Here is a 114913-nt window from a genome sequence, read left to right on the forward strand (position 1 = left end):
ATGCCCGGCCTGGTCAGCCTCCTTGCGCCAACGATGCAAGAGCTTCAACAGCGACTCCGCATCCGCATCGAGCCTTTTGAGCGGCTGGCGTTTGATGCCAGGAACAACCGCGGCTGCCAACCACTTCGATTGAGCCATCTCGATTACGGCGATGATCGTGCTATCCTGCTCGAGGGCGGTGAGGGATCTGCTCGCCTCAAAAGGTTGCGACATGTGGCGCTCCTTTGGTGTCTTTGGACAGAGCGCCGAGCGTGCCACAAACCCTCGCCGTCCGCCCCGCCCCATAGCATCTTGATCCAAAACTTTTGGCGTCCTCCGCGGTACGGCCGATCGCGGTGCTTCGAGACGAGACCCTCAAGGCCCATGCGGCAGGCTGCCCGGAAGAGATCCGGCCCGATCTCCCCGCGCTCGAAAGGCGCCACGGTGATGCCGTCGGGCCGGCGCGCCAATAGTCGCTCCAGGTTCGTCTTGCGCAAACGAAGCGGCAGATCTCGCAAATCGTCTCCAAACGGTCAGAGCCAGCGCGCCTGCGAGGCGGATGTGAAGACTTTGAGGAGGATCCAAGGCGTGAGCAGAAAAAAAAGGAGCATCGCGCTACCTCGCTTTACCGGCCATGTTCATCACCCATACCTGAGTCGCGAGGTTAGAAGGGACGAGGCCAAAAAAGAGAGGCAAGTGGTGCCCGAAAGGCACAATTTTTCCGCAAGGCAGGGTCGCCCAGCTCGATCAATTCAAGGCCAAGGGATCATAGAAGCAATCGCTGGCGGCGCATGCAATGATCACCCCCAAGGATACATTTGCAGAGACGCATCGCCCTTCTCCCTTGAGACAAGGCTAGGCACCCCTTCAGGTTTCGACCCGGCAAGTTTGCAAGCCAAGGGAGTTTCTCACAAACAGGCAGGCGTGCGGCAATAGAGCCGAATTGCGGGTCTCAGAACTCCCGCAGCGGCAGCAACGCCAATCGGCCGGCCGGTGAAGCGCTCGATGAACTCCCGCACCGGATCGGTGACCTCGTGCCCTTCGGCGACCCACCGCTCCAGCTCCCGGGCTACATCCTCGGTGGCATCGCGCGACCAGCCCTCCAGCGGATTGAAGGCGACGACACGTAAGGGGTGGTCATACTGGCCATTAAGGAGGTCATTGATCAGGATCAGGTAGTCGGTCCGGTCTTCGTCCGTCTCCCGCCACGCTGGGCCGCCGCTGAAATCCTCCAGCACCAGGTACATGTCCCGGTCGAGCCGATCGGTTGGGATGATCGAGGGAGCCTTACGCATACGCCACTCCACTGCCGTTGAGAGCTCATCGTGGGTTTACTTCCGCCTCTAAGAATGACCCCCGGCATTGCCGACGGCTGAAGCGGTAACAACAAAGGCCCTCCGGTTCACGCTGGCGGGCCTTCATTACGGCAGTTGCGGTTGCCGTCCGCGCCGAAGCGTCGAGTCGAGCACGCATTCCGCCATTTTGATCCTTTCACTGTGGGCCTGTCGGCATTCTTCCCGAATTTGTTTGATCTGGTTGTGGTCGTGGCGCAAATCAACGGCCGCGTAGACAACCACGAGACAAAGAACCACGAATGCCGCGATAGCAATCTTCCTCATGGCAGGCCCTCACTCCAGAACCTCATACTCGAACGCTACACCTTCAGGGTCGTTCTCCTCGAACCATTTTTCTGCGGCGTCGACGTTGGCGAAGACCTTGATGTGGTCGGCATCGCCTACCGCTTGGCCGTGTTGACATAGATGAAGACGGTCATTGATCCCTCTTCAGTTTGCGCCGGCCCCAATGCGGTTCTTTTCTCTTCGGATTGAACGCGTAATGCCGGTTCAAGGCGCGCATGATGCCGATCCGGGCGAGCATCGTCGGGCCGCCTTGCTCTGCCACCAGGATCAGCGCTTCCATGGCAGCCTGCCACGCCGGCGCGTCGTGCACGGCCTTGGGCAGCGCGGCGAAGTACTTGCCGGCATCGCGCAGCGTGACCAGCTTGCGCCTGCCAACTTCTATCGGATCATCGAAAGGCCGCCCCCAGCCTCGATCGGTCATTGGCTATGCTTCATTGGCCGCCTTCCTTCAGCAGCCGCACATAGGTGCCGTTCTCGTGCAGCTTGTTTCCAACCTCAGTGTCAGAATCTGTCGCCTTTGTCATGCGAACGCCCCGGATGATCTAGGCCCCCCGAGTGTTGGTGTTTCTTGCAAGGCAAGCCGAGCAAGAACGAAGAACCAGGAGATCACAAATGATCAGGCCCGTGATCAATTTCGTGGTGCTAGGCGTGTTTCTAACGGCGCTGCTGCTCATTCTGCTCGTACTCGCTCAGGTCTTTGCCCAGGGCATGGGTGGTGGAGGCATGGGTGGTGGTGCGGGAACTGGTGCCGGCAGTGCTGGTGGTGGCATCGGTGGCGGTGCAGGTTCGGGTGGCGGCTTTGGCGGGGGATATTATGATTCGCCTGGTCCAGGCGGTACAGGAGCTATCGCTGGTCATCGTTCGGGCTGGGGTTTTTCAAACCAACAGCCAGGCTCGTCTTACGCGAGGAGCTTGGGTGCGAAAGCGACCAAAAAGCACAGGAAGGCTATGTAACTCTACTCGGCCGTCCGGCAATTCTATCGGATCGTCAAACTTGCCGCGCCAGCCGGTTTCGCGCTTTGCCATTTCCGCCGCCCCAGAGCATCGAATGCGGCGGACCACCCCATCAGCGCGACAGCAGGGCTTCGCCGCCCTTGAGGAGCCTCACATATGTCCCGGATTCATGCAGCTCGAGCCAGCCACGCTCGACCGCTAGCTTGATGCCGGCGCCGAACTCCTCGCCGCTGGCCTTCAGGCTGTAGAGAAATGGCGCGTTGATCTTCTCGATATGGATACGGCCGTCCTGGACGGCTTCGATGCTGGAGGCGAGCTCGACCAGCTTGCGCGCTGCGATATCGGGATTGGAGAAGGGTCGGGCCGGGACGAATTTCATTTTGAAGTTGTCCCCTTTTCCGGAAGCCAAAGATGCAAAGCCAGCGATGCTAGACCGCCGACCAGTCCTCCAAGGATCGGCCACGGAAAGGAGTCCACTGGATAAGTGATCCAGTAGTAAAAACCCAGGCTCACGCCAACAAGGCCCGAGTGCAGAAAACCGAACACTAGACCTATTACCGCCCCCAACAAGGTTGTCACGACGATCGCCATTAGTCGTTTCAGGCTCATCGCTGTTCCTCAACCTCCATGTGCGCCGCCAGCACGTGCCGCTCCGGCGCGGACAGAGCCTCATCGGTAACCCATCGCAGAGATCGTTGGCTTGTTCCAATTGAAAGTCCGGGCGGATGTCCGCACCGCGGCGCCCGCAGACGCTGCAGGTAAAGCGCGGTTCGACATCGGACAGGCGCACCTCGTCGGGCCAGCGATCGGCGCTCAAGGCCACGTTGTGGCTGCAACGATAGTCGGCGCAATAAACCAGGACGCCGCGCACGCCCATGTCGCGCATGTCGCCGAAGGTAATCTTGATCGGGCGGTGACCGGGCGGTGTGCAGTTCTCACGTCGGACAGGCTTGCGCATTCCGCCATCAAAACGCCGACGTAAGCACCTCGCAAATTATCTATTCCTCTTGGCTCAGATCGGCCGCGAGCTACTGCACATCGTGGCCCTTGCCGGCTCTGTCTGGGTCGCCTTGGCGAGAGGTACCAGAGCTAGCACAGCGAAACGGACTTGTCGGCGATCCCGGCAGGAAAGTAGGACTCCTACCCATCAACGGCTCGCAGTCCCAAAAAGGAAACCTTCCCGCCCGCCCGGAAGCATTCCCGGCCCGCCCCCTGAAGGCTCAAAAAAAGCAAATCATTGGCAGACAACAACAAGACTTTCTGCCTAGTGCCTCCTTAAGTTGCAATGTTGGCCCGCAACCGGGTGATGGTGTTGGGATCTTGCATCTCGCGCGCAAATCAAACGAATAGCTTTTGTCACCGACCCGCGCTGCCGCCGCGCTGCAGTTCACGTGCTTGGACACAGCCAACGAAGCGGCGCAACTGGTCCGGGGTCGCGTTGCCCACTACGTCGATTGGTTTCCCGCGCGCGCGAAGTTTCAGGACTCGTAACTCAAACATAAACAGGAAAATGGCTAACTCTGTAAAGTTCATTCGCCGCCTGGCGAAGAATATCGACAGGACTCCCAAGGACAAAGGGCTAGAACTGACGATCAAGGTTGTGATGTATGACAACGGCATGGTTTCGGTGAATGGCGCGGGCTTCCGCGATGGAAGGCTCTACGTCAACCCCATGCTTGGAGCGAGTCGCCAGATTTTGCAGTTGCTCGAAGAGCTCGCGCTGCAGGCTGCAAAGCGCACCGGCAAACGCGCCGCTATCACACGCCGACGCAATCGAAACTATCCGGCTAACAGCCGACGCGCTAGCAAAGCGGCACGGACTCGTGCCACCGCGTGAAGTGGCAGGACTCATAACATGAAGAGTGGACATATCGGTGGACTGTGTGTGCTTGGCCTGTTGGCCTACGGCGGATTTAAAGACGGCGGGCACACCATACCAACACCAAAGCAAATCAGCACTGCGGCCACGCCTGATTGGCGAGCTGATCATTGGCGAGTCGATGCCGAGAAGGCAGAACGCGAAGCCAAGGAGGGCGAAGCTATTGGCATCAAGAGGCCGATGAAGCCGGTCGAGAAGGCCGCCACTCCAGAGCCGACGTGCAAGCGCGGCAATTGGCGCGCATGCGAAGACAACGCCGCCGTGATTGCGTCATGGAAGGGCGACGATCTCGGCAACGGTTGTCGCGCTGCCTATGAGGCGCAACCCGCGACGTTCTCAATCCTTGGCCGATGGCAGCGCGTGCCGTTCCCCATCTTCGGGCACGAAACGACCACGGCTTTGCACTCGGCACCGACCGGCGTCATCGTCACAGACTACTTTGCCGACTACTCGTCGAAGATGGCACCCATTGGCGTCGATTTCGAGGTCGACACCACCATGCACATCATCTGCACTTACGATCTCGAAAAGGATCGAGTTGCGGATTTAAAAGTCACCGTTAGCAAGCGGTGACATCGGTTGAAGCTGTCAACCGTGTGGCGCATGTGGCCACACAATGAAGTCTCAAGGGGCACAACAGGGAACTAAATTGAAAAAGCTACTTACAATCGCTGGCCTCGTGCTCGCAATGACGGCGTCGGCTCATGCCGATCCACTTGACTTCCACGATAACCGACTCGCTCCGGGCAAGTGGCTCACGATTCATACCCGAACCAATCCGGACAACCGTGATCTTTATGGCTGCTACGAATGTAAGAACGCGGTCGAGGCCGAGAGCCTTCGCGGGTACAACTATTGGGATGGCAGAGACGAAGTTGCCGAGTACGTTCGGCAGCACGATCTCGACCATACCATCCATGATGATCGGGATTACTGGAAGGATACCTGCATGAGTCTTGCTTCATACCCTGTTGGCGGTGACATAAAATACAAAATCGCCGACGTTAAATTCTATCGCAACATCCAGTTCATCTGCCTTGAGCCTGAGATCCACAACATTGACGTTGGAAGTCCCAACGACAAAAGACGAGAGCCCGAGAAGAACGCCAGCCCTGATCGGCCAATCTGCTTCTGGACGACTTAATGAGCATTCAAATGAAAAATTGTGTGACGGTGAACGCATACGGAAGGCAACTAGATCAGCTACGCGGAGAGGCATCCCGCATTTCAAGAGGTAACAAGGCGGACTGGTGGATCGAGCGTGGTGACAAAGGAACGCATTTTTGCTTCGAGGACGCCGAGACAACAAAGGTGTTCGCCTCGATCTGCGAAAACCTCGCTATTCCGTATAGGGAAGCCTGATGGTCCGCTGTCACAGTTCGGGGCTCTTTGATCCAACCGCGCGAGGACACTGCCACCGCGGCCGAGTATGGTCGTGGGTGTGAAAAGCGTTGCGAGGTTGCGCTGCGTCGGCTGCGGTCAGCGGCTCTAGTAAGCGCGCGGAATGAAAGAGGCCGCCAACTGAGGCGACCTTTCTTATTCAGCGAGCGTCACAAAAAGCAGCCAGCCGATCACCACCATCATCCACGCTAGCGCAAAGATAAAATAGAAGCTATCGCGCCTCACGGTCGTGCCCGCCAGCCAGCTACACACCAAGTTCTTCTGGAGGGTAGGGCGTCACGCTGACGCTGTCCTGACAACCGCTGATCAATCTCAAGTGAACCGGACGGACAATGAACAAGCGAATTAGGACACTGCCGGATTCAACTTAGGCCACTAGGGGTTAAAACAGGCCAGTGTCCTGTGAGGGTGCCGCCGGAATCCCCCGGCGGCTCATTGCTCGTTGTCATCCTCCCGACCGCGGCGCCAACCATGGTCCCAACGTGGACCGCAATAGCCATAGCTATGGCGGTACCGATAACGCTCTCGCCACTCGTCGCCATCATCATAGCGTCAGGGCGGTGAAAGGGGGGGAACGCAAAATCCCTGCCTTGATGGCCAGATTGGCCAAAAAAGGCTAGATATCATGGGATTAGAGCTGCGCGCAAACGAGCCGATTCGCTTCAAAAGCCGCGATTGAGAGCGGTGCGCTGAGCGTGTCGCCAAAACGACAAAGGCCCGCCGGTGCGGGCCTTTCGGGGCACCGAAGAGCACCAAGCTTACTCAACTGGAAACGGGCGCCCACGACGACTTTGTCGGTCTTCTGAGCAATCATTTCATTAATCCGAATTACTGAAAATCTTGGGTTCCAAAAGCCAGCGGATAATACCTTCAATCGTAATCATCCGCAACTTACGGTGCATATGACCGAAAATGCGCGCGTTCCGAGAATGGAACTCGCCGAACGTCTGCGCTTCCAAAGCGTTTTAGGGTGGAGCGAATTTCATGACGGGAGGAGATCGTGAAACGCCTTCGGTTCAAACCGGACAAAGCGCTGGGAGAACGTCTGATCAAGGAAGCCCGGCTAGCAAGAGAAAAGGCAAAGCAACTACCACCGGGCAAGGAACGTGAAGGCCTATTGAGGAAAGCCCACGAGGCCGACATCATCGCCCGTATTGATGAATGGTTAAATTCGCCAGGTCTTAAACCACCCATCTAGAGATCGAGGCCCGCCGGTTCACACTGGCGGGCCTTCATTCTTGCCGGAGTGCCGCGGCGCGGCTCTTGAAGTATTCGAGGACGAAGATGCGTATCGCGGACGATAGATTATCTTGCCGGCGGTTGCGGTCGATCTCAGCAACCAGATCCGACAGCGTCATGTCGCGCCGGCTGGCGATCTCCTTTAGGCTCGTCCAGAATGCCTCTTCCAGGCTGACACTGGTCTTGTGGCCGCCGATGACAATGGATCGCTTCACGACGGGGGATTTCACGCTTCCTCGCGACCTATGGGTACTCCCGCCCGGGTCAGTCCGATCCTGCAAACGAGAACGGCTCCGGCGCGCGAGGCTGGAGACACACCAGAGCCGTCCCTCCCTATGCGCACCGCCGCGCGCAAATCCATCGTACCGCCAAAGAGCGGCAAAGGGATGCGCGCACTCGGAGTAGCCCAGAAGCTCCGTCGGTACTTGACGCCGAGACTCGCTGGCGGCCCTATCTCACGAGCCTGTACCTCCTCGCCGGCTTCCGTCGCGGTCCCGTGCCGGACTGGGCCGGCCTCGGTTCAAGGCTCGCATAATGCCAATGCGAGCGAGCATCGACGGTCCACCTTTCTCCGCTACCAGGATCAGCGCTTCCGTCGCGGCTTGCCACTCCGGCGCGTCGTGCACGGCCTTGGGGAGCTTCGCGATGTACTGACCGGCATCGCGCGGGGTGACCAGCTTGCGGCCGTCCACCTTGATTGGGGCGTCGAAAGGCCGTCCCCAGCTTCGATCAGTCATTTCAGCCCAGGCCCCCCCGAGTTGTCACCTGAGCGTAGAATTCACCTAGTTGAATGCGCCCCCGGCTCGCTTAGGACATTATTCCCCCATGCAAGCCGTAGAGATGCGAGCGAGAGCCATAAAGTGCGCGGAACTGGCCAAGAAGGCCAACCCGATCACGCGGTACTTCTACATCCAAGCCGCTCAGCAATGGCACCACATGGCCGCGCAACTGGAACTGTTGGAGCGCGAGCGGGTGTATCGGATCATTCGGGACCGTCCGGAATAATTTAGCAGTCTCCATTCGAGGAACCAGAATTTTGAACGTGCATTAATTGCTCGTCGGACGCGGGATAAGCCCATGACTGACAGGCAAAAAGAACGGATTGAACACCAGGTCGGCTCGATGCTTGAACGGCTGTCTCGGGGGAACGATTACACGCGTGAACTGGTGGAGCACTCAAAGGAACAAATCAGGCGCTCCCTGAAACTTCTCAAGCGCTCCGAGGACCCCAAAGACGAGTAGGGCCGCCTCCATTGGTCGAAAGCGGTCCGCGCCGTGCCAGACACTGCGCAACTTCACGAGACGGTCTATGATCGGCTCGCGATGAAATCGGTGCGCAACTAGCAACTACACGAGTTTCGGTCCGTACAGGCCCGCCGCTCTGCCAAAAATCATCGAAAGGCGAAAGCGTTCTTCGAACCGTCCTCGACGGAGAAGGGTCCCCGCACCGGCGAAAGCTCTCAAGATCAAACGCAAACGTCTGGGCCAACTGCGACTTGAGCAAACAACAGCTAGGCCCAGGTGCCCGAGTCGGTGAATCACGAGTTAATTTTCCGGCAAATTTCGGCGCTTGCCGATCCCCCGACTCAGTCTATGACGCTTTCGTCGCACGAAAAAAGCGGGTGCACGGATGCAAAATTCGAACGACGTCGCGAGCAACGGGATACTTCGGGAGCGCGTCCTGTCCTTGCTCATCGTGGGAGCCAGCGTGTTGGGCGGAAGCGCTGTTTTGCTAATACAGGCGCTACCGCCAATACTTCATGGTTTTCCGTAGGGTCAGAAACGACTTTCGAGCGGCAGCGAGACAACTTTGAGCCGCGCAGAAGTGTCCAATAAAACGTCCAACAAAGCGTCCAACAAGATAATTAGCCATTCGTTGTAAGTAATTGATTTTACAAAGGAACGTCGTCAGAAATATTTGCGTCGGAGCGCTTCACCCGCTCCATCGCAATTTCCCCTTTAGATACATGAGCTTGTCGTGCATCTCCGGGGTGAATCTGGCTCGGATTTGTTCGATTTCCTACAATTGCCGTACAACGCAAGATGCTTCTGGTGCCTTCCGAAGGCGACCCATGGTCTTTGACTTCAAGGTCTATTACAGGAAGGTTGCAGTTCGCCGCTTCCACATCGGTCAGGCGGACGACCGCCGCCGCTCGATTTCGCCGGATCAGGCGGGTCAACTCGGCTCAGTTCGATTTTCACTCGGCGGGCAGGAGCAAAGTCGGCTCTTGCCTTGGCCGCCATGCGGAAACCAGACCCTCCAGCTCGCGGCGAATGTTGTCCACGACGCTGGCCCAGTCGCCTCTCTTTGGCTGCCTGAAGAGCCTCATTGACTGATACCACGGGCTGTCGTCGCGGTTGAGCATCCAGCGCCAATCCGGGCTGAATGGCACCATCGTCCAGACGGGAATGCCCAGCGCGCCGGTGAGGTGAATGACGCTGGTGTCGACCGAGATCACCAGATCGAGACAGGAAACCAGCGCCGCTGTGTCGGTGAAATCCTTGATCTGGTCCGTCAGATCGATGATGTCAGGACGTTCGCTTAGGAAGGCCCGGTCCTGATCCCGGATGCCTTTTTGCAGGCTGACGAACTGGACGTCGCAATCCAGGAGAGGCGCAAGCGTGCGCAGTGCCATCGATCGGTTGTGATCGTTCTTGTGATCCGGATTCCCTGACCAGACAAGACCGACGCGGAAGCGATTGCGGGGGCCAAGTCGGTCTTCAAGCCGGTCTTCCCACGTCTTGACGCGCGCCGCCGGGGACGCAGGAAGGTACCGCTCCGCGAACGGGATCGTATCGAGCCGCGTCCTGAACGCCAGCGGCAGGCTTCCAAGAGCACAGTGCAGGTCGAACTCAAGCCACGTTCCGGACAGGTCGGCGACACAGGTTGCGATTCCGGGGATACCACTCAAGAGCTTCTGGATTGGAGGCTGGACCGCCAGGATGACTCGAGCCCCGAGCGCGGCCACCATGGGCACATAGCGCGCGAACTGGATTGAGTCGCCCAATCCCTCGTCGCAATAAAGTAGTATACTCTTGCCTTCGATCGGCTGGTCACCAAGCCAGGCGGGGCTGGAAAAACCGCGCGTGATGGCGCCAAGAGACGCACGGGCCTCGCGTCCCGGCCAGCCCCGCTCCAAATCTCCGGTCAGCAGCTGAAGCAGCGCGAAATTGAAAATCGTCAGCGCACGGTCTGGTTCGATCGCCAGGGATCTGTCGAGGGTCGCGAAGGCTTCATCCAGCAATTGCAGTTCCAACAATATCCATGCCTTGTTGGAAAGCGCTTCGGTAAAATCCGGCCGAAGTTCGAGCGCGCGATCGATGCTCGCTAGTGCCTGCTCCGCCCGGCCCAATTTCGACTGGAGTGTGCCAAGGTTGCTGTGCGTTTCCGCCAGGCCGGGGTCGAGCGCAATGGACTTCTTGTAGTCGGCCTCCGCTTCCTCGAGCCGGTTCGCCTCCTGGAGGCACATGCCGCGTGTTTGATACAGAGCCGCGGAATTTGGATTCAGTTTCTCGGCCGCGTTGAAGCATTCCAGGGCTTCCACATACCGGCCGAGTTCGAGCAGCAGCCTGCCGCAGTTAATCGCTGCCTCCAGATATTGCGGATAGAGCTTCAGCGCCCGCTGGAAATGCAGCACAGCCTCGTCCATGCGCCCGAGTTGCCAGTGCTGATAGCCGAGGGAATTCGAGAGGAGCGCGTCCTGTGGTATGGAGGACAACGCCTTGCTCTGGTGCTGCCGTGCGTCCGGCCGCCATGCGGAAACCAGTTCCTCCAGTTCGCGGCGAACGCAGTCCACGACGCTGGCCCAGTCGCCTCGCTTTGGCTGCCTGAAGAGCCTCATTGATCGATACCACGGACTGTCGTCGCGGTTGAGCAGCCAGCGCCAATCCGGGTTGAAAGGCAACATCGTCCAGACAGGAGCGCCCATCGCGCCGGCAAGGTGAACGACGCTGGTGTCGACCGAGATCACCAGATCGAGGCAGCAAACCAGCGCCGCCGTATCGCTGAAATCCGCGAGCTGTTCCGTCAGGTCGACGATATCAGGACGTTCGCCGAGGAAGGCCCGGTCCTGATCCCGAACGCCTTTTTGCAGGCTGACGAACTGGACGTCGCAATCCAGCAGAGGAGCAAGCGCGTGCAGTGCCATCGATCGATTGTGATCGTTCTTGTGATCCGGATTCCCCGACCAGACGAGACCGACGCGGAAGCGATTGCGGGGGCCAAGCCGGTCTTCAAGCCGGTCTTCCCACGTCTTGACGCACCCCGCCGGAGGCGCAGGAAGGTACGGCTCAGCGAATGGGATCGTATCGAGCCGCGTCCCGAACGCCAGCGGCAGGCTTCCAAGAGGACAGTGCAGGTCGAACGCCAGCGACGTTGTAGACGATCGGACGGTACACGTTGCGACGCCGGGCACCCCAGCCAGGAGCCGCTGGATCGGAGGCTGGACCTCCAGGATGACTTGAGCCCCGAGCGCGGCCACCATGGGCACGTAGCGCGCAAACTGAACCGAGTCGCCCAATCCCTCGTCAGCATGAAGCAATATGGTCTTGCCTTCGATCGGCTGGTCACCAAGCCAAAGGGGGCGGGAAAAACTGTGACCGGCGAGGCCCAGAGACGACGCTTTCCAACGAGCTTCGCGTCCCAACCAGCCCCGCTCAAAGTCTCCGGTCAGCAGCTGAAGCAGCGCGAAATTGAAAATCGTCGGCGCACGGTCTGGTTCGATCGCCAGGGATCTGTGAAACGTCGCGAAGGCTTCATCCAGCAATTGCAGATCCAACAATATCCATGCCTTGTTGGAAAGCGCTGCGGCAAAATCCGGACGAAGTTCGAGCGCGCGATCGATGCTCGCCAGTGCCTGCTCCGTCCGGCCAAGTCTCGAATGAAGCAAGCCGAGGTTGTTGTGCGTCTCCGGCAGGCCGGAGTCCAGTGCGATGGACTTCTCGTAGTCGGCCTGCGCTTCCTCGAACCGGTTCGCGTCCTGGAGGCAAACGCCGCGCATTTGATACAGAACTGCGGAATTTGGATTCAGTTTCTCGGCCGCGTTGAAGCATTCCAGGGCTTCCGCATGCCGGCCGAGATCAAGCAGCAGCTTGCCGCAATTGTTCGCTGCCTCCAGATATTGCGGATAGAGCTTCAGCGCCCGCTGGAAATGCAGCACAGCCTCGTCCATGCGCCCGAGTTGCCAGTGCTGATAGCCGAGGGAATTCGAGAGGAGCGCATCCTGTGGTGCGGGGGAGGAGGCCTTGCTCTGGTGCTGCCGTGTGTCCGGCCGCCACGCGGAAACCAGGCCCTCGAGTTCGAGGCGAACGCAGTCCACGACGCTGGCCCAGTCACCTCTCTTTGGTTGCCTGAACAGCTTCATGGACGAATACCACGGACTGTCGTCGCGGTTGAGCAGCCAGCGCCAATCCGGGTTGAAAGGCAACATCGTCCAGACGGGGACGCCCAGCGCGCCGGCAAGGTGAACGACGCTGGTGTCGACCGAGATCACCAGATCGAGACAGGAAACCAGCGCCGCTGTGTCGGTGAAATCCTTGATCTGGTCCGTCAGGTCGACGATGTCAGGACGTTCGCCGAGGACGGCCTGATCCTGATCCCGGACGCCTTTTTGCAGGCTGACGAACTGGACGTCGCAATCCAGGAGATGCGCAAGCGTGCGCAGTGCCATCGATCGATTGTGATCGTTCTTGTGATCCGGATTCCCCGACCAGACGAGACCGACGCGGAAGCGATTGCGGGGGCCAAGCCGGCCTTCCCAAGCCTTCACGCGCGCCGCCGGAGGCGCAGGAAGGTACGGATCCGCGAACGGCATCGTATCGAGCCGCGTCCCGAACGCCAGCGGCAGGCTTCCAAGAGGACAGTGCAGGTCGAACGACAGCGACGTCGAAGACGTTCGGTCGATACATGTTGCGACTCCAGTGATGCCACCCAAGAGCTTCTGGATCGGAGGCTGGACCTCCAGGATGACTTGAGCCCCGAGCGCGGCCACGATGGGCACATAGCGCGCAAACTGGATTGCATCGCCCAATCCCTCGTCGGCATAAAGCAATATGGTCATGCCTTCGAGCGGCTGATCACGAAGCCAAAGGGGTTGGGGAAAGCCGCGACCGGCGAGGCCGAGAGACGATGCTTTCCAACGGGCCTCGCGTCCCAACCAGCCCCGCTCAAAGTCTCCGGTCAGCAGCTGAAGCAGCGCGAGATTCCAGATCGTGTCCGCATTGTGCGGGTCGACCGCCAGCGATTTGCGAAAGGCTGCAAAAGCTTCATCCAGCAATTGCAGGCTCCACAACGCCCGTGCCTTTTCGTTCAGCGCTGCGGAAAAATTCGGACGAAGTTCGAGCGCGCGATCGATGCTCGCTAATGCCTGCTCCATCCGGCCAAATCTCGAATGAAGCGTGCTGAGGTTCTTGTGGGTCTCAGCCTCGCAAGGGTTCAGCGCAATGGACCTCTCGAAGTCGGCCTGCGCTTCCTCGAACCGGCCCAACCGTTGGAGGCAAAGGCCGCGCGTTTGATACAGAGGTGCGATATTTGGATTGAGCCTATCGAATTCGTTGAAGCATTCCAGGGCTTCGGCATACCGGCCGAGATCAAACAGCAATTTGCCCTGTTTCGCGGCCTCCAAACTTCGTTTCGCGGCCTCCAAATTTTGCGGAGCGACCTTTTGGGATTGTTTGGCCGTGGCCCGGCGCTCTTGACGATTCATAAGCTTACCTGAAAAAGGTGGACAACGTCAGATTGCTCGCCGACTCTCTGTCATGCGGGAAGGGGGCGTCCGTCGCACTTGCCTTCTCGTTTCGTCAGTTCGCGTTCAGCTAATGCTGGTGGAGTCCACCGAGCGCGACCGTAGCATCCCATCGAGATCGTTTATGGTGCGAAGCTGGCGCGAAGCTGGCGCGGCCCGCCGCGCTTCTGGCGGGAGATGAAGACGGGCCGCGGGTCGTCCTATCAATGGGCTCCAGCTGATCGAGCTATGCGTTGCTGCTCCTCGAACAATGCCCGTGGCCGCATGCGATGGTCCTCTATGGATTGCGATGATGCGCGATTTGAACTGTTACCGTGTTCGGAAGTTCAATCCTTCGAATGAGCACCACTGGAAGCGGAGGAAGCTCAAGAGGGGAACCTGAGCCCAGTTGAGAAGGACGGGTTTCATGACCCATATTCAAACAGGCAATCAGATCGTTACCCAGATCACCGTAGTCGAAGCCGATCCGGGAAAGCAGGATGAGGCACTCTCGCTGATGACCGATCGAGCACGATTCATGGCGCGCCAGCCGGGCTTTGTCTCAATCAGCTTACATCGAAGCCTCGACGGCCGGCGCATCGTCAACTACATCCAATGGCAAAACCGCCAACTCCTGCAGTCCGCACACCAATCACCGGACTTTCGCAAGGCGTGGGGTAAGTTTGATGACCTGACCGACGAAATCGATCCCCATCTGTATGAAGTCGTTCAAGTTCTGGATGCCCGCTGAGTTTTTTGCATTGGCATCGAGATCCTGCATGGAAGCTTGACGATTGCTTTCGAGCGTAGGGACGGTTCACAGGCCCAAGTTTGCACCCTAAGCAAATCGGCATTTGTTGAAGTAGTGCGGGCAGCGGTTTGACCCGACGCTGAGACGAAGCCTCGTCATCGGCGTGCTCTTTCACGTTCTGCCTTGGAAGCGTATTGTTGCGATCGAGCGAGGTCGCCTTGAGCGGCCCCGTGGTTCAGAAGTTTCTCTTCGATCTCAGAAACTCTCGAAAAGAACCGGGAGGACCCCTCATGGATGACGCAAGGCTGAAATATTACGGGTGGGGCCGCGAAGGAGAAGGCATGAGCGCAGAGGAGCGAAAGTTTGTTCTCGGCCGCTATCATGCGAAATTTGGAACTGGCGAGTTCGATACGATCGCAGTCCCGCGCCTTGAAGACCTCTCGCTGCGGGAGCCGCGCGTGCTGCCGCCTGCTTCGCTGTCCCCCTTCTGTACGGCGGAACGCTACGATCGCGCCGCGCATACCTATGGCAAGTCATATCCGGATTATGTCAGAGCGATGCTCGGCAACTACGATTGTGCGCCCGACGTCGTGGCCTATCCACGTAATGAGGCGGAGATTGCGGCCGTGATGGACTGGGCAGGTTCTGTCGGCGCTTCGCTGACGCCTTTCGGGGGCGGATCCAGTGTCTGCGGCGGAGTCGAGCCGCGCGTTGACGGCATCAAGCATAAAGCTGCCGTTACCCTCGACCTGCGCAATCTCGCTAAAGTCGTCGAAGTGGATCCGGTATCTCGCGCGGCATTGATTGAAGCCGGCACCTATGGCCCATCTTTGGAAAAGCAGCTCAAGCCCAACGGCTTCACGTTGCGGCACTTCCCGCAAAGCTTTGAATATTCGACTCTCGGCGGCTGGATTGCGACACGATCGGGCGGCCATTTCGCCAGCCTTCACACTCACATCGACGATTTCGTCGAAAGCCTGCGCGTCGTGACGCCAGCTGGTGTGGTCGAAACGCGCCGGCTTCCCGGGTCGGGTGCGGGTCCCAGTCCCGACCGCATGTTCATTGGCTCGGAAGGAATTTTGGGTGTGATTTCGCGCGCCTGGATGCGATTGCAGCCCCGTCCCAAATTCCGCGCCGGCGCATCCGTTCGTTTTCCGTCGTTCTTCGATGCCGCGCGCGCCGTGCGTGCAGTCGCGCAAGCGGGCCTCTATCCATCAAATTGCCGGATCCTGGACCCGCAGGAGGCCTTCAACACCGGTGCAGCCGATGGGAGCGTTGCCATCATGGTGCTCGCGTTCGAATCGGGCGATCATCCGATGGACGCCTGGATGGCGCGCGCGCTGGAATGCTGCACCGACCATCGGGGAACGCCGGAGCCGGCAAAGGCGAGCGGCGCGCATCTGGAAGGTGCGGCGGGCATCTGGCGCAACGCATTCATTCGGATGCCCTATGCGCGCGAATTTCTAGCGCCCGCAGGCCTTATCAACGATACGTTCGAGACTGCCATCACCTGGGATCAGTTCGAAGGCTTTCACGACAACGTCAAAGGGGCGACCGAGCGCGCCATTCTTGAAGCAACTGGCGTCAAGGGTGAAGTCACTTGCCGTTTCACCCACCTCTACCCGGACGGGCCTGCACCCTATTTCACCTTCCATGCTCTTGGTCGCCACGGCGGACTTCTCGAGCAGTGGCAGGCCATCAAGAACGCGGCAAGCGACGCGCTGATCGCGGCAGGTGGCACAATCACCCATCATCATGCCGTCGGCCGCGATCACAGGCCGTGGTACGACCGGCAACGGCCGGAACTTTTCGCAGCCGCATTGCGGGCAGCCAAGCGGGAACTGGATCCGCAGTGCATACTCAACCCGGGCGTCCTGATTGATCCGTAGTCGCTATTGGCGGAAGCACAAAGTCGGCGGCCCATCGAACCACCGCGAGAGCTCATGACGTTCCCTTTGATTGGCACGTCTTGTGCTGCGGCACGGCGTCGCAATGAGAGCGACAGGAGCGAAATGGTGACGCGCAACGGTCAGTCCATGACGAGATCCAGAGCGTTGCTGCGTCTAGGAAAGCATGGCCGCTGACGCGAGTCGACCTTCCAAAGTTTCAACAACGCTGATTTGGAATCTTCCAAAGCAGCTTTGGAAGTTTTCCAAACATGGTGACGACTCGAGTCGTCGATGATCGAGACATTCTAAGTCGCTGCGCGCGCATTTGCGTTGCGGTCACGATAACGTCTCTCTAAAGAGGCGATGCAGACGCAGCAATCGGACGTTGCAGATCGATGGAAGGCAACCAAGTCCGGAGTTCGAGTCTGCGGATGAGTTGATTCACGAGCTACATGTATCGGCCGGGCACGGACGCGGAGAGCGGATCTTCGGTCCATGGTCGGTGCTGGCCGAGCGCGGCGTCAGCTCGCGTGGCGACGTGCTGCTAATGAGGGACTTTCTGGAAATGCGACGTGCAGGTGAAGTTCGGGTGGCAGTTCGCTTCGGTGCGAAACTGCTAAGTGGGGTGGCGTTGCTAGGCTGGTTGGAATCGCCCGCTCGATCTCAAACAGCGCAGGACGCCAACTCCCTTCCACCCGTTACGGTCGACGCTCCGACGCAGCAGTCGGTCCGTCGCGCACCAGCCAAGCGAAGTGCTGTCCGGGTCCAGTCAACGTCACGCCGCGCTGCGGTGGCTGGTGCTCCGCACCCCGAGGGGCAACCGAAGCCATCGCAATCCGGTGTGGTGCCCGCCTTTGCAGGCGGCCAGGTCGCTCAAGGCGGGCGGCTCGGACTGCTCGGCAACACCGACACGATGAAGGCGCCGTTCAACGTGACGAGCTACACGGACAAGTTCATCCGTGATCAACAGGCAACGACGGCTGCGGGTGCCTTGATCCTGGATCCTTCCGTGCGAAGTACCCATCCAACAGGTGGCCTGCTCGATTCCTTCTACATTCGTGGCTTCCCGGTCAACGAAGGCAACAACGGTGAGTTCGCCTTCGAGGGGCTCTACGGGATCGCGCCGAGCTACCGCATCTTCACGGACTACGTCGAGCGCATTGAGGTGCTCAAGGGTCCCTCAGCCGCGCTGTCGGGCATTGCGCCCAATGGCGGCGTCGGCGGCGTCATCAACGTTGTGCCAAAGCGCGCAGGAGAGGATTTGACTCGCTTCGCCGTGGACTATGGCTCGGCCTCACGGTTCGGTGGTCACTGGGATGTTGCCAGGCGATACGGCGACAGCAAGGAATGGGGCGTGCGGGCCAGCGGCAGCCTGCGCGACGGCGATACGCCCATTGATCGGCAATCTGAAGCGACGGGCGTCGGATCGCTGGCCCTCGACTATAAGGGCGAACGGTTCAGATCTTGGCTCTACCTCATCGCCCAGACCGATCGCTTCGACGCTCCGTCACGTCCCTTTCTCATGGCTTCCGGCCTGCAAGTGCCAAAGGCGCCGGATGGTCGACTGAACGTGACGCAGCCCTGGGAATGGTCGCGCATCAACGATCAATCTGCCCTGCTGCGAAACGAATACGATCTAAGCGATCAAGTGACGCTGTTCGCCGACGTCGGCGGATCGCGAACCAACGTCGAGCGATTCTTTGGTCTCCCGACGATCGTCAACACGAGCGGTGACACGACCTCGATGCCCCAATTCTTCGGTCTCAGCATTGATCGAACCACATATGACGGCGGCGTCCGCGCCCGCTTCGATACCGGCTTCATCCATCATGCCGTCGCCTTCCAGGCCTCGGTCTATCATGATGCACTGTACCGGCGGTTGACCAATGGCACTCTGGTCGCCTCGAATATCTATAATCCGACAGTGGCGCCTACTCAGTTCGCAAACGAGGTCAGCGGGCGCCCTCGGCTTTCGGACAGTGAACTCACGGGGCTCTCGATTGCTGACACCCTGTCCGTGCTCGATGAACGCGTGCTGTTGACTTTGGGTGTGCGGCGCCAGGGCATCGAGGCGAACAACTATCTCTCCAATGTCGGAACTCTCACGTCGTCGTACGACAAGAGCGCGACCACGCCTGTGGTCGGTCTCGTCATCCGGCCGCGGGACAACGTCTCTCTGTACGCGAACTACATTGAAGGTCTAAGTCGGGGTGACGTTGCGCCCCAGACCGCTTCCAATTTCGGCGAAGTGCTTGCACCGTACATCGCCAAGCAGTACGAGGCCGGCATCAAGGTGGACTTCGGCCGGTTCGCAACCACCTTCAGCGCATTCGAGATATCGAAGGCGAGCGGTGAGTTGTCCGCCGGGCGTTTCGCGGCGACCGCCGAACAGCAAGTCCGAGGGCTCGAGTTCAACGTATATGGCGAACTCATGCCTGATGTTCGGCTCCTCGGGGGCGTTTCGTTGCTGGATGGCACCCTTACGAAGACAGCCGTTGCGGCAAATGTTGGCAACACGCCAATCGGGGTTCCCAACGTACAGGCCAATGTTGGAGCCGAATGGGATCTCCCGTGGATGAGGGGGCTCACTTTGAATGGCGCAGTCATTTACACGGGCAAGCAGTTCATCGATAGCGCGAACAAGCAGTCGATCCCGGATTGGACGCGGCTCGATCTCGGCGCCCGCTACACGACGGCGATCAACGGCAGGAAGACGGTTTTCCGCGCGAACGTTCAGAATGTGACCGGCGCGACCTATTGGTCCGGCGTGGCTTCATTCGGAACATTTTTCCTGGGAGCACCGCGCACGTATCTCCTCTCAATGACCGTCGACATGTAATCGCCGCTCCTGCCGCTGGGTAGGGCGCTTTATGAACCGATCCTGCTGACAAGGATCAGGCTGGTCGATATGCAAGTTTGCCTCCTTTCGCCAACATGCTTAATCCCGACCGAAGAGGTCGATCTCGACAGAGTAGCGGAGCTGCAGGCGCAGATCCTCAGCGCAGGTTGCTGGACTGTTCCGATCACGGCGGAAAGGGATGTCCTCTGCGTGATGGACGGTCATCACCGGCTAACGGTCGCGCACCGTCTGCAGCTGCCGTTCGTGCCGGTGGTTCTCTTGGGTTACGGCGCAGTACGAGTCGAGAGCTGGCGGCCGGGGCTGACGATCACGCCAGCGAGCATCCTCGCAATGGCGCGCAGTGGTCGAAAATTTCCCTGCAAGACGACGCGACATATTTTTGATCAGAGCCTTCCGAGCTGCAACCTGTCGTTGGAGAGCTTGCGCCACCTGGCTCCGACAGAACGCGTTGTCGCCCATGCCGAAAGGGCGAGGTCGTGACCTTGCATGGCCATAAGCCCGGTGGGGGCCTCTTGCCGATTCTACGGCCAGGCACGGCGGAGCTCTTGGTGGGCAACGGCCCGCTGCTGATCGATTGGGTTACCCGACATGGGTCTCCGGTCAATCTGATTTGGCCCGATGAGCTGCGGACGAATCTCGCAGCACTCAAAAATGTCTTGCGCGAGAGCGGTGTCGCACACGCGATCTATTACGGAGCGAAAGTCAACAAATCTCCCAGGCTGTTGTCTGCAGCGTTGCGCGCAGGGGCGGGCATCGACGTCTCAAGCCTTTATGAGTTTCGAGATGCCAGGCAGCTTGGTGCCGACGGCACACAACTTGTGGCGACTGGCCCGGCGAAGACGGCTCTGTTCCACAAAGAGCTTATTGACTGCAATGCTCTCATATCGGTGGATTCACCGGAAGAGCTCGAGGATCTGATCCGCTGCCTTCCGTTAGCGGGCCCGGTTCAGGCGGTGCTGCTGCGATTGCGTCCCACCAACCATGCGCAGAACCGGTTTGGCATGCCGGCGGCGGCCATCCAGCAGTGTCTGGCGCGCATTGCTGGTGAAAACCGGTTGCGCTTTGACGGGCTGCACTTCCATCTGAGTGGCTATGGCTGGGAATCTCGTGCGCAAGCGATTGGAGAAGCAGCCGGCCTGATCGACGAATCCCGCGCACAAGGTTTTGCGCCGCGCATGATCGACATTGGCGGCGGACTGCCGATCCAATATGTCGATCGATGTGCCTATCAAGCGCATCTTGAGTCGCAGATGCCTGAGGACTACCGCACGGGGAAGGTGCCGGGCTCCTTCTATCCTTACGGTGGAGCGCTTTCTGCAGCCGACTGGCTACGGAGCCTACTGCGCGCACCGATGGCCGATGGCCGCAGCATCGCGAATTATCTCGTTCAAGAGGGGCTGGTACTGGGGATGGAGCCCGGTCGAGCACTGGCCGACCAGGCCGCGATCTCCGTCTTCCGGGTGTTGCGCGTGAAAGCGATTGGCTGTGATGCTCACGTCATCTTCGTCGAAGGCAGCAGCTTCAGCGCTTGCGAAACCTGGTTCGGCTCCGAATTCCTCGTCGACCCAATCCTGGTGCCAGCCATAACGCCGCCGGTCGCCACAAAACCGATCCGAGGTTATCTGGCGGGCCATAGCTGCCTGGACGAGGACGTCCTTAGCAATCGATGGCTCACCTTTCCGATCGCTCCGCGAGCGGGAGATCTTCTGGTTTATGCCAACACCGGCGGTTACCAGATGGACCTGCTTGAGAACGAATTCCACCGCCACCCGATGCCGAGCCGTCTTTGCGTGGTTCAGGACACAGAAGGGCAGCTAACGCTCGTTCCCGACACGATAGGAGAGGCACAATGCTTTGCACGACCGTAAGCCAGTTTATCGGCCAGACGCCGGTGATGCCGATTGCCGTACCCAACAGCGGCGCCACGCTTGTGCTGAAGCTTGAAAAGAACAATCCGGGCGGCTCCATGAAAGACCGCATGGCGCGCAGCATGGTGCTTGCGGCACTCGAGGACGGACGGCTCGTACCGGGTGGTACGATCGTCGAATCGTCGTCTGGCAACACCGGGATCGGACTGGCGATAGCCGCCTTGGAATTGGGCCTGCGCTTCATTGCCGTTGTCGATCATCACGCCGCGCCGGACAAGATCCGCACGATGCGTGCGCTGGGTGCGGAAATTCGTTACGTCGAAGGCGACTATCGAGAGGACGAGGTTGCGGTGGTGGAGCGGCAACGGCTGGCCGCCCAACTCGGTGCTCAGCTTCCCGATGCGTTGTTCATGAACCAGTCCGACAATCCGGCAAACCCGGACGGCTACGCCGGTTTCGTCGACGAACTCCTGACACAGCTTCCAGACGGCATCGACGCCTTTGTCGGCTGTGTCGGCACTGGCGGTTCAATGACCGGTATCGCCCAGCGTCTGAAGCGGGCTAACCCTGCTGTCCGGACCATCGCTGTGGAGCCAGCCGGCTCGATCGTGTTCGGCAAACCCGGCCATCCCTACTATCAGTCGGGCACAGGAACGCCCGCCGGCGATGAAGTCGGCAAGGTGCTCGACTATGGATGCATCGATGAAGGGGTGCAGGTCACCGACACCCAAGCCTTCGAAACGGCACGTTTTATCGCGCGGCGCCACGGGCTTCTGGTCGGGGGCTCGACCGGGGGCACCATCTACAAGGCGCTGGAATTCATTGCGGCCGGCAAACTGTCCGGCACGGTCGTCACGCCCGTTGCCGATGGCGGCGAGAAATATCTCGGTTCGGTTTTCGACGATGAATGGATGGCCAAGCGCGGCTTGTTGGATCCGACAATCGGCACACAACTCGATGCCTGGCTGACGGGAAGGGCGCGCGCAGCATGAAGGTGACGATCTGCGGTGCAGGGCGCACGGGGCATTTGAATGCCGTGCTCTTCAAGCAGCGTCCAGGCATCACCGTCTCTGTGCTGACGGGAGCGGCTGCCGTTGCCGAACGGTGGACGAGCGGAGACGGCGTTTGGCAGGCCCAGGCGCCGGACGGCCACGTCTTGAGCGGGCGGCCCGACTTTGTCGGCACCGATCCGAGCGAGGCACTCATCAACACGGACATGGTGATCATAACGCAGCCGGCTCAAGCGCGGCCTGCGCTTCTACACTCCTTCGCGGGGCATCTCCCCCGGGACAAGCGTGTCTATGTCGGCGCAATTCCCGGCTTTTGCGGCTTCAACTGGCTCGCAGCCAAAATCCTTTCCGGTGCGGACAATGTGGTGATCTGGGGCATGAAGGACGTGCCCCATACCGCCTTTGACCTGGTCCCGGGCGAGCGGGTGCGCACGGGAGGCGCCAAGGCCCAGCTCTTCGCGGCGCTTCATCGCCGCGAGACTTCAGCGAGCCGTACCAAGCTGCAGGCGATGCTGAATCGCCTTTATGAAGCCCCCGTCACCCTGCTGCAGGACTTTCTGGAAATCACGCTGACGCCGGGCAATGCATTGATGCATCCCGCGGTGCTCTATGCCTTGATCGGCCCCGGCGCTCCCTGGGAAAACAAGCCCTTTGATCGTCCCCTTTGCTGGTGGAGCGATTGCCCGCGCGCCGGTGCCGAACTGCTGGAGGCCTGCGATGCGGAAAACCAGGCAATCCGGCATGCGGTCGAGTCACGCCTGGACATTGATCTCAGTTCGGTGAAGCCGCTCCGACAGGAATTGATCGAGGCGTACGGTAGCCAGATCGGGGACAACCGGACTATGCACACGCTGTTGCGAACCAACCGTGCTTATGCGGGCATTCACGCTCCACTCGTTACAAACCCGGAGGGGCCCGGCCTTGTCATCGATCGCGCAAGCCGCGCTTTCCACGAAGACATTGCCTTCGGGCAGGCTCTGCTCGTGGAACTGGCCGCGCGGCTTGAAGTGCCAACTCCCGCTATCACGAAAACCTACAACTGGGCGCTCAACTACCACGGCGGGTTCACCGAAGGCGCACCGGCCTGTTTGCCTGCCAATTGGCCGGAGGAAGCGTAATGGCCCAGAGGATGTCTTCTTCCGCAGATGCGGAAGCTCAGGCGCGTGCTGCGCAGCTTTGGCTGGCGGCATCGCGCAATGCGCTCAACCGGTTGGTCCGCTGCCTGTTCGCCGAGCGTCTTCTTGTACCGGACGCATTATTGTGGTCGCGCGACGGCAACCAGGCATGGCTCCCGCTTTGGCAGTCACGGCGGGTCCTGCATTTCGCCGATCTGCGTCGTGCGCCTGCCGGAACATTGCAAAATCGTGGTTCTGTCGAAGTACTGGACGAGACCGGCGCTCGATTCCGGATCGATGATCCCGCCGATCTCATCCGGGAGGTCGCGCCCGCCTTGGCGATCCCGCCTGCATCGGACGGCGTCCAGCACCTGATACGCGACGTCGAGGACAGCATGCGCAACGACGTTCTGGCGCGTCGTCACCGGGAGCAATGGAGCGAGGAACTGCGAGGGAAGGTCGTCGCGGCAGGCGCGCGAGGATTCCTCGCATATCTGGCAAAGAGCCTGCCGCCGCATCTGGCGGCCATGACTCTCGATCAATGGGGCGCGTTGGAAGGTCACCCCTTCTATCCGACGTGGAAGGCCAAACCCGACCTGTCGCCTGAGGACGTCACGGCCTTGTCGCCTGAGTTCGGTGCTCGCGTGCGCGTTCGAATCGCAGCGCTACGCAGAGAATGGTCCTATGTGGAGAAGATGCCGCATGTTGGCAGCTATTCGGAATGGTTCGCTCAAAATTTCCCCGAGTTCTGGCGCGACTGGGCCGAAGGATTGAACAAACGTGGAAAGTCTCCCGAGGACTGGCTGCCCCTGCCTGTCCATATCTGGCACCTCGACAATTTCCTGCGCCGTGAATTCGCGGCTGAAATTTCTTCCGGAGTTTTCGACCCTGATGGCCCAGAGGTCGTGACGCTGCCGTCAATGTCGTTCCGCACAATGCTGCCGGATACACAGGAACCGAGACCCTTTATCAAACTGCCGGTGGCGATCTGGATGACCAGTGAACAGCGCACGCTGCAGGCCAAATCGATTCACATGGGGCCGCGTCTCAGCACCCTGATCTCCGATATTCTGTCGAAAGAGAGAGATATTTCTGACAGGTTGGAGATCTTTACCGAAGAGCTGGGTGCAATCCTGCACCATCCCGTAACGGGCGACGAGCATCCGGGCCGCTTTCTTTCGGTCGTCTACCGCAACTCGGACGCTCTCGCGCGAAATGATGGGCTGTTGCCGGTCACCGTCGCGTCACTCTTGACGGCAAGCCCCATCGACGGCCGCCCGCTCATTTGCGAATTGATCGCGCGAGGCGGCGATGAAAGCGAAGCAGCGGTATCTGCGTTCTTCCGTGCCTATGTGGCGACTGTCCTCCGGCCGACGCTCGCCATGTATCTGCTTTATGGAATTGCCTTTGAGGCGCATCAGCAAAACAGCACGATCCTGTTCGATGAAACCGGCTGCCCGCGAAAGCTGCTGATCCGCGATTTCGGCGATGGCCGCAGTTTTACGCCGCTGCTCAGGGAGCGAGGGCATCACCTCAAGCCCTTCACTCGCACGGGGATCTTACCGACCACATTTGATGACGATATCAGTCTCGTGCGTTCGTTCGTCATCGACGCCTGCTTCGTTTGCCATCTTCATGAAGTCGCACTGTGCCTCGACGAACATTATGCACTGCCGGGCACAAACCTTTGGCGCATCTTGCGGGAGGAGACCGAGGTGGTTTTCGATGCACTCAGGTCGCGCACGTTGTCGGACGCGTTCTGGCAGGCGGAACGCAAGGCCTTTCTCGAGAGACCCTGGCCGAGCCGCTCGGTGCTACGGATGCATCTGGAGCGCTATCGCGACTATCGCGTCGAGCACGAGCTGCCCAATCCAATGGCGGGAGCGGAATGACCAATGTTTCCGCCGCGGTTCGCGGTTTCGGACCCGTTTTTGTTTTGCTGTTCGGCCTGCAATTCATATCCATGGGGGCAATGGAAATGAGTGGCCCGTTCTGGCCGATCCAAATCAAAGTGTTGAGCTCCTCCGATAACGTCTTCGGATTGGCAAGCGTTGGTGTCTATGTTGGCCCGATGATCGGCATGTCACTGACCAGCGCCCTTTGGGGGAAAATCGGCGATCGTTACGGCAATCGGCTCATGATGGTTCGCGCTCTTGGCGGTCTGGCGGTCACGCAACTGCTTGTTGCTGCTGCGCAGGATGTCTGGACGATCGTGGCGCTACGTTTTTTGCAGGGCGCCTGCGCCGGCTATATCGCCCCGGCACAGGCCTATGGCGTGCAGATCACCGGCAGGAAGGATCGCGCGAGCCTCTTCGCCTGGCTTCAGATTGCCACCAATGTGGGCTCGCTGGGCGGAGCTTTCCTGGGCGGGCTCATTCTCGACCGTTTTCCCTTTGCCGCGGTGAATCTGACGGCCGGCGCAGTTTGTGCGCTGTGCGCTGTCATTGCCTGGTCGAGCTTGCCTGTACCGGCGCTGGGAACTGTTGCCAGCAATCCCGGCGGCGCAGCTATCGCAAAACCTGCAGCGTCGACCCGTGTTCCGATCGCAGCTCTTCTTGGCTTAATGGGGATGCTCCTCGCGAGCCGCATGGTTCTGCAGGTTCCTTTCTCACTGTACATGACCGAGGCATTTGGCGCCCGGCATTGGGTCGCCGGCCTCACTTATGGGCTGCTGGCATGCGGCTTTGTCGTGGCCGCGCCCTTATGGGCGCGACTCTTCGAGAATCGCGCGCCATCCTATGTGCTGGGTGGGAACGTGCTCATTTCGGCCGCGTGTGCTTTGGTTACGCAACTGGCAGGCAGCACGGGCTCCGCTGCCGTATTCGCACTCCTGTATTTTATCTGGGGCGCGCTTCTTGGGGGAACGACGCCGGTCCTTCTCGCGCTCATTTCGGTAGCCGTGTCGAATGATCGGCAAGGTTCGGTTCTGGGCCTGGCGCAAGCTTCCCAGCAGATTGCTTCTGTGAGCGGCATCATCGCCGGCGTCGGCGTCACGCAGCTCTTTGGTCTTGAAGCCGCGTTCCCGCTCGTCGCCACGCTTTACGCCTTGTCGTTCTTGTCGGCTCTCGGCATCTGGCTCAACACTGCGAACGCCGAAGGAAGCCGACCATGACGGAACATCGATCGCTGCTTCAAGCCGCGGCAAGGGTTCTTGTCCTGCTTGCTTTGCTTCCAACGGTGGCATTTGCCGGCGAGCCTGGTCAGACGCAGACACAGGCGCCGCTTACCCTGACTGATATCGCGGGCCGAGAGGTAACGATCAACGCGCCGGTCAAGCGCATGCTTCTGGGCGAAGGCCGGCAGCTTTATCTCATCGCCTCGCTGGAGCCGAACAATCCCTTGGCTCACGTGATTGCCTGGCGCAGCGATCTGATTGCGGCCGATCCGGCCACTTACGCGCAGTATCTCGAAGTGTTTCCCGAGTTGGCGAAGCTACCTTCCTTCAATGGGCAGGAGGACAGCCTGATCGACATCGAAGCGGCGATCATTCAGAAGCCTGATGTCGTGCTGCTTAACCTTGAAGCCATGGAGGCCAACAAGGACGCCAACTACATCGAGAAGCTCGCGGCCTTGAACATACCGGTCCTTTATATCGATTTTCGCCATCGTCCCCTGGAAAATACCGAACCGACCATTCGGCTCCTGGGCAGAATCATGGGGCGCGAGGCGCGTGCGGAGGAGATTATCGCGTTCCGCCACCAGGCCATGGCCGCGGTTGCCAACGTCCTCGCCATCAAACAACCGAAACGCCCCAATGTGTTCGTCGAACGGATCGGTGGCTACTCGCAGGATTGCTGCCTGTCTTTCGGCGCGGAGAATTTCGGCAAATATGTCGAACTCGCCGGCGGCCACAATATCGGCAGCGATATCATTCCGTCGACCTTCGGGCAGATCAGTCCCGAACAGGTCATCGTCGCAGATCCCGAACATGTGGTGGTTACCAGTGCCGACTGGAAAGCCTATGTGCCCGGCGGCCACTGGATTCCGTTGGGACCAGGGGCAGGTCCTCGCGTAATCCGCAAGAAGCTCGAATGGTTCGTTGCTCGCGACGCCTATACCGGTATCGCGGCGAAGAAGACGCGAAATTTTCACGGCATTTGGCACCAGTTCTACAATAGCCCATATGAATTTGTCGCCGTCCAACAATTGGCGAAGTGGTTCCACCCCGACCTGTTTGCCGATCTGGACCCCAATACGACATTTGCTGAATACCATCGCCGCTTCCTGCCCATAGGCTTCCGCCCCGGCTATAGCGTCAGCCTTTCGGACAGCCAGTGATGACAGATGTCCACACCGAAGCCCCGTCTTTAGCCGGACGCGACGCCTATCAAGCGCTCAGCGCCAGACGGTGGATCGTTCTCCTCATGCTGGTGGCCGGGGTTTGCATCGCATTGGTCGGCGACCTCTCGACGGGACCTGCAAGCTATGGGCTTGGAGAGGTTGTGCGTGCCCTCGTTCTGCCAGCAGAGGCGGATGCGCAGACGCGCGTCATTGTTTGGTCGATCCGCATGCCGGCGGCCCTCATGGGCGTCGTGGTCGGCGTTGCGCTTGCCATCGGCGGCGCTCAGATGCAGACCATCCTGAACAATCCGCTGGCGAGCCCATTCACGCTGGGCATTTCCGCCGGTGCAAGCTTCGGCGCTGCCCTGGCGCTTGCCTTCGGCATCGCGCTGGTTCCTATGGCGGGCGACTACATCGTTGCGGCCAATGCTTTCGTCGTGGCCATGGCAACCGCCTTCCTGATCCATCTGGCCAGCCTGCGGCGTGGAGCCTCGATCCAGATGATCGTGCTTTTGGGCATAGCGCTGGTTTTCAGTTTCAATACGGCGCTCGCTATCACCCAGTATTTCGCGGCCGAGCAGGCAGTCGGGGCCATCGTCTTCTGGACCATGGGCAGCCTCACCAAGGCGACATGGCCCAAGCTTGTCATCACCGCGCTCGTTGTGGGTCTGACCTTGCCGGTCTTTCTTCGCCGCAGGTGGCAATTGACTGCCTTGCGTCTTGGCGAGGCGCGCGCGGCGAGCTTCGGCATTCCGGTGCGGCGACTTCGGCTCGAAACTCTGATCCTTGTTTCCCTCTTGTCGGCAATCCCCGTCGCGTTTGTCGGCACGATCGGTTTTATCGGTCTCGTAGGTCCGCACATCGCCCGCATGATGGTCGGTGAAGACCAGCGCTTCCTGCTGCCCGCGAGCGCACTGACTGGCGCGCTGATCATGTCGGTCAGCTCCATCCTGGCCAAGATCGCGGTGCCCGGCGCCGTCCTGCCGATCGGCATCGTCACCTCAGCGATCGGGTTGCCAATCTTCCTCTATCTGATCCTGAAAAGCGGAAGGGACATATGGTAGTGCTGAGCACGCACCGCCTCGGCGCACGCTTCGGATCACGCCAGGTCCTGCGTGATGTGACGCTTCCGCCCTGCTACGGCGGCGAGGTGGTAGCCGTCATCGGACCGAATGCTGCGGGCAAGTCGACGCTGTTCCGGCGCCTGGCAACCATTCTTCCGGGGCCCGGCGAGTGCCGGTTGGAAGGCGTGCGCGATGCAGATCGCGCCATCGCCTACATGCCTCAGGATCAATCGGCGAGCGCAGTGCTGACTGTATTCGAATCCGTCCTTCTTGCGCGCAAGCAGGTTAGCGGCTGGCGTCTGGAGAGGTCTGATCTGGCGGCGGTGGACCAGGCGCTGGCAGCACTCGATATCGGCGATCTTGCCAATGAGATCCTTTCCGAGCTGAGCGGTGGACAGCGCCAGCTCGTCGGGCTTGCCCAATGTCTCGTGCGCGAACCGCAGGTGCTGCTCTTGGACGAGCCGACCAGCGCACTGGACATGCACCGCCAGCTGGAAGCGATGCGGCAGGTGCGCAGCCTTGCGCATGACGGCGGTATGCTCGTGCTGATCGCGCTGCACCATCTCGACCTGGCACTGAAATTCGCCGACAAGGTCGCTATCCTCTCTGATGGAACGTTGCACGATTTCGGCACGGCGGCCGGCGTCCTGACGCCGGAAAACCTTGCCGCAACCTTTCGCATTAGGGCCCGTGTCGAATCCTGCTCGCAGGGCAAGCCACATTTGATCGTCGACGACGCGATCTGACGCTCCGCGTGTCAGGGGCCGGCCAGGAGTCCATCTTTGCCAAGCTAGCGAAAGGCGCTTGGGCGGGCGGCACTGGCTTCGAAGTTTACTCGGACGACCTCTGCTTGGCTCCAGCTAGCTCAAACTGGCCCATGATGGATTGAACCGGGATATCTCGAAAAGGCAGCCGTAGCACTAGTGATGCGACGCTGAATGTCCCTTCCCAACACATAGGTTGTCCCGTGTCGGCCTCAGGCCGCGAACACAACGACCATGACCGAGCCCCAGGTCGTGAGCAGGATGTTCGCGATAGGATAGGCCGGCGTATAGCCGAGTACGGGCACCGGGCTTCCCGATCGCTCCTGGAGGGCGGCCATTGCCGCCGTTACCGTTTGCGCCCCGGTCAACCCGCCGAGCAGAAGGATTGGGTTCATGCGCAAGACGAAATGACCGAAGCAGAATCCGACGATCTGCGGCAGCAGGGTCACGACCATGCCGCCGAGCAGCAGGCCGATGCCCGATTCCCGCAAGGCGGAGAGGAAGATCGGCCCCGCATGGATCCCCGTGAGCCCGACAAATGCGGCCAGTCCGAGTGACGTCATCAGGCTGATGGCGCCGTCCGGAATCCGGCCGAAGCGCGGATTGAGCGTGCGGAGGTAGCCGACCAGAAGCCCGGCAAGCAGCGTGCCGACGCTTGTGCTCAGCGCGATCTTGATGCTGCCGACAGGAAAACTCACGAGAACGCCAAAGATGCCGCCGAAGAAGATGGCGAGCCCCAGCACCACGAAATCGATGCTTGTGCTGGGGGCCACGATGACGCCGATATTCTTCGCCGCGTTCTCCACGACCGGCTCGGGGCCGACGATGCGCAGCAAGTCGCCACGCTGCAGGATGATGCCGGGAGCAATCGGAAGCTCCTGGCCGCCCCGGCTCAACGAGCGCAAATAGAGGCCGCGAGTCCAGTCCTGCTGCGAGGCCTCCTGCAGGTTCATGCCCGCGAGCTTGGCATCGATCAGGAAGGCGTCAGCGGAGATCAAGGGAATGTCGAGCAGCCCTCTGTCCTCGACCTCCTCGGCGCGGGAGCCGATCAGTTCCACGATGATCTGGCGCGGCGCCGATATCGTGATGACGTCGCCTGGCGCGAGGATGGTGCCGGGCTCCGCCTGGAGAATGCGTTCTCCACGGCGGATCCGATGGATGAACGCGCGGTACTCGGGCAGGCGGGCTTCGGCGGCCGCGACGGTCAATCCGGCGAGGGGAGAGTGCTCGTCCAGCCGATAGGCACGCAGCTCGAATTTTCGCCACGCGGATGCCAGACCCGGCTTGGTGCGGGTCATTCCCAGCGACTGCTCGAGCTTGAGCGCCTCTTTCCGCAGATCGATCTTCAGGAGCGCCGGCGCGATCATCGTGCAGAACGTGATCACGCCCGCATAGCCGAAGATGTAGCAGACCGCGTCAGCGACCGCGATGTGCGAGACATACAGGGCCCGCTGCGCCTCCGGCGCCGAAAGTCCGTTGACCGCGTCGGTCGCCGTTCCCATCGCAGCGCTTTGACTGAGCGCCCCCGACATCAGCCCTGCCGCAAGGCCGGGATCGAGCCCGAGTATCCTCCCCACGACAATTGCGGCCGCAAGGCCGGTGAGACACACGACGACGGCGAGCAGCATCGGCTTCAGCCCGTCGCGCTTCATCGCCTGCACGAATTGCGGACCGACGGAATAGCCGACCCCGAACAGAAACAGCAGAAACAGGAAGGATTTGGTCATGCTGGAAACGGGCACATGCGCGAAGTCGCCGACCACCAGGCCGGCGAACAACGAGCCTGTGACCGGGCCGAGACTGAAGGCGCCGATCTTGAAGCTTCCGATCCAGTAGCCTGCGGCGATCACCAGGAACAGCGCGAGCTCCGGATAACGGACGAGAAACTGCTCCAGCCAGGTCAGCATCTCCAGCAGCCGATTTCTAGGTCATCAGCATGACGAGCACCATGCCCCAGATCGTCAGCAACGTGTTTCCAACGGCGTAAGTGACGGTATAGCCAAGACCCGGAATCTGGCTTTTGGCGCGATCATTGACCATGCCGAGCGAGGCAGTCGTGGTCCGTGCGCCGGAACAGCATCCGAGTACGATGGCGTCATGGAATTTGAACAGGTATTTGCCGACATACATTGCGAGGATCAGCGGCACGGTCGTTACCACGACGCCCCAGAGGAACAGGCCGATGCCAAGCGCCTTCAGGCCGGCTACGAAGCCCGGTCCCGACGAGATACCGACTATGGCAATGAAAACGTTCAGGCCGACGGAGTTCATGAACCAGACGGTAGGCGAGGGGATTCGGCCAAAGGTCGGCCGCACGGAACGCAGCCAGCCGAAGAACAGGCCTGAGATCAGCGCTCCGCCGGAGGTGGACAGCGTGAGGGGCACGCTGCCAATCTTGTAGACGATCGCGCCAACCAGCGCGCCGATGGCAATGGCGGCGCCGATGAAGGCAACGTCGGCAACGTCGGTTGCCCGATCCGGCCGGCCAAGCATCTTTGTCGCGGCCGCGACATCGGGCGTGCGTCCAACGATGGTGACGATGTCGCCCCGGTTCAGCTTGGTGTTGGGAAGAATGGGGATCTCGACCGCGATCGCGCCCCTCGTGATCTTGCGCAGGAATACGCCGCGCGATGCCGGGCGCTTCGCCAGTTCCTCCAGGGTCTTGCCGTCGACGTCCTTGCTGGTCACGTAGACATCGACACCTTCGATCGGCATCGCCAGCAGCTCGCGATCGTCGACTTCCTCCGCCTGTTCGCCGATCAGCTGGACGAGCACGTCGCGCCGGCCTGCCACGGCCACGACATCTCCCGCATGAATCACGGCATCGGCCATGGCATCGATGATCTTCCCGTCCTGCCGCAGCCGCAGAATGAACACCCGCTGATCGGGGACCAGCGCTTCGGCCTCCTGCACCGTCTTTCCGACCGCCGGGCCGCGCTCGCGAACGCGGAATGCACGGACCTCGAACTGGTGCCACGCGGTGCCGGGGCCGCCCAACTGCTTCTTGCCGCCGTGCTCCTCCTCATACTTCTTGCACGCCGCTTCGAGATCGATTCCGAGCAGGGCCGGGCCAAGCAGAGCGAGGACGATCGCGGATCCGACAGTGCCGAAGATGTAGGTGACTGCATAGGCGACAGGCATGCCGTCGAGGATCTTCTTGGTTTCTTCCGGCGACAGCCCGAGCCGGTTGATGGCATCGGTCGCCAGGCCCATGGACGCCGAGATCGTCTGCGAACCGGCGTAAAGTCCGGCGGCCGAACCGACATCGTAGCCGGCAATCTTCGCCCCAACATACGCGGCGAGAAGGCAGAACACGCACACGACGGCGGCGAAAATCGCTTGGGGAACACCATCCTGCGCGATGCCGCGCACGAATTGCGGCCCGACGCCGTAGCCGATGGCAAACAGGAACATCAGGAAGAAAAACGGCTTGAGCGGGCCTGTAATCGTGATCCCGATCTGGCCGATGATAACAGCGGCAATCAGTGTCGCGGTGACAGCCCCCAGTCCCAGGCCCTTGTAGGTGAAGGAGCCAAAATAGTAGCCCAGGGCCAGGGACAGGAAGATCGCGATTTCCGGATAGGTCTTGAGCGTCTGAAAGAACCAGTCGATCATGATGTCACCCCGTTCATGCCGTCGGCGTGCGCCCCCTTTGCTCCCGCTCCACTTCGTGAATCGAAGATCCGACGACAAGAGCTGAAGCCGTATCGATCAACAAGAAGAGACGGTTCGAAGAGGGAACGTTGATTTATGTCAATGGCAATTGCCGAGCCTCGCGGCATCTGCGAACCCGCCGACGAAATCGTTTCCTGCATTGCAGCAATTGCGTCGATCCGGAGCGTTATCGCCGCCTGGGCCTTGAGGTAGATCAAGGGACGTCACTGACCGCTCATCATCCTGAGCGCGATTGCGCAGGCGAAGTTGCACAGCTCGACAGCTCGGGAGTGTCACATGGCCGATATCTTGACCCTGAAAAAATTCGAGGCGCTGAGCCCGTTCGAGATCAAGGACGAGCTGATCAATCTCGCCAAGGCGACGTCAAAGCGGACGCAATCCGCGTTTCTGAATGCCGGCCGCGGCAATCCGAACTGGGTGGCCACCACGCCGCGCGAAGGTTTCTTCCTGCTGGGGCAGTTCGCGATCACCGAAAGCAAGCGAACTATGGAGCACCCGGCGGGGATTGGCGGCATGCCTCAGGCGAAAGGCATTGCCCCACGGTTTGAAGCTTGGCTCGCCAAGCATTCCGACATGCCGGGCGCGAGCTTCCTTTCGGAGATGCTGCCTTTTGCGGTCAAGAAATTCGGCTTCGACCCCGACGCCTTCGTCCATGAGCTCGTCGATTCCATCATCGGCGACAATTATCCGGTGCCGGACCGCATGCTGGTGCACAACGAAAAGATCGTGCACGAATATCTGATGTGGTCCGTTTGCGGTGAGCCGCGGCCGGCCGGCAAGTTCGACATCTATGCGGTCGAGGGCGGCACGGCGGCGATGTGCTACCTCTTCAAGTCGCTGAAGGCCAATCGCCTTTTGCTTCCCGGCGACACCATCGCGCTGGGAACGCCGATCTTCACACCCTACATCGAGATGACGCATCTGGAGGATTATGACCTCAAGGTCGTCCAGATCAGGGCGCCGCAGGAAAACAAATTCCAGTTCACCGACGATGAAATCAAGAAGCTGGAGGATCCGAAGATCAAGGCCTTCTTCATCGTCAATCCCGCCAATCCCTCTGGCATGGGGGTGAGCCCGGAGACGATCGCCAAGCTGGGCAACCTGGTCAAGACCAAGCGCCCCGACCTCATGCTGCTCACCGACGACGTCTATGGCACCTTCGTCCACGGTTTCCGCTCGCTGCTGGGTGAGCTCCCGCACAACACCATCGGCGTCTATTCCTATTCGAAATACTTCGGCTGCACGGGATGGCGGCTCGGCGCCATCGCCATTCACGAAGACAACATCTTCGACAAGATGATCGCGAAGCTGCCCGACGACGCCGTGAAGGCGCTCGACAAGCGCTACGGGCCGCTGACGCTGGAGCCGCGCAAGCTGAAATTCATCGATCGCATCGTTGCCGACAGTCGCGACGTCGCGCTCAATCACACTGCCGGCCTGTCGCTGCCGCAGCAGGTGATGATGAGCCTTTTCTCGCTCGCGGAAATGATGGACGCGAAGAAGGCCTACCAGGCTGCCTGCATGGAAATCGTCAACAAGCGGCTGTGGGCGATGCTCGATGGCCTTGGACTCGCCGACAAGCTGTCGCCCAATCCAAACTACGACGCCTATTATGCCCTGATCGATTTCGAGTTCTGGGCCCGGAAGAACATCGGGGATGAAGCCGTTGACTATCTGAAGAAGCACATTCATCCGCTCGACCTTGCATTCCGCTTGGCGGAAGCCCACGGGATCGTGCTGCTGAACGGTGGCGGCTTCGATGCTCCCGAATGGTCGCTCCGTGTCTCCCTGGCGAACCTGCCGGACGACGTCTACGACGATATCGGACGGGGCGTTCGAACGATTGCCAGGGGATACCGGGACACATACGAAGCGGCTAAGCGAGGCTAACGGAAACGCGGCTACGGCGACGCCCTGATAGGGCGTCGCCCGTGGATCAAGATCCTCGACCAATAGCAATCATAGGAGTGCGATTATGCCAATCCAGCTCGTGATGGACCGCAACGGGGATAGCCGTTATTCCTTCAACTCCGGCGACGCAGAGGAACTGGCCGAGGCGGAACAGCGCTTTTACGAATTGACCAGGATTGGCTTTACCGCGGCGGTCCGGACCAGTCCAGATCAGGTATCGAAAGTCTGGTCGTTCGACCCCTCGGCGGAAGAAACACTCTTCTTTCCGAGATTAGTTGGTGGGTAGTCACCTAGTCATGTTCGGGGTTCGATCAATTCTCTTGAGTCGTCGCATGAGAGCGACGAGAGCCCTCTTCATAAGGCACGGCGCCGAGGCCACGCCCGAGGGACGGTCGCTGCGGATGCTGCGAGAATGGCTATCGCAGGCGCAGCGAGAGCAGTTCGCAAGCAAGGGCTACTTCGACGTCGTTGGAGGAAACACCGGAAATCAGTACAGGATCTATACTGGCACCTCGGTCAATGTATGCGAGATTGACAAAACAGGTCGCCTCCGCGAGGGGCTATGTTTCGTGCCGGTTGGTGATCTGCCAATCGGTGATGTGATGCTTGCCCAGAAGATCGCACTGGAAACATGCGAAGACGAGGTGCGCGCCCTAGCCAGGTGGTTCACTCCCCAAACTCACTATTTTCGGCAAATCCAACTTCGTAGCTAACCGCGCAAATCGTTGTTGTCTCCGGCCGGTCCGACGTCCATTGATGTCGTCTCCGAGGGCCGTCGACAAATCGCAAGCCGCGCAGTCTCATTCTGACAAATTTTCGTTTGGCTTTGGCTTGCGACGTGCGACCCTGTCCGAAGACAAAGGACCAGGCCGTCGCGATTCGGATTCATTCGCTAGTGATGCGAGGCAAGCGCCATGGCTGAGCACATCATCGTCACCGACGACGGCGCCACGCGCACGATCACGATGCGCCGTCCCGAGAAGAAGAACACGCTCACGCAGGACATGTACCTGGCGATGAGCGATGCCATCAACGCCGCGCAATCCAATCCAGCGATCCGCTGCCTGATCCTGACGGGGCGTTCGGGTGTCTTCACTGCCGGCAACGACATCGGCGATTTCCTCAAGGCCGCGACCGCGGCCGACGATGGCGCGCGGCCGCGCAATTCCGTGATTTTCCTGCAGGCGCTGGTCAACAACACCAAGCCGATCATCGCTGCGGTCGACGGCATCGCGATTGGCATCGGCATGACGATGGTCGTGCACTGCGACTACGTGATCGCGAGCACGACCACGACGTTCTCTTCGCCCTATATCCACTACGGCCTCGTGCCCGATGGCGCCACCAGCCTGCTCGTGCCGCAGATGGTCGGGCATCAGCGCGCGTTTGCGACGCTGGTCATGGGCCGCGAGATGAGCGCGGAGGATGCGAGGGAGGCCGGCCTCGTCAACCAGATCGTGGCGCCCGGGCACGCCGTGGTCGAGGCCCAGAAGGTGGCGCGCGAGATCTGTGCGCTGCCGGTCGACGCCGTCGCGATCGCGCGCAAGCTCCTGAAGCTCCCGACGGAAGAGATCGAGCGGCGGATCGGACAGGAGAACCATTTCTTCGCAGAGCGCATGCGCTCGCCCGAGGCGCTCGCTGCGTTCCAGAACTTCTTTGCGCGCAAGGCCAGGTAGGCCGGCGCAAGTGATCCATCCAGATGCTGCGATGATGGCATCATGCCGGTGATTTGCCCGACGTGTCAAGCAAGTTCGCAAAATCCGTATTTCGCCTAAGTTCGGGATTGCTTGCTACTTTGCATGGGGTTGTTTTCGATATTTTTGCGGAGGCCTCTTCACCGCCGTGCTCGGCCGGCGATCTGCAAAGAGAGCAACTCGGGCCGCGCGGAATTCCCGGCGGGTCGGATCCCGCGCGGATGACGCCCCAGCGTGACAGGCTGAGTTCGACGGCCATACCGCTTGACCAGGAAGCAGCCTCCGGTGACGGCTGTGGAACTGGCGGGATTCTGGCGGGAACAGCTAAAATCGCAGCGCCGCAACTCCTTGCGGCTCGGCCTTGGTGCACCTCTGCGGACATAAGTAGCAGCGGTCGATTCACATATCCTAATGCGCAACACCTCCCAGCCCATCAGACTGATCGGGCTGGAAAGGGGCTGCCATGGCGATGGATCGCGTGGAACAGGCCTTTGTCGCAACCGCCATTACGGGTTTTCTCGTGATGACGGGCGCAATTGTCTGGATGATGCTGAGCTGACGGGGCGGGAGGTCATCTTGCGCGTTGCGCTGCCTTATTTCGCCGCTGCGTTGTGCTTGGCGGTGACCGCCTGGCTGGCCCTCGCGCATCTGTTCTAGCCGTCAACTTGCCGTGAGCGGGACGCTAGTTACTCCCGGCCGCTGACGTTCACTGCGCGGCAGTTCTTGACGTCCCAGCTCCTCACGCAGGCGCAGCGCACTGACGAGGTGATCGCTGCCGCGCAGCAGCGCGAGCGCCTCGCGAACCAGCTCGCGTGAATTTGCCAGGACTTTTGTATCCAGCGCGGGATTGGGTGTGTAGATCATCGCATGTCCCTCTATCTTTGCGATGAGCGGCGCGAGCACCACGCGCCGTTGCGCGTCAGATCCCTGGAGCGTCGATGAGCCTCGTCAGCTTCCGGGCCATCGCCGCGAGATCGAGCGGCTTTTCAAGGAGCACGATGTCCTGGAACTCGGGAATGATGGTGATTTTGTCGTAACCAGTCGTGAACACGAAGGGCACGTGGCGCGCCCTGAGCTCGCGGGCTACGGGGAAGATCATGTCGCTGCGAATGTTCACGTCGAGCACTGCGGCGTTCAGGACGCCGCCATCGTGCAGAATCTCGACCGCGTCCTCGATGTGACCGGCCGGTCCGGCGATCTCGGCGCCGAGCGCGCGAAGTGTCCTGCCGATGTCATCAGCGAGGAAATATTCGTCCTCGACCACCAGAATGCGCCGGCCCGCCAGCGGCATGCGTTGACGGGACAATGTGGGCGATGCCGACATGGTGCCTCCAAGGATCAAGCAAGTCTCCTCCAAGTCTTTAGGAACATAAGACCGGAAGCCGCCTTGGTCCAAACGATGCAATCGAAGGCCGGTTCCATGAGCAACCGCGACATCATCGTCATCGGGGGCTCGGCGGGGGCGACGGCACCCTTGAAGCAGATTTTGGGCCGCCTCCCGGCAGACCTGCCGGCGGCCGTATTCATCGTGTTGCACATACCGGCGCAAGGCATTGGCATTCTCTCCACGGTCGCAAGCAGCGCCGGCAAGCTGCCGGTCCGGCAGGCCGAAAACGGCATGAAAATCGAACCCGGCCGCGTCTATCTGGCCGCACCCGATCACCATTTGCTGCTGTCCGAGGACCGTGTGCTGCTCGGCCGCGGTCCGCGCGAGAACATGGTGCGGCCGGCGATCGATGCGCTGTTTCGCTCGGCCGCGCTGCATCACGGTTCGCGCGTGATCGGCGTTCTCCTGAGCGGGCTGTTGTCCGATGGCGCGGCCGGTCTCAACGCCATCAAGCGTTGCGGCGGGACGACGGTGGTGCAGGATCCGTCCGATGCCATCGCCGACGAAATGCCAAGGCGCGCTATCGAGGCGACCACCATCGATCTCTGTGTGCCCGGCGCCAGTATGGGCGACGTCCTGTCCGAGCTCGTCAGAGAGCCACCAGGGGCGGTGTTGCCGATTCCGCCGGAGATCAGGCTCGAAGTCGAGATTGCGGCTGGTGACCGCATCGGCAGTGACATCCTCACTTCGCTTGCCGATCCCGTCGCGCTGACCTGTCCGGCCTGTGGCGGCGTGCTCTCCGAGGTCAAAGAATCGCGCCCGATGCGTTTCCGCTGTCAGGTCGGTCACGCCTACACGGCCGATGCGCTGGCCAAGGAGCAGGAGGGACGCGTCGATGAAGCCTTGCGCGTCGCACTGCGCATCATCGAGGAGCGGGCGGAACTGGTGCAACGTATGGCTTCCGACGGCCGGCGCAGCGGCCGGCCCGCGGTCGCCGAAATGTACGCCTCGCGGGCTGCCGAATACCGCGAATATGCCGACATGATCCGGCGGGTCGTGCTACACTCGCTTGATCCCCGGGTTCGCAAGCAGGAAGCTTGAGGCACTGCCATGGCCCATTCCCTCGCCGAGCGTACCGAGGAGCTCCATTCCGAGCAGCGGCTTCTCGTCAAGGCCGATCAGGATATCGAGCAAGGCTGGCAGCGGATCCGCGACCAGGAAGATCGGGTGCGCGACCTCATGGCCGGCGGCCATGATACGCGCCAGGCCGAACGGCTCGTCGATCTCCTCAAGCAGACCCTGATCGAGTGGGAGCGCCATCGCACGTTGATCGAGCAGCGGGTGATCTATCTTCAGAGGCAGGTTGATCCAGGAGCGTAGGGGCCGACCGACGGACGGCCTTCTGAATTCCGTGCCGAGCTCGAATATTTAGTCGAACGCTGCGGCGCCCCCGGCACGCCGGATCAGGGCCACTCTTCGGATATTTGCATCGTGGGTTCCAGCGCCACCGGGCGGGTATGACCCGCCTCATGGCGCCTGACAACGCTTGCGCTGCGGGATCGAACGGCGCAGACGGCGTTTCTGCCTTTGAGCTGTTGGGGTAAGATCGATTTCTGCTAATTGCAGGGGCCGGACGCCCGTTGCTCCCGGCCAGCCAAAGAGAGCTACCAGAGCCATGAAAGAAGTCGGCGACCAGCCGGTCGAGGGAGAGCGTCAGGTCAAGGCCCCGCTGATCATCGGCGTGGGCGCATCGCCCGGCGCCCTGGAGAGCATCCAGCGTTTCTTTGCCAAGCTGACCGTGGCGGACGACCAGGCCATCGTGCTGGCGCTTCAGCATCACGAGGCCTTCGACGAGGACCGGCTGCGCGAGGCCATGCGCGGCTCCAACGGCGCCAAGGTCGCCGACATCGGTGACGCCGGGACGATCGAGGGAGGTACGATCTACCTGTGCCCGCCGGCGATGATCACCACCATCCAGGGCGACCGTTTCGCGATTCGCAAGGCCGAGCAGGCACCGGGCGAGCGCGCCACGATCGACAGTTTCCTGGTGTCGCTCGCCGAAGAGCGCGCCGAGCAGTCGATCGGCGTGATTCTTGCCGGCACCGGCGGTGACGGCACGCTCGGCACCGCCACGCTCAAGGACCACGGCGGTCTGGCCATTGCGGAAAAGATAGCGAGCCTCGAATCCGAGCATCTGCTCGACGGCAACACGCCCGCGGCCATCGCCGACTACGTGCTGCCGCCGGAGGATATCCCCGAGCACATCCAGGTCTATGCCCGGCACCTGCGGCGCCTCGAGGAGAAGCAGGGCTTCGACGAAGTGCTGGCGGCAGCCGCGACCTCGCTCTCGCGCATCGCCGACATCCTGCGCAACAAGACCGGCAATGATTTCCACGGCTACAAGCAGAACACCTTCCTTCGTCGCGTGCAGCGGCGCATGCAGGTGGTCCAGATCGACGAGATTCCGGGCTACGTCGATTTCCTGCGAAACGACAAGGACGAGGCGCAGCACCTCTTCAACGATCTTCTGATCGGCGTCACCGAGTTCTTCCGCGACAAGCGCGAATTCGAGGTGCTGGAGACGCAGATCGTGCCAAAGATCTTCGAAGGCAAGGGCGCGGGCCAGCAGGTTCGGATCTGGGTGCTCGGCTGCGCCACCGGCGAGGAGGCCTATTCGATCGGCATCCTCCTGCGCGAGCACATGGCGCGGCTCGATTCCGCACCGCAGGTCCAGATCTTCGCAACCGACATCGACGGGCGGGCGCTCGCCACCGCGCGGGTCGGCCGCTACCGCACCAATATCGAGGCGGATATGACCAACGAACGCCTCGCGCGCTGGTTCGTGCGCGAAGGCGATACCTATTGTGTGGTGAAGGAATTGCGCGAGATGTGCATCTTCTCGCAGCACAACGTCATCAAGGACGCCCCGTTCTCCAAGCTTGATCTCGTCTCCTGCCGCAACCTCCTCATCTATCTCAATGCCGAACTGCAGAACCGGGTGATCCCGCTGTTCCATTTCGCGCTGTTGCCGGACCGCTACCTCTTTCTCGGTAATTCCGAGAACGTGACGCGGCATCCCAAGCTGTTTGCGCCGGTCGACCGCCGCGCCCGCATCTTCAAGAAGCTCGAGACCGGAACGCGGCTGCCGCCGGAATTTCCGATCACGACGACGGCGGGCAGGGCGCCGGTCGAGGTGCCGCCGGTGCGTTCGTTCGGCCCGGATGTGGGACTGGAGCGCCGCGCACAGCGGATCGCCGAGCGCTACGCGCCGGCCTATGTCATCACCGACGACAATTTCCAGATCCTGCACTTCTCGGGGCGCACCGGCCGCTACATCGAGCCGACCGCGGGCGCCGCCACGCTCGACCTGCTGCAACTCGTGCATCGCGATCTCAGGCTCGAACTGCGCACAGCGCTCGGCCGCGCGGCGGAGACCAACGAGCCCGCCCATGCCGAGCAGGTGCTACTCGGGCTGAACGGCCACCGCGTTCTGGTCGACATCACGGTCGAGCCGATCCAGGAGGGCACCGGCGGTCACCGCAATTTCGTGGTGCTGTTCAAAGACGGTCCCGTCCGCGCGATCGAGGCCGACCAGGGCAATCCCAATGCGCTGGTGCGCACGGAGCACGTCGAGCGGCTGGAAAGCGAGCTGCGGGCGACGCGGGAGCGACTGCAGGCGACCATCGAGGAGCTCGAGAGCACCAACGAGGAGCTGAAATCCTCCAACGAGGAATACCAGTCTCTGAACGAAGAGCTGCAATCGGCCAATGAAGAGCTCGAGACCTCGCGCGAGGAATTGCAGTCGGTCAACGAGGAGCTGACCACGGTCAATGGCGAGCTGGCGCACCGCGTGCAGGAACTGACGCGCGCCACCAGCGATCTGAAGAATTTCCTCGAGAGCACGCAGATCGCAACCGTGTTCCTCGACAATGATTTGCGGGTGATGAATTTCACGCCCGCGATTACGCAGGTCCTGCACCTGGTGGAAACCGACGTCGGCCGCCCGATCGCCCACATCAAGGCGCGCATCCCCATCGAGGAGCTCTATGATGACGTCCGCCGCGTGCTGCGGACGCTGGCGAGCGCCGAGCGCGAGCTGACCGGGCCGGACAGCGGTACCCGCTATATCGTGCGCATCCTGCCTTATCGCAGCATCGACAATTTCATCGCCGGCGTCGTCATCACCTTCATCGATGTCACCGCGATCACTCGCGCCGAGGAGCGGCAGCGCCTGCTGCTCGCCGAGCTCCAGCATCGTGTCCGCAACACGCTCGGCGTCGTGCGCTCGATCGCCCGCCGCTCCGCGGAATCGAGCTCTACGGTAGAGGAATACGCCTCCCATCTCGACGGCCGCTTGAACGCCTTCGCGCGCACCCAGGCGCTGGTGACCCGCGATCCCGAGGGCGGCGTCGATCTCGAATATCTCGTCGTCGAGGAGCTCCTGGCCTATAATGCTCGCGAGGGTGAGCAGGTGCGGGTTTCCGGCCCCAAGGTACGTCTCCAGCCTAAGGCCGCGGAGACTTTCGCGCTCGCCATCCACGAACTCGCGACCAACGCGCTGAAATATGGCGCCTTGAGCCGGCCCACGGGGCGGATCGAAATCTCCTGGCGCTTCGATGAGGCCACCGATCCGCCGGAACTGGTCTTCGAATGGCGCGAGCGGGGCGGGCCACAGGTTACACCGCCGCCGCGAAAGGGTTTTGGCACCGAGCTTCTGGAGCGCACGCTGGCGTTCGAGTTCAAGGGCCAGACGACAATAGCGTTCAGCACTTCAGGGCTGCAATGTACGATCACGATTCCCTTGAGCAAGCGCACGTTCCATACGCCGGGGGGGGGTAACTAATGCCCGTGTCGACCCTCGATCGAAGCGTTACTGATCCGGTCATTCGCCGGCTGAATGCGCTGCGGCCGTTGTCGGCGGGCGCCTCTGCTTCGCTCGAGCACGCCGTCCTCGAAGGGATGCAACGCGCGGGTTCTGGCGAGGACCTGATCTCCGAGGGCGATCCCGTCGACAGCGTCCGCATCGTGCTGTCGGGATGGCTCTGCCGTTACAAGACACTGGAGGACGGGCGCCGCCAGATCGTCAATTTCATCTTCCCCGGCGAGACCTGCGACGCGCATGCGTTCCTGCTGGCGGTGATGGATCACTCCATCGCGACGCTGACGCCGGTCGTTTATACCGAAATCAAGCGCGCGCGTTTCGAGAGTCTGATCGCGAGCGACCGTTCGCTGGCGGAGGCGTTCTGGTGCGAGACGCTCGTGAGCTGCGCCATCCAGCGCGAATGGGCCATCAATCTCGGCCGCCGTGTCGCTCTGGAACGGGTGGCGCATCTGTTCTGCGAGATTTTCGAGCGGCTGCGCCCGGTCGGAATGATCGACGGCAATTCCTGTATCATGCCGGTAACCCAGATGGATCTGGCCGACGCCACCGGCCTGTCGGTGGTCCATCTCAATCGCACCGTGCAGGAATTGCGCGCCGCCGGCCTGATCGTACTGCGCGAGCGCACCTTGACGGTCAACGATGTCGAAGCACTCAAGGACGCCGCGCTGTACTCGCCGAGCTATCTGCAACTCTACCGCAGCAAGTAGCCGGTCTTTCATATCGTTGGGCAGCAAGCTCCATTCGCCTGACCGCATCGCAGTGCAGCGCCAGACCTGGCGGCGAGCAACAATTGCTCCGCTTAACCTATGGAAATGCCGGAACCCGGTTCCGCCCCGAAGCTACGAAGGCTGTCCGCCCGGGCCGCCTCCTGGTGCGGCAGGCGATCGGCCCCGGCGCTCTGAGCCTCCGGCCGGGGCCGATTCCCTTCCATCCAGATCGTTCGTGAACTCAGAAGATGACCACCAAACGCAACCGTACCAAACAGACGCATTCGCTTCAGGAGCGTTTGCAGATCTCAGCCGAACTGGCCCGCCAACATGCCCGCCGTCTTCCGGCCGGCAAGGAGCGAGAGATGTTGCTGCGCCGGGCGAAGCAGGACGAAGTGGCTTCCAATCTGACCGACTGGTTGACCGCCCCGGCTGTCCGCAAGCGCTGGCAAGGAGAAGGCAGATCATGAAGCACTACCGGGCATTCCAGATCGATCCTGACGGCCATGTCTTCGGCTGCATCAATCTCGTCTGCGACGGCGAGGAGGAAGCCAAGCGCCAGGCCCAAGCGCTGGTGAGCTTCTATCCCATCGAACTGTGGCGTCTGGACCAGCGCATCGCCAAGTTCGAACCCGTCTCGCAAATGCCTGATCGTGTGACGCAGCTTCGCGATCAGGCCCCGAGCGCCAGTCAGAATCCGAACGGATAGGTGTCCGCAGCGCCACGCGACGAGCCGACGGCTAGCGGCGTGACTGCGCTCGTCTCTTCAAACCAGACCAAGGCGTCGTACTGCTCAGGCAGCACGGCCTCGAAAATAGTGGCTCAAGAATTCCGTCTCGGGCCGATACACCACGCCGATCGCGCGCTCTAGCCGCGGATCGGTGAGACTTGCGCGCAAGTCTTTTCGTGCCGGATTGTCAGCTTTAGGCCGATCGAGACGGCAGCCGTTTCAACTGCAGCGCATCGTGCGACGAGCGGATCAGGAGATGAGACCTTGTTACGCCTCGCCGTGCGGCATGATCCGCTCCGCGTGGCCCCTGCCGTGCCAGACGTGGTCGAGTAGCTCGACGATCGGTTGGCCAAAATCCTCGTATTTCACCTCGATCGATCGCAGCCACGGCGCAATCCAGCGGTTGAGTGGGTTGCCATCGATGCCGACGAGCCTGCAGCGCTCCGGAACCAGGATGCCGCTCTCGCGAGCAAGGCGATAGGCGCCGTAGGCGATCTGGTCGCTGACGCACATCAGTCCCTCGAGCCAGCCATCTCGCGCGGCGAGCTGCCGGGCGGCCTCATAGCCGATCTCGAGGTGAGAACGGCCGGCCGCCTCGGCCTTCGGGATTTCTGTGACGCCGAGCGCGCGCATGCGGTTGCAGAACCCCTTGAGGCGATCCCGCGTAACGGACGATCCCTGGGCGGGCGCCAGCACGCCGCAGCGCCGCAGTCCCGCGGACCACAGCATGTCGGCGGCCTCAGCGCCCGCCTTGATGTTGTCGATGCCAACGAAGGCACCGCGCCCGAACGGCGGGCGGCGGTTGACGAAGACCATTGGCGCGCCATCAGCAACGAAATCCTTCAGCACTGCGCTCGGCACACTGGCGACCATGATGTAGCCGCGCACCACCTGCGAACGCATGGCGTTGAGATATTCGTCCTGCAGATCGGGCCGATCGTGCGTGTCGCAGAGGATCATCACATAACCGGCGGCGCGCAAGGCGGCTTCGGTCGAAGCAGCGATGGCGGCCATCACGGGATTGTCCAGGTTGGGGGCGAGCATCGCGACGAGGCGGCTTTCGCGCCGCCGCAACGTTCGGCCAGCGTGGTTGGGGTGGTAGCCCACGACGGCGATGGCCTTGCGGACGCGCTCGATGGTCTCGGCCGAGGCCCGGCGCGTTTCGCCGTTGACGATGCGCGAGACGGTGGCGATCGAAACCCCGGCAGCCGCGGCGACTGTCGCGAGTGAGGCGGGGGCGGAGCGTTGCTTGCTCGTCATTGTTCGGCTCGGGTGTGATCCGCTGAACAGAGAGAATACAGCGATTGACAGCTTAGGCAAACGTTTGCCAAACTGCCTCTAACAATCAAAGTATCGCCGGAGGACGCAAATGAGGACAATGACCCGACGCGCTATCAGCACCTCTGTGCTGGCGGCCTGCCTCCTGGCGGGCGGTTCGGGCGTTCGCCCCGCCGAGGCGCAGACAGTCCTTCGGATGACCTGGTACTCGGACGGCAACGAAGGCGAGGTAATGGCCGATCTCCTCCGCCGCTTCGAGGACAAGAACCGGGACATTCACGTCGTTCTGGACCAGGTGCCGTTCAAGGCCATCAACGAGAATCTGCCGGTGCAACTGGCTTCGGGGCAGGGACCTGACATCGCCCGCGTGGGCGACATGGGCGGTCTTGCCCGCTATATGCTCGACCTGCGCCCCTACTTGAAGAACGCCGATTACTGGGAGGCGAATTACGGTCCCTTCCTGCAGTGGATGCGGGTGCCGGGCGACACGTCTTCAATCCCGGGCTTCATGACCCAGCTGACCGTGACCGGACCTTTCGTCAACAAGACGCTGTTCGAGCAGGCGGGCGTCGCAATGCCGGGTCCGAAAGCGTCCTGGGAGGACTGGGGCAAGGCGACAAAGGAGGTGGCGGACAAGGTCCAGGCGCCATTTCCGATCGCGTTCGACCGTTCCGGCCACCGCTTTTTCGGATTGGCGATTTCGGAAGGCGCCGCCGTGTTCGATGGCAATGGTCAGCCGGCGGTCGTTGACGACGGGTTCAAGCGCGCGGCCAAGCTGATCTACGACTGGCACAACACTGGCGTGATGTCGAAGGAGCTATGGGGCTCGGTTGCGGGGGCGACCTACCGTGGCGCCAACGAGGAATTCAAGAACGCCCAGGTCGTCATGTACGAATCGGGCTCCTGGCAGATCAGCCAGTTCGACAAGACGATCGGAACGGCGTTTGACTGGGTTGCGGTGCCGACGCCATGTGGGCCGGCGAACTGCTCCGGTATGCCGGGCGGCGCGGCGCTGGTCGGCATCAAGTCGACCAAGCACCCCGAAGAAGTGGCGCGCGTGCTCGATTACCTCGCGAGCGAGGAGGTCGTCGCCGAGTTCTATGCCCGCTCCCTGTTCGTGCCGGGCCATCTCGGTCTCGCCCGCAAAGGCCTCGACTACAAGGATGCGTCGCCGGTTGCGAATGCGGCGCTCAAGGTCTTCAGCGACAGCGTCAACCAGCTCGCGCCAGCGGCCAACCGGCTGCAGGGTTATCCGGCGAGCCGCGTCATCCTCAATGCGGTGATCAGCCGGCTTGGCCAGGCCGTCGCCGGCGAGGTTACTCTCGATGAGGCCTACAAGCGCATCTCGGGCGACATCGAGCAGCAGCTCGCCGAGCGCAACAAGAAATAGGCGCCGGACGCATCACGGCATGACTGATTTGCCAACCGGCATTGAACCGCAGGCCGCGCCGACCGTCCCGCTGCTGGCGCGTTTGCGGCGCGCGGGCGAGACAGCGCTCGGGACCCTGCTGCGCCTCGTTGACCGTCCGATGCGCCTGTTGCAGCGGCTCATCGGCGAGCGGCGGATGGCCTATGTCTTTCTGCTGCCGAACCTCGTTTTCTTCTCGCTGTTCGTGTTCGTCCCGCTTGCGATCGATCTGGTGTTTTCGTTCACCGGTGGGGAGTCGCTGTTTCCTTCGCAGCGACCCTATGTCGGAACCGATCAGTACGCCTATCTGTTCGATTGCGGCTCCTTCCTCGATCCAGCTTCGTGCCGGGTCGATCATTTCTGGCGCGGCGTTGCCAATACGCTGCGTTTCACCATGTTCCAGCTCGTATCCATGGTGGCGTTTTCGCTCGTCACCGCGCTGGTCCTGAACATGCGGATCCGCGGCCGCGGCTTCTTTCGCGCGGTATATTTCTTTCCGGTGCTGCTGTCGCCGGTCGTGGTTGCGCTGGTCTGGAAATGGATCCTGCAGCGCGACGGCCTGCTGAACGCCGGGCTCACCACGATCGGCGGGCAGAAGATCCTGTTCTTCGTCGACCCGGGCTGGGCGATGTTCTGGTCAGTGTTCGTCTCGGTCTGGGCGCATATGGGCTTTTACACCCTCATCCTGCTTGCGGGGTTGCAGGCCATTCCAGCCGATCTCTACGAAGCGGCCCAGATGGACGCGACGCCGCGTTGGCGCGTGTTCTGGCGGATCACGCTGCCGCTGCTCTGGCCGAACCTCATCGTGGTGATCGTGCTGGCGCTGATCCGCGGCGTGCAGACGTTCGATGAGGTGTTCGTGCTGACCGGCGGCGGACCGGGTACCGCAACCCTGATGATCGTGCAGTACATCTACGAGACGGCATTTGCGAGCCAGGTGCAGAATTTCGGCCTCGCCGCGGCGGCGTCGATCGTGCTCGGCGTGGTGCTGTTTCTGCTCACGCTGGCGCAGCTGTCTCGCACCCGGAGCGCCTCATGAAGCCAATTCAGCTCCTGCGCGCCCGCCGTCGGAGCGGGCGCTGGCATTGGACCGACATCGCCGCTTACGCCTATCTCGGGCTTGGCGTCGTGCTAATGTTCGGACCTGTCGTATGGCTGGTCCTGTCCTCGTTCAAGACCCAGGCAAGCCTCCTGGAATTTCCGCCCTCGCTGCTGCCGCTGTCCCAGCAGGAGGTCAGGGTGCAGGGCTTTCCGCAGCCGCTGCCGCTTTTTGCAGCCACCCTTGACAATGGCGAGCGTCGCGAGCTAGCGCAAGTTCGGCGCATCGGGCTGATCGCCCAGATGATCGATCCGGCCGATCCTAAACAGCAATATCGCGTGCCAACCGCCAAGCTCGCGCCGGTTCGGCACTTGAGTTTCGTGACCGCGAATTACACCGAGCCGCTCCAGAAATTCGCCTTCACGCGCTATCTGTGGAACTCGGTGTTCGTCACGACGATTGCAACTCTGATCACACTGCTTATCAATTCGATGGCAGCCTATGCTCTCTCCATCTACGAATTCAGAGGCAAGACCGTTGCCATGCTGATGGTGATCGGCACGCTCATGATCCCGATCACCATCATTCTCGTGCCGGTCTATCTCGTCGTCACGAAACTCGGTCTCGTCAATTCGCTCTGGGCGGTCATTCTTCCGGGCGCCGCGACGCCAACAGGCGTCTTTCTGTTACGGCAATACATGCTGACGCTGCCGCGCGACCTCATCGAGGCGGCCCGCATGGACAAGGCAAGCGAGTGGCAAATCTACTGGCGGATCGTCATGCCGCTGGCGGCGCCGGCTCTGGCAGTGCTCGCCATCTTCTCCATCATGTGGCGATGGAATGAGTTTCTGTGGCCGCTCGCGGTGCTCACCAAGTCCGAATCCTTCACGCTGCAGATCGGTCTCAACGCCTTCCAGGGCGAGCTGCAGACCCAGTGGAATTATCTCCTGGCGATGACTGTGGTGTCGCTGATCCCGGTGGCTCTTGTCTTCGTGTTTCTGCAACGCTTCATCGCCACCGGAATAGCCAATACGGGGATGAAATGATGGCGGGGATGTCTTCATGGCTGGCCTGACTCTCAAGGGCGTCCGCAAGGCCTACGGGACGATCGCCGTGATCCACGGCGTCGATCTTGCGATCGCGGACGGCGAATTCATCGTCTTCGTCGGCCCGTCCGGCTGCGGAAAGTCGACCTTGCTGCGCATCATCGCCGGGCTCGAGGAGGTGACCGACGGCGAGATTGCGATCGATGGCCTCGACGTCACGCGCGTGCCAGCGTCCGACCGGGGGCTCGCTATGGTATTCCAGTCCTATGCGCTCTATCCGCACATGAGCGTCTACAAGAACATGGCCTTCGCGCTCGAGAACATGGGTCTTGCGCGTAGCGAGATCGACGCCCGGGTTCGGCGCGCGGCCGCGATGCTGCGCCTCACCGAGTATGTCGAGCGCAAGCCGAAGGCGCTGTCGGGCGGCCAGCGGCAGCGCGTGGCGATCGGTCGCGCGATCGTCCGCGATCCCAAGATATTCCTGCTCGACGAGCCGTTGTCCAACCTTGATGCCGAACTGCGCGTTGCCACCCGCAAGGAGCTCGCGGCGCTGCATGCGGAGATCGGCGGCACCATGATCTACGTCACCCATGATCAGGTCGAGGCGATGACCATGGCAGACCGCATCGTCGTGCTGCGCGGCGGCCGCATCGAGCAGGTTGGTACGCCGCTCGACCTGTACAATCGGCCGGACAATCTCTTTGTCGCGGGCTTCATCGGCTCGCCGCGCATGAATCTGTTGCCGGTGCAGGTGGTGTCGCCGGGGCTGGTACGCCTCAGTGAGGCCAGTGAACCGATCAAGGTAACGACGGGCTCACTCGCCGCGGGCGCATCGGCGACGCTCGGCGTACGTCCCGAGCATATCGCGCTTGCCGCGGAGGGCGCCGATCTCGCACTCACCATCGACCTCGTCGAACAGCTCGGCGGCGACACGTATTTCTATGGCAGCGCGCCCGGCTTGCCGCAGATCACGGTGCGCCAGAACGGTCAGGCGCTGCGGGGGCGCGGCGAGGCTCTCCCGGTTCGTTTCGAGCCGGCCCACCTTCACCTGTTCGACGCCGAAGGGGCTGCCGTGCGGCCCGGCCGCTGAATCCTGAGGGCAGGCGACGATAGAGCAATGTCAATGATGGAGTGCTGAGATATGAAAGCCCTGGTTGAGGGCCGCTATCGCGGTTGCGAGGGCGGAGCCGCAATGTTCGACGTCGGGCAGGGGGCCACCGTCGCGGTGCGCATCCTTGAGCGCGATCTCGGCCGGGTGACGCTTCGGCGTGCTGGCGGCTTTCGGTTTGATCGTGGCTGGTCGCTGGCACCTGGCGGCATCGAGCCGCCGTATGGCGGGCGCGACCGCGACGATCTGTCGGGCTTCGTCAATCCCGCGGTGACGGTCTCAATGGGCGAGGGCACCGTCACCATTGCCGCTGAGGGGCTGACGGCCGAGGTCACGCTTCGCCCGTTCGGCGTTGCCTGGCGGCGAGACGGCGAGGTCGAGCCATTTCTGCGCGACCGGCCGACGCAGGCCTATTTCGTCTCCAACAAAACGCCGGCCATCGCGCACATGATGGCGCGTCATCCGGACGAGCGCCATTACGGCCTCGGCGACAAAGCCGGACCGCTCGATCGCACAGGACGGCGCTTTGCCATCGACGCCGTAGACCCTTGCGGGTTCGATGCCGAGCTGAGCGATCCCCTCTACAAGATGCTGCCGTTCGTCATCGTCGACGGGCCGCAAGGCGCTCACGGCATTTTCTACGACAATCTCGCCACCGGATCTGTCGATCTCGGCTGCACGATCGATAACTATCACGGCACGTTCCGGTCTTATCGCGCCGATGATGGCGACCTCGACTTCTACGTGCTCTCGGGGCCCGGTGTGCGCGAGGTCGTGCGTCGTTTCTCCTGGCTCACGGGGGGCCAGGCCTTTGCGCCGCGCTGGTCGCTCGGGTTCGGTGTCACGTCGATGGCGATCGCGGATGCGCCCGACGCCGACCGGCGGGTCATGGACTTCATCGCCGACTGCAGCCGCCACGCCATCCGTTGCGACAGCTTCCATTTCGGCTCCGGCTATACCTCGATCGGCGGGCGGCGCTACGTATTCAATTGGAATCACGACAAGTTTCCCGATCCATCGGCGACCATGGCGCGGCTGGTCGAAGCCGGCATGCAGCCGGTGACCAACATCAAGCCGTGTCTGCTCGACGATCATCCGCGGCTCACCGAGGCCATCGACGCCGGCATTCTGGTGAAGGACGGGGCGACGAAAGCCCCGGCCGTCGCGCAGTTTTGGGACGGCGTCGGCTTTCACGTCGACTTCACCAATCCCGACGGACGCCGGTGGTGGCGCGCGGGCATCGAGCATGCGCTGCTCGATCATGGCGTCGTTTCCATGTGGAACGACAACAATGAGTTCGAGATCTGGGATGAGGACGCGGTCTGTGCCGGCGATGGTCGCCCCTTCGCCCAGGTGCTGGCGCGTCCGGCACAGGCGTTGCTGATGACGAAGCTATCCTTCGAGGCACAGGCGGATCGATCCTCCTCGCGGCGGCCCTATGTCATCACCCGCGGCGGGCCGGCGGGACTTGCGCGCTATGGCCAGACCTGGTCGGGAGACAACGAGACCGCCTGGAAGACGCTGCGCTTCAATCTCACCCAGGGCCTCAACATGAGTCTGTCCGGGCTTTTCAACATCGGCCACGATGTCGGCGGCTTTCATGGCCCGAGGCCAAGCCCGGAGTTGCTGTGCCGCTTCGTCGAGTTCTGCGCACTCTGGCCGCGCATGATCATGAACTCGTGGAACGACGACGGTTCGGTCACTCTGCCCTGGATGCACGCATCCGTGCTGCCGCAGGTGCGAGCGGTGATCGGGATGCGGCACCGGCTGCTGCCCTACCTTTACACGCAGATGTGGCGCGCCAGCCGCGACCATGAGCCCGTGGTGCGCCCGCTGTTCTGGGATTTCCCTGATGATGCGGCGGTGAGGGAAGTCGAGGACGCCTTCATGGTCGGCCCCGATCTGCTCGTCGCGCCCGTGCTCGAGGAGGGCGCTTCCGATCGCCGCGTCCAGCTACCTGCCCATGAAGGTGGCTGGTACGACTGGCACGATGGCCGGCATTTCTCAGATGGTGAGACTGTGCAGGTCGCCGCGCCCCTTGGACGCCTGCCTGTGTTCGTCCGTGCTGGAGCCATGATTCCGGTCGTTGATATCGATTTGGCCGGCAATCCGGGCGAGCGGTCGCTCATGGTCTTCGGCTCACCGGCGTCGCATGCCACTGCCGATCTCTATGAGGACGACGGCGACATGGCGGCCTGGCGCACAGATGCTCTGCTTCTGTCCTTCCAATTGTGCCGGAAGGCTGCCGGCCTGGAATTGACGGCAAGGGCGCAAGGCGGCTTCCGCCCGGCATTCAACCGTTTGCATGTGAGGCCGGTCGGAGTGGCGGGGCCCCTGACCATCGGCACGATCGAAGGACCTGTCACACTTGAGCTCGGGGCGACTGGATAGCGCGCAGCAGACGCGAAAGCTTACATGACGCGTCACGCATGGTCGCGTGACGGCCTGCACCAATGCGGTTGCCGCCACCTGAGAGGGGGCTGCGCCAGGCCGCGTCGGCTTGCCCGCCGATGCCGGCCACAAAGGGAATGCGGAGTTCAGCAAGCTTTTCCCGTAAGAATACCGCCTGCTCTTGCAAGAAAAGCCCGAGATGGGCATGCAGTTCCTTGGGGCCACGTTGGAGAATGCCGAAGGGTTGATGCAGTCCTGGATGAAGCTTGTGTCGCCACGATTCATGGCGGGGCTTTGGTCCAGGCTTCGGAAACCAAATGAAACGATCACACAATCTTGGTCATCGTTGCCTGCATTTATGTTCGCCGACAAGGGTTGACCGAGCTGATCAAAAATCTAATCTTCGTTAAGTCGTATTCCCGACAATCGTGATTGCGCGTCTTGCCGGCGTCTCGTGCAGGCAAGTTCGCCTGCTCGCGATATGGACAAGGGACGCGTTGAGGGGACGGTCGGGCGAAAACCAAGGAGGGGTGCCTATGGGAGTTGGAGAGCAGGCCTTCGGAGGGGGACATGGACGGCGATTGGTGGCCGCAGGCATCTATGACGAACGCCAGCGCCAACCTTGCAGATGTGCGGCACGCTGCAGCGGCATTTCTTGACAATTTGTTGGTTGCGGCTCCTGGAGATCGCGACCGCTGGATTCACAACTGGATGACGGTTGGTGATCGCTATCGGGATTCGGCTGAGTTCGCCATCAGGAAAAAGTTGCAAACGTCATCCAGTGAATCCTGGTTTTGCGCCCTGACAGCTTTTGAGGTGGCAAGAGAGCTCGCTGATCCAGGGAGTTCATCGAGCATCGCGCTTGAGGACCGGATGGAGGCTAGTCTCAGGAGTTTCGAGGCCTGTGAGCCTCGTCGCGTGGAGCGGGTAGAGATTGAGCCTTTTGATCAAGTGCGGCTTGCCGGGTGCTTTCTGCCCCCCGCGTGTCGCGCACGGCCTGCGCCCGTGGTCATTTGCATTAGCGACGAAGAATCGTCCGTCGATACGAGCTTGAGCCGGCTTCTGCCTGCGGCTGAGGGGCGCAATTTGTCGATCTTGGTTGTTCGAGGAGACGATGCATCAAGGCATCGTCTGTTCGGGCCTGAAGCCTTCTTGGCGAGTTGGGTGAACTATTTGGAAAGTCGATCGGATGTCGATGCCGACCGAATTGCTGTCAGCGGTGAGAGAATGGCCGCCAGTCATGCGTCGCGCATCGCTGCAACCGACCGCAGGATAGTTGCGGCTGTTTGTGACGGCGGACTTTGGACAGCGGTCCGACAGCGAGCGAACGTGGGCTGGATGACTGGAATCTGGGACCCGGCCACCGACCGCGCGCGGACGTCTAGTCTACAACTGGTGCAGCGAATGCGCTGTCCGGTCCTGATTGTAGCCGGTGGTCGGGCGATGGTCGACCAGCAGGATGCTCTTGAACTGCAAGCCGACTGCAAGCTTGCCGGAGTGGATTGCTCCATTGCAATATCTCGGGGCTCGGGGGAGCTTGAAAATTTCGTCACGAAGGACGATTTCGTTCTCGATTGGCTTGAGCGAAAACTCGGACCGCATCGGCAATTTGAACCGATAAATTACTTGTAGCAGGCTGCCAGCGGCAAGCAGATCAAGTCCAAAGATGTCCGCTCTGTGGCTCGTTCGAGTTTGGGGCCCTTACCTATGCGCCAGTCAACAAGCTGCTGAAGGTTCAGGAGATATCTATCGCCAGCAGGCGGGATGCCAGCCGCGCATTCTTCGCAATCGTCGCCAGCGCGGCGTTGATGTCTGCCAAGGTTTTCTCGTCGAACTCGTTGAACATTGTCGAGTTTAGAGCAAGTTTCCTCTTGGCGAGCTTCGCAATTTCCGCTTGTGCCTTGGCTGTAAGAGACATCAAGACATAACGCGCGTCGTCCGCACGAGTCACTCGCGACAACAATCCGCTCTTCTCGAGACTCTTCGTCTGATTGGTGACGAATGCCGGGTGAATCCGCAACTTGCCCGCAACATCGATTCCAGCCACGCCTTGCCCCTCATCCAACTCTTCAATGGCCATCAGAATCAGCCATTGCGGTTCTGTGATGCCGAGGAGCTCGGCCCAGCTCTTATGGATCTCCTCCAATTGGGAGTGGATCTCGACCACATTCCAAATGAAATCCTTGATTGCTCGGTCGAGGTTTTTCTCGATCATTTTTGAGTTCCGGCGAGGTTGAAGGCACCAGGGGCCTTTTAGCTACTTTACGGTTATCTCAAATGATTTTGCTCTCAGATATTCGTTATCCACCGAGGCAATATACTCAACTTTTGCAACCAAACGGCGGCAAGCATCGGCTCAAATATAGGCTTGCAAATATCAATTAATTAAAATAATCATCTCTGGTGTTTAGGAGCAGCTCAAACTCTTTCAACAAAGGGTTCTGAAACGCCACTCGCTAAACCTCCAAGGAAACCCTCGGGATGCCCCCCGAGGGTTTTTTGCTGGTATTCGACGCGAAATGTGATCAAAACCCCTCGAATTTGGTGGTGTTGCGCTCATGCAACAGGTCGTCGCGAACCATCGATTGATTAAAACAATCAATTGAGATGATTGTTTTGTTAAATTATATCGAACCTAGCGACGGAGGGGGGCACCTTGAAGTCGTTTCCGCAGCCGGAACCCGGGTGCGGACGAATGGGGAATTGAGGGCCGGAGGCCGCGATCGTCGATCGCGTCCAAGTCGCCCAACACCAACTTGGAGGTTAATCAAATGAAATTGACGAAGAGCCTTATGCTTGGCTCGGCGGCGGCTCTGATCGCCGTTGGCGGAGCACAGGCAGCCGATCTCCCCGTGAAGGCCAAGGCGGTCGAATACGTGAAGATCTGCTCGCTGTACGGCGCAGGCTTCTACTACATGCCGGGCACTGATACCTGCATCAAGTTCGGCGGCTACGTCCGTGCGGATACCTCGGTTGGCGCAGGCGACTATTCCTTCCAGCAAGGCGCGAACCAGGGTTCGAACAACCGTCTGACCAACTACTGGTACAGCCGCGCTCGTATGGACCTGACCGTCGATACCCGCACGGCGACCGAGTATGGCGTGGTTCGCACCTACGCCGATATGGTCTTCACCTGGACCAGCAACACCGTGAGCGGCAGCAACGGCTCGGCGCAGGGCGCCGCGGACGGTTCGGCCTCGCTCGGCCTCTACCACGCGTTCATCCAGTTCGCTGGCTTCACCTTCGGCCGCACGGTCTCGGTGTTCGACGCTCCGTGGCAGAGCTATCCGGCTGGCGGTCCCGACACCATTCCGGGCGGTTCCAACCACGTCACCGGCGTGAACCAGGTCGCTTACACGGCTGACTTCGGCCAGGGCATCACCGGCTCGATCGCGTTGCAGGACATCACCACGTCGGCAGGCGGCAATTCGAACCTCTGGAATCTGTCGGGTGCGACGGCTGCCAACATGGTTCAGGGCATCTATGGCACCAACGATTGGGGTGGAACGCGTTCTCCCGACATCGTCGGTGCGATCCGCGTCGATCAGGCCTGGGGCTTGGCCCAGATCTCGGTTGCCGCTCATGACATGCATCCCGCCTACTACGGCGCCACGGAACTCACCGGTCACCCGGCTGACAAGTGGGGCTGGGCGATCCAGGGTGCGTTGTCGATCAAGAACATCCCGACCGGACCTGGCGACAGCATCAACCTGCAGGCCGTCTACACGGATGGCGCGTCTCGCTACAACTTCCAGAGCCTGTTCCCGCAGACCTTCTTCATGTACAGCGGCAGCGGCATCGGCGCGTACCAGAGCGTCGGAATCGCCGGCATTGCTGATGGTGTCTTCACCACCGGCTCGTCGATCGAGTCTGTGAAGACCTGGGGCTTCCGCGGTGGTTATACCCACAACTGGACCCCGAACGTGGCGAGCGGCATCTACGGTGGCTACGGCTCCGTGCGGTACGGTGACGGTGGCAAGACCGCGATCTGCGCCAACGCTGTTACGTTGCTCGGCCTCGTCGGTACCTGCAACCCCGACTTCAACTTCGCTGTGATCGGTGTCAACACCGTGTGGACCCCGGTCAAGAACCTGGCCTTCACGGCGGACGTCAACTGGTCGCATCTGGACCAGAAGTACTCGGGCACCATCGCGAGCCCGGGCGTTGCTGCCGCTGCCAAGCCGGCAGGCGTGTATGAGCTGAAGGACCAGAGCTCGGTCAGCATGCTCCTCCGCGCTCAGCGCAACTTCTAAGATCGATCTTTCGACCGATCAGAGAACCCCGGCGGGCAACCGCCGGGGTTTTTCTTTGCGGACGTTGCGGCGTAGCGATGGCGTTTTGGACACACACGGGTCAAAGCTGTCTCGCTTCGTCGGCCGTGAGAGAACGTCTACGAGCTCGCTATGGGTGTTCAACGTTCTGATCGAGTCCTGCTCCCTGCCGGGCCAGGCATTGCGTGCCACGAGCGCATCCGAGAATCAGTCGCTACAGGTGTACGACTTCGCCGCTTCGAACGCTGGCGTCGGCGGCAAAGACGATGCTCAGCGAGTTGATCGCGGCCTCGTGATGCTCGGACAGATCGATCTCGCCGCGGATCGCCTTCAGAAACAGCTGCTGCTCGCGCTCGCAGAGCTCCTGATGACCGGGTTCGTCCTCGGTGGAGAGGAGTTCATCGGGCTTCGCGAAGTCGCGTTCCGAGTTCAGAACCGCGTGATGGATGCGAATCGCGTTGGTGCGCGTATGGGTGTCATGGTCCGCCGAACGCGCAGTCGCGTCCGTGCTTTCCTTTGCAACGATCGACACGCTGCCGTTCGGCCCGATGATGTCCTTCACGAAATGAGCGGTCTCGCTCATCATCGGTCCCCAGCCAACCTCGTACCAGCCAACCGATCCGTCTTCGAACATGATATGAAGATGGCCGTAGTTGTACATGCCAGGCGCGATCTCGTCCGTGAGTCGCGCCCCGACTGCGTGCACCGCGACCGGCCGCGAGCGCGCCACCTGGCACATGATGTCGACATAATGCACGCCGCAATCGACGATCGGCGAGGTCGACAGCATGAGCTTCTTGTGAACCTCCCAGAACGAGCCGGCCGATTGCTGGTTGAGATTCATGCGCATCACGAGTGGCTTTCCGAGCGTCCGGCCGATCTCGACGAAGCGCGACCACGACGGATGGACGCGGAGGATATAGCCGATCAGCAGCGCCTTTGCGCTCGCGCGCGCCGCGTCGACGACGCGCTTTGCGTCTTCCAGCGTGTCGGCGAGCGGCTTTTCGCAGAACACGTGCGCGCCTGCCGCGAATGCCCTTAGCGCCATGGCGGCGTGATGCTCGGTGTAGGTGCAAATCGCGACGGCGTCAGGACGCAGCGTCGCGAGTGCCTCGTCGTATCGTTCGAAACGCGGCAGGCCGGGAAACTCGGTTTCGAGGTCATGTCGATCGGCCGCGCGAGACGTGCAGAGGCCAGCGAGATCGAAGCCTTCGATCGCTCGGTAGGCGCGAGCGTGGCTGGTTCCCATGGTGCCGAGGCCAACCACGAGAACGCGGATGGGCTGCGCTGTCGACGAAGATAAAGAAGACATGGCTCAATCGCGTCCTTCAATCGAAACAACGCCCGCCAGATCTATGCATTAGGCGCCGTTGGCAGTCGGTCGGCCCTCGATCCAGGTTTCGAGCACGCGCAAATCGTCGTCGAGATGCACGAGGCTCGCCAGATATCCGGGCGCGATGCGACCGAGCTCGGTCTCGCGCCGCAGAAACGTCGCCGGGACGCGCGAGGCCATCGCGAGTGCATCGGCGAGATCGAGCCTTAGGACGTTGACGGCATAACGCACTGCCTCGTCCATGGTCAGCACCGAGCCGGCGAGCGTGTCATCGTCGAGCCGCAGGCAACCATCAACGTTTGTCACGCGGCGGCCCAGCAGATCGAATTGATCGGGACCACCGGCCGCCGGCGGCATCGCGTCGGTAATCAGCATGAAGCGATCGCGACGCTTGGCGGCAAGCGCGATGCGCAGGTTCGCCTCATGCACGTGATGGCCGTCGGCGATGATGCCGACGAACGGCTCGTCAAGATCGAGCGCGGCACCGACCATGCCCGCCTCGCGAACGGCCGGCGCACTCATCGCATTGAATAGATGGGTGAACGCGCGCGCGCCGGCTTCGACCGCGGCGCGCGCCTCTTTGTAGGTCGCATCGGAGTGGCCGAGCGAGACGAGCACGCCATGACGGGCAAGGTCGGCGACGCTCTCCACCCCGACCCGATTGGGCGCGAGCGTCAGCATGACCGAGCCGCAATTCGCTCCGACGATCGTCGCGACGTCGTCGGGCTCGAGGTTGCGGATGTACCTCAGCTCATGCGCGCCCTTGCGGCGCGGATCCAGGAACGGCCCTTCCAGATGGATGCCGAGCGACGCCGGCGTCAGACGCCACGCCTCGCACGCGGCGGCAATGGCGGTGGTCGTCACTTGCGGCGCGTCGGTTATCAGCGTCGGCAGCAGCCCGACGGTCCCGTGGTTGCGATGCGCGTCGGCGATACGGGCGATGCCCTCGGGCGTTGGATCCTCGTTGAAAAGAACGCCCCCACCGCCATTGACCTGCACATCGATATAGCCGGGCGCGAGCAGGCCGCCGCCGAGATCGTGCGCGGCGCCGCGAGGTCTCTCGGAGTGAGGGACGATTGCCGCGATGCGCCCGCCTTCGACGACGACAGCGTGGTCATCGAGAAAACGCTCGCCATCAAAAATTCGCGCGCCGGATAGTATGGTCATCAAACAGTCTCCGTCACCTTGCGCAGGTTGCGCGGGCGGTCGGGATCACGCCCGAGCCGGAGCGCAAGCGCCTCGGCAAGGCGGTAGAAGCGGTGGATCATGACGATGGGCTCCAGCAGCGTCGCCTCGACTTTTGCCGTCGCGAGACGATCGGCCTCGTCAGCGCCGCCCGCCTCGATCGTGATCACCGTCGCGCCGGCATTGGTCAGGGCCGTGAGTGTCGGCAGCATGCCTTCGCGCGCCGCGTCGGACGGCAGGAAGGCAATGACGGGAAAGCCCGAGGCCACAAGTTCGGCCGGGCCGTGCAGTACCTCCGCCGCGGAGTAGGCCTCGGCGTGAATCGCGCAGGTCTCCTTGAGCTTCAGCGCCGCCTCCGCGGCGATCGCAAGCGTCGCGCCACGGCCGAGCACGAAGCCGCTGCGGGCATTTGCGAGTCTCTCCAGCATCGTCGCGGGCGGCGGCGCCGCTTGCCCGCGCAGGACGTCCGGCAGGCCGGTGAGGGCGTCTGCGAGCTGCCGATCCTCGCGCCAGGCCGCGACGAGGCTCGCGCCCGCAACGAGACCTGCAACCATCGATTTGGTCGCAGCGACGGAACGTTCCGTGCCGGCACACAGCGGCAGAAGCACTTCGGCCTCTTGCGCGAGCGGTGAGGTCACGTCGTTGACCAGTGCGACCGCCAGTGCACCGCCACGCCGTGCGGCGCGCTGCATTTCGACGATGTCCGGGCTGCGTCCCGATTGCGAGATCGCGACGGAAACGCCGCCTTCGAGCCGCATCGGCGTACGATAAAGCGTCGCGATGGAGGGGCCGATAGAGGCACAAGGCACCCCCGAAACAATCTCGACGAGGTATTTCAGATAGAGCGCGCAGCAATCCGATGAGCCGCGGGCGATGGTTGCGACGAGTGGCGGATCGAGGGCGCGCAGGCGCGCCCCAAGTTCAGCGAGCCGCTCCGCATTCTGGCCAAGCTGGCGCGCGACCGCTTCGCCTGCCTCGCCGATCTCCTGAAGCATGTGGGTCGTCATCGGTGCGCCTTTCGGGTCGGTGGCGACAGCGTGAGTTCGGAGACGAAATCATAGGCGTCGGCGCGGTACCAGGATTTCGTGAACTCGACGCAGGATCCGTCGGCAAGGTAGGCGATGCGCTGGATATAGAGCGCCGGGCTGTCCGCTGCGACGCCAAGCAGTTCCGCATCCACATGATCGACGAGGGTCGCACGCAAGCGCTGCAGGCCCCGGGTGGGCTTGAAGCCTCGCGCGGAGAGCGCCTCGTAGAGCGAGCCGCCGACCGAATCCTGTTCAGGCAGATAGCGTATCGGCACGGCGGCGCGTTCGATCGCCATGGGCGAACCGTCGGCCAGGCGCAGGCGGCCGAGCCGGAACACGCGTTCGTTCGGCCGTACGCCAAGCATCATGGCCTCTTCCGGCGTCGGCAGGAACACGCCGCGCTCAAGCTCGCGCGAACTCGCCTCCAATCCGCGCAGCCGCATGTCTTCCGTGAAACTCGTCAGGCGCGACGAGGGCTGTTCGACGCGCGGTGTTGCGCGATGGATGAAGGTCCCGGCGCCATGGCGATGAAACAGCACGCCTTCGGCGATCAGATCGGCAATCGCCTTGCGCAGCGTGGTGCGCGATACGTCGAGCAGTTCGCACAATACGCGCTCGGCCGGAAGCAATTGCGTCTCCGCGAAGCGTCCGGTCTCAATCTCGCGCCGAAGCGCGTCGACCACGGCACGATAGAGCTTCTGACCCGGTGCGGTTTCGACCGTCATGGACATGCTGCGTCCTCCGCGAGCGTTCCGCCGGCGAGCAGGATTGCGCCGTCGACCGCATCGCGCCGCGGCGGGGCGAGGCGCTTGGCCACGTCAGGCGGCAGGAAGGGACGCAAGGGCTCACCGAAGCCGCCAGCGAGCGCTATGCGCTCGGCGCCAAGCGCATTCAGCGCGTTCGCAAGCGCGGCGATCGCGCTGGCTGCTTCGCCGACAATTTCGCGCGCGCGCATATCTCCGGACCTGGCGACGTCCAGGATCTGGGGTGCGAAGGCGCCGTAGTCTCTGGGCCTCGCGTCCGCTGCCCAGCGGCTCATCCGCAATGGATCGTAATCGAAATGGCGCCCGAGCGCCTGCGAGAGTCCGCTCATCGGCTCGAGGCCATCGATCGCACGCAGCGTCGCGCGCAACGCCGACTCGCCGAGGCGTGCGGCAGATCCGTCGTCGCCGAGCCAGAAACCGCGCCCGCCGATGATGGTCGTTCGAGCTCCCACGCGAGCGATGCCTGCCGAGCCCGTGCCCGCGATGATCAGGCCGCCGTCGCCGAGGCCATTGGCACCGACGCAGGCGGCGACAGCATCATTGACTGCGACGATGCGCGCAAAGCCGGGCAGGGCAGCGGAGACACGCTCCGCTTCCTTGTCGTCCGAAAGCCCGGCAAGGCTAAGGCCGACTGCGATCTCCTGCCTTGGCGCGCCCGCGGCGATCGCAGACTCGATCGTTTCGCGGACGACCCGCATGGCCTCGTCGAAATCGAGATAGATATTCGAAGCCGGCCCGAGGCCGCGCCCGAGCTCGCGGCCCGACGAATCCCGCAGTCTCGCGCGGCAACGGGTCGCGCCGCCGTCCACACCGAGGAAGAACTGGGCCGTCGCCAAGGGGCCTCCTAAAAAATTTCTTAACGCCTCTAGACAAGTGGTATGTCATATGGCTAAAACAAATACAAGAGGTATCTACCAGTGGTATTCACGATGCCGGTACTGCCGAACTTGGAGACGGACGGGGAGAGTTGGCGCGGCACGGACGGTGTCGTGATGATCGATGAGGCGATGTTTGCGGAGGCGATGCTCGCATCGTATCGCCGAGCGATTGCTTCAGTCGCGGCTGCCTCCGCCGACATTCGGGCCGCTGCGCTTCGCCTTGCTGCGATCTGGCGAGCAGGCGGGCGTCTGGTCTATGCGGGTGCAGGCTCCTCCGGTCTTGCGGCGGCCGAAGATGCAGCCGAGCTTCCTGGCACGTTCGGCCTCGATGAGAGCCGCATCGCAATTGTCCTGCCCGGCGGGACCGCCGAGCCGTTCCGCATCGATGGGGCCGCGGAGGACGATGCCGCAGCCGGCGAGCGGGCTATGACCGGGCTCGGTGACCTCTCTCGTGATGCCGTGATCGTCGTATCGGCGAGCGGCTCGACGCCGTTCACGGTCGCGGCCGCCGCAGAGGCGCGCCGTCGCGGCGCTTTCGTGATTGGCATTGCGCATCGTCAAGGTTCGCCCTTGCTCGTCGGTGCCGACGCGTCGATCCTGCTCGAGAGCGGGGAGGAGGCGCTGCGCGGCTCGACCCGGCTCGCGGCCGGAGCTGCGCAAAAGGCCGCGCTCGGCATGCTCTCATCATTGATGGGATTCGAGCTCGGTCACATCCATCAGGGCTTGATGGTCAATCTGAAGGCCGACAATGCGAAGTTGCGCGAGCGGGCGCGCGGGATCGTCGCAACAATCGCCGGCGTCAGCGATGCCAAAGCGGAAGCGGCGCTGCGCGAGGCCGGCGGTGAGGTCAAGCCGGCAATCCTGATTGCCTGCGGTATCGTCAGCATGAGCGAAGCGGTCACGTGGCTGGCTGCTGCGGAAGGCCGGATAGACGACGCGTTGCGCCGCGCAAGCGTGAACGGGATCACGGGCGAAGGCCCGAACAAGGGAGCGTAGCATGAGACGGACATTCAAGGCTGCAATGGGAGCTGAGGTTGCCGCGTTGGCGTTGCTTGCGGGGCTTGCGTCGGCCCAGGCAGGCTCGTTGAAGATCGAGAGCTGGCGCAATGACGACGCCGACATCTGGAATTCGAAGATCATTCCCGCCTTCAACAAGCATTATCCCGACATCAAGGTCGAATTCGCCCCCTCGGCGCCCAAGGAATACAACGCCGCCCTCAACGCGCGGCTCGATGGTGGTACTGCCGGCGACCTCATTACGTGCCGTCCGTTCGATGCCTCGCTCGCGCTTTATCAGAAGCATCAGCTCGACGCGGTGGACGGCCTCAAGGGCATGGACAATTTCTCTGATGTCGCAAAGGCCGCATGGCAAACCGACGACGGCAAAACCACCTTCTGCGTCCCGATCGCTTCCGTCATCGCCGGGTTCATCTACAACAAGGAAGCTTTCGCCAAGGTCGGCGTGTCCGAGCCGAAGACGCTCGAGGAATTCCACGCCGTACTTGAGAAATTCAAGAAGGACGGGACCTACGTCCCGTTGGTGATGGGCACGGCTGACCAGTGGGAGGCCGCGACCATGGGCTTCCAGAACATCGGCCCCGACTATTGGAAAGGCGAGACCGGTCGCGCCAATCTGATTGCCGGCAAAGAGAAGCTCACCGACCCGCAATACGTCGCAGCGTTCAAGGAAATCGCCAGCTGGGCGCCGTATCTCGGATCGGGTTTCCAGGCGCAGACCTACGCAGACAGTCAGAACCTGTTCTCGCTCGGCAAGGGCGCGATCTATGCGGCTGGCTCGTGGGATATCTCGACGTTCCGCGGCCAGGCGAAATTTGCCATGGGTGCGTTCCCGCCGCCGCAGCCGGCTGGCACGACGGATTGCTATATCTCCGATCACACCGACATCGCGATGGGCGTCAACGCTGCGTCGAAGAACAAGGAAGATGCCAAGAAGTTCCTGGAATGGCTGACGACGCCGGAATTCGCGACGATCTACGCCAACTCCCTTCCCGGCTTCTTCTCCCTCGCCAAGACGCCAGTGAAGGTCGAGGACGACGTCGCGGCGACGATGGTCGGATGGCGCCAGAACTGCAAGTCGACGATCCGCAACTCGTACCAGATCCTGTCGCGCGGTACGCCGAATCTCGAAAACGAGCTTTGGAACGTGTCGGCGCAGGTCGTCAACGGCAAGCTGACGCCTGATGCCGCCGGCAAGCAACTGCAGGACGGCCTCGACAAGTGGTACAAGCCCGCTAAATGACGCCAGTCCCTCTCCCCGCTCTCGCGGGGAGAGGGACCCTTCCTTGTTTTATTCGATAGTTGCTGCACACTCCGCTAACCATGGCGCGAGCCTCAAGCGCGGAGAGGGACGATAACGCACGTTAGGTTTGATCTCTTTCCGTCATGCCCGAATCGGTCTCGAACATCACCGCCCAGATGCCTCGCGCAAAACTCGCGGGCCTTCTGCTGTTCTTTCTCGGACCGGCGGTCGCGATCTACACCCTGTTCTCGATCTATCCGCTCGTCGCGACGATGGCGCTCTCGACCTACACGAGCGATCCATCGGGAGCGCGGTATTTCGTCGGGCTCGCCAACTTCGAAACGCTGCTCGGCGACGCGCTGTGGTCGAAGCCGTTCTGGAATGCCTTCGGCAACAATCTGATCTTCTTTGCCGTGCACATGTGCGTGCAGAATCCGATCGGTATTGCGCTCGCAGGATTGCTGAGCCTGCCGGGCTTGAGGCTCAAGGGCTTTTACCGCACCGTCATGTTTCTGCCGACGATGCTGTCGGTTGTCATCGTCGGATTCTCCTGGAACCTGATCCTTTCCCCGCTCTGGGGCGTTGCTTCCGGCGCCTTGAAGGCCGTTGGGTTGGGCTCACTGTTCGCTCCCTGGCTGGGTCTCGAATCGAGCGCGCTCGTAACCCTGTCCCTCATTTCCGTTTGGCAATTCGTCGGCATCCCGATGATGCTGATCTATGCCGCGCTGCTCAACATCCCCGAAGAACTCATCGACGCGGCGCGCGTCGACGGGCTCGGGCATTTCCGCATCTTCTTCCACATCAAGCTTCCGCTCGTCCTGCCGACGATTAGCCTGGTCTCGGTCCTGACCTTCGTCGCCAACTTCAACGCTTTCGATCTGATCTATTCGGTCAAGGGCGCGCTTGCGGGGCCGAATTTCGCGACCGACATTCTCGGCACGTTTTTCTACCGCACCTTCTTCGGCAATCAGCTCCAACTCGGAAATCCGACGATGGGCTCTGCGGTCGCGACCGTGATGTTCTTCATCATCCTCCTCGGCCTCTGTCTCTATCTCTTCCTCGTGCAGCGGCGCGTCCGCCGTTACGCTTTCTGAGGGGCGGGCATGACGGCGGAGCAGCGCGCGAAAAGCCTCAGTGTCCATCTCGTCCTGATCGCCTACAGCGTGCTGGCGGTAGGTCCGATCCTGCTCGTCGTGATGAATTCGTTCAAGGTGCGCAGCGCCATCTTCGGCAGCCCGCTCGCGCTGCCGGATGCCACAACCTTCAGCCTCGTCGGCTATGAGAAGGTTTTTCGCTCCTCCCATATCCTGACCTACTATTCGAATTCGCTGATCGTGACCCTCGTCAGCATGGCGCTCGTGCTGCTGTTTGGCGCGATGGCGGCCTGGGCGCTGACCGAATACCGCTTTCGTGGTTCGACGGCGCTCGCACTGTTTCTGTCGATCGGCATCATGGTGCCGATCCGGCTTGGCTCCGTCGCGATCCTCAACATGATGCGCTCGGCTGGCCTCAACGACACGCTGACGGCCCTGGTTCTCGTCTACGTCGCGCAAGGCCTGCCGATGTCGATCTTCATATTGAGCGAGTTCATCCAGCAGATCCCCAAGGACCTGCGCGATGCCGCGCGCTGCGACGGTGTTCCGGAAACCCGCATCTTCTTCGAGGTGGTCGCGCCGTTGCTGCGCCCGGCGATCGCGACCGTCGCTGTCTTCACCATCGTGCCGATCTGGAACGATCTCTGGTTTCCATTGATCCTGACGTCGAGCGATTCGACGCATACGGTCACGCTCGGCGTGCAGCAGTTTCTTGGCCAGTACATCACCGACTGGAATTCGGTGCTCGCCGCGCTGTCGATGGCGATCCTGCCGGTCGTCTTGATCTACGTGATCCTCTCGCGCCAACTCATCGCAGGCCTCACCTCCGGCGCAGTCAAATAGGTTGTCAGAATGGCCAATCTGCGCATCGAGCACCTCAACAAGCGTTATGGCGCGACGACCGTGCTCAACGACGTCAACCTGGACATCGAGGACGGCGAATTCGTCGTTCTCGTCGGGCCGTCAGGGTGCGGCAAGTCGACGCTTCTGCGGATGATTGCCGGGCTCGACGGTGCGTCGGGTGGCGACATTCAAATCGCCGGCAAGCTTGTCAACACGCTCGCGCCCGCCGAGCGCGGCATCGCGATGGTGTTCCAGTCCTACGCGCTCTATCCGCATATGAACGTGCGCAAGAACATGACGTTCGGGTTGAAATTCACGGGGGTGCCGCCGGCCGAGCGCGACCGGCGCGTCGCGGAGGCTGCCCGCATGCTGCGGCTCGACGAATTGCTCGAGCGCTATCCGCGCGATCTCTCCGGCGGTCAGCGTCAGCGCGTTGCGATTGGTCGTGCGATCGTGCGCGAGCCTGCCGTTTTCCTGTTTGACGAGCCGCTCTCCAATCTCGATGCGGCCTTGCGCGTCTCGACACGCGTCGAGATCGCGAATCTGCATCGAATGCTGAAGTCGACGATCGTCTATGTCACGCACGACCAGGTCGAGGCGATGACACTGGCCGACCGGATCGTCGTGATGAACAAGGGCTGCATTGAGCAGGTCGGCAGGCCGCTCGATCTCTACTACGCGCCGGCCAATCTGTTCGTTGCCGGCTTCATCGGCTCGCCTGCGATGAATTTTTTCGAAGCGAAGGTTGGCAGCGTCGAGGGCGGATGCGCACGCATCTCGGGACCCGGCTTTCGCAGCTTCGACCTGCCGGCGACATCATTGAAGGTCGGCGACTCGCTGACGGTCGGTGTCCGTCCGGAGCATCTCGGCCGAGGGGAGGACGGTCCCTTCGCCGTGGAAGGCGTCGTCGAACTGGTCGAACGGCTCGGCGAAGCTTCCTTTGCCTATGTGCGCCGTGCCGACGACAGGCTGTTCGTTGCCGAGGTGCGTGGCAGGCAGACCCCGACACCCGGCGAGCGGGCTACGCTCATCGCCGCAGCTCGGGACGTGCACGTTTTCGATGCCGCGGGCCTGCGGGTCACGACGCAGAATGATGCCTAGCTCATGACGAGCCTCGTACGCTATCTCACCCATCCCCAGGTGGACATTGATCCGGCGATCCCGGTCCCGTCCTGGAGCCTGAGTGAGATCGGGAGGGCTCGCACCCACGCAGTCGCGGGCACGCGGCAGCTCTCGCGCACCACGCAGATCATCTCCAGTGGCGAGCGGAAGGCGATCGAGACGGCCGAGATCATCGCCGCGAAGCTGAGCCTCGAGGTAGAGGTGCGGGAAGCGATGCATGAGAATGATCGATCCGCAACCGGATTCCTGATGCCTGACGAATTTCAGGGGGTGGCCGATCAGTTTTTTGCGCAGCCCCAAATCAGCGTTCGGGGCTGGGAGCGCGCGGTTGATGCCCAGTTGCGCATCGTACGCGAGGTCGAACACGTCTTGGCTCGGGAAAAACCGGGCGATGTGCTCTTTGTCGGGCACGGTGGTGTCGGTACTCTGCTGTATTGCCATTATTCGGGCTTTGCGATTGACCGAACGCATGACCAGCCGGGCGGCGGCGGCGGTTACTATTTCGCGTTCAGCAAAGAGGACCGCCGTGTGCAACATTCTTGGCGTCGCCTCGAAGACCTCTGATCTTGCCGTGGGGCGGATCTCGATCGCAAGTGGCCGTTTTTGGAGGCCCCGAAGCGCCCCTTGTACGACAATATCAAGCGTCTCCCGGTGAACTTGGACGGGATCACGGCAGGTTCGATTATCCACGCGGGATCGTGACGATTGGACAGCGGTGTGGCATCCTTTGACGTCACGCGGTGACCGGGAAGGCTGCCAGACAGAAGCGGCCCGGAGCAGGAAACGAACAACGCACTATATTTCGTTCGAGTGAGGGTGACATGAACCGGCCGTTCAACATGCCTGACGAGTTCGTTGATGCCTTCGTGAAGGCGGGCGCGAGCTTCTGGCGGTCTCTTGCGTCCACGTCGGCCACCGGCGGCCATACGGAGGCCGGTTCGGTGATGGATTCGACGGGACGTCTTGTCGAACTCCAGGCGGACCATCTGAGGCGCCTCTATGCGCTCGCGGAACATGCGCTCAAGACGAGCGCGGGCGCGCAGGCTGAACCAGCGGTCGAGCCTGCGCGCGGGGACCGGAGGTTCAATGGTACGGAATGGCGCGACAATTCACACTATAGCCTGCTGAAGCAATGCTATCTGCTGAACGCGCGCTATTGCGTCGACTTCGTGGAAGCTCTCGATCTGGAGGAGAAGGAGAAGCATCGCCTGCGCTTCTTCACGCGCCAGCTCGTCGAGGCAATGAGCCCGACCAATTTTGTCGCCACCAATCCCGACGCCATCAAGATCGCGACAGAAACGGAAGGTCAGAGCCTGAAGGCCGGCCTGGACAATCTGGTGGCCGATCTCGGCAAGGGAAACCTCACGATCACGGACGAAGGCGCATTCGAAGTCGGAAAGGACGTCGCGACATCCAGGGGCGCGGTCGTGTTCGAGAATGAGCTCTTTCAGCTGATCCAGTATGAACCGACAACCCAGCAGGTGGCTGCCCGGCCGTTGCTGATCGTCCCGCCCTGCATCAACAAGTTCTATATCCTCGATCTTCAGCCGGCGAACTCGTTCGTTCGCTTTGCGATCGAGCGCGGCCAGACCGTCTTCATGGTCTCCTGGCGCAATCCCGATGCGTCATGCGGGCATCTTGGGTGGGACGACTATATCGAGCACGGCGCAATACGCGCGATCGAAGTCGCCCGATCGATTTCGGGCGTCGACAAGATCAACGTTGTCGGCTGGTGCGTCGGGGGCACTATCCTGTCCTCAGCGCTCGCGCTCCTGCGCAGCCGAGGCGACGAATCGGTCGCGAGCGTGACGTTGCTGACGACGATGCTCGACTTTCGTGAGCCCGGCGACCTTGGCGTATTCGTGGACGAGCAGAGTGTGTGTCTGCGCGAGCAGACGATCGGGAGGGGCGGTATCTATCGGGGCGCCGAGCTCGGGTTCGTGTTCCAGACGCTGCGTTCGAAGGAGCTCATCTGGCCGAATGTGGTCAATCACTATCTCAAGGGAAAGCCGCCCGAACGCTTCGATCTCCTGTTCTGGAATGCGGACGTCACCAATCTGCCCGGCCCGATGTACTGCTGGTACATCAGGAACATGTACCTGGAGAACAACCTCCGGGAGCCGAACAGGCTGACGATGTGCGACACGCCCATCGATCTGGGCCGGGTCGATCTGCCTGCCTACGTCCTCGCGACGATGGAAGATCACATCGTGCCATGGCGATCCGCATATCGAACCACAGGCCTGTTCAGCGGCGACATTCGTTTTGTCCTTGGCGCGAGCGGGCATATTGCCGGGGTGATCAATCCCGCATCGAAGAACAAGCGAAGCTATTGGGTGTCAGCCAGTCGGGATGAAGATCCAGCAGCGTGGCTCGCCGGTGCGGAGGAGAAGCCCGGCAGCTGGTGGAATGACTGGATCGCCTGGCTGGAGCCATGGACGGAAGACAAGCTGGCAGCGCGCACGCAACTCGGCAGCAACCTCTATCCTCCGGGTGAAGCTGCGCCGGGACGGTACGTGAAAGAGAAAGCACGCTGACGGAACAATCACTTGGAAGGCAGCTTCCGGCGCAAAGCGGACGTGAAACGTGCCGCGCGTCCACGCGCTTGGCTTCGTATCAATCCAAGCTGTAGTGACTCATTCAGCCTGGGCAGCACGGCCGACGCAGACACGCCAGACATCCGGGCCTTTCTCGACATAATCCCACGTGAAGGCGCCTGGGTACCTGACATCGAACAGGTAGTGCAACGGCCGCGGGTCGTGGTCACTCACGACACAGAAGTACTCTCCTAAGTCCAATTGATCAAACGTATCGAAGATCAACGGATGGCGCGTCGGCCGGGGGATCGCGCGGACATCAATCGTCATTTCTTCAGACCGGTAATCGACGATGTTCTGTTGTTCCATAAATCCAGCATCGGACGGGATTGCGATCATGTCTTTGTCGGAGCGCAAACGTCGATGACGTTGGCGATCCATCATCCAGTGTGAGATGCGATGGTCCGAAGGTCTGCCAGCCGAGCGATGGACCGGGCCGCGAGCTGCTGAGCCAGTTCCAGCCGGGACTGGTCGACGGCTTTGTCGGCCTCATCCAGATAGATCGAAGACAATTGCTCCGCGCGTCGAAGCGCGCGACGCTTGACCTCGTCGAGTGCTTCAGGGTGCGGCAGCGTGTCGTTTGTCTCGGGGACCGGACCTTGTGAACCGTCTCCGATGAGGGACAGGAGGTGCCGTCGTTGCGCCGCGGGCGCTTCCTGCGACCATCGGAAGATGTCTTTGAAAAGAAGGCTTTCAAGTAGCGCTGCCGAGGACAGCTCGGTGGCTGCGGGCGCGTCTCCCGCATGGGCCTCACTTCGCTCGGCCCGCCAGGCCAATCGGCGTTCACGGCGTAGAAGATTACCATCGTGCAGCGCCTCGCGGGCCATTCTCTCAGCGGCCGCACGTACGATTGCGAGTTCAGCGCGTGCGGCAACATAAGTCCAAAATATGAAAGCGCGTTCGCGGTGCCGGACGGCGAGAGCCCATGCGCCATAGGCGGTCGAGAGAAGGGAATTTTTGAGATCGGACAGCTCTTCCGTGGGAACCAGGTCCATCGGCATCCAGCGGAGATCGGCCTGAGCCGGCGCGCGTCCGATAGCCGCGATGCAGGCTGCTTCGATTGCTTCAGCGCGCTGCCGCTCCCGCTCGCTCAATGCTTCAAACACGCAGCGGACGGGCTCGAAGGTCTCGTCGCCGGCTGCCGCAAGCTTGCCATATCGCAGCGCGGCCCGTTGGGCCTGCGTGGATGCAATCGCATAGAGTTCGCCGACGTTGCGGACGGGAGCGGTCGGCTCTGCTGCCAACAGGGGTTCGCTGCGCATCTTGGGTTCCAATCAGTTTGCGGAGCTTGGCCTGATCCGCATCGCATTAGTTTGAGATAGCGCAAAGGCAAGCCTGGTCGCGCTGTTACAAGGAGCGGGATTCAGAACAACGGCGTTCTGCTAACTGAAAGCGGCGCCCTTGCGAAAACTCTTCGGCATCCGTCTGTACCTGGGGTTGGTTCTGGCCATTCTCGGCTGGGTGGGCTCCGGCTGTCCGATCTATGCGGCTGGCAGATTGAGCGAGTATCTGCCGAAGGCGGAGCCGGGCGAACTGGTTCCGGGTGCAAACAGGTTCGGATCGCTGCAAGGCGATCCGGCGATTGCACCTGCATATAAGGATGACCAGCTTCTCGGGTTCGTCTATCTGAATTCGGACTTCGCCAACGCAACCGGCTACTCCGGCAAGCCGATTCAGCTTTTGATCGGAATCAGTACGAAGGGCGTACTCACCGGCCTCAGGCTGGTCGAACATAAGGAGCCCATCGTTCTGGTGGGTATTCCGGAAAAACGCATCCTTGAAGCCGTCAACAAGCTGATTGGTACTGACATGGACCCCGTTGTGCGCGGAGTGGCACCCGCGCCGCAGGTCGATATTGTCAGTGGCGCGACGGTCACCGTTCTGGTGATGGGAGACAGCATCGTCAGGTCCGCGACCAAGCTCATCAAGAGCGGTCGTCTCGGTGCCCAGGGCAATTCGCCGACCGGAGCCGCGCCTCAAGCTACCAAAGAGATTGATCCCGGCAAGAGCGCGATCCGCGATTGGCAAAGCCTGGTCGGTGACGGCTCCGTTCGCCGCCTGACCATCTCCCTTGCCGAAGTCAATCAGGCATTCGAGAAATCAGGCAACGCGGCTGCAGCGGCCCGCCCGGAAGAGGGGGAGCCCGGCGACACCTTCATCGATCTGTATGCGGCCGACGTCGCGGTGCCGACCATCGGCCGCAGCTTGCTCGGCAACGACGGATACGATCGCCTGACTGCGCGGCTCAAGCCTGGCCAGCAGGCTATCGTCGTTGCAGGTTCGGGCCGCTATTCCTTCAAGGGAGCAGCTTACGTCCGCGGCGGGATCTTCGATCGGATCGAGTTGATCCAGGAGACCAACAGCATCCGCTTTCGCGATCGCGACCACACCCGGTTGGGGAGCCTCGAAGCCGAAGGCGCACCCGACTTTCCTGAGATTGCCCTGTTCGTCGTACCGGCCGAGTTCAATTTCGAGCCGACCGAACCGTGGACGCTGCAACTGCTCGTGCAGCGCGTCGTGGGCGCGCGCGAAAAGGCATGGGTGACCTTCGAGCTGGAATATAGGCTGCCTGATGTCTACGTGAAGCGCGAGCCGGTGGCGCAACTGCCGGCCGCTGCGCCGGCAAAAACGCCCGACAAAACGGCTTCATCGATGGCAGAACGGCGCGATGCTGCGCCACCGCTCGCAGGCGAGGACGAGCCACTGTGGCTGAAGATCTGGCGGGGCAACATCGTCAAGATCGGCACCACGGTCCTCGCGCTTGGCGCGCTCACCTTGATCTTCTTTTTTCAGAACCAACTGGTGCGCCGCCCGCAGGTCTACACCTGGGTGCGGCGCGCCTACCTCGCGTTCATCCTGGTGTGGCTCGGCTGGTACGCGAACGCCCAGTTGTCGGTCGTCAACGTGCTGACGTTCGCCAATTCACTATTGACCGGGTTCAGCTGGGAATACTTCCTCTCCGCGCCGCTGATCTTCCTGCTGTGGTGCTCGATCGCCGCCGGGCTTCTGTTCTGGGGACGCGGTCCGTTCTGTGGCTGGCTCTGTCCGTTCGGCGCGTTGCAGGAACTGCTCAACAACGTAGCGCAGGCGGTGAAGATTCCGCAATATCGATTGCCATGGGGTCTTCATGAGCGGCTGTGGCCGCTCAAATATATCATCTTCCTCGGTCTGTTCGGGATGTCGTTGTACTCGACGGCATTTGCCGAGCAACTTGCGGAAGTCGAACCCTTCAAGACGGCGATCATTCTGAAGTTCGCGCGCGAATGGCCGTTCGTCATCTACGCGCTAACACTGCTATCGGCGGGATTGTTCGTCGAGCGCTTTTTCTGCCGCTACATGTGTCCACTTGGTGCGGCGCTAGCGATTCCAGGCCGCATCCGCATGTTCGAATGGCTGCGCCGCTGGCCTGAATGCGGCTCGCCCTGTCAGCGCTGCGCCATCGAATGCCCCGTGCAGGCAATTCATCCCGAAGGGCACATCAATGTCAATGAATGCATCTACTGCATGCATTGCCAGGAGCTCTACTTCGACGACCACCGCTGCCCGCACATGATCCAGGTGCGGCTGAAGCGCGAGAAACGTGAAGCGATGTCGTCTCCGTCAATGCGCAGCGGCGGCAAAGGCCCGAGCACGATCATCACCGCGGGCGGCAAGCCGGTTGCGTTGCCGCGCGCGGAAGCCGTCACCCCGCCACCAACTTGAAAACCAGGAGGCTAGCATGAGTGAGAACGAAACTGGAAAATCCGTCAGTCGACGCACTTTGTTGGGGACCTCGGCTGCGGCCGCCGGCGTAGGTATCGCGGGCGGCGTCGGCCTGTCGAGTGACGGCCGCGGCCTCGTTGCACCTGCCGACGCGCAGACCAATGCGGCACCAAAGGCGCCGGCGGCGCGTCCGGCGGTGCAGAAGACCGAGGTGGCGCCGGGCGAACTCGACGAATACTACGTGTTCTTCTCCAGCGGCCAATCCGGCGAAATGCGCATTGTCGGCCTGCCCTCGATGCGCGAGCTGATGCGCGTTCCCGTCTTCAACCGCTGCAGCGCCACGGGATGGGGACAGACCAATGAAAGCCTGAAGGTGTTGACCGAAGGGATGCAGCCGGCCACGCGCGAATTACTCAAGAACCGCGGCGGCACGTTCATGAACGGCGACTTGCATCACCCGCACATCACGTTCACCGACGGCACCTATGACGGCCGATATGCGTTCATGAACGACAAGGCCAATAGCCGGGTCGCGCGCGTGCGCCTCGACGTCATGAAGTGCGACAAGATCATCGAGTTGCCCAACCAGCATACGGTCCACGGTCTGCGACTGCAAAAATATCCCCGCACCGGATACGTGTTCTGCAACGGCGAGGATGGCGTGCCGCTTCCGAATGATGGCAAGGTGCTCGACAAGCCGAAGGAATATCACTCGATCTTCACGGCGCTGGACAGCGATACCATGAAGGTCGCGTGGCAGGTGATCGTCGACGGCAATCTCGACAACGTCGATGCCGACTACCAGGGCAAATACGCGGTCTCGACCTGCTACAATTCGGAAGAGGGCGTCACCCTGGCCGAGATGACGGCCAACGAGCAGGATTGGGTCGTGATCTTCAACCTCAAGCGCATCGAGGACGGCGTAAAGAAGGGCGACTTCAAGGAGATGAACGGCGTGCCGGTACTCGACGGCCGCAAGGGCTCGCCGTACACGCGCTATGTCCCGGTCTCGAACAATCCGCATGGCTTGAATACCGCGCCGGACGGCATTCATATCGTCGCGGCCGGAAAGCTGTCGCCGACCGTCACGGTGATGGATGTCCGGCTGTTCGACCAGTTGTTCGACGACAAGATCAAGCCGCGCGACGTGGTCGTGGCCGAACCCGAACTCGGCCTCGGGCCGCTGCATACGGCCTATGACGGCAGGGGCAACGCCTACACGACGCTGTTCCTCGACAGCCAGGTCTGCAAGTGGAACATCGAGCTCGCAAAGCGCGCCTTCAAGGGTGAAAAAGTCGATCCCATCATCCAGAAGCTCGACGTTCACTATCAACCCGGTCACAACCACTCTTCGATGGGCCAGACCAAGGAGGCCGATGGAAAGTGGCTGATTTCACTGAACAAGTTCTCCAAGGACCGCTTCCTCAATGTCGGTCCGTTGAAGCCGGAGAACGATCAGCTGATCGACATATCGGGCGACAAGATGGTTCTCGTCCACGACGGTCCGAGCTTCGCCGAGCCGCACGATGCAACGATCGTCCATCGTTCCAAGATCAACCCGATCTCGATCTGGGACAGGGCCGACCCGATGTTCGCGGACGCAGTGAAGCAGGCGAAGGCCGACGGGATCAATCTCGAAGCCGATTCCAAGATCATCCGCGACGGCAACACGGTCCGCGTCTACATGACGTCGACCGCACCGGCATTCGGCCTCGAGCAATTCCAGGTCAAGCAGGGCGACCAGGTGACGGTCTACATCACCAACATCGACGCCGTAGAAGACCTGACCCACGGATTCTGCATCGTGAACTACGGCATCCAGATGGAGATTGCACCGATGGCGACGGCCTCGGTGTCGTTCACGGCGGATAAGCCCGGCGTCTACTGGTACTACTGCTCGTGGTTCTGTCATGCCATGCATATGGAGATGAAGGGCCGCATGCTGGTCGAGCCCAAGGTGGTCTGAAGCGAGGATTGCACTTGGCTCTCTTGCAGCGACTCATTCCGGCGGCGGTCCTCGCCGCCGGGGTCCTTGGTCCCGCCGCCGCAGCGGAGCTGAAGGCTGTCGCCGACCAGCCGCTTCAGGCGGTGCTCGACCGTGCGCAGGAAGGCGACGTCGTCACGCTGGCACCCGGCGTTTACAAGGGGGGCATCAGGATTGACCGTCGCCTCGTTTTGACCGGGGGACCCGGTGCCGTGCTCAGTGGCGGCAGGTCCGGCAATGTCGTTACCGTGGTAGCGCCAGAGGTCACGATCCGCGGCATCACGATCAGGGAATCCGGCCGCGATCTCCAGGCCATGAATTCAGGGATCTTTCTCGAGAAGACCGCCGAGCGTGCAGTGATCGAGGGCAACCGCCTGGAAGGAAATCTGTTCGGCATCTACGTTCATGGTGCAGCGGGCTCCCGCGTCGAACGCAACGTTATCGAAGGATTGCGCGAGGGACGCCGCAGCGAGAGCGGAAACGGCGTGTCGCTCTGGAACGCGCCCGACGTCACCATTGCGGAAAATGCCTTCCGATATGGCCGAGACGGCATCTTCACGATCAGCAGCCGCAAGGACCGCTTCATCAACAACCGTTTCGAACAGGTGCGCTTCGCAGTCCACTACATGTACACCAACGACAGCGAGGTCAGCGGCAACCGTTCCGTGCGCAATACTGTCGGCTATGCCATCATGTATTCGAACCGTCTGCTGATCCGCAACAACATCTCCGATCGCGACCGGGACTACGGGATACTGTTCAATTACGCCAATTACGCCGAGATCGACGGCAACCGGGTCGTTGGCGGACCGTTCGACGAGGTCGCGGTCAGCCGCCAAGGGGCGGACGACGAGAAGGAGATGGTGCCCGACATACGGCCAACGCGGGACGTCCGCAGCGGGCCGGAAAAATGCGTGTTCATCTACAACACCAACCACAACAAGTTTCGCAACAACTGGTTCGAACGTTGCGGTATCGGCGTTCACTTCACCGCCGGCTCGGAAGGCAACGAAATTTCCGGCAACGCATTCGTCGGCAACCGCAACCAGGTAAAATATGTCGGCACCCGCGATCTCGACTGGTCGAAAGGTGGCCGCGGCAATTACTGGAGCGACAACCCGGCGTTCGACCTGAACGGTGACGGCATTGCCGACACCGCTTATCGGCCCAACGATCTGGTCGACCGCGTGCTGTGGACGGCGCCGTCCGCCAAGGTCTTGATCAACAGTCCGGCGGTACAGGTCTTGCGCTGGGCGCAGGCGCAGTTTCCGGCGCTCTATCCTGGCGGCGTCGTCGACAGCCATCCGCTGGTCGCGCCGCCGCCGAAGCCCTCGCCCGACTGGAGTCCCAGATGACCGCGACCGTGTCCGTCACCGGTGTCGACAAGAACTATCGCGCCGTGCGCGCGCTGCGCGACGTCTCGTTCTCTCTTGTGCCCGGCCGGCTGAGCGCACTGGTCGGCCACAACGGCGCCGGCAAGACCACGCTTATCAAATTGATGCTGGGGTTGATCCACGCAAACCGCGGCGAAATTCGCGTGATGGGGCAGGACCCGGCGGCGGGCGAATTCTCGGCACGCCGACTGCTCGGCTATCTGCCCGAGAATGTCGCATTCAACGCGGCGCTTACGGGGCGCGAGACGCTGACGTTCTATGCGCGCCTGAAGCGGATCAAGCCGGTTTCGGCATGGGCGCTGCTCGACCGCGTCGGATTGAGCGATGCTGCCGATCGCCGCGTCGGGACCTATTCCAAGGGCATGCGGCAGCGATTGGGTCTGGCCCAGGCGTTGCTCGGGCAACCACGCGTGCTGTTGCTGGACGAGCCGACCACGGGGCTCGATCCGGCGCTGCGGCAGACATTTTACGAGATTCTGAACGAATTGCGTGACGGGGGCGCCACCGTCCTGATCTCGTCCCACGCGCTAAACGAACTCGAAGATCGCGCGGAGCACGTCCTGATCATGAATCGGGGCCGGCTGGTCGCAGAAGGTACGTTGGCGGAGTTGCGCTCGCTCTCGCAGTTGCCGATCCGGGTCTCGCTCGATCTGGTGGCTGGCGCCGATGACGCGATTGCCGCCCCGATCGCGAACGAAACCTTTTCGGCAGCAGGCCGCAGGACCATTCTGGTGGCTGACGAGAAAGGCAAAATGGATCTGTTGCGCGCGGCTGCGAGCGATCCCCGTGTCAAGAATATCGAAATTGCGGCGCCGACCCTCGACGATCTCTACGCACATTTCCTCAACACGCAGGAGAAGGTCGCGTGAGGACAGTCGCAATCATCGCCTTCAAGGAGATCCAGGAAGGCCTGCGGAACCGTTGGGTGTTGGCGACGACGCTACTGCTGGCCGCTCTTGCCTTGTCACTGACATTCCTCGGCAGCGCTCCCACGGGCAATGTGGGTGCCGGCGCCCTCGATGTGGTGGTTGTCAGCCTGTCCAGTCTGACGATCTTTCTGTTGCCGCTGATCGCACTTCTGATCTCGCACGATGCGGTGGTCGGTGAAATGGAGCGGGGCACGATGATCCTGCTGCTAAGCTACCCGGTAGGTCGCAGCCAGGTCATCTTCGGCAAATTCTGCGGTCATGTCCTGATCCTCGCCTTCGCGACGATTCTCGGTTATGGCGCGGCCGCCGCTGCGCTCGCGATCACCGGCGCCTCTGTACTGGCGGCGAGCTGGTACGCTTTCGCTTCCATGCTTGGGACGTCGATCATGCTTGGGGCTGTATTCGTGGCGGTCGGATTCCTGATCAGCAGTCTGGTCCGCGATCGCGGCACCGCGGCAGGCCTGTCGGTTGGAATCTGGCTTTTGATGGTGTTGGTGTTCGATATGGCGTTGCTTGGGATCTTGGTGATCGACCAGGGACAGATCATCTCGGCAACGGTCCTCGAATGGCTCCTGTTTCTCAATCCCACTGATCTTTACCGTCTGGCGAATCTCACCGGCTTCAACGTGAGCCAGTTTTCCGGCATGGCCGGGCTGTCGGGAACGGCGACCACAGGCATTGCTGCGCTATTGCTCGGGCTGTTGGTCTGGATCGTGGCGCCGCTCGGGCTTGCGGCGACCTTCTTCGCACGGAGGGAACTATGACCCCAAGATCCGTCGGTGCGATCATCATCGCGGCGTTGCTTCTCATGGGTTGCAATCCGGACACGGGCAACACCAACATGCCGCCGCCGTTTCCGCTGACCCGCGATGCGATGGGCGTCTTTTGCGGCATGAACTTGACGGAGCATCCCGGACCCAAAGGGCAGATCATCACGGCGAGCCGGATCGATCCATTTTGGTTCACCTCTGTCCGGGATACCGTGGCATTCACATTGATGCCGGATCAGCCGCGGGACATCCGGGCGATCTACGTCTCGGACATGGCCCGCGCCACGAGTTGGGAGGATCCCGGCGCCACCAACTGGATCGACGCACGGAAGGCGTTTTTCGTGATCGAAAGCCGGAAGCAGGGCGGCATGGGTTCGGCGGAAGCGGTGCCGTTCAGCAATCGGACTGCGGCCGACGGGTTCGCGGCCGATAATGGCGGGCGAGTGGTGACACTTGCGGAAATTCCAGGCGCCTATGTGCTGGGTGGTGATACGGCAAGCGGGGCTGCCGAACACGATCGTAGCGATGTCAGGCTCAACTGAGGAGCTCGATGATGCGCAATCCAACTCTCTCGCGGCGACGGATGATTGCAATCACCGCGACGGCGCTCGGTTCAGCTCTCGCGGGCGGCTCACATATCGCTCGGGCGCAAGAGGCTGTGCGCTGGCATGGTTCGGCGCTCGGCGCGCAGGTCTCGATGGAGATATATCATCCCGACCGCGCCGAGGCCGAGCGATTGATCGGCAGTTGTCTTCTCGACGTGCGCAGGCTGGAGCAGCAATTCAGCTTGTACCGCCTGGACTCCGCGATCTGCACGCTCAACCGCACGGGCATTCTCGTGGCGCCGGACCCGGACATGGTGGCTCTGCTGGAGGCCTCGCTCGCCTTTGCCGACCTGACCGGCGGGGCATTCGATCCGACCGTTCAGCCATTGTGGCGACTCTATGCCGACCATTTCTCAGCGGAGCGTCCCGATCCGAATGGCCCGCCGCAGGAGAAGCTCGCTGAAGTTCTGACCAGGGTCGGTTGCCGCGGACTGCTGGTGAGGCCAGATCGCATTGCTCTGACACATCGTGGCGCAGCGGTTACTCTGAACGGCATTGCGCAGGGGTTCGCGACCGACAAGGTCGTCGACAAGCTGCGAAAGGCGGGCTTCTCGACGACGCTGGTCAACATGGGAGAGATACGCGCAATCGGGGCGCGACCCGAGGGCGCGCCGTGGCGTGTCGGTCTTGCGGATCCGGACAGGCCAGGCGCGCTCACTGAGACGATCGATCTCGTCGACCGCGCCGTCGCGACAACGGCCGGCGCTGGATTCCGTTTCGACGCCGCCGGTCGCTTTACGCACCTCTTCGATCCAAAAACGGGCTGCAGTCCATCCCTCTATCAAACGGTCAGCGTGGTCGCGCCGAGCGCAACCGAAGCAGACGCTCTCTCGACCGCGTTTAGCCTGATGGCCATTCCTCGAATTCTGGATATCGTCGCCAGCCGTCCGAACGTCCAGGCGCGTCTGATCGATGCGGACGGTCGTCTGACCGTATGTGGCGCGTGAGATATCGTTTCAGGTAGCGGTCGGAGCCCTTTTGACGCATCCGCGCTGTACTGGCACATCGGTGAAATGACGATACGGGCTATCGAGATGGAGTCGGAGCCCTCCGATCCGTCAACGGCCAAATAGCGCGCTCATCCTGGCGTTCCCTGCTTCCCACGATGTAGCCCGCGCCATGATGGCGCAGGGATCACTCTGAGCGAAGACGATGCGATCGTCGCCCCGCGCATTTTCAAGGATGTGAAATTCGCCTTTGCGCGGATCGTTTCGTTTGACAGTGCGCACCTCCACCAAGAAATGTCCGGGAGAGGACGGCAAGATCAAACAAAGGCCGCCCGCAGCTGGGGTTACGGAGGAAGCTCGGTGCTCGGATTGATGCAGGACCGGTCGTTACTGATCTCGAGTCTGATCGAGCATGCGGCGCGTTTCCATCCCAGGGCGGAGATCGTCAGCAAGACCTGCGAGGGGACGATCCATCGCAGCAATTATGCTGCCTTGCGGTCGCGCGCGGCAAAGCTCGCAAAGGCGCTGATCAAACTGGGCGTCGGGCCGGGCGATCGCGTCGCGACGCTCGCCTGGAACACTCATCGTCACATGGAGCTCTATTTCGCTGTATCCGGCATCGGCGCGGTGCTGCACACCGTCAATCCGCGCCTGTTTCCCGAGCAGATCGACTACATCATCAACCACGCCGAAAATCGGGTGCTGCTGTTCGACATCACCTTCGCCGATCTCGTTCAGAAGCTGCGGCCCAATCTTGCCACCGTCGAGCATCTGGTGGCGATGACGGACAGCGCACACCTCCCGGCCCAGCTTCCCGGCTGTCTCTGCTATGAGACGCTCGTCGAGGCGGAAGACGACATCCTGACCTGGCCGGTGTTTGACGAGCGAACGGCGTCGTCGCTCTGCTATACATCCGGCACGACCGGCAACCCCAAGGGGGTGCTTTACAGTCACCGCTCGACCATCCTGCATTCGTTTGTCGCCTGCGCGAATGATGGTCTCAAGTTGTCGAGCGGTGACAGCGTTCTTCTCGTTGTCCCGCTGTTTCACGTGAATGCATGGGGGATTCCCTACGCCGCAGCGATGTGTGGGGCCAAGGTCGTGCTGCCCGGTCCTGCCCTGGACGGCAAGAGCATCTTCGAACTGGCGGCACAGGAAAGCTGTAACTTCTCGCTCGGCGTGCCGACCGTTTGGCTCGGCCTCTTCAAGTACATCGAGGAAAATCCTGCGCTCGATCTCTCGGCGATCAAGCTCGACCGCGTTGTCGTCGGGGGATCTGCTGCGCCACGCAGCATCATCGAGAAATTCCGCAGTGTCTTCGGCGCCTTCGTCATCCATGCGTGGGGCATGAGCGAAACAAGCCCGCTCGGCTCGATCGGGAATCTACTGCCGGTCCATCGCGATCTGCCGGCTGCCGACCAGGTGTCTGTTCAGTGCAAGCAGGGACGCGCGATCTATGGCGTCGAGCCTAGGATTGTGGGCGAAGACGGAACACCGCTGCCGCATGACGGAGCAAGCGCCGGAAACCTGATGGCGCGCGGGCCCTGGGTCGCGTCAGGCTATTTCAAGGGAGAGGGCGGGGCGGTGCTGGATGCGGAGGGCTGGTTTGCGACGGGCGACGTCGCCACCATCGACACCGACGGTTACATCCAGATCACGGATCGCTCTAAAGATGTGATCAAATCCGGCGGCGAGTGGATTTCTTCGATCGACCTCGAGAATGTCGCGGTCGCCCATCCGGCTGTGCAGGAAGCGGCGGTCATCGGATTGCCGCATCCGAAGTGGCAGGAGCGGCCGCTTCTGGTCGTGGTCCGCAAACCTGACACCGATCCTGCACGCGAGGATATCCTGGACTACATGTCAGGCCGGGTCGCGAAATGGTGGTTGCCCGACGATGTCGTCTTCGTGAACGAGTTGCCGCACACCGCGACCGGAAAGCTGCAGAAGACCAGGCTGCGCGAACTATTCAAAGACCATGCATTGCCGACCTGACGTCGCCGCTGGCGTCACCGAAAAGCAGAGACCATGCCCGAACTGATGCTGGACGATCCCGACGGTACTCTCGTGATGCTTCGTGATAGCGTCACCGGCTTTGCTGCGCGTTTTCCAGGTGCAAAGGCCATGCGCGAGAGACGCGGGCGCGGCGGGACCATGGATCCGCTGATCTGGTCCGCAATGGCGGAAGCCGGCTGGATCGGGCTGTTGCTGCCGGAAGAATGCGGCGGCGCGGGTCTCGGATTGCGCGAGCAGGCTGTCCTCAGTGAGGCGCTGGGCCGCGCGTTGATCGCCGAGCCGACCGGCACGGCCTCGGTCTTTGCCGCGACGCTGCTTGGCGGTGCTTCGCCGGGCGCTGAGCGGAGCCGCCTGGCAGCCGGAGTGGCCAGCGGCGAGATGGTCGCAGTGCCGGCCTGGACGTCTGGTGCGAAGCCGGTTGTCGCACGCAGCGTCAATGGCAGCATCGCGCTGTCAGGCGAAACACGCTTCGTCGATGCGGCGCGTGCAGCAACGGATTTCCTTGTGGTTGCCCAGGATGCCGACGGTGTCATGCTCCTGAGCGTCGCCGCCGATGCGGATGGGGTGACGATATCGGAACGGGTCGGGGTTGACGGAAGTGCGCTTGCGACCATCTCATTTTCCGATTGCGCAGTGCCGGCGGATCGCGTGCTGTCGCGCGCGAACCGCTCCGAGGAGCTGCTCCGCCAGGCGATCCTGCATACGCGACTGGCGCTCGCGGCCGAGCTGACCGGCCTCGCCTCGAAAGCGCTCGAGCTCACGATCGCCTATACAAGCGACCGGGTGCAGTTCGGCAAGCCGATCGGCAGCTTCCAGGCCATCCAGCACCGCCTGGTCGACATGTGGATCGAAGCGGAGTTTGCCGCGGCCGCCGTGGTCAACGCGGTCGATTCGCTGCAGGCGGACGATGTCGATACGGCGGAGCTAGCCGTGTTGGCGGCCAAAGCGCGGGCGGGCGAAGCAGCATTCTCGATCTGCCGTCGCGCGGTGCATCTTCATGGCGCCATGGGTTACACCGACGAATGCGACATCGGCCTCTACCTGAAGCGCGCCATCAATCTCAATGCCATGCTGGGACAGCCTGAGCAACTGCGCCTGGAGTTTGTCGAACGCGAAAGCGGCTATCGCCGCGGGAGGACCTAATGGATAACAATCTGATCAAGACCGAGATCAAGGATCACATTGCGGTCGTGACGATGGATGCGCCGCCGGTTAACGCGCAATCCAAGGAGTTCGTCGAGGAGTTCATCGCGGTCTTCGACGAATTGAACGAGACCCCGACGGTACGGGTGATCGTATTGACCGGCGCCGGAAAGACCTTTTCGGCCGGCGCCGACATCAAGTCGCGCGGCAAGGTCGGGGCTATTCCGGGCGACACCTATCGCCATCTGCGGCGGGCACGCGAGGTCGGGTTTTGCATAATCGAATCCAACAAGCCGGTGATCGCCGCGGTAAACGGTCCCGCGCTGGGCGCTGGCCTCGGCCTCGCGCTCTGTTCGGACATCATCCTGGCGTCCGAGAACGCGGTGTTCGGCCTGCCGGAGATCGACGTCGGCTTGATGGGCGGGGTGCGGCATACGATGCGCATCATTCCGCATACGCTGGCGCGCCGCATGGTACTGACCGGCTACCGGGTGCCAGCGGCCGAGCTCTATCGTCGCGGCATCATCGAGGACTGCCTGCCTCGGGAAGAGCTGATGCCCGCCGCCCTCAAGATGGCCGCCGAGATCGCAAAGAAGAGCCCGATGGCGCTGAAGCTCGCCAAGCGCGCGATCAATACGGTCGAAACGATGGGCCTGAAGGACGGCTATCGTTTCGAGCAGAACCTCACGGTGGAGATGACGCAGCACGAGGATTCCAAGGAGGCGATGCGGGCCTTCATGGAGAAGCGCACGCCCGTCTTCAAGGACGTGCTTTGATGGCGTCGGACTGGAACGACATTCCCGACGAGGAGTTCAGGTCGATCTTTCGCACGTGGGTCGACCAGAACTGCCCGAGCCATCTGCGCTACATGCGCAAGCAGCGTCCGCTCTTCAACGAAGTCGCCGTGTGGTATCATGCGCTGGCCGCCAAGGGCTGGCTGGCGCCTACCTGGCCGCGGCAGTATGGCGGCATGGGTCTCTCTGCGGCCAAGCACATGATCTATGTCGAGGAATGGGGTCGCCTCGGCTGTCCGCGCATTCCGGACCATGGCATCGGGCTAGTCGGTCCACTCCTCATCGAGTACGGCTCCGAAGAGCAGAAGGCTCATTATCTGCCGCGGATCCTGTCCGGCGAGCACGTCTGGTGTCAGGGCTATTCGGAACCCAATGCGGGATCCGATCTCGCAAGCCTGCAGACATCAGCAGTGCTGGATGGCGACGAGTTCGTGGTCAACGGACAAAAGATATGGACGACGCTGGCCCATTGCGCCAACTGGATCTTCGTCCTCGTTCGTACCGAACGTGACGCCAAGGTGCGCCAGAAGGGTATCACCGTCCTGTTGCTCGACCTGACCTCGCCCGGCGTTCGGGTCCGGCCGATTGCAAACTTGCGTGGCGAGGCCGACTTTTGCGAGGTCTTCTTCGACAATGTGCGTGTGCCGCTGAAGAACTTGGTCGGCAAGATCAATGAAGGCTGGACCGTCGCAAAGTCGGTACTTGGCCACGAACGCATCTTTCTGGGGGCGCCGACGCGCCCTGAATATGCACTCGAGCGCCTGCGACGGCTTGCGGATGCACGTGGTGCGTTCGAAGATCCCGCGTTCATGTCGCGCTTCGCCCGCCTGCGGCTCGATCTCTACGATCTCGGATCCGCCTTCGAGCGCTATGCAAAGGTCCTGCGCGCCGGCGGCGAACTCGGTGCCGGTGTCTCTGCTCTCAAGATCTTCACGACCGAGCTCTACCAGCGGATCACCGAGGAAATGCTCACGGTCGCCGGCGAAGAGGCGCGGCTTGCTGACGATCTCGCCGCGGGGGATGTTGAAATCGATGCGATGAATCTCTTCCTCGACTCGCGTTCGCCCGCGATTTTCGGCGGCTCCAACGAAATTCAACGCAATATCCTCGCCAAGGCCGTGCTGCGGCTTCCCGGTTGAGTGCTGCGTCAGAATTCGACGTCAATCGGCTTGTCGAGCTGATCGTCCATCTTGACCGACTTCGCCGCCCGCTGCAGGACAGTGAGGTAGCGATTGAAATTCTGATGGATCCGTTCGGCGGCGCCGCCGAGGCCGATGACCATGGGCTGATTCTGGATCGTCACGGGCAGCAGGACGCAGATCGTGGCGCCGCCCTGAATGGGAACGTTCTCGGCAGAGCAATACCCCTTGCCGCGGATCTGTCGAATGCGAGTCATCATGTCGGGCAGCTTCACGCGATCCGACGCGTTCGGCGTGGCGATGTTCGCGCGGCGAATGATGTTGTCGACCTTCTCGTCCGACATCGTTGACATCAGGAGCCAGCCCAGGGCCGATTGAGTCAGTGGGCGCAGCGTCCCCTCGTCGACGTGGAAGCGAAGCGGGTGGATCGATTGCACGATCTTGACGTATTGCAGGTAGACATCGTTCGTCGTGCCGATCGAAACGGTTTCGCCGGTGGCCGCGTGGACGTCATGCATGGCTTCGAGCGTCCGGCTGTTGCCGAACAAAGCTCGTGGAATCCAATCGCCGAGCGATGTCACCTTGGGCGTCGGGAAGTAGACGCGCATGCGCCGGTCGTAATTCAGGTAGCCCATGCTGACGAGTGTCTTGAGCAAAACGGTCGTGCTCGACGGCGGATAGCCGAGCGCAAGCCCGATCTCGGACATCGCGCGCGGTTGTCGAACGTTCATGAAGAACTGAAGGATCTCCAGCGCGCGTAGCGCCGACTTCACGGTGGATGGTCCACCCGGTATCGCCGCGGATTTCGTTACCGCCGCCTGCATGTTTCGCGTCCCCGTCGCCGCTAAAAATTCACGGATGTGAAAGTCGGCTTCACAAATGAATTATATTTTGTTTGACCCAACTGCGCATGACAAGGTGCCTCCAGTCAAGGCCAAGGGTGCGAAAGACTGGCCGAGGTGGAGAGGACGTCGTGGGAAGCGGCAGGTTGCAGGGGCGCGTGGCGCTCGTCACTGGCGGAGGGCGGGGCATCGGCCGCGCTATCGCGGAAGCGTTCGCGCGCGAGGGCGCGGCGGTCGGGGTGCTCGACCTGAAGGTGGACGTGGCCGAAGCCGCGGCGCGCGCAATCGTCGCAGACGGCGGCAAGGCCATTGCGATCGTCGGCAATGCAGGCCTGCGGGCCCATGTCTTTGCGGCGGTTGATCGTCTTGTCGAGGCGTTTGGTCCGCCGACCATCCTGGTCAACAACGCGATGTGGAATCGCTACGGCCCGCTGGAGCAGCAGAGCGAGGAGATGGTCGGCCGGATGATTGATGTCGGCCTGAAGGGCGTGATCTGGGGCTATCAGGCGGTGCTGGCGCCAATGACCGCAGCCGGCGGCGGAGCCATCGTGAATATCGGATCCCCGTCTGCTGTGCTCGCGATGGCGAATGGCGTGATGTACAGCGCGGTGAAGGCTGCGGTGGCGGGCGCAACGCGCTCCGCCGCGGCCGAATTTGGGCCGCGCGGAATCCGAGTGAACGCGATAGCGCCGGGGCCGACGCCGACCGATGGTGCCAATCTCGTCGTTAGCGAGGAGGCGTGGGAGCGGCGCCGCGCGCGTGTGCCGATCGGGCGTCTCGGTGAGCCTCGCGACGTTGCGAATGCGGCAGTGTTTCTTGCAAGCGACGAGGCAAGCTTCATCACCGGCGACATGTTGTTCGTCGATGGAGGGATTACCTACGCGTTCTCTTGAGCGTACATCAAATGATCTTTGGCCGCCCGCAACAACAAGAAGATCCGGGGCGGATCCGCGAGTTATAGGGAGGAAGAAATGAGACTGTCGGCTGCTTACCTCGCCGCCATGGCGATCCTATCGGGTGCAATAGCGTTTGCCGCGTCACCGGTCTTGGCGCAGGGAATTTCCGGGGACGTCATCAAGATTGGCGTCATGAACGACCAGACGGGTCCTTACTCCGACAATTGCGGGCCGGGTTCGGTTGTCGCAGCACGAATGGCGATCAGCGACTTTGGCGGCGCCGTCAACGGCAAGAAGATCGAGCTCGTCGTGGCCGACGATCAGAACAAGCCGGACATCGGCGTTTCCATTGCGTTGCGCTGGCTGGACAATGAGGGGGTGGATGCGATCGTCGGCTGCTCGGCGTCCTCGATTGCGCTTGGCGTGCAAGACGTCATGAAGAGCCGGAAGAAGCCCTATCTCCTGGCAGGAACGGCGGCCTCGGTGTTCACCAACGAAAAATGCTCGCCGATGACGACGCAATGGGCGATGGACACCTATGCGCTGCCGAAGGCGACGGTGAAATCGCTGGTGGCGAGGGGGCTGGACACCTGGTTCTTTGTCACCGTCGACTACTCCTTCGGCAAGGCCTGGCAGGCTGACACCACGAACTTCATCAAGGCCGGTGGCGGCAAGGTCGTGGGTTCCGTCTTGCATCCACTCAATTCTTCGGACTTCTCCTCGTTCCTGCTGACGGCACAATCGAGCGGTGCAAAGGTCATCGCGCTGGCGAATTCGGGCTCGGACTTTGCCAATGCGATGAAGCAGGCGCAGGAATTCGGGCTGACGCAGAAGCAGCAGCTTGCTCCACTGGGGCTGATGATCAATCAGACGCACAGCATTGGCCTCCAGCCGCTGCAAAATGTGCGCCTGACGACTCCCTTTTACTGGGACATGACGGATGAGACGCGCGCCTTCGCAAAGCGCTATCAGGCGGCGTTCAACGGCCGGGTCCCCAACGAGGCGCAGGCGAGCACCTACAGCGCCGTCACGCACTACCTTAAGGCGATTGCTGCGACACAGACCGACGACGGCGAGGCGGTGATGCGTCAGATGAAGACGACGCCTATCGATGATTTCGAGATGAAGAGCGTCAGCATCCGCGCCGACGGACAAGTGATGCGGCCGCTGTATGGTGCCCGCATCAAGACGTCAGCCGAGTCGAAATATCCTTATGACTACTACGAGATTACTGACACGATTCCAGCCGAGGATGCCTGGCGCCCGGCATCGGAAAGCACCTGCGATCTCCTGAAGACGCAGTAGGCGCAGCGGCGGGCCGGAGTGACCGGCCCGCCATCCTCTCGCACACCCCAACTTCGCGAGAAAACGCGAGACGAAGGTTAGCCGGAATTCCCCTGATGGCGCTGCAAGTGAGCAGGATATCGACGACGGCCGCACAGCTTGGCGAAAGTCCGGTCTGGGATATCACGCGACAGCGGCTCTACTGGGTCGATGGTGTCTCGCGCCGGATCCATGCCTATGAACCCGAGCGCGGTATCGCGCGGCACTGGGACGTGCCGTCCATGGTCGGCTCGGTCGGGCTCGGCCAGGGCGACACCCTCGTCGCAGGGCTCGCGGATGGCATCTACCGGCTCGATCTCGGTTCCGGCGAACTGACACCGCTGTTCCGGCCAGATCCATGCGATCCGCGCGTGCGCTTCAATGACGGCAAGGTCGATCGCTGGGGGCGGTTTCTCTGCGGCACCATGGGCGTCCACGCCGAGCCGCTGGGGCAGCTCTCTCGCATCGATGCCGATGGTGCACACGCGGTGCTCGCCCACGGCATTCGCATTTCGAATGCGCTCTGCTTCAGCCCTGACGGCCGTACCATGTATTTCGCCGACAGCCTCGATCGCGCGATCCGCGCCTACAGCTACGGGTCCGGCGACGCGTTCGATCCGGAACCGCGGGTTGTCATCGACACCGGGCCATATCAGTCGGGGCCTGACGGGGCGACGGTCGATTGCGACGGCTGCCTCTGGGTTGCGCTCGTGCAGGTGGGCAAGATTGCGCGCTTCACCCCGCAAGGGCGGCTCGATCGTCTCATCGACGCGCCGACCGACTTGCCCTCGTCGGTCGCCTTCGGCGGTCCCGATCTGTCGACGCTCTATGTGACCTCGATCAAGGATTCAGGATCGGGGCGCGCCGTCTCGCGGCATCCGGACGGCGGCTTTCTGTTCGCGATCGACGGCCTCGGCGTGACCGGTTTGCCGGAAGCGCAATTCGGACTCCAGCCAATCCCTCCCAGTTGAGAGCATGCCTTGATACGCCACCATCCAGCCTCGCTCGATCCTCTCTTCAAGCCGCGATCCATCGCGCTGATCGGTGCATCTGATGATGTTACGCGCATTGGCGGGCGTCCCTTGCGCTATCTGTGCGAGGGCGGTTTCAAGGGCGCGGTCTATCCGGTCAATCCGAAGCGGGACACCGTCCAGGGCATCAGGTCCTACGACTCGGTCGCAGCGCTTCCGGAGGTGCCGGACGTGGCCATCCTGGCAGTGCCGGCTCAGGGCACGGTCCAGGCGCTGAGAGACTGCGCGGATCGCAAGGTCAAGGCGGCTGTGGTGTTCTCGGCCGGCTTTGCTGAGGCAGGCGAGCAGGGACGTCTCGCCCAGGACCAGATCGCCGGCATTGCCCGCGAGAGCGGTATGCGCGTGCTCGGCCCGAATTGTCTTGGACTGTTCAACGCCGGCATCGGCTACTACGGAACATTCTCGGCGATCCTCGATGCCGCGTTCGTTGAGCCCGGTCCGATCGCCGTCGTCTCGCAAAGCGGAGCTTATGGCTCCCACATTGCCCACTTGGCGCGCCAGCGTGGCCTTGGCATCGGACAATGGATCACCACCGGAAACGAGTGCGATATCGACGTCGCAGAAGCGCTGCGTTGGGTCATTGGCCAGCCCGACGTCAAGGTCGTGATGGCCTACGCGGAGGGCATTCGCGATCGCGATACGTTCATCGAGGCACTGGAGGTTGCGCGGGCGAAGGAAAAGGCCATCGTCTTCCTGAAGGTCGGTCGCTCCGATGTCGGCGCCCAGGCGGTGAGTTCGCACACCGCGGCGCTGGCGGGATCGGATGCCGTGTTCGATGCGGTGTTGCGGCAATACGGCGCCTATCGCGCGCGAACCACCGCCGAGCACCTGGAGGTGACCTACGCCTGCGCGCGAGGGCTTTATCCCGCCGGCAACGGGTTCGGCATCTTCACGCTGTCCGGCGGCTTCGGCATTCAGATGGCCGACGACGCATCGGCGTGCGGGCTCGACGTCGCGCCAATGCCTGAGGCGGCGCAGGCGGAGCTGAAGGCCATGCTGCCCTACGCATCGCCGCGCAATCCGGTGGACGCGACAGCGCAGGCGCTCACAGACCTTCCGCTGATGACGAGCTACATTGCCGCGATGCTGGAGAAGGGCGGCTACCACCTCTTCGCCGGCATTTTCGGCAGTGGACCGGCGAGCCCCACTTTTTCGGCCTCGCTGCGCGGAGCGCTGCGGGCCGCGACGGCCGGACATCAAGGTCGGATCCTCGCGCTGTCGATGTCCGCACCGCCGGAGATCGTCCGCACCTATGAGGACGACGGCTTCCTGATCTTCGAGGATGGCTCGGCGCTAGTGAACGCGTTGGCTGCTCTGGTCTGGTTTCGCCGCAGCTTCGACGCGGCCAAGCAGGCGCGCACGGCTCCGGCCGCCGCGTCGCGCATCGCGCCACCAGATGGCGCGCTCAGCGAGCACGAAGCTAAATCGCTGTTGCAGGCGGCCGGTATTGCCTTTCCGAAGGAGGCGCTGGTGCGACCGGCTGAGGATGCCGGCGCGGCCGCCGCTGCGATCGGCTTCCCGGTGGTGGTGAAGATCTCCTCGCCGGACATCGCGCACAAGACCGAGATCGGCGGAGTGATCGTCGGTCCGCGCGACGAGGGGCAGGCCCGCGAAGCCGCCCGCACCGTCCTGTCCCGTGCCCGTGACAAGCGGCCCGACGCGCGGATCGAGGGCGTCATTGTATCGCCGATGGTCAGGGGAGGCGTAGAGACCATTGTCGGTGTGGTGCGGGATCCGTCCTTCGGTCCCGTGGTGATGTTCGGGCTCGGTGGCGTCCTCGTCGAGGTGCTCAAGGATGTGACCTTCCGCGTCGCGCCGTTCGATGTCGCCGAGGCACAGCGGATGATCCGCGAGATTCGAGGCTTTGCCGTGCTGGAAGGCGTGCGCGGTGCGCCGCCGGCCGACGTTGATGCGCTGGCGGCGATGCTATCGCGGCTTTCGCAATTCGCGTCCGACAATACCGACGTGATCGAAAGCATCGATCTCAACCCGGTTCTGGTGATGCCGCGCGGCGAGGGTGTCATGCCCCTGGACGCATTGCTGGTGCCACGCCGCGTCGTGTCTCGCGATTGAAGGCTAGTTGTTAGGAAGAGGGATTAATGGCCGACGAAGCAAAGTTGACCGAGTTTCTGGATCGGGAGGCGATCCGCGATTGCATCTACCGCTACTGTCGGGGCATCGACCGGGCCGACGAAGCAACGCTGCGTAGCTCCTACTGGCCCGACGCGACCGATCGGCACGGCGTCTATTCGGGGCCGGTCGAGGGCTTCTTTCTCTGGGCTCGCGAGGTGTTCAAGAGCGGCGCGCGCAACGTCCATCAGGTCGGCAACATCTTGATTGAACTCGTCGGGCCGACGCGTGCCGCGGTCGAGACCTATTTTCTTGCCTTGCAGCGTGGTCCAGGCAAGGACGGAGTCGTGCGGCAGTTTCTCATAGCCGGGCGCTATTGCGATCTCTTCGAAAAGCGCGGCAGTGAGTGGCGCGTCGCGCGCCGCATCGTGGCGTTCGATTGGCTCGAGGAGCAGGCAGTGCCCACCGAGAGCGAGGAGGTCCGTTTTGGCCCGCGTATGCCGATTGGCGCGCCGCACCCGAACGATCCCATTCATGAAATTCTGGCCGAGGCGCGCGGTACGTAAGACTACGCCGTCGCGGCGAGGGGAAGGGCAACGATGAAAAAGCGGAGGCGCGTCGTCGTCATCACGGGAGCGGCCGGGGGCGTCGGCCGTGCGCTGCTCGAAGCCTTCCACCGGGACGGCGATATCATCGCGGCCGTCGATTTGCCGTGCACCGATGTAGTCGACGTCACGGCGTCGCTTGGCGACGGGCATGCGGCGTTCCACTGCGATGTGGCTTCCGAAGATGAAGTCGTGGGTCTCGTCGCCGCGATCGAGCGGCGATTCGGACGGATCGACGTTCTCGTCAACAACGCAGCACTCGGACCAACCATGGCGGCGACCGTCGACACGGACGTCGCCTCGTTTCGCAAGGCGTTGAGCGTGAACCTGCGCGGCCCCTTCGTTATCGCGCGCGAGGTGGCGAGGCGCATGATGGGGCTCGGCGGCGTCATCGTGAACGTTGCGTCGCTGGCGGGCGTGCTCGGCAACCCGAAGCGTAACGCCTATGCGGCGTCCAAGGCAGGATTGATCTCGGCAACGCGGTCGCTTGCCTGCGAATGGGCGAAGCATGGCATTCGCGTCGTGGCGATTGCGCCGGGCTATGTCCGCACCCCCATGGTCGCGGAGCTTGAACGCTCGGGCAAGGCGAATCTCGATCTGGTTCGGCGGCGCATTCCGCTCGGGCGCATGGGGCGGCCGGATGAGATCGCTGCTGTGGCGCGCTTCCTCGCCTCGCCGGCGGCGGACTATGTAACCGGGGCGGTTCTCGTCGTCGACGGCGGCTGGCAATCCTTCAATCAGCCAGGCGATGCGCACCCACCGGTCGCCGGGACGCCGGACGCCGAACTGGCGAGGCCCGAACGGTATTCGCGGGAGCGAATCGTTGTGGTGACGGGTGGCGCCAACGGCATCGGCGAGGCGATCGCTCGGCAATTTGCCTCCGGAGGCGACACCGTGGTCGTCGCGGATAAGGATGGCGATCGCGCCGCCGACCTGGTGCGCGCGCTCGGCACGAAACACATGGCCGTCGCCCTGGACGTTTCGTCAGAGCAGGACGTGCTGGCGCTGTTTGCCGCGATCAGGCAGCGCTTTGGTCGCATAGACGTGTTGGTCAACGATGCGGCGGTGGCCGATAGTTTCGTGCCGGCACTCGATCAGTCTGCGGCGGATCTCGACAAGGTGTTGGAGGTGAATGTCGTCGGTGCATTTCTCTGCGCCCGCGAGGCGATCAGGCTGATGAGTGGCGGCGGCGTCATTCTTAATCTCGGCTCGATCAACACGTTCCTGCCGTTCGCGCCGCGCCACGCCTATGGCGCCTCGAAGGCGGCCATCGACATTCTGACGCGATGTATGGCGGCTGAGCTTGGTCCTACAGGGTTGCGCACCGCCACTATTGCGCCGGGCTATATCAACACTCCGGGCGTGGCCGCATTGCAGGCGTCGGGCCGCATTGACAGCGCGCGGATCCGGCGCCGCGTTCCGCTCGGCCGCTTCGGCGAGCCGGCGGAGATCGCCAAGGCTGCCTATTTCCTGGCCTCGCCGGAGGCATCCTACATCAACGGGTCGATCCTCTATGTCGACGGCGGCTGGACAGCGTTCGGCGACGCCGGCGATGCGAGCACCACGAGCGATTGATGACCAGCCAGTGTGCAGTGATTGCTGATGCATTTCGGCAGGGCGTGACCTTTGACGCCGTACAGGTCTCGTGACGCGCTCGTTCTCTTTCATAGATGTGAAACTCAACCCACACGCCGTCAAAGCGGTAGTGGCGCTGCAGAACTCATGAGATGGTTTTCAAGACGATGCTGTGGCCAAGCGTATGCGGTTTCGCAAGCGGCACATCGTCAATCGCCGCTCCAACTAAAGCCAACGATGCAAGCGAGGAAATGCCCGAGATGAGCAACTCTGAGATGGGTGCACAACGCCTGGACATCGTCGTCGTGGGCGCCGGTTTCGGCGGCTTGTACGCCGTCTACAAATTCCGGGAAATGGGCCTCAAGCTCGCGGCATTCGAGGCGGGCGGCAATGTCGGAGGCGTGTGGTATTGGAATCGCTATCCGGGCGCGCGGGTCGACCTCCCGAGCGTTGACTACAGCTATTCGTTCTCTCCCGAGATCGAGCAGGAATGGACGTGGTCGGAGGAATTCGCGTCCCAGCCCGAGCTTCTCGCCTATTTCAACTTCGTGGCCGACCGGCTCGATCTGCGCAAGCACTATCAATTCAACACCCGCGTCACCAGCGCCGCCTGGGACGAGACGCGCAAGCTCTGGAAGGTCACGACTGATCGCGGCGAGACGGTCGAGGCAACCTACTGCGTGATGGCGACCGGACCGCTGTCGGTCCCCATGGATCCACAGATCCCGGGCATCGGGCGCTACAAGGGCGAGTTACTGCGTGCAGGCAAGTGGCCGCATCATCCAGTGAGCTTCGCCGGCAAGCGCGTCGGCGTGATCGGCACGGGATCGAGCGGTATCCAGATCGTCCAGGAAGTCGGCCGGAAGGCCGGCGAGCTCTTCGTCTTCCAGCGCACGCCAAGTTTCACCATGCCGATGCGCAACCAGAAGCTTGAGCCGGACTACGTCGCCGAGGTCAAGCGCAATTACGCCGGGCTTCGCGAGGCTGCCCGCAACAGCCCGAACGGCGGCGTGCGGCCGTGGACCACCCGAGCCTTCTTCAGCGTGACGCCGGTGCGACGTCGCGAGCTCATGGAAGACGCCTGGAAGGCCGGCGGCCTTGCTATGCTCGGGACTTTTACGGATCTGCTGAGCAACGAAGAGGCCAACGACCATGTCGCCGAATTCGTGCGGGGCAAGGTCGGCGACGTCGTCACGGATCCCCTCACAGCGGAAAAGCTCAAGCCGCGCGGCTATCCCATCTTCGCCCGCCGGCCATGCCTCGACACCGAATACTACGAGACGTTCAATCTGCCCCATGTCCACTTGATGGACTGCATCGCCGATCCCATTCTCGAAATCACCGAGAAGGGCGTGCGGACCGAGACAGGCGAAACCGAGCTCGACATGCTGATCCTCGCGACCGGGTATGACGGGCTCACCGGCGCGCTGACGGCCTTCGATGTCGTCGGTCGCGGCGGCGGCAAGGTCAACGACAAATGGAAGCACGGTGCGAGGTCCTATCTCGGCCTGATGATGGAAGGTTTCCCGAACCTGTTCATGACCACGGGGCCGAACGGCCCGGCTGCGCTGGCCAACATCGTCAGGATCAGCGAGAACGACGTCGACTGGATTGCGAACCTGATCACGCACATGGCCGATCACGGTCTTGCCACCGTCGAGCCGACGAAAGCGGCGGAAGATGGATGGATGGAGCTCGTGGTCAGGATCGCGCAGCGCTCGCTGCTCAACAAGGCGAAGACCTGGTATCTCGGCGCCAACGTCAAGGACAAGCCGCTCGGGCTCACGCTCTTCACGGGCGGATTTCCGAAGTATCGGGAGTATTGCGCCGCCGTTGCACAGGCGGGGTATCGTGACTTCGTCTTCGAGCGCGGACGAACCCCGGCGGCGGCCTGACGGTCGCTCCGCGATCTCATTGCAATACGATTGTCAAACGAGGAATGCTCAAGGAACGTCCTTCCACGCTTCAGCACGACTTGAAGCGTGAATGGTCTCGACGAGCGTTTGGATACGCAGGCCAGCGCGGAAGTTGAATGGCTCCGGCCGGCGTCCAGCGATAGCGTCAAGGTACCCCGCGGCTTCGATCGCCTTCAGGTCGTTGAAACCAAGCTGGTGGCCTGGCGCGACGCAGAAGAGGCCGTACGGCCGGTGATCCGGGCCAGCCTCGATCCGGCGGAATCCCTGGCGGCCAGGGCGGTCATCGGTCGAGAAGAAGTGCAACTCGTTGAATCGTTCCTGGCTGAAGGCGAGGGCGCCTCTGCTTCCATAGACCTCGAAGTCGTGTTGCATCTTCCGCCCCGTCGCAATCCAATTCGCCTCGATCGATCCGGAGGCGCCGCTCGCGAAACGAAGGAAAGCTCTGCCGACATCGTCGACTTCGACGCGCCTCCGACCGCCTTTGCCATCTGGACGCTCCTTGATCATCGTGACGCAATCGCCCATGACGCGGATGATCGGTCCGGCGACTGGACCCAACAGGAATTCGGCGGTGGCTAGTGCGTGGCTGCCAATGTCGGCCAGCGCGCCGCCGCCCGCCGGGTCATGCCGGAAGGTGAACGGCCCGGCGTTATCGGCCATGTAGTCTTCGGCGTGCACCCCGCGGTAGCCGCGTATCTCGCCGAGTTCTCCCGCCGCGATCATGTCGCGTGCGAGGCCCAGCATGGGGTTGCAAAGATAGTTGAAACCGACTTGCGTCTTTACTCCGGCCGCTTCGGCGGCGTCGGCCATTTCGCGGGAGTCGGTCGCGAGCGGCGCCAGCGGCTTTTCGCAATATACATGTTTGCCCCCGGCAATCGCAGCCAAGGCCATTTCCTTGTGGAGCGCGTTGGGCGTGGTGATGTTGACGACGTCGATAGCTGGGTCCGCCACGAGCGAGTGCCAGTCCGAGGTCGAGCGCGCGAAGCCCAGGGCGGAGGCTGCTTTCGCGGCCGTCTCGTCGCTAATGTCCGCGATCGTATGTAGTTCCAGCTCGAAGGGGAGGTCGAAGACACGCGCGGCGATGGAGTAACCGAAAGCGTGGGTCTTACCCATGAATCCGCTACCGATGAGGCCGATGCGAAGCTTCGGTTTGGTCATGTCCGAAATCCCTGTTCACGATAGGTCGGAGTTGAAGCGACCTACGAAAAAATCGAGCAAGTTCTGATCGGAAGACATTGATAGCAATAATTGTTGCGAAAAAACAATATTGTCAATATTCAATGCGGAGTTATGTTCCTCACAAACCGTCACGGGAGGAGACCGCATGACCGGCGCCACGATCCGCCTCACCATGGCCCAGGCCCTGGTGCGATGGCTGACCCAACAGTTCACTGAAATCGACGGTGTTCGCGTGCCCCTGTTCGCCGGCGTCTTCGGCATTTTTGGTCATGGGAACGTGACCTGCCTGTCCGAGGCCCTGGAGGCGGTGCAGGATCGTCTGCCCACCTGGCGCGGACAGAACGAGCAGTCGATGGCGTTGGCGGCTATCGGTTTCGCCAAGGCCAAGCTTCGGCGGCAAATCATGGTAGCGACGTCGTCCATTGGACCCGGAGCTCTGAACATGGTGACGGCGGCGGGAACAGCTCACGCAAATCGTTTGCCTCTCCTGCTCATTGCTGGCGATACGTTCACCAACCGGCTGCCGGATCCGGTTCTCCAGCAGGTCGAGCATTTTGGCGACCCGACCGTCACTGTGAACGACGCTTTCAAGGCGGTCACGCGCTACTGGGACAGGATCACTCATCCCGCGCAGATCATCTCTTCGCTGCCGCAGGCCGTGGCCGCCATGCTCGATCCGGCTGACTGCGGCCCGGCCTTTCTCGCGCTGCCCCAGGACACCCAGGAGGTAGCCTTTGACTACCCCGGGCTCTTCTTCGAGTCTCGGACCTGGACCATCCCGCGTCCGCGTCCCGATCGTCGGAAACTCGCGGAAGCGGCCGCACTGCTCAAGACCGCGAATAAACCGATCCTTATCTCCGGCGGCGGCGTGCGCTACTCGCTGGCGGGGAGCGTCGTCGCAGATTTTGCGGTGAAGCGCGGAATTCCTATTGTGGAGACGATCGCCGGCAAGGGCGCGGTGACCCACTATCACCCGGCCCATGCGGGGCCGATCGGAATTATCGGCTCAACCTCAGCAAATACGCTTGCAGCCGAAGCCGACGTTATCCTTGCGGTGGGGACGCGCCTTCAGGATTTTACGACGGGATCATGGACCGCCTTCAGCGCGGACGCGCGTTTCATCTCGATCAACGCGGCCAGGTTCGATGCGGTGAAGCATCGTGCGCTGGCGGTGGTGGGCGACGCGCGGGAGACGATTGAAGAACTCGATGCGGCGCTCGGCGCGTGGCGCGTCGACCCCGCCCACATGGCGCGTGCTCAGTTGCTCTTCAGGGAATGGGACGCGCTGCTCGAGTCACTGCAGGCCCCCAGTAACGCTCCGGTGCCGACTTACGCGCAGATAGTCCAGGCAGTGAATGCGTCCGCCGGGGAGAGAGATATCTTGATTTCAGCCGCCGGCGGCTTGCCTGGCGAAGTGGCAAAGGGCTGGCGCGTCAAGGCGCCGAACACCTTCGACCTCGAGTTCGGCTTCTCTTGCATGGGCTACGAGGTCGCGGCGGGTTGGGGCCATGCGATGGCCAGTTCCGGACCCGGAGGACTCGGCGGCACGCCGATCGTGATGGTGGGCGACGGCACCTATTTGATGATGAACTCGGACATCTATTCGACAGTTCTGAGCGGTCACAAGATGATCGTTGTGGTCTGTGACAATGGCGGGTTCGCGGTGATCAACCGGTTGCAACAATTCAAAGGCGTGCCAGGCTTCAACAACTTGTTGACCGATTGTCGAGTTCAGAATCGCGACAATCCTCCTCACGTTGATTTTGCCAAGCACGCCGAGTCCATGGGGGCAGCTGCGCGGCGTTGCGAGAGCCTTGCCGATCTTGTTGCCGCGCTCGAATGGGCCAAAGGCAACGATCGCACGACTGTGCTTTCGATCGCCTCGGATGCGTATTCGTGGGTTCCCGGCGACGCGGATTGGGACGTGGGCGTGCCCCAAGTATCTTCGCGCGAGACGGTTCGAAGCGCGCGCAAGCAGCAAGACGAGATCCGCGCGAAGCAGCGCATCGGAGTGTGATGAGCCATGAAAGCGAAACTCGGAATTGCTCCCATCGCGTGGTGGAACGACGATCTTGCGGAGCTGTCCGATGACGTCAGTCTGGAGGAGTGCTTGCGCCAGGCGAGTGTTGCCGGTTTTACGGGAATGGAGACCGGACGGCGCTTCCCCATGAATATGGAGGAACTCGGGCCGATCCTCGCCCGGTTTGGCATCTCCATCTGCGGCGGCTGGTTCTCTGGTCTCCTGCTCGACGGTGACATCGAGCGGGAAAAGGACCGCGTTCGCGCCCAGATGGATTTCTTCATTGCAGCGAAGGCGCCTTGCATTGTCTACGGGGAGACCGCGCGTTCAATCCAGGGCATTCGCTCCGCGCCGCTCGATACCAAACCAAGGCTTTCGGACGAGGAGATGAAGGCCTATGGACGCAAGATGACGGTTTTCGCCGAGTGGTGTGCCGGGCAGGGAATGCCGATCGCTTACCATCACCACATGGCTGCGGCGATCGAGACCGAAGCTGAACTCGATCTGCTCATGGCGAATTCTGGTGAGGCGTTACCGCTGTTGTTCGACGCTGGCCACATGGCTTTTGCCGGCGGCAATGTTTTGCGTGTCATCGACAAACATCATTCCCGCATCAGCCATGTTCATACCAAGGACGTCCGCAGCAGCGTCATCGACAAGCTCGACCGGAAACGGGAGAGTTTCCTCGACGCGGTGGCGAAAGGGGCGTTCACCGTGCCGGGCGACGGCTCGCTCGACTTCGCTGCGATCATCGCCCGCCTCGCGTCCTACGGCTACGAGGGCTGGTTCGTCGTCGAGGCGGAGCAAGATCCGAAGATCAGTCCCCCGCTCGAAATGGCCAAGAAGGGCCACGCGGAACTGATGAGCTTGATGGCCTCTGCTGGATACGAGGTCGTACAATGAACCGTACCGATCGGATGTCGCCGTACTCGAAGAAGCGCGCGGGTCTCGCCCTGTCCCGGTGGGTCATCCCGGCGCGAAGTCGGGAGGGAAGATGAAATGAGCATCGGGATAGGAGTCATCGGGACAGGTGTAATGGGCGCCGAGCATGCTCGGATACTCCGACACGAGACCCCCGGTGCACATCTTGCCGGGATTTGTGATGCCGACGCGGCTCGGGCGCAGGCAGTGGCCGCTGGAGCAACCGTCTTTTCGGATCCTCAATCGTTGATCGCGTCGGATCAGATCGACGCCATAGTGATTGCATCTCCCGACGCCACACATGCGGCGCTGACGCTAGCCTGCATTAGGGCGGGGAAGCCTGTTCTCTGTGAAAAGCCCTTGGCGTCCTCAGCAGCGGATGCCCTAGAAGTGGTGCGGGCCGAAGTCGCTTTGGGTCACAGACTCATCCAGGTCGGATACATGCGCCGGTTCGACCCCGGCTATCGGGAGATCAAGCGCGTCAAAGACACCGGTGAATTGGGCGGACCCGCGTTGTTGCACAACGTGCACCGAAACGTTCGCGCGCCTGAGTGGTTCGATGGTTCGATGGCGATCACGAATTCGTTCGTCCACGAGATCGACATCAGCCGTTGGCTTTTGGGGTCGGAGATGGTTTCTGCGCGCGTGGAGGCGGGGCCCGGCGGCGAACCCCTCATGATCACGATGAAGACCGACAAAGACGAGATTGTTTCGACCGAAGTTTTCGTGAACGCCAGCTACGGCTATCACGTCCATGTCGAGTTAGTGGCTCGGCAAGGCACGATATCGCTGGCTCCGGCATCGCTCACGCTGTTGAACAGAGACAGAGCCGGAGGTCTTGCGTATCCGGACAATTGGGTGCCGCGGTTCGAGGAGGCGTACTGCAGGCAGATGGCCGAATGGGTCAGCGCCGTGAAAGCCGGCACTTCGGTCGGAGCGAGCGCGTGGGATGGCTATGTCGCCTCAGCCATCGCTGAGCAAGTCGCTGAGGCACTTGCTGGAAATGGTGTGGCAACCCTGAAATATGGACCACGTCCCCCGCTGTATGACTGACAGATGGCAAGCGAGCGAGACTGCAGGGAGTTCGACCAGCCTATCACGCAATCCAACACGATCCCGGGAGAGGAAATGATGATCAGGTATGCAGTCGTCGGCGCGGGCTGGATTTCGCAGCAAGCGTTCTTGCCGGGGGTCGGACAGTCCGCAAACTCAAAGGTTACCGCGATCGTGACCGGCGATCGGGACAAGGCCGCCCGGTTGGCGGATTTCCATGGTGTTGGCCAGATCGTCGACTACGACGGATACGATGCCCTTTTGAAAGGCTCTGACGTCGATGCGGTGTATATTGCTCTGCCCAACCATTTGCATGCGGACTACGCTATTCGCGCGGCTCGTTCCGGCAAACACGTCCTGGTCGAGAAGCCATTGGCGACAAGCGAACAAGATGCTCTCGCCATGATCGCTGCTGCACGGGAAGCCGGCGTGTTTCTGATGACCGCGTATAGGCTCCACAACGAACCCGGAACTGTCGCGGTTCTCGAACACATCCGTAACGACGCGATCGGCAGGCCGCTTTTCTTTCAATCGGTTTTCAGTTTCCAGGCGGCGGCAGGGAACCACAGACTGAAAGCTACGAGTTGGGGTGGACCGCTCCAGGACATCGGTGTCTATTGCGTGAATGCGGCTCGTCATATCTTTGCTGAGGAGCCGATCGAGGCGATGGCCATGGCGCACCGACCGAACGATGACCCGCGTTTTGGCGAGGTGGAGGCGTCGGTCGCAGCCTTGCTGCGTTTCCCTTCGGGCGGTTTGGCGCAATTCGTCGCCAGCTTCGGGGCGGCTGCCGTCGACGCTTATCGGGTCGTCGGAACGGCGGGCGATCTCGAACTCGATCCCGGTTTCAGGTTCGAGACTGCAACAAAATTGCGCCTGCGCCGCGACGGCGACGTCAGCGAAACCCAGTTTCCGCAAATCGACCATTTTGGCGCGCAGGTGGAATATTTTTCAGATTGCATCAAGGCTGGAACGCCGCCCGAGTCTGATGGCGAGGAGGGGTTGGCGGACTTGCGCACGCTGTTCGCAATTGAGACGGCTACCCTGACCGGACAACCGCAAATCATAACGTCCCGTCCACGAGCCCGCCATCCAACGCCCGACATGGTGCGAGTCACCCCCGTAACCGATCGACGACTGGTTTTCTGAGGCGCTACTTGCCTCGGCGCGTCATTGACCTCGATTCATTCTACTTACCGGTAACCGTTGGTATCCGCGGATTGACGTCGTTTTTCTGCAGTCTCGCGGCCAGCGCTACCGTCAAAGCCTGTGCAAGGCACATCGGAGCGGCGAGGGAACGCGAGAACGTGTACTCATGCTCTGGAACCGCGAACAGAACGCGAGCGCTCTTGGCCAGCGGCGACAGCGTGCTATCCGACATCGCAATGATGGGAACGCCATTGCGCCCGGCTTCCTCCACAACGTTGACAACCTCGTTTGCGTAGAAGCGGAACGACACCGCAACGAGTACGTCCTTCTTGCGGATCGTACGCGCGATGTGCGTAGCAAGTCCGCCGCCTGCGTCGAGCAACACGCAACGTTTGCCCAGCATGGTCAATATGTAGCGAAGGAATTCAACTACGGGCGCTGAACGTAGTTGCCCGATCAGAAAAACCGAGTCGGCTCTCTCAAGGAGGCTCACCGCTTCCGAGAGAGCTTTTGGAGAAATGTCCGCGAGCATGTCCTGAAGGGAGGCAATGTCACGGACGACCAGGTCGCGCAGGAAACCGACTTCGCTACGATCGGCGCGGGCGCCCAACTCGATTTCCAGAGCTTTAATGCGCGCCTCGAAACCCGGGGCTGCGGTTGACAAGCGCCGTTGAAACAACGCCTGAAGCTCTTTGAAACCTTCATAGCCAAGTGACTGGGCGAAGCGCACGAAGCTCGAAGCATGGATGCCGCAGCGATCGGCGATGGCATTCACCGACAGGACCGCGACATCATTCGGGTTCTGGGTCAGATAGACGGCTATCTTTTGGTAGGACTTGCTCATGCCATCGTAGCGATCGTGGATGACACGGATCAATTCCTCATAGTCTTCCGGTGTCTTCACGTCCTGCATTTAAGGTGCTCTCAACATTGGTTTCATCGTGTGCTGGTGGCACAGCAGAATCATTGACGGCGTCAGCGAACAATTATTGACACTTTCGCATATTCGCAATAACCCTTGCAAGCAATTCGAGCACTCGTCGGTGGGAGGAAATGGTGGCGATCAAATTCGCATTGCTCGGCTGCGGGCGCATTGGCGTCTTGCATGCCCGGAATCTTGCCAAGGCGGACGGAGCGAGCCTGGAGACGGTATTCGATCCGAACACAACTGCCGCCGAAGCGGTCGCCAGAGCGCATGGTTGCGGGATATCGACAAGTGCGGAAGACTCGATTGGTAAGGCCGACGCAGTCCTGATTGCGACGTCGACGGCCATGCATGCCGATCTGATCGAGCTCGCGGCAAAGGCCGGCAAGGCGATTTTGTGCGAGAAGCCGATTGACCTCAGTCTCGATCGGGTGCGAGCATGCCGCAAGGCCATTGATGGCTGCAACGTACCAATCCAGATTGGCTTCAATCGCCGCTTCGACCCCGGGCACAGAGCTGCGCGCGACGCCTGTATCGCCGGCAAGATCGGAAAACTTGAGCAGGTCGTTATCACGTCGCGTGATCCCGGGATGCCACCCCGAGGTTACACCGCGGTCTCGGGTGGAATCTTCCGTGACATGACGATCCACGATTTTGACGTGGCGCGTTTCATGTTGAACGACGAGCCGACCGAGGTCTTCGCGACCGGCAGCGCGCTTGTTGATCCCACCATTGGATCGGAGTTCGGTGACTTCGATTCCATAATGGTGATCATGCGTACCGCTGACGGAAAGCTGTGCCATATTAATAACTCTCGACGTGCAAGCTTCGGCTACGATCAGCGGATCGAGCTGTTTGGCAGCGAGGGGATGGTCATCTCGGACAACAAGAAGGCACACGAGCTGAAGTGTTACGGCGCGACCACGACTGAAGCGGCCGAACCCTACCTCAACTTCTTTATCGAGCGCTACGCCGAGGCCTACGAAGCCGAGATCGCCGCATTCATTGCCGCTATTCGTGATGGTCGGCCAACCCAGGCGACTTTCGACGACGGTTACCGCGCGCTCATGCTCGCGGAGGCTGCCGTCGAGTCGGCCAGAACCGGCAAGAAGGTCGAGGTCCGCGATATCGCATGACGTCGACTGGGACGTGCTTGCGGACGTCGAGCAGCAGTAGGGCAAGCCAGACAGCACTCCACCAACTCTTGGAGGACTTGCATGACATCGATGCGTGGAAAGATCGCGATCGTCACGGGCGGTACGCAGGGGCTCGGTGCCGCCATCGCCAAACTCTTCGCCGAGCGTGGTGCCAAAGGCATCGTAACGTGCGGTCGTGACGAGACGAAGGGGCGGGCAAGGGCCGATGCAATCGCCACAGCCACAGGCGCAGCAGTCGTGTTTGTGCGCGCTGACCTCACGAAGATCGAGGATTGCGCCAGAGTCGTGGCTGAGGCGGACAAGGCCTTCGGGCGCGTCGACGCGCTTGTGAACGCCGCCGGTGACACAAGCCGCGGCACTATCATCGATACAAGCCCCGAACTTTTTGACAAGATCTTCGCCGTCAATACGCGTGCGCCCTTTTTCTTGATGCAAAATACGATCAAGCTCATGCGCCGTGACAGAGTGCAGGGCACAATCGTCAATATCTCTTCAATGTCGGCGATGGGCGGCCAATCCTTCATTGCTGCTTATTGCGCATCGAAGGGCGCGCTCGACACGCTGACGCGCAATACGGCCCATGCGCTGCTGCGCAACCGCATCCGCGTGAATGGTCTCAATATTGGCTGGATGGCCTCGGAAGGCGAATTCAACACGCAGCAGGTCTACCATGGCCGGTCGGCGAACTGGCTCGAAGAAGTCGCCGCGCGGCAGCCCTTCGGCCGATTGCTCGATCCCATCGAGGTTGCGCGCGCTGTTGCATTCCTGTCCTGCGATGAGTCCGGAATGATGACGGGAGCCACGATCAACTTCGATCAAAGTATCTGGGGCGCCTACGATACGTCGCCGCACCCGGAAGCACCGCTCTGAGACGTTCGAGGCGAAGGGCTCCGTAAGGTTGCGGGCGCGGGTACGGCATCGCGCCGAGCAAGCCACACTCCCGATTTCCGCGCTTTCTGGTCGAGCCGCAATAATGTCCATTGCAAGGGCACCGCCCGCCACATGAAATAGACGTTGCGAGACTGCGTTTTGTGCAATATTAATTGCGCAGATCGGGGAGGTGAAGTGGCCGGATAGAGCTGCCACCGCACGATGGAGGGAACGTGTGGCTTTACTTGATGTGCGAAGCATCTCGAAGAGCTTTGGTGCCATTCGTGCACTGCACGACGTCAGCTTTTCGGTCGATCCAGGGGAGGTGGTCGGGCTGATGGGCGACAACGGCGCCGGCAAATCGACCATGGTGAAACTGATTGCCGGAAACTTCCCGCCGACCGAGGGCGCCATTGTCGTTGATGGCAAGGCATGCCATTTCCACAGGCCGATCGAAGCCCGGGCTGAGGGCATCGAAGTTGTCTATCAGGAACTCGCGCTGGCCGACAACCTTACGGCCACGGAGAACGTCTTCCTCGGCCGCGAAATCAAGAAAGGATTTGGGCCGTTCCGCATCCTCGACAAGCAGTCGATGATCAGGCGTGCCGGCGAGCTCTTCGCCGAGCTCAAATCGGAAACGCGGCCCCGGGATCTCGTGAAGAAGATGTCAGGGGGACAGCGGCAGGCTGTTGCGATTGCCCGAGCCCGATTGTCCAATGCCAAGCTAGTCCTGATGGACGAGCCGACCGCGGCCATTTCTGTGCGACAGGTCGCCGAGGTGCTCGAGCTCATCCGCCGGCTGAAATCTCGCGGAGTATCGGTGATGCTGATCAGCCACCGCATGCCCGACGTTTTTACCGTCTGCGATCGCATCATTGTGCTCCGGCGCGGCTCAAAAGTGGCCGACAAGGAAACTGCAGCGACCTCGCCGGAGCAGATCACCGGCCTGATTACGGGGGCGATCCGTGAAGCCTAGTTCCGCCAAAGCGATAGAAGAAACGCACGCCGCAATCAGTGACGTCGTCAGCATTCGCGAGCAGACGACCTTCCAGCGAATGATGACCAGTCAGGCATTCTGGGTCGCGGCCGCACTCCTGGCTCTGGTGATCTTCATGACCTGGCTGGAGCCGAGCTTCGGAACAGCCGACAACGTAACGAACATTACGCGCAACTTCGCTCCGCTTGCGATCATGAGCCTCGGCATGACCGTGGTCATCATCACGGGCGGCATCGATCTGTCCGTCGGCTCGGTGATGGGGCTCGTTGCCATTGTCACAGGGTTGCTGCTGACCGGGCATCATTCCTGGTACGTCGCCTTTGCAGCCGGGCTCTTGGCGGGATTGGCGTGCGGAGCCTTCAACGGCTTCTTCGTTGCCTATATTGGCATGCCGTCCTTCGTCGTGACGCTCGGCATGTTGTCGATCGCCCGCTCGCTTGCCGTCGTGCTCTCCGGCAACCAGATGCTGTATCAGTTTGGTCCGGACGCGCCCATCGTCAGGGCGATCGGCCAGGCGAAATGGCCGCTCCATGCGCCAGCCGGCTGGGCGCCACGCTGGTTTCCGGAGCTCTCCTCCCATTTCTGGGTGATGGTGATCCTTGCCCTCATCCTCGGCGCCATCTTCATCTTTACGGCGTGGGCGCGTCACCTCTATGCGATTGGCTCCAACGAGAACGCCGCGCGCCTGACCGGCGTGTCGGTCGACTGGATAAAATTCCAGGCGTACGTGTTTTCGTCATTCACGGCCTCGATCGCCTCGCTGCTGCTCCTCGGCTACAGCGGCTCGGCCATCAACGCGATGGGGACGGGCTACGAGCTTCGAGTCATCGCCGGCACCGTCATCGGCGGTGCCAACCTGATGGGCGGCTACGGAACCGCATTCGGTGCAGTGATAGGCTCGGCCTTCCTCGAGGTGATCCGCAACGCGCTTCTGATGGCCGGCATCGACTCGAACTGGCAGGGCGCCTTCGTTGGCATGTTCATCGTCATTGCCGTGCTTCTCGGCATGCAGACGAGCGGAACGTCGCTTGTTGCGACGATCCGCGAGTGGGTCGCGTGGAAGCGTAGTTAGGAATCCGATGGTAGTTCGGAGACTTGGAATCAACAAAGAGGGAGGAGAAACGTGCATAAACATCTATTGATGGCCGCCGTGGCGTTTTCAGCGCTCATGGGAGGACAGGCCTGCGCGCAGCAGAAGTTCACCTTTGCGCTCGTTCCCAAGAATATGAACAACCCGTTCTTCGATCAGGCGCGGGACGGCTGCAAGAAGGCGGAAGCCGAGTCCAAGGGCGCCTTCCAGTGCATGTATATCGGCCCCGGAGAGCATGGCGGCGGCGAGGAGCAGGTGCAGATCGTGCAGGACCTCGTGGCCAAGAAGGTGGACGGAATTGCCGTGGCACCGGCCAACGCGGCAGCGATGGCCGTTGCGCTGCAGGCCGCCAAGGGCGCCGGCATTCCCGTGTTGACCTGGGACTCCGACGTTCTCCCTGAGAATAAGGAGCTCCGTCTTGCCTATATTGGCACCCACAACTACGAGATTGGCGTCAACATCGCCAAGATCGTTCAGACCATCAAGCCGAAGGGCGGCACGATCTGTATCCAGTCCGGCGGCGCAGCTGCAGCAAACCACAACGAGCGCATGAAGGGTATCCGTGACACGCTTGCCGGCAAGGAGTCTGCCCAATCGCCCGGGGAACGGCTGACTGGACAGAATGGCTGGAAGGAGATCGACGGCTGCCCGCTCTACACCAACGACGATTTCCCTCTGTCGGTGCAACAATTCCAGGACATCATGGCAAAGAACCCGACTTTGGACGCATTCACGCCGACGGGCGGCTTCCCGCAATTCGTGCCGGACGCCAACCGCGCTGCGGTCGCGCCCTTCAAGGACAAGATCGCCAAGAAGGACCTGGCGTTGGTGGTTGCCGACACGCTGCCGGTTCAGATCGACCAGATGAAGGAGGGGCTGTCGCTTGGCCAGGTTGGGCAGCGTCCGTTCGAAATGGGCTACAAAACCATGTTCGCCTTGAAGGACGTCAAGGAAGGCAAGGCTCCGCCTAAAGATCCGACATTTACCGGCCTCGACGTCTGCACAATCAAGACCGTCGATACCTGTATCGCCAAGTAGTTCGTGTGTGACGGCAGCGGGCTAGAAAGCCTAGCCCGCTGACCTTCCACAACGATGCGGCCGCGAGCCGTTTGGGGGGCAGTCGTACCTGATCTTCTGCCCGCTTTTTGGCGAGCGCCGCAGGCAACGTCAGCATGTCACCTGCAGTCAAAGCCGTTCAGCAAATGGTTGGCAGTAGCCGCCGAACCTCTTCCAGCAATTCGGGAATCGCGCCGTCGTCCTTCGATAAAAACTTGAGCAGAGCATTCTGAAACAGCCCGTCGAACAGCGCGTAGAGCACACCGGCCGAGACCGCTGGGCGCTTGCCGCCTAGTTCCGCATAGCGCGAGGCGATCCGCCAGACCATGTTTTCGAGGCTCTTGTCGATTTCGACGACGTCCTTGCGGAAGGCGTCCTCGAACAGCGCCTGGGCGCGCAGATCGTACCAGAGGCGGTGCATGCGCGCCTCTTTGCGGAGGGTTTCGGCGAGTTTGGCGAGAAAGCCCTCCATCAGCTCCTCGCGGCTTTGCGCACTGGCGGTGACCTGATCGTAGCGGGTCACGCACTTGGCCTTGTAGTGGCTGACGCAGCAGCAGATCAGATCCGTCTTGTCACGGAAGTAGTAGTGAAAGACCCCATGCGTAAACGCTGAATTCTGTGCGATTTCACGCAAGGAGGTGCGGGCGTAGCCTAGCTCGCCAAGCGTCTCGAGCGCGGCTTCGGCGAGTTCGAGCCGGCGCGCATTGAATTTCTCTTCCTTGAGCGCCTCGGTCGCGTCCAAAACGCGCTTCCTTGCACTCGCCACCTGCTGCGCCATCGACGTCCATTCCTCGTCTTGCTCTGTCGCCCCGGGAAGCGAAGACGATTCGCGCCTCCTTCAGACGGGCCGACTCTAGCTGCACCAAGAATTTTGACAACCGTCAAGGAATTTCTTGACAATCGTCAAAGCAAGACTAAACAATTGTCAAAATCGGTTTTGACAGCTGTAAAAGAATGCCCAAGAGGGAAAAAGGGGGAGAAGAAGCGCAAGCAGGCCGCCTCATTGATCATCTGCTGCACCGGAACCGGCGCGGCAGAGAGAGCGTCGTCCAGAGCCTCGCGGCGATCCGCCGCCTTCAATCAAAACAAGCAACGGAGGAGACGTCATGAGTGGGAAGACACTTGCGGGCAAAAAAGCCCTGGTAACCGGAGGCGCGCGGGGTATCGGCGCCGCGATTGCACAAGCCCTGGCGAATGCGGGTGCGGCAATCATGATCGCCGATATCCTTGAGGACGTCGGCAAGGACACTGCCGGGACGATCGCGAAATCGGACGTGAAGACCGGATTTGTGAAGCTGGACGTCACCGATGATCAGCAATGGGAAAGGGCGGTGGCGGCCACAGTTTCCACACTCGGCGGCTACGACATCCTCATCAACAATGCCGGGATCGAGATCACCTCGCTTATCATCGATGTGCGGGCCGAGGACCTGCGTCGCATGTGCGACGTGAACATCGTCGGGGTCGGGCTCGGCATGAAACACGCGTTCCGCGCGATGCGTCCCGGCGGCGCGGCCGGGGCAGGCGGGGCGATCGTCAACATTGCGTCCGTCGCAGCCACCATCGCGTTTCCGGCCATCGCAGGGTACTCGGGCACGAAGTCTGCGGTCGACCGCATGACGCGGGTTGCGGCCATGGAGGCCGGCAAGCTTGGCTACGGCGTGAGGGTCAACTGTCTCTATCCAGGGCTGGTGCCGACCGACATGGGCATGCAGCTTGCCGGCGACATCGTGAAGGTGGGGCTCGCTCCGGATCCCAATGCCGCCGTCGCCTCGGTCGTTGAGCAGACGCCGCTCGGCCGGCTCGGCGAGGTCGGCGACATTGCCGACGCGGCCGTGTTCCTCTGCTCCAATGAGGCCCGCTTCATCACGGGAGCCGGGCTGCCGGTCGACGGCGGCATGGGCATGTAGTGCCGCTCGTTTCGACCTGACCTACGTCGCCGGGGAGCAATCGCCTTTCGGAACGGAGACGCATGGCCAGGTCGCGGCCGGCTCAACTGCGATCCAAATCAAAACGCAAAATCATCTGGAGGATTCAACATGAGTGAAAAGCGCCCCGTCGTCGTCTATGGCGTGTCCGGTTATACCGGGCGGCTGGTCTGCGAATATCTGCGGGAGTACAACATTCCCTTCATCGCCGCGGGCCGCGATGCCGCGAAGGTAAAGGCCGTCGTCGAGAAGATCCCCGGCATCGAGACCGCCGACTACGAGGTCGTCGGGGTCGAGCACAGCGTCGAAGCGCTGACCAAGCTGTTCAGAGGCGCGAAAGTGGTGAGCAATATGGTCGGCCCATTCATCAAATACGGCAATGAAGTCGTCGAGGCCTGCCTCAACGCCGGCTGCCACTACAGCGATACGACCGGCGAACAGGACTGGGTGCTGAAGTGTCAGGAGACATGGGGCGATAAATTCGCGGCAAGAAACCTGTTGCTCGCACCGAACATCGCGCAGATGTATACGACCGGCGAAATCGCCGCCAACATCTGTCTCGAACACCCCGGCCTCGACACGCTTGACATCCTGGTGTTCTGGAAGGGCCTTCCGACCTACGCCTCGACCCAGACAATCTTCACGATCCTGAAGGCGAACTGGTACTATCTCGAACAAAACAAGTTCGTCGAATGGGACGTCACCGCTCGCGCCGACGCCGTGGTCCCGGGCCAGCACGAAACCGCCATTGCTGTGCCATGGGGCGGCACCGCGCATCCGGTCTGGTTCAAGAACGATCCGCGTGTCTCCAATTGCCGTGTGCTTGGCGGCGTTCTCGCGCGTCCCGTCATGGAGGGGGTGGTTCAGACCACTCAGATGGTGAAGGAGAAAATCAAACCGCTGCCGCCTGATCAGCAGGAGAAGGCTCTCGCCGACATCGCCGCGACCATTCAGGCGGCAATGCCGCCACGGGAGAATCCGCGCATCAACACCTCGATCGACTCGGTCTACGCCTCCGGGCCGCTTGGTCGCGCGCACTGTGTGATCCACGGCAACTGCAACTACAAGCAGACTGGAATGCTGCAGGCTTATGCCGCGTTCTCGCTGCTGCAGACCGCGCCGAAGAAGGTCGGCTTCGCGTCGGGTTGCCAGGCGTTCGGACATCGCGAATTGCTCGGCCAGCTGCGTAGCTTCGGCCTGGTGATGAACCCGATCCTGACCATCCACAATTGATGGTTTGGCCGGCGCGGCATGGTCCGCGCCGACCTCTCTTCGCGCGGAGGCGGCCATGCGGCTGATCGACTATCTCGACAAGGGTGCCTCGCTGGGTGCGGACGCGCCATGCCTGACCATGGACGGCCGCGACCTAAGCTACGCCGACGTGCAGCGGCTGAGCTACCGGATCGCTCGCAGCTTTGAGCGGTCCGGTATCGTCGCCGGCGACAAGGTCGCCGTCCTATCGGGCAACGATCCGCTCGCGTTTGCTTGCGTGTTCGGCATTTCCCGCGCGGGTACGGTCTGGTGTCCGGTCAATCCGCGCAACGAGGCGGCGGAGAACCAGTTCATCCTCGATGACTTCGACTGCAGCCTGCTGCTGTTTCATTCCAGTTTCGCCGGGATGGTGGAGAAGATCCGCCCGAAGCTGCCGAAGCTGCGGGCGTTGGTGTGTCTTGACGCTGCATTGCCGTTCGCCGAATCGTTCGACGCCTGGCTGTCCGATGACATCGGCTATTTTCAGCGCGAACCGGTCGGCGACCTCGTCATGTTGCCCGGCACCGGCGGCACCACCGGGAAACCCAAGGGGGTGATGCTGTCGGATCGAAACATCGAGACGATGACCGCGCTGACGTTGATGAGCTACCCGTTCAAGGGGCGTCCGACCTACCTCGCGCTGGCGCCGCTGACGCATGCCGCGGGCGTGTTGTGCTTTCCCGTGATGGCGCTCGGCGGACGGATTGTCATCATGCATCACCCCGATATCGGCGAATTCCTCGCCCTGATCGAGAGTTATCGCGTCACTCACACGTTTTTGCCGCCGACCGTGATCTACATGCTGCTCGATCATCCCCGGCTCGACAGCGCCGACCTCGGCTCGCTGCAGTGCTTCTGGTACGGCGCGGCGCCGATCTCGGCCTCACGGTTGGCGGAAGCGTTGCAGCGCATCGGGCCGATGGCGCAATTGTTCGGGCAGACGGAAGCACCGATGATGATCTCGACCATGGCGCCGGACGAGCATTTCAATGCAGATGGTTCGATCGCCGTCGAGCGGCTGTCGTCAGCAGGCCGGGTAACCCCGCTCGTCCAGGTCGGCATCATGGATGGCGACGGCAATCTCCTGCCGAGCGGGCAGCGCGGCGAAATCGTGGTGCGGGGTTCGCTGGTGATGGCTGGATACTACAAGAATCCCGAGGCCACCGCAGAGGCCTCGGCCCATGGCTGGCATCATACCGGCGATGTCGGCTATCTCGATGCCGACAACTTCCTCTATATCGTCGATCGCGCCAAGGACATGATCATTACCGGCGGCTTCAATGTCTATTCCGTCGAGGTCGAAAACGCGCTGCGGGCGATCGGGACTATCCAGGACTGTGCCGTCGTGGGTCTACCCGACTCCAAGTGGGGCGAGCGCGTGGTTGCGGTGGTTCAGCCGCGACCAGGCCAAAGTGTCGATGCGGCTGCCGTTACCGCCTTCGTCAAGGCCCGCATTGGCAGCGTCAAGACGCCAAAGCAGATCGAGGTCTGGAACGACCTGCCACGCTCGAAGGTTGGCAAGGTGCTGAAGGCCGATGTCCGCGCCAAGCTGCTGCAAGGCTCGGGATGAGCTGCGCTCGCTCAAACCGTACCAATACCTGCGTGTAGACCTTCTCGTTTGGTACCACGAATCTCGTGGCGCGCAATTTTGCGCTTCCATTTGACTGTTTCTCCGGGATATATCGTCGCCGGAGAGCATCACAATGTTTCGAAGGCGGAAGAAAAGCTCGCGCGCGCATGATGCGCGGTTGGTGCAGCAACGAAACGACCGAGACGATAGTTCCGGCAAGGATATCCAGGCGCGCATTGCTCAATTGAGAAACGTGCCGCGGGAGAAGCTCGCCGATGCGGTCTTTATGCTCTCGATGGCGGCAAAACAGCAAAGTGGGCTGATACGACAATCGATCAATGAACGCGCGAAGTGCGACTTCGATTTCGATCCGCCACCCAGTGGAGATCTGGCCGCCTACCTCGCAGAGGACACGGTTTCCACCTTGCGACATCACGTAGCGGACGTGCCGAATCTCTTGGCTCTCCTTTCTGGGCGATCGCCTGCCGTTCACTTCACCGTCCATCAGGGAGACGCCGTTTCAATGCTTGCCGCGTTGATCCGGGAGCAGCGGCTGGAAGGCATTTTGGAAGGCCTCCGGCTTGCTGGCCTTCTGAACGAGTCCTCTAAAGATCGTCATGCAGGATTCAGTTCGTAACGTCGAACAAATCCGAGGGGCCTCTGCGCCCGACGAATGCTCGCTTTGCGCCTGTCGTGGGAGCATCCTCAGAGCCTGCCGTCGACATCAGTGCGCGACGGGCCGATCGGGGAAATGTGGGCAAGTGACGGAACTTGTGTATCGAGGCGGGCGTAAAGCAATCTGCGAGCACACGGGCTGGATCGATCGAAAAAATCATGGCCATGAGCTTAAGCTGATGGCGAGTCAACGACGGGATCAACGTGGGTCGTTCCAGTAAGGCGCGTGTCGCCAACCGTGCAAAGAAGCGAAAAAGTCCTGCGCCGCGGACTGCGATTTCTTCTTCGTCTCCGCTCGGCATGTTGGCTCTCCATCTGCTGGCGCAATGGAGGAAGTCTGGGCGCAAGGGTCTCGTCTTTCTCGCTGAGAACGAGAACAGGGCCGAGCGGCTGGGGGCTACTATTCATGCACTCGATCCCTCGTGCGACGTGCTTGTCTTTCCGCGTCTGAATACGCTGCCGTTCGATCAGTTGGAGCCATCGCACGAGATCGCAGGTCGACGCAGTTCGGTCTTGAGGCGCCTTGCGAAGCCCGAGAAGCCGATCCTGCTGGTGTCCACGGCAGAGGCCGTGATGGAGCGCCTGCCGACGCCGACGAGTTGGTCCCGCCTAATTGAGCGTCTAAAGGTGGGCACCACCTTCTCCGAACAGCACCTCAAGTCGCGATTTGAGGCACTCGGCTACGACCTCGATGACGAGGCGGACTACCCCGGCGGCGCGTTGTTTCACGGGAAGACATTCGAGATATTTCCCGCCGGGGCACTTAGTCCATTCCGGGTGGAGCATTCCGGCCACGTGATACGCCGGATTTCGGCGTTCAATCCGGTAGAGCAGGAGGTTCTATTCGAAGCGAAGGAGCTCATCATCGATCCCATGTCGGAGCGCCTTGCGTATGGGAACAAGCGCAGCAAACGCTGCAATCTGTTCGACTATTGCGGGCAAGCCAAGTGGATTGCGGATACTATGGTTCCAGGGCACGCCGACGGCTGGTTGAGCACGATCGAGGAGGCGGCCGGTCGCACGGACCGAGAGCGCGAATACCTTGGGCGGCGCGATTGGAAGGCAGCGACCAAGCGGATGCATGTGCTGCCCCAAAAGGCACCCTTCACTCCCACGCCGGAGTTTTCGAAGGTCGCTTCGCCAAGGAAAGCTCTGCGTACATTCGTCGACGAGACGCGACGCGCCGGTTCGCAGCTGATGTTTGTTGCTGCGCTGGATGAAGATCTGCGCACCCTGGAACGGATGAGCGGGGTCAAAGCCGAGCGCTTTTCCGACTGGAGCAAGGCGACGGCCGGATGCAATCGCGCTGCGGCGCTATTGGCCGACTTCGATACTGGATTTGTCGAATCTGGCCGGAAACCTCTTGTCGTCGTGACGGCGTCGGACGTGCTCGGCAGCCGGGCCCAT

Annotated in this window: 104 protein-coding genes and 3 pseudogenes (1 of these 107 cut by a window edge); 79 read left to right on the forward strand and 28 right to left on the reverse strand. The window is 61.6% G+C overall.

Features of this window, described 5'->3' with window-relative positions; all coding sequences use genetic code 11:
* From YUU_RS60845 to YUU_RS0120585, 3 genes and pseudogenes are all read right to left on the reverse strand, one after another.
* Positions 1 to 213, reverse strand: a pseudogene (locus YUU_RS60845) (IS110 family transposase); the annotation flags it as partial.
* Positions 144 to 506 (reverse strand): annotated as a pseudogene (locus YUU_RS61265) (hypothetical protein); the annotation flags it as partial. The pseudogenes YUU_RS61265 and YUU_RS60845, both read right to left, overlap by 70 nt.
* Before the next feature lie 381 nt (positions 507 to 887).
* On the reverse strand, positions 888 to 1274 hold the full coding sequence (locus YUU_RS0120585; RefSeq protein ID WP_027524099.1) for a hypothetical protein: 387 nt from the start codon (positions 1272 to 1274) through the stop codon (positions 888 to 890).
* A gap of 141 nt (positions 1275 to 1415) precedes the next feature.
* Here YUU_RS0120585 and YUU_RS0120590 point away from each other — a divergent pair, with 141 nt between their 5' ends.
* Positions 1416 to 1739 carry a hypothetical protein gene (locus YUU_RS0120590; RefSeq protein ID WP_156944415.1) on the forward strand — a complete coding sequence of 108 codons (324 nt, stop codon included), beginning with the start codon at positions 1416 to 1418 and terminating at the stop codon, positions 1737 to 1739.
* Positions 1740 to 1749: 10 nt separating this feature from the next.
* Here YUU_RS0120590 and YUU_RS0120595 read toward each other — a convergent pair whose 3' ends face one another.
* Positions 1750 to 2040: a hypothetical protein gene (locus tag YUU_RS0120595; protein ID WP_027524101.1), complete on the reverse strand. Its 291-nt coding sequence runs from the start codon at positions 2038 to 2040 to the stop codon at positions 1750 to 1752.
* Between the two features lie 191 nt (positions 2041 to 2231).
* Between YUU_RS0120595 and YUU_RS58765 the strand changes: the two genes are divergently transcribed.
* On the forward strand, positions 2232 to 2573 hold the full coding sequence (locus tag YUU_RS58765; RefSeq protein ID WP_156944416.1) for a hypothetical protein: 342 nt from the start codon (positions 2232 to 2234) through the stop codon (positions 2571 to 2573).
* A 112-nt stretch (positions 2574 to 2685) separates the two neighbouring features.
* On the opposite strand, the gene YUU_RS0120605 is transcribed toward YUU_RS58765, so the two are convergent.
* Entirely contained in the window at positions 2686 to 2952 is a 267-nt protein-coding gene (locus YUU_RS0120605) for a hypothetical protein (protein WP_027524102.1), read from the reverse strand.
* The gene (locus tag YUU_RS58770) at positions 2949 to 3182 is read right to left on the reverse strand and encodes a hypothetical protein (protein ID WP_156944417.1); all 234 of its coding nucleotides are present in this window, start codon (positions 3180 to 3182) and stop codon (positions 2949 to 2951) included. The genes YUU_RS0120605 and YUU_RS58770 overlap by 4 nt, the downstream gene beginning before the upstream one ends.
* Before the next feature lie 91 nt (positions 3183 to 3273).
* Here YUU_RS58770 and YUU_RS58775 point away from each other — a divergent pair, with 91 nt between their 5' ends.
* From YUU_RS58775 to YUU_RS56470, 6 genes are all read left to right on the forward strand, one after another.
* Positions 3274 to 3555, forward strand: a complete 282-nt coding sequence (locus tag YUU_RS58775) for a hypothetical protein (RefSeq protein ID WP_027524103.1) — start codon at positions 3274 to 3276, stop codon at positions 3553 to 3555.
* A 528-nt stretch (positions 3556 to 4083) separates the two neighbouring features.
* Positions 4084 to 4410: a hypothetical protein gene (locus YUU_RS0120620; RefSeq protein ID WP_027524104.1), complete on the forward strand. Its 327-nt coding sequence runs from the start codon at positions 4084 to 4086 to the stop codon at positions 4408 to 4410.
* Between the two features lie 18 nt (positions 4411 to 4428).
* Positions 4429 to 5025 (forward strand): hypothetical protein, encoded by a 597-nt coding sequence (locus tag YUU_RS0120625; protein ID WP_156944418.1) that lies wholly within the window; start codon positions 4429 to 4431, stop codon positions 5023 to 5025.
* Between the two features lie 76 nt (positions 5026 to 5101).
* A complete protein-coding gene (locus YUU_RS0120630; RefSeq protein WP_156944419.1) occupies positions 5102 to 5596 on the forward strand; it encodes a hypothetical protein in 495 nt (164 codons plus the stop codon).
* Positions 5596 to 5814 carry a hypothetical protein gene (locus YUU_RS0120635; RefSeq protein WP_035662897.1) on the forward strand — a complete coding sequence of 73 codons (219 nt, stop codon included), beginning with the start codon at positions 5596 to 5598 and terminating at the stop codon, positions 5812 to 5814. The genes YUU_RS0120630 and YUU_RS0120635 overlap by 1 nt, the downstream gene beginning before the upstream one ends.
* A 1039-nt stretch (positions 5815 to 6853) precedes the next feature.
* Positions 6854 to 7051 (forward strand): hypothetical protein, encoded by a 198-nt coding sequence (locus YUU_RS56470; RefSeq protein ID WP_084801491.1) that lies wholly within the window; start codon positions 6854 to 6856, stop codon positions 7049 to 7051.
* 34 nt (positions 7052 to 7085) lie between these two features.
* Here the strand turns inward: YUU_RS56470 and YUU_RS0120655 are convergent, their stop codons facing one another.
* Positions 7086 to 7322 (reverse strand): ribbon-helix-helix domain-containing protein, encoded by a 237-nt coding sequence (locus YUU_RS0120655; protein ID WP_027524110.1) that lies wholly within the window; start codon positions 7320 to 7322, stop codon positions 7086 to 7088.
* A 595-nt stretch (positions 7323 to 7917) separates the two neighbouring features.
* On the opposite strand from YUU_RS0120655, the gene YUU_RS0120665 reads away from it, so the two are divergent.
* Complete coding sequence (locus YUU_RS0120665) at positions 7918 to 8097, forward strand: hypothetical protein (RefSeq protein ID WP_027524111.1); 180 nt, start codon at positions 7918 to 7920, stop codon at positions 8095 to 8097.
* Between the two features lie 72 nt (positions 8098 to 8169).
* Positions 8170 to 8334 carry a hypothetical protein gene (locus YUU_RS58780; RefSeq protein ID WP_156944420.1) on the forward strand — a complete coding sequence of 55 codons (165 nt, stop codon included), beginning with the start codon at positions 8170 to 8172 and terminating at the stop codon, positions 8332 to 8334.
* Positions 8335 to 8984: 650 nt separating this feature from the next.
* Here YUU_RS58780 and YUU_RS58785 read toward each other — a convergent pair.
* Both YUU_RS58785 and YUU_RS55160 read right to left on the reverse strand, forming a co-directional pair.
* Positions 8985 to 9272, reverse strand: a complete 288-nt coding sequence (locus tag YUU_RS58785; protein ID WP_156944421.1) for a hypothetical protein — start codon at positions 9270 to 9272, stop codon at positions 8985 to 8987.
* 18 nt (positions 9273 to 9290) lie between these two features.
* The gene (locus YUU_RS55160) at positions 9291 to 12761 is read right to left on the reverse strand and encodes a tetratricopeptide repeat protein (RefSeq protein ID WP_245288060.1); all 3471 of its coding nucleotides are present in this window, start codon (positions 12759 to 12761) and stop codon (positions 9291 to 9293) included.
* On the opposite strand from YUU_RS55160, the gene YUU_RS61275 reads away from it, so the two are divergent.
* Positions 12738 to 13454 carry a hypothetical protein gene (locus YUU_RS61275; protein WP_245288061.1) on the forward strand — a complete coding sequence of 239 codons (717 nt, stop codon included), beginning with the start codon at positions 12738 to 12740 and terminating at the stop codon, positions 13452 to 13454. The genes YUU_RS55160 and YUU_RS61275 overlap by 24 nt on opposite strands.
* Here YUU_RS61275 and YUU_RS62725 read toward each other — a convergent pair.
* Positions 13371 to 13577, reverse strand: a pseudogene (locus YUU_RS62725) (tetratricopeptide repeat protein); the annotation flags it as partial. The gene YUU_RS61275 and the pseudogene YUU_RS62725 overlap by 84 nt on opposite strands.
* Between YUU_RS62725 and YUU_RS61280 the strand changes: the two are divergent.
* From YUU_RS61280 to YUU_RS0120740, 13 genes are all read left to right on the forward strand, one after another.
* Positions 13482 to 13808, forward strand: coding sequence for a hypothetical protein (locus tag YUU_RS61280; RefSeq protein ID WP_027524112.1), 327 nt, complete (start codon positions 13482 to 13484; stop codon positions 13806 to 13808). The pseudogene YUU_RS62725 and the gene YUU_RS61280 sit on opposite strands and share 96 nt — an antisense overlap.
* A gap of 433 nt (positions 13809 to 14241) precedes the next feature.
* On the forward strand, positions 14242 to 14565 hold the full coding sequence (locus YUU_RS51280; protein WP_051389817.1) for an antibiotic biosynthesis monooxygenase: 324 nt from the start codon (positions 14242 to 14244) through the stop codon (positions 14563 to 14565).
* 290 nt (positions 14566 to 14855) lie between these two features.
* Positions 14856 to 16454, forward strand: coding sequence for an FAD-binding oxidoreductase (locus YUU_RS0120690; RefSeq protein ID WP_027524113.1), 1599 nt, complete (start codon positions 14856 to 14858; stop codon positions 16452 to 16454).
* 565 nt (positions 16455 to 17019) lie between these two features.
* Complete coding sequence (locus tag YUU_RS0120695) at positions 17020 to 19293, forward strand: TonB-dependent receptor (protein WP_371260496.1); 2274 nt, start codon at positions 17020 to 17022, stop codon at positions 19291 to 19293.
* A gap of 69 nt (positions 19294 to 19362) precedes the next feature.
* The gene (locus YUU_RS51285; protein ID WP_035662900.1) at positions 19363 to 19794 is read left to right on the forward strand and encodes a ParB N-terminal domain-containing protein; all 432 of its coding nucleotides are present in this window, start codon (positions 19363 to 19365) and stop codon (positions 19792 to 19794) included.
* The gene (locus YUU_RS0120705) at positions 19791 to 21182 is read left to right on the forward strand and encodes a Y4yA family PLP-dependent enzyme (protein WP_027524115.1); all 1392 of its coding nucleotides are present in this window, start codon (positions 19791 to 19793) and stop codon (positions 21180 to 21182) included. Before YUU_RS51285 ends, YUU_RS0120705 begins: the two co-directional genes overlap by 4 nt.
* Positions 21164 to 22174 (forward strand): PLP-dependent cysteine synthase family protein, encoded by a 1011-nt coding sequence (locus YUU_RS0120710; RefSeq protein WP_027524116.1) that lies wholly within the window; start codon positions 21164 to 21166, stop codon positions 22172 to 22174. Before YUU_RS0120705 ends, YUU_RS0120710 begins: the two co-directional genes overlap by 19 nt.
* Positions 22171 to 23310 (forward strand): NAD/NADP octopine/nopaline dehydrogenase family protein, encoded by a 1140-nt coding sequence (locus YUU_RS0120715; protein ID WP_027524117.1) that lies wholly within the window; start codon positions 22171 to 22173, stop codon positions 23308 to 23310. The genes YUU_RS0120710 and YUU_RS0120715 overlap by 4 nt, the downstream gene beginning before the upstream one ends.
* Positions 23310 to 25199: an IucA/IucC family siderophore biosynthesis protein gene (locus tag YUU_RS0120720; protein WP_027524118.1), complete on the forward strand. Its 1890-nt coding sequence runs from the start codon at positions 23310 to 23312 to the stop codon at positions 25197 to 25199. The genes YUU_RS0120715 and YUU_RS0120720 overlap by 1 nt, the downstream gene beginning before the upstream one ends.
* Positions 25196 to 26419, forward strand: a complete 1224-nt coding sequence (locus YUU_RS0120725; RefSeq protein ID WP_027524119.1) for an MFS transporter — start codon at positions 25196 to 25198, stop codon at positions 26417 to 26419. Before YUU_RS0120720 ends, YUU_RS0120725 begins: the two co-directional genes overlap by 4 nt.
* Complete coding sequence (locus tag YUU_RS0120730) at positions 26416 to 27585, forward strand: ABC transporter substrate-binding protein (protein ID WP_027524120.1); 1170 nt, start codon at positions 26416 to 26418, stop codon at positions 27583 to 27585. Before YUU_RS0120725 ends, YUU_RS0120730 begins: the two co-directional genes overlap by 4 nt.
* Positions 27585 to 28652 (forward strand): iron ABC transporter permease, encoded by a 1068-nt coding sequence (locus YUU_RS0120735; protein ID WP_027524121.1) that lies wholly within the window; start codon positions 27585 to 27587, stop codon positions 28650 to 28652. The genes YUU_RS0120730 and YUU_RS0120735 overlap by 1 nt, the downstream gene beginning before the upstream one ends.
* The gene (locus YUU_RS0120740) at positions 28646 to 29398 is read left to right on the forward strand and encodes an ABC transporter ATP-binding protein (protein ID WP_027524122.1); all 753 of its coding nucleotides are present in this window, start codon (positions 28646 to 28648) and stop codon (positions 29396 to 29398) included. The genes YUU_RS0120735 and YUU_RS0120740 overlap by 7 nt, the downstream gene beginning before the upstream one ends.
* Before the next feature lie 230 nt (positions 29399 to 29628).
* On the opposite strand, the gene aspT (YUU_RS0120745) is transcribed toward YUU_RS0120740, so the two are convergent.
* Positions 29629 to 31323, reverse strand: a complete 1695-nt coding sequence (aspT, locus tag YUU_RS0120745) for an aspartate-alanine antiporter (protein ID WP_027524123.1) — start codon at positions 31321 to 31323, stop codon at positions 29629 to 29631.
* 16 nt (positions 31324 to 31339) lie between these two features.
* The gene (gene aspT, locus YUU_RS0120750; protein ID WP_027524124.1) at positions 31340 to 33031 is read right to left on the reverse strand and encodes an aspartate-alanine antiporter; all 1692 of its coding nucleotides are present in this window, start codon (positions 33029 to 33031) and stop codon (positions 31340 to 31342) included.
* Positions 33032 to 33367: 336 nt separating this feature from the next.
* Here aspT (YUU_RS0120750) and aspD point away from each other — a divergent pair, with 336 nt between their 5' ends.
* The 3 genes from aspD to YUU_RS0120770 all read left to right on the forward strand — a co-directional run bounded on the left by aspD (position 33368) and on the right by YUU_RS0120770 (position 36678).
* Positions 33368 to 34981 (forward strand): aspartate 4-decarboxylase, encoded by a 1614-nt coding sequence (gene aspD / locus YUU_RS0120755; protein WP_027524125.1) that lies wholly within the window; start codon positions 33368 to 33370, stop codon positions 34979 to 34981.
* 85 nt (positions 34982 to 35066) lie between these two features.
* Positions 35067 to 35288, forward strand: a complete 222-nt coding sequence (locus YUU_RS0120760; protein WP_027524126.1) for a hypothetical protein — start codon at positions 35067 to 35069, stop codon at positions 35286 to 35288.
* Between the two features lie 628 nt (positions 35289 to 35916).
* A complete protein-coding gene (locus YUU_RS0120770; RefSeq protein WP_027524128.1) occupies positions 35917 to 36678 on the forward strand; it encodes an enoyl-CoA hydratase-related protein in 762 nt (253 codons plus the stop codon).
* A gap of 678 nt (positions 36679 to 37356) precedes the next feature.
* On the opposite strand, the gene YUU_RS0120780 is transcribed toward YUU_RS0120770, so the two are convergent.
* Together YUU_RS0120780 and YUU_RS0120785 are read right to left on the reverse strand one after the other, a co-directional pair.
* On the reverse strand, positions 37357 to 37560 hold the full coding sequence (locus tag YUU_RS0120780; RefSeq protein WP_156944423.1) for a hypothetical protein: 204 nt from the start codon (positions 37558 to 37560) through the stop codon (positions 37357 to 37359).
* Positions 37561 to 37615: 55 nt separating this feature from the next.
* Positions 37616 to 38020 (reverse strand): response regulator, encoded by a 405-nt coding sequence (locus tag YUU_RS0120785; protein WP_027524130.1) that lies wholly within the window; start codon positions 38018 to 38020, stop codon positions 37616 to 37618.
* 96 nt (positions 38021 to 38116) lie between these two features.
* Between YUU_RS0120785 and YUU_RS0120790 the strand changes: the two genes are divergently transcribed.
* From YUU_RS0120790 to YUU_RS51290, 6 genes are all read left to right on the forward strand, one after another.
* Positions 38117 to 39124: a chemotaxis protein CheB gene (locus tag YUU_RS0120790; protein WP_027524131.1), complete on the forward strand. Its 1008-nt coding sequence runs from the start codon at positions 38117 to 38119 to the stop codon at positions 39122 to 39124.
* A gap of 9 nt (positions 39125 to 39133) precedes the next feature.
* On the forward strand, positions 39134 to 39403 hold the full coding sequence (locus YUU_RS0120795; RefSeq protein WP_027524132.1) for a hypothetical protein: 270 nt from the start codon (positions 39134 to 39136) through the stop codon (positions 39401 to 39403).
* Positions 39404 to 39698: 295 nt separating this feature from the next.
* Positions 39699 to 42866 (forward strand): CheR family methyltransferase, encoded by a 3168-nt coding sequence (locus YUU_RS0120800; RefSeq protein WP_027524133.1) that lies wholly within the window; start codon positions 39699 to 39701, stop codon positions 42864 to 42866.
* Positions 42866 to 43612 carry a Crp/Fnr family transcriptional regulator gene (locus YUU_RS0120805; protein WP_027524134.1) on the forward strand — a complete coding sequence of 249 codons (747 nt, stop codon included), beginning with the start codon at positions 42866 to 42868 and terminating at the stop codon, positions 43610 to 43612. Before YUU_RS0120800 ends, YUU_RS0120805 begins: the two co-directional genes overlap by 1 nt.
* A 248-nt stretch (positions 43613 to 43860) precedes the next feature.
* Positions 43861 to 44082 carry a hypothetical protein gene (locus tag YUU_RS0120810; RefSeq protein WP_027524135.1) on the forward strand — a complete coding sequence of 74 codons (222 nt, stop codon included), beginning with the start codon at positions 43861 to 43863 and terminating at the stop codon, positions 44080 to 44082.
* Positions 44079 to 44321: a hypothetical protein gene (locus YUU_RS51290; RefSeq protein WP_035662904.1), complete on the forward strand. Its 243-nt coding sequence runs from the start codon at positions 44079 to 44081 to the stop codon at positions 44319 to 44321. Before YUU_RS0120810 ends, YUU_RS51290 begins: the two co-directional genes overlap by 4 nt.
* Positions 44322 to 44405: 84 nt before the next feature.
* Here the strand turns inward: YUU_RS51290 and YUU_RS62730 are convergent, their stop codons facing one another.
* Together YUU_RS62730 and YUU_RS0120820 are read right to left on the reverse strand one after the other, a co-directional pair.
* Positions 44406 to 44510: a hypothetical protein gene (locus YUU_RS62730; RefSeq protein ID WP_371260494.1), complete on the reverse strand. Its 105-nt coding sequence runs from the start codon at positions 44508 to 44510 to the stop codon at positions 44406 to 44408.
* 99 nt (positions 44511 to 44609) lie between these two features.
* Entirely contained in the window at positions 44610 to 45602 is a 993-nt protein-coding gene (locus YUU_RS0120820) for a LacI family DNA-binding transcriptional regulator (RefSeq protein ID WP_035662906.1), read from the reverse strand.
* Between the two features lie 109 nt (positions 45603 to 45711).
* Between YUU_RS0120820 and YUU_RS0120825 the strand changes: the two genes are divergently transcribed.
* The 6 genes from YUU_RS0120825 to YUU_RS58790 all read left to right on the forward strand — a co-directional run bounded on the left by YUU_RS0120825 (position 45712) and on the right by YUU_RS58790 (position 54244).
* Positions 45712 to 47010: an ABC transporter substrate-binding protein gene (locus YUU_RS0120825; RefSeq protein WP_027524137.1), complete on the forward strand. Its 1299-nt coding sequence runs from the start codon at positions 45712 to 45714 to the stop codon at positions 47008 to 47010.
* A gap of 19 nt (positions 47011 to 47029) precedes the next feature.
* A complete protein-coding gene (locus YUU_RS0120830) occupies positions 47030 to 48067 on the forward strand; it encodes a carbohydrate ABC transporter permease (protein WP_027524138.1) in 1038 nt (345 codons plus the stop codon).
* Positions 48064 to 49113: a carbohydrate ABC transporter permease gene (locus YUU_RS0120835; RefSeq protein WP_027524139.1), complete on the forward strand. Its 1050-nt coding sequence runs from the start codon at positions 48064 to 48066 to the stop codon at positions 49111 to 49113. Before YUU_RS0120830 ends, YUU_RS0120835 begins: the two co-directional genes overlap by 4 nt.
* A gap of 16 nt (positions 49114 to 49129) precedes the next feature.
* Complete coding sequence (locus YUU_RS0120840; RefSeq protein ID WP_027524140.1) at positions 49130 to 50203, forward strand: ABC transporter ATP-binding protein; 1074 nt, start codon at positions 49130 to 49132, stop codon at positions 50201 to 50203.
* Between the two features lie 51 nt (positions 50204 to 50254).
* Entirely contained in the window at positions 50255 to 52612 is a 2358-nt protein-coding gene (locus tag YUU_RS0120845) for a TIM-barrel domain-containing protein (RefSeq protein WP_027524141.1), read from the forward strand.
* A gap of 570 nt (positions 52613 to 53182) precedes the next feature.
* Entirely contained in the window at positions 53183 to 54244 is a 1062-nt protein-coding gene (locus tag YUU_RS58790; RefSeq protein ID WP_156944424.1) for a S9 family peptidase, read from the forward strand.
* Positions 54245 to 54347: 103 nt separating this feature from the next.
* Here the strand turns inward: YUU_RS58790 and YUU_RS0120860 are convergent, their stop codons facing one another.
* Positions 54348 to 54827, reverse strand: a complete 480-nt coding sequence (locus YUU_RS0120860) for a MarR family winged helix-turn-helix transcriptional regulator (RefSeq protein WP_027524144.1) — start codon at positions 54825 to 54827, stop codon at positions 54348 to 54350.
* Positions 54828 to 55383: 556 nt separating this feature from the next.
* Between YUU_RS0120860 and YUU_RS0120865 the strand changes: the two genes are divergently transcribed.
* Complete coding sequence (locus YUU_RS0120865; RefSeq protein ID WP_027524145.1) at positions 55384 to 56865, forward strand: porin; 1482 nt, start codon at positions 55384 to 55386, stop codon at positions 56863 to 56865.
* A gap of 232 nt (positions 56866 to 57097) precedes the next feature.
* On the opposite strand, the gene YUU_RS0120870 is transcribed toward YUU_RS0120865, so the two are convergent.
* The 5 genes from YUU_RS0120870 to YUU_RS0120890 are packed head-to-tail and all read right to left on the reverse strand — an operon-like array spanning position 57098 to position 62029.
* On the reverse strand, positions 57098 to 58195 hold the full coding sequence (locus tag YUU_RS0120870; protein ID WP_035662909.1) for a Gfo/Idh/MocA family protein: 1098 nt from the start codon (positions 58193 to 58195) through the stop codon (positions 57098 to 57100).
* Positions 58196 to 58243: 48 nt separating this feature from the next.
* The gene (gene nagA / locus YUU_RS0120875; protein ID WP_051389818.1) at positions 58244 to 59383 is read right to left on the reverse strand and encodes an N-acetylglucosamine-6-phosphate deacetylase; all 1140 of its coding nucleotides are present in this window, start codon (positions 59381 to 59383) and stop codon (positions 58244 to 58246) included.
* Positions 59383 to 60408: an SIS domain-containing protein gene (locus YUU_RS0120880; RefSeq protein WP_027524148.1), complete on the reverse strand. Its 1026-nt coding sequence runs from the start codon at positions 60406 to 60408 to the stop codon at positions 59383 to 59385. The genes nagA and YUU_RS0120880 overlap by 1 nt, the downstream gene beginning before the upstream one ends.
* On the reverse strand, positions 60405 to 61160 hold the full coding sequence (locus YUU_RS0120885) for a GntR family transcriptional regulator (protein WP_027524149.1): 756 nt from the start codon (positions 61158 to 61160) through the stop codon (positions 60405 to 60407). Before YUU_RS0120885 ends, YUU_RS0120880 begins: the two co-directional genes overlap by 4 nt.
* Positions 61151 to 62029, reverse strand: a complete 879-nt coding sequence (locus tag YUU_RS0120890) for a BadF/BadG/BcrA/BcrD ATPase family protein (RefSeq protein WP_027524150.1) — start codon at positions 62027 to 62029, stop codon at positions 61151 to 61153. The genes YUU_RS0120885 and YUU_RS0120890 overlap by 10 nt, the downstream gene beginning before the upstream one ends.
* A gap of 81 nt (positions 62030 to 62110) precedes the next feature.
* Here YUU_RS0120890 and YUU_RS51295 point away from each other — a divergent pair, with 81 nt between their 5' ends.
* The 7 genes from YUU_RS51295 to phaC all read left to right on the forward strand — a co-directional run bounded on the left by YUU_RS51295 (position 62111) and on the right by phaC (position 69927).
* A complete protein-coding gene (locus YUU_RS51295; protein WP_156944425.1) occupies positions 62111 to 63067 on the forward strand; it encodes an N-acetylmuramic acid 6-phosphate etherase in 957 nt (318 codons plus the stop codon).
* Between the two features lies 1 nt (position 63068).
* Positions 63069 to 64331: an ABC transporter substrate-binding protein gene (locus YUU_RS0120900; protein WP_051389821.1), complete on the forward strand. Its 1263-nt coding sequence runs from the start codon at positions 63069 to 63071 to the stop codon at positions 64329 to 64331.
* Between the two features lie 176 nt (positions 64332 to 64507).
* The gene (locus tag YUU_RS0120905; protein ID WP_027524152.1) at positions 64508 to 65425 is read left to right on the forward strand and encodes a carbohydrate ABC transporter permease; all 918 of its coding nucleotides are present in this window, start codon (positions 64508 to 64510) and stop codon (positions 65423 to 65425) included.
* A 9-nt stretch (positions 65426 to 65434) separates the two neighbouring features.
* Positions 65435 to 66268 carry a carbohydrate ABC transporter permease gene (locus tag YUU_RS0120910; RefSeq protein WP_027524153.1) on the forward strand — a complete coding sequence of 278 codons (834 nt, stop codon included), beginning with the start codon at positions 65435 to 65437 and terminating at the stop codon, positions 66266 to 66268.
* A 9-nt stretch (positions 66269 to 66277) separates the two neighbouring features.
* On the forward strand, positions 66278 to 67369 hold the full coding sequence (locus tag YUU_RS0120915; RefSeq protein ID WP_027524154.1) for an ABC transporter ATP-binding protein: 1092 nt from the start codon (positions 66278 to 66280) through the stop codon (positions 67367 to 67369).
* A gap of 3 nt (positions 67370 to 67372) precedes the next feature.
* The gene (locus YUU_RS0120920) at positions 67373 to 67954 is read left to right on the forward strand and encodes a histidine phosphatase family protein (RefSeq protein ID WP_027524155.1); all 582 of its coding nucleotides are present in this window, start codon (positions 67373 to 67375) and stop codon (positions 67952 to 67954) included.
* Between the two features lie 257 nt (positions 67955 to 68211).
* Positions 68212 to 69927, forward strand: a complete 1716-nt coding sequence (gene phaC, locus YUU_RS0120925) for a class I poly(R)-hydroxyalkanoic acid synthase (protein WP_027524156.1) — start codon at positions 68212 to 68214, stop codon at positions 69925 to 69927.
* Between the two features lie 99 nt (positions 69928 to 70026).
* Here the strand turns inward: phaC and YUU_RS0120930 are convergent, their stop codons facing one another.
* Both YUU_RS0120930 and YUU_RS0120935 read right to left on the reverse strand, forming a co-directional pair.
* Positions 70027 to 70326, reverse strand: coding sequence for a DUF2249 domain-containing protein (locus YUU_RS0120930; RefSeq protein WP_371260495.1), 300 nt, complete (start codon positions 70324 to 70326; stop codon positions 70027 to 70029).
* A 41-nt stretch (positions 70327 to 70367) separates the two neighbouring features.
* Positions 70368 to 71249 carry a hypothetical protein gene (locus YUU_RS0120935; protein ID WP_027524158.1) on the reverse strand — a complete coding sequence of 294 codons (882 nt, stop codon included), beginning with the start codon at positions 71247 to 71249 and terminating at the stop codon, positions 70368 to 70370.
* Between the two features lie 175 nt (positions 71250 to 71424).
* On the opposite strand from YUU_RS0120935, the gene YUU_RS0120940 reads away from it, so the two are divergent.
* The 11 genes from YUU_RS0120940 (at position 71425) to YUU_RS0120990 (ending at position 85407) form a co-directional block, all read left to right on the forward strand.
* A complete protein-coding gene (locus YUU_RS0120940) occupies positions 71425 to 73689 on the forward strand; it encodes a NosR/NirI family protein (RefSeq protein WP_051389823.1) in 2265 nt (754 codons plus the stop codon).
* A gap of 16 nt (positions 73690 to 73705) precedes the next feature.
* Positions 73706 to 75655 carry a TAT-dependent nitrous-oxide reductase gene (gene nosZ, locus YUU_RS0120945; protein WP_027524160.1) on the forward strand — a complete coding sequence of 650 codons (1950 nt, stop codon included), beginning with the start codon at positions 73706 to 73708 and terminating at the stop codon, positions 75653 to 75655.
* 14 nt (positions 75656 to 75669) lie between these two features.
* Positions 75670 to 77028, forward strand: coding sequence for a nitrous oxide reductase family maturation protein NosD (locus tag YUU_RS0120950; RefSeq protein ID WP_027524161.1), 1359 nt, complete (start codon positions 75670 to 75672; stop codon positions 77026 to 77028).
* On the forward strand, positions 77025 to 77936 hold the full coding sequence (locus tag YUU_RS0120955; RefSeq protein ID WP_027524162.1) for an ABC transporter ATP-binding protein: 912 nt from the start codon (positions 77025 to 77027) through the stop codon (positions 77934 to 77936). The genes YUU_RS0120950 and YUU_RS0120955 overlap by 4 nt, the downstream gene beginning before the upstream one ends.
* Positions 77933 to 78760 (forward strand): ABC transporter permease subunit, encoded by an 828-nt coding sequence (locus YUU_RS0120960; RefSeq protein WP_027524163.1) that lies wholly within the window; start codon positions 77933 to 77935, stop codon positions 78758 to 78760. The genes YUU_RS0120955 and YUU_RS0120960 overlap by 4 nt, the downstream gene beginning before the upstream one ends.
* A complete protein-coding gene (locus tag YUU_RS0120965) occupies positions 78757 to 79308 on the forward strand; it encodes a nitrous oxide reductase accessory protein NosL (protein ID WP_027524164.1) in 552 nt (183 codons plus the stop codon). Before YUU_RS0120960 ends, YUU_RS0120965 begins: the two co-directional genes overlap by 4 nt.
* Before the next feature lie 11 nt (positions 79309 to 79319).
* Complete coding sequence (locus tag YUU_RS0120970) at positions 79320 to 80318, forward strand: FAD:protein FMN transferase (protein ID WP_027524165.1); 999 nt, start codon at positions 79320 to 79322, stop codon at positions 80316 to 80318.
* Between the two features lie 360 nt (positions 80319 to 80678).
* Positions 80679 to 82310 carry a 3-(methylthio)propionyl-CoA ligase gene (locus YUU_RS0120975; RefSeq protein WP_027524166.1) on the forward strand — a complete coding sequence of 544 codons (1632 nt, stop codon included), beginning with the start codon at positions 80679 to 80681 and terminating at the stop codon, positions 82308 to 82310.
* 33 nt (positions 82311 to 82343) lie between these two features.
* On the forward strand, positions 82344 to 83474 hold the full coding sequence (locus YUU_RS0120980; RefSeq protein WP_027524167.1) for an acyl-CoA dehydrogenase family protein: 1131 nt from the start codon (positions 82344 to 82346) through the stop codon (positions 83472 to 83474).
* Positions 83474 to 84250, forward strand: a complete 777-nt coding sequence (locus YUU_RS0120985) for an enoyl-CoA hydratase/isomerase family protein (protein ID WP_027524168.1) — start codon at positions 83474 to 83476, stop codon at positions 84248 to 84250. The genes YUU_RS0120980 and YUU_RS0120985 overlap by 1 nt, the downstream gene beginning before the upstream one ends.
* Complete coding sequence (locus YUU_RS0120990) at positions 84250 to 85407, forward strand: acyl-CoA dehydrogenase family protein (RefSeq protein ID WP_027524169.1); 1158 nt, start codon at positions 84250 to 84252, stop codon at positions 85405 to 85407. The genes YUU_RS0120985 and YUU_RS0120990 overlap by 1 nt, the downstream gene beginning before the upstream one ends.
* 8 nt (positions 85408 to 85415) lie before the next feature.
* On the opposite strand, the gene YUU_RS0120995 is transcribed toward YUU_RS0120990, so the two are convergent.
* Positions 85416 to 86231 carry an IclR family transcriptional regulator gene (locus YUU_RS0120995; protein ID WP_051389824.1) on the reverse strand — a complete coding sequence of 272 codons (816 nt, stop codon included), beginning with the start codon at positions 86229 to 86231 and terminating at the stop codon, positions 85416 to 85418.
* Positions 86232 to 86380: 149 nt separating this feature from the next.
* On the opposite strand from YUU_RS0120995, the gene YUU_RS0121000 reads away from it, so the two are divergent.
* The 7 genes from YUU_RS0121000 (at position 86381) to YUU_RS0121030 (ending at position 95644) form a co-directional block, all read left to right on the forward strand.
* The gene (locus YUU_RS0121000; RefSeq protein WP_027524171.1) at positions 86381 to 87142 is read left to right on the forward strand and encodes an SDR family NAD(P)-dependent oxidoreductase; all 762 of its coding nucleotides are present in this window, start codon (positions 86381 to 86383) and stop codon (positions 87140 to 87142) included.
* Positions 87143 to 87220: 78 nt separating this feature from the next.
* Positions 87221 to 88450, forward strand: a complete 1230-nt coding sequence (locus YUU_RS0121005; protein ID WP_035662914.1) for an ABC transporter substrate-binding protein — start codon at positions 87221 to 87223, stop codon at positions 88448 to 88450.
* 95 nt (positions 88451 to 88545) lie between these two features.
* Positions 88546 to 89439: an SMP-30/gluconolactonase/LRE family protein gene (locus tag YUU_RS0121010; protein WP_027524173.1), complete on the forward strand. Its 894-nt coding sequence runs from the start codon at positions 88546 to 88548 to the stop codon at positions 89437 to 89439.
* A 9-nt stretch (positions 89440 to 89448) separates the two neighbouring features.
* Positions 89449 to 91572: an acetate--CoA ligase family protein gene (locus YUU_RS0121015; protein WP_027524174.1), complete on the forward strand. Its 2124-nt coding sequence runs from the start codon at positions 89449 to 89451 to the stop codon at positions 91570 to 91572.
* 26 nt (positions 91573 to 91598) lie between these two features.
* Positions 91599 to 92135, forward strand: coding sequence for a nuclear transport factor 2 family protein (locus YUU_RS0121020; protein WP_027524175.1), 537 nt, complete (start codon positions 91599 to 91601; stop codon positions 92133 to 92135).
* A gap of 33 nt (positions 92136 to 92168) precedes the next feature.
* Positions 92169 to 93749 carry a glucose 1-dehydrogenase gene (locus YUU_RS0121025; RefSeq protein WP_027524176.1) on the forward strand — a complete coding sequence of 527 codons (1581 nt, stop codon included), beginning with the start codon at positions 92169 to 92171 and terminating at the stop codon, positions 93747 to 93749.
* A gap of 260 nt (positions 93750 to 94009) precedes the next feature.
* Positions 94010 to 95644: an NAD(P)/FAD-dependent oxidoreductase gene (locus tag YUU_RS0121030; RefSeq protein ID WP_027524177.1), complete on the forward strand. Its 1635-nt coding sequence runs from the start codon at positions 94010 to 94012 to the stop codon at positions 95642 to 95644.
* Between the two features lie 48 nt (positions 95645 to 95692).
* Here YUU_RS0121030 and YUU_RS0121035 read toward each other — a convergent pair whose 3' ends face one another.
* The gene (locus YUU_RS0121035) at positions 95693 to 96823 is read right to left on the reverse strand and encodes a Gfo/Idh/MocA family protein (RefSeq protein WP_027524178.1); all 1131 of its coding nucleotides are present in this window, start codon (positions 96821 to 96823) and stop codon (positions 95693 to 95695) included.
* 166 nt (positions 96824 to 96989) lie between these two features.
* Between YUU_RS0121035 and iolD the strand changes: the two genes are divergently transcribed.
* From iolD to YUU_RS0121055, 4 genes are all read left to right on the forward strand, one after another.
* A complete protein-coding gene (iolD, locus tag YUU_RS0121040; protein WP_027524179.1) occupies positions 96990 to 98861 on the forward strand; it encodes a 3D-(3,5/4)-trihydroxycyclohexane-1,2-dione acylhydrolase (decyclizing) in 1872 nt (623 codons plus the stop codon).
* Positions 98862 to 98867: 6 nt separating this feature from the next.
* Positions 98868 to 99767 carry a myo-inosose-2 dehydratase gene (gene iolE, locus YUU_RS0121045; RefSeq protein WP_027524180.1) on the forward strand — a complete coding sequence of 300 codons (900 nt, stop codon included), beginning with the start codon at positions 98868 to 98870 and terminating at the stop codon, positions 99765 to 99767.
* A gap of 96 nt (positions 99768 to 99863) precedes the next feature.
* Complete coding sequence (locus tag YUU_RS0121050; protein ID WP_027524181.1) at positions 99864 to 100838, forward strand: Gfo/Idh/MocA family oxidoreductase; 975 nt, start codon at positions 99864 to 99866, stop codon at positions 100836 to 100838.
* Between the two features lie 75 nt (positions 100839 to 100913).
* Positions 100914 to 101987, forward strand: a complete 1074-nt coding sequence (locus YUU_RS0121055; protein ID WP_051389835.1) for a Gfo/Idh/MocA family protein — start codon at positions 100914 to 100916, stop codon at positions 101985 to 101987.
* 40 nt (positions 101988 to 102027) lie between these two features.
* Here the strand turns inward: YUU_RS0121055 and YUU_RS0121060 are convergent, their stop codons facing one another.
* Positions 102028 to 102900, reverse strand: a complete 873-nt coding sequence (locus tag YUU_RS0121060; protein WP_027524183.1) for a MurR/RpiR family transcriptional regulator — start codon at positions 102898 to 102900, stop codon at positions 102028 to 102030.
* Positions 102901 to 103040: 140 nt separating this feature from the next.
* On the opposite strand from YUU_RS0121060, the gene iolG reads away from it, so the two are divergent.
* The 5 genes from iolG to YUU_RS0121085 all read left to right on the forward strand — a co-directional run bounded on the left by iolG (position 103041) and on the right by YUU_RS0121085 (position 108064).
* A complete protein-coding gene (iolG, locus tag YUU_RS0121065; protein WP_027524184.1) occupies positions 103041 to 104048 on the forward strand; it encodes an inositol 2-dehydrogenase in 1008 nt (335 codons plus the stop codon).
* A gap of 81 nt (positions 104049 to 104129) precedes the next feature.
* Positions 104130 to 104939: an SDR family oxidoreductase gene (locus YUU_RS0121070; protein WP_027524185.1), complete on the forward strand. Its 810-nt coding sequence runs from the start codon at positions 104130 to 104132 to the stop codon at positions 104937 to 104939.
* Positions 104940 to 105174: 235 nt separating this feature from the next.
* Positions 105175 to 105915, forward strand: coding sequence for an ATP-binding cassette domain-containing protein (locus YUU_RS0121075; RefSeq protein WP_027524186.1), 741 nt, complete (start codon positions 105175 to 105177; stop codon positions 105913 to 105915).
* Positions 105905 to 107008 carry an ABC transporter permease gene (locus tag YUU_RS51300; RefSeq protein WP_084801496.1) on the forward strand — a complete coding sequence of 368 codons (1104 nt, stop codon included), beginning with the start codon at positions 105905 to 105907 and terminating at the stop codon, positions 107006 to 107008. The genes YUU_RS0121075 and YUU_RS51300 overlap by 11 nt, the downstream gene beginning before the upstream one ends.
* Before the next feature lie 51 nt (positions 107009 to 107059).
* Positions 107060 to 108064, forward strand: a complete 1005-nt coding sequence (locus tag YUU_RS0121085; protein ID WP_027524187.1) for a substrate-binding domain-containing protein — start codon at positions 107060 to 107062, stop codon at positions 108062 to 108064.
* Positions 108065 to 108221: 157 nt separating this feature from the next.
* On the opposite strand, the gene YUU_RS0121090 is transcribed toward YUU_RS0121085, so the two are convergent.
* On the reverse strand, positions 108222 to 108860 hold the full coding sequence (locus YUU_RS0121090; protein WP_027524188.1) for a TetR/AcrR family transcriptional regulator: 639 nt from the start codon (positions 108858 to 108860) through the stop codon (positions 108222 to 108224).
* Positions 108861 to 109188: 328 nt separating this feature from the next.
* Here YUU_RS0121090 and YUU_RS0121100 point away from each other — a divergent pair, with 328 nt between their 5' ends.
* From YUU_RS0121100 to YUU_RS0121120, 5 genes are all read left to right on the forward strand, one after another.
* Positions 109189 to 109992, forward strand: coding sequence for an SDR family NAD(P)-dependent oxidoreductase (locus YUU_RS0121100; protein ID WP_027524189.1), 804 nt, complete (start codon positions 109189 to 109191; stop codon positions 109990 to 109992).
* 129 nt (positions 109993 to 110121) lie between these two features.
* Complete coding sequence (locus YUU_RS0121105; RefSeq protein ID WP_027524190.1) at positions 110122 to 111243, forward strand: DUF5938 domain-containing protein; 1122 nt, start codon at positions 110122 to 110124, stop codon at positions 111241 to 111243.
* A gap of 55 nt (positions 111244 to 111298) precedes the next feature.
* Entirely contained in the window at positions 111299 to 112831 is a 1533-nt protein-coding gene (locus tag YUU_RS0121110; protein ID WP_027524191.1) for an AMP-binding protein, read from the forward strand.
* 133 nt (positions 112832 to 112964) lie between these two features.
* Positions 112965 to 113468 carry a hypothetical protein gene (locus YUU_RS0121115; protein ID WP_027524192.1) on the forward strand — a complete coding sequence of 168 codons (504 nt, stop codon included), beginning with the start codon at positions 112965 to 112967 and terminating at the stop codon, positions 113466 to 113468.
* A 338-nt stretch (positions 113469 to 113806) separates the two neighbouring features.
* Positions 113807 to 114913 carry the beginning of a DEAD/DEAH box helicase gene (locus YUU_RS0121120; RefSeq protein ID WP_027524193.1) on the forward strand. The gene runs 1998 nt beyond the window's last position, so 1107 of the gene's 3105 nt are visible here — the first part of the coding sequence; the start codon lies at positions 113807 to 113809; its stop codon lies beyond the right edge, outside the window.

It is taken from the genome of Bradyrhizobium sp. Ec3.3 (genome assembly GCF_000472925.1).
GTDB lineage: Bacteria > Pseudomonadota > Alphaproteobacteria > Rhizobiales > Xanthobacteraceae > Bradyrhizobium.

What these genes read in the sequence shown, in the direction of transcription:
- YUU_RS0120585 (WP_027524099.1), bottom strand. Translation starts at nt 1,274, where the DNA reads ATGCGTAAGGCTCCCTCGATCATCCCAACCGATCGGCTCGACCGGGAC.
- YUU_RS0120595 (WP_027524101.1), bottom strand. Translation starts at nt 2,040, where the DNA reads ATGACCGATCGAGGCTGGGGGCGGCCTTTCGATGATCCGATAGAAGTT.
- YUU_RS58765 (WP_156944416.1), top strand. Translation starts at nt 2,232, where the DNA reads ATGATCAGGCCCGTGATCAATTTCGTGGTGCTAGGCGTGTTTCTAACG.
- YUU_RS0120605 (WP_027524102.1), bottom strand. Translation starts at nt 2,952, where the DNA reads ATGAAATTCGTCCCGGCCCGACCCTTCTCCAATCCCGATATCGCAGCG.
- YUU_RS58770 (WP_156944417.1), bottom strand. Translation starts at nt 3,182, where the DNA reads ATGAGCCTGAAACGACTAATGGCGATCGTCGTGACAACCTTGTTGGGG.
- YUU_RS0120620 (WP_027524104.1), top strand. Translation starts at nt 4,084, where the DNA reads ATGGCTAACTCTGTAAAGTTCATTCGCCGCCTGGCGAAGAATATCGAC.
- YUU_RS0120625 (WP_156944418.1), top strand. Translation starts at nt 4,429, where the DNA reads ATGAAGAGTGGACATATCGGTGGACTGTGTGTGCTTGGCCTGTTGGCC.
- YUU_RS0120635 (WP_035662897.1), top strand. Translation starts at nt 5,596, where the DNA reads ATGAGCATTCAAATGAAAAATTGTGTGACGGTGAACGCATACGGAAGG.
- YUU_RS0120665 (WP_027524111.1), top strand. Translation starts at nt 7,918, where the DNA reads ATGCAAGCCGTAGAGATGCGAGCGAGAGCCATAAAGTGCGCGGAACTG.
- YUU_RS58780 (WP_156944420.1), top strand. Translation starts at nt 8,170, where the DNA reads ATGACTGACAGGCAAAAAGAACGGATTGAACACCAGGTCGGCTCGATG.
- YUU_RS61275 (WP_245288061.1), top strand. Translation starts at nt 12,738, where the DNA reads ATGCGCAAGCGTGCGCAGTGCCATCGATCGATTGTGATCGTTCTTGTG.
- YUU_RS55160 (WP_245288060.1), bottom strand. Translation starts at nt 12,761, where the DNA reads ATGGCACTGCGCACGCTTGCGCATCTCCTGGATTGCGACGTCCAGTTC.
- YUU_RS61280 (WP_027524112.1), top strand. Translation starts at nt 13,482, where the DNA reads ATGAAGCGTGCTGAGGTTCTTGTGGGTCTCAGCCTCGCAAGGGTTCAG.
- YUU_RS51280 (WP_051389817.1), top strand. Translation starts at nt 14,242, where the DNA reads ATGACCCATATTCAAACAGGCAATCAGATCGTTACCCAGATCACCGTA.
- YUU_RS0120690 (WP_027524113.1), top strand. Translation starts at nt 14,856, where the DNA reads ATGGATGACGCAAGGCTGAAATATTACGGGTGGGGCCGCGAAGGAGAA.
- YUU_RS0120695 (WP_371260496.1), top strand. Translation starts at nt 17,020, where the DNA reads ATGCGACGTGCAGGTGAAGTTCGGGTGGCAGTTCGCTTCGGTGCGAAA.
- YUU_RS51285 (WP_035662900.1), top strand. Translation starts at nt 19,363, where the DNA reads ATGCAAGTTTGCCTCCTTTCGCCAACATGCTTAATCCCGACCGAAGAG.
- YUU_RS0120710 (WP_027524116.1), top strand. Translation starts at nt 21,164, where the DNA reads ATGCTTTGCACGACCGTAAGCCAGTTTATCGGCCAGACGCCGGTGATG.
- YUU_RS0120715 (WP_027524117.1), top strand. Translation starts at nt 22,171, where the DNA reads ATGAAGGTGACGATCTGCGGTGCAGGGCGCACGGGGCATTTGAATGCC.
- YUU_RS0120720 (WP_027524118.1), top strand. Translation starts at nt 23,310, where the DNA reads ATGGCCCAGAGGATGTCTTCTTCCGCAGATGCGGAAGCTCAGGCGCGT.
- YUU_RS0120725 (WP_027524119.1), top strand. Translation starts at nt 25,196, where the DNA reads ATGACCAATGTTTCCGCCGCGGTTCGCGGTTTCGGACCCGTTTTTGTT.
- YUU_RS0120730 (WP_027524120.1), top strand. Translation starts at nt 26,416, where the DNA reads ATGACGGAACATCGATCGCTGCTTCAAGCCGCGGCAAGGGTTCTTGTC.
- YUU_RS0120735 (WP_027524121.1), top strand. Translation starts at nt 27,585, where the DNA reads ATGACAGATGTCCACACCGAAGCCCCGTCTTTAGCCGGACGCGACGCC.
- YUU_RS0120740 (WP_027524122.1), top strand. Translation starts at nt 28,646, where the DNA reads ATGGTAGTGCTGAGCACGCACCGCCTCGGCGCACGCTTCGGATCACGC.
- aspT (WP_027524123.1), bottom strand. Translation starts at nt 31,323, where the DNA reads ATGCTGACCTGGCTGGAGCAGTTTCTCGTCCGTTATCCGGAGCTCGCG.
- aspT (WP_027524124.1), bottom strand. Translation starts at nt 33,031, where the DNA reads ATGATCGACTGGTTCTTTCAGACGCTCAAGACCTATCCGGAAATCGCG.
- aspD (WP_027524125.1), top strand. Translation starts at nt 33,368, where the DNA reads ATGGCCGATATCTTGACCCTGAAAAAATTCGAGGCGCTGAGCCCGTTC.
- YUU_RS0120760 (WP_027524126.1), top strand. Translation starts at nt 35,067, where the DNA reads ATGCCAATCCAGCTCGTGATGGACCGCAACGGGGATAGCCGTTATTCC.
- YUU_RS0120770 (WP_027524128.1), top strand. Translation starts at nt 35,917, where the DNA reads ATGGCTGAGCACATCATCGTCACCGACGACGGCGCCACGCGCACGATC.
- YUU_RS0120780 (WP_156944423.1), bottom strand. Translation starts at nt 37,560, where the DNA reads ATGATCTACACACCCAATCCCGCGCTGGATACAAAAGTCCTGGCAAAT.
- YUU_RS0120785 (WP_027524130.1), bottom strand. Translation starts at nt 38,020, where the DNA reads ATGTCGGCATCGCCCACATTGTCCCGTCAACGCATGCCGCTGGCGGGC.
- YUU_RS0120790 (WP_027524131.1), top strand. Translation starts at nt 38,117, where the DNA reads ATGAGCAACCGCGACATCATCGTCATCGGGGGCTCGGCGGGGGCGACG.
- YUU_RS0120795 (WP_027524132.1), top strand. Translation starts at nt 39,134, where the DNA reads ATGGCCCATTCCCTCGCCGAGCGTACCGAGGAGCTCCATTCCGAGCAG.
- YUU_RS0120800 (WP_027524133.1), top strand. Translation starts at nt 39,699, where the DNA reads ATGAAAGAAGTCGGCGACCAGCCGGTCGAGGGAGAGCGTCAGGTCAAG.
- YUU_RS0120805 (WP_027524134.1), top strand. Translation starts at nt 42,866, where the DNA reads ATGCCCGTGTCGACCCTCGATCGAAGCGTTACTGATCCGGTCATTCGC.
- YUU_RS0120810 (WP_027524135.1), top strand. Translation starts at nt 43,861, where the DNA reads ATGACCACCAAACGCAACCGTACCAAACAGACGCATTCGCTTCAGGAG.
- YUU_RS51290 (WP_035662904.1), top strand. Translation starts at nt 44,079, where the DNA reads ATGAAGCACTACCGGGCATTCCAGATCGATCCTGACGGCCATGTCTTC.
- YUU_RS0120820 (WP_035662906.1), bottom strand. Translation starts at nt 45,602, where the DNA reads ATGACGAGCAAGCAACGCTCCGCCCCCGCCTCACTCGCGACAGTCGCC.
- YUU_RS0120825 (WP_027524137.1), top strand. Translation starts at nt 45,712, where the DNA reads ATGAGGACAATGACCCGACGCGCTATCAGCACCTCTGTGCTGGCGGCC.
- YUU_RS0120830 (WP_027524138.1), top strand. Translation starts at nt 47,030, where the DNA reads ATGACTGATTTGCCAACCGGCATTGAACCGCAGGCCGCGCCGACCGTC.
- YUU_RS0120835 (WP_027524139.1), top strand. Translation starts at nt 48,064, where the DNA reads ATGAAGCCAATTCAGCTCCTGCGCGCCCGCCGTCGGAGCGGGCGCTGG.
- YUU_RS0120840 (WP_027524140.1), top strand. Translation starts at nt 49,130, where the DNA reads ATGGCTGGCCTGACTCTCAAGGGCGTCCGCAAGGCCTACGGGACGATC.
- YUU_RS0120845 (WP_027524141.1), top strand. Translation starts at nt 50,255, where the DNA reads ATGAAAGCCCTGGTTGAGGGCCGCTATCGCGGTTGCGAGGGCGGAGCC.
- YUU_RS58790 (WP_156944424.1), top strand. Translation starts at nt 53,183, where the DNA reads ATGGACGGCGATTGGTGGCCGCAGGCATCTATGACGAACGCCAGCGCC.
- YUU_RS0120860 (WP_027524144.1), bottom strand. Translation starts at nt 54,827, where the DNA reads ATGATCGAGAAAAACCTCGACCGAGCAATCAAGGATTTCATTTGGAAT.
- YUU_RS0120865 (WP_027524145.1), top strand. Translation starts at nt 55,384, where the DNA reads ATGAAATTGACGAAGAGCCTTATGCTTGGCTCGGCGGCGGCTCTGATC.
- YUU_RS0120870 (WP_035662909.1), bottom strand. Translation starts at nt 58,195, where the DNA reads ATGTCTTCTTTATCTTCGTCGACAGCGCAGCCCATCCGCGTTCTCGTG.
- nagA (WP_051389818.1), bottom strand. Translation starts at nt 59,383, where the DNA reads ATGACCATACTATCCGGCGCGCGAATTTTTGATGGCGAGCGTTTTCTC.
- YUU_RS0120880 (WP_027524148.1), bottom strand. Translation starts at nt 60,408, where the DNA reads ATGACGACCCACATGCTTCAGGAGATCGGCGAGGCAGGCGAAGCGGTC.
- YUU_RS0120885 (WP_027524149.1), bottom strand. Translation starts at nt 61,160, where the DNA reads ATGTCCATGACGGTCGAAACCGCACCGGGTCAGAAGCTCTATCGTGCC.
- YUU_RS0120900 (WP_051389821.1), top strand. Translation starts at nt 63,069, where the DNA reads ATGAGACGGACATTCAAGGCTGCAATGGGAGCTGAGGTTGCCGCGTTG.
- YUU_RS0120905 (WP_027524152.1), top strand. Translation starts at nt 64,508, where the DNA reads ATGCCTCGCGCAAAACTCGCGGGCCTTCTGCTGTTCTTTCTCGGACCG.
- YUU_RS0120910 (WP_027524153.1), top strand. Translation starts at nt 65,435, where the DNA reads ATGACGGCGGAGCAGCGCGCGAAAAGCCTCAGTGTCCATCTCGTCCTG.
- YUU_RS0120915 (WP_027524154.1), top strand. Translation starts at nt 66,278, where the DNA reads ATGGCCAATCTGCGCATCGAGCACCTCAACAAGCGTTATGGCGCGACG.
- YUU_RS0120920 (WP_027524155.1), top strand. Translation starts at nt 67,373, where the DNA reads ATGACGAGCCTCGTACGCTATCTCACCCATCCCCAGGTGGACATTGAT.
- phaC (WP_027524156.1), top strand. Translation starts at nt 68,212, where the DNA reads ATGAACCGGCCGTTCAACATGCCTGACGAGTTCGTTGATGCCTTCGTG.
- YUU_RS0120930 (WP_371260495.1), bottom strand. Translation starts at nt 70,326, where the DNA reads ATGATCGCAATCCCGTCCGATGCTGGATTTATGGAACAACAGAACATC.
- YUU_RS0120935 (WP_027524158.1), bottom strand. Translation starts at nt 71,249, where the DNA reads ATGCGCAGCGAACCCCTGTTGGCAGCAGAGCCGACCGCTCCCGTCCGC.
- nosZ (WP_027524160.1), top strand. Translation starts at nt 73,706, where the DNA reads ATGAGTGAGAACGAAACTGGAAAATCCGTCAGTCGACGCACTTTGTTG.
- YUU_RS0120955 (WP_027524162.1), top strand. Translation starts at nt 77,025, where the DNA reads ATGACCGCGACCGTGTCCGTCACCGGTGTCGACAAGAACTATCGCGCC.
- YUU_RS0120965 (WP_027524164.1), top strand. Translation starts at nt 78,757, where the DNA reads ATGACCCCAAGATCCGTCGGTGCGATCATCATCGCGGCGTTGCTTCTC.
- YUU_RS0120970 (WP_027524165.1), top strand. Translation starts at nt 79,320, where the DNA reads ATGCGCAATCCAACTCTCTCGCGGCGACGGATGATTGCAATCACCGCG.
- YUU_RS0120980 (WP_027524167.1), top strand. Translation starts at nt 82,344, where the DNA reads ATGCCCGAACTGATGCTGGACGATCCCGACGGTACTCTCGTGATGCTT.
- YUU_RS0120985 (WP_027524168.1), top strand. Translation starts at nt 83,474, where the DNA reads ATGGATAACAATCTGATCAAGACCGAGATCAAGGATCACATTGCGGTC.
- YUU_RS0120990 (WP_027524169.1), top strand. Translation starts at nt 84,250, where the DNA reads ATGGCGTCGGACTGGAACGACATTCCCGACGAGGAGTTCAGGTCGATC.
- YUU_RS0120995 (WP_051389824.1), bottom strand. Translation starts at nt 86,231, where the DNA reads ATGCAGGCGGCGGTAACGAAATCCGCGGCGATACCGGGTGGACCATCC.
- YUU_RS0121005 (WP_035662914.1), top strand. Translation starts at nt 87,221, where the DNA reads ATGAGACTGTCGGCTGCTTACCTCGCCGCCATGGCGATCCTATCGGGT.
- YUU_RS0121010 (WP_027524173.1), top strand. Translation starts at nt 88,546, where the DNA reads ATGGCGCTGCAAGTGAGCAGGATATCGACGACGGCCGCACAGCTTGGC.
- YUU_RS0121020 (WP_027524175.1), top strand. Translation starts at nt 91,599, where the DNA reads ATGGCCGACGAAGCAAAGTTGACCGAGTTTCTGGATCGGGAGGCGATC.
- YUU_RS0121025 (WP_027524176.1), top strand. Translation starts at nt 92,169, where the DNA reads ATGAAAAAGCGGAGGCGCGTCGTCGTCATCACGGGAGCGGCCGGGGGC.
- YUU_RS0121030 (WP_027524177.1), top strand. Translation starts at nt 94,010, where the DNA reads ATGAGCAACTCTGAGATGGGTGCACAACGCCTGGACATCGTCGTCGTG.
- YUU_RS0121035 (WP_027524178.1), bottom strand. Translation starts at nt 96,823, where the DNA reads ATGACCAAACCGAAGCTTCGCATCGGCCTCATCGGTAGCGGATTCATG.
- iolD (WP_027524179.1), top strand. Translation starts at nt 96,990, where the DNA reads ATGACCGGCGCCACGATCCGCCTCACCATGGCCCAGGCCCTGGTGCGA.
- iolE (WP_027524180.1), top strand. Translation starts at nt 98,868, where the DNA reads ATGAAAGCGAAACTCGGAATTGCTCCCATCGCGTGGTGGAACGACGAT.
- YUU_RS0121050 (WP_027524181.1), top strand. Translation starts at nt 99,864, where the DNA reads ATGAGCATCGGGATAGGAGTCATCGGGACAGGTGTAATGGGCGCCGAG.
- YUU_RS0121055 (WP_051389835.1), top strand. Translation starts at nt 100,914, where the DNA reads ATGATGATCAGGTATGCAGTCGTCGGCGCGGGCTGGATTTCGCAGCAA.
- YUU_RS0121060 (WP_027524183.1), bottom strand. Translation starts at nt 102,900, where the DNA reads ATGCAGGACGTGAAGACACCGGAAGACTATGAGGAATTGATCCGTGTC.
- iolG (WP_027524184.1), top strand. Translation starts at nt 103,041, where the DNA reads ATGGTGGCGATCAAATTCGCATTGCTCGGCTGCGGGCGCATTGGCGTC.
- YUU_RS0121070 (WP_027524185.1), top strand. Translation starts at nt 104,130, where the DNA reads ATGACATCGATGCGTGGAAAGATCGCGATCGTCACGGGCGGTACGCAG.
- YUU_RS0121090 (WP_027524188.1), bottom strand. Translation starts at nt 108,860, where the DNA reads ATGGCGCAGCAGGTGGCGAGTGCAAGGAAGCGCGTTTTGGACGCGACC.
- YUU_RS0121100 (WP_027524189.1), top strand. Translation starts at nt 109,189, where the DNA reads ATGAGTGGGAAGACACTTGCGGGCAAAAAAGCCCTGGTAACCGGAGGC.
- YUU_RS0121105 (WP_027524190.1), top strand. Translation starts at nt 110,122, where the DNA reads ATGAGTGAAAAGCGCCCCGTCGTCGTCTATGGCGTGTCCGGTTATACC.
- YUU_RS0121110 (WP_027524191.1), top strand. Translation starts at nt 111,299, where the DNA reads ATGCGGCTGATCGACTATCTCGACAAGGGTGCCTCGCTGGGTGCGGAC.
- YUU_RS0121115 (WP_027524192.1), top strand. Translation starts at nt 112,965, where the DNA reads ATGTTTCGAAGGCGGAAGAAAAGCTCGCGCGCGCATGATGCGCGGTTG.